The 92,418-nt window shown below is 62.6% G+C and carries 80 protein-coding genes, 2 tRNA genes and 1 other RNA gene; 29 read left to right on the forward strand and 54 right to left on the reverse strand.

All coding sequences use genetic code 11. The features are described from left to right. Nucleotides 1–565: 565 nt before the first annotated feature. The 8 genes from IAE38_RS12955 (at nt 566) to IAE38_RS12990 (ending at nt 12,241) form a co-directional block, all read left to right on the forward strand. Nucleotides 566–1,948 (forward strand): polynucleotide adenylyltransferase PcnB, encoded by a 1,383-nt coding sequence (locus tag IAE38_RS12955; protein WP_201217882.1) that lies wholly within the window; start codon nt 566–568, stop codon nt 1,946–1,948. Then, a complete protein-coding gene (gene folK, locus IAE38_RS12960; protein WP_028632610.1) occupies nt 1,945–2,424 on the forward strand; it encodes a 2-amino-4-hydroxy-6-hydroxymethyldihydropteridine diphosphokinase in 480 nt (159 codons plus the stop codon). Before IAE38_RS12955 ends, folK begins: the two co-directional genes overlap by 4 nt. A gap of 272 nt (nt 2,425–2,696) precedes the next feature. Further along, nucleotides 2,697–3,497 carry a 3-methyl-2-oxobutanoate hydroxymethyltransferase gene (gene panB, locus IAE38_RS12965; RefSeq protein ID WP_201163602.1) on the forward strand — a complete coding sequence of 267 codons (801 nt, stop codon included), beginning with the start codon at nt 2,697–2,699 and terminating at the stop codon, nt 3,495–3,497. Beyond that, a complete protein-coding gene (panC, locus tag IAE38_RS12970; RefSeq protein ID WP_201217884.1) occupies nt 3,494–4,357 on the forward strand; it encodes a pantoate--beta-alanine ligase in 864 nt (287 codons plus the stop codon). The genes panB and panC overlap by 4 nt, the downstream gene beginning before the upstream one ends. A gap of 202 nt (nt 4,358–4,559) precedes the next feature. Continuing rightward, entirely contained in the window at nt 4,560–6,224 is a 1,665-nt protein-coding gene (pgi, locus tag IAE38_RS12975) for a glucose-6-phosphate isomerase (protein WP_028632613.1), read from the forward strand. A gap of 157 nt (nt 6,225–6,381) precedes the next feature. After that, a complete protein-coding gene (gene acs, locus IAE38_RS12980; RefSeq protein ID WP_201217886.1) occupies nt 6,382–8,316 on the forward strand; it encodes an acetate--CoA ligase in 1,935 nt (644 codons plus the stop codon). Nucleotides 8,317–8,353: 37 nt separating this feature from the next. Further along, nucleotides 8,354–9,223 carry an oxygenase MpaB family protein gene (locus tag IAE38_RS12985; RefSeq protein ID WP_201217888.1) on the forward strand — a complete coding sequence of 290 codons (870 nt, stop codon included), beginning with the start codon at nt 8,354–8,356 and terminating at the stop codon, nt 9,221–9,223. A gap of 78 nt (nt 9,224–9,301) precedes the next feature. Further along, nucleotides 9,302–12,241 (forward strand): DUF748 domain-containing protein, encoded by a 2,940-nt coding sequence (locus IAE38_RS12990; protein ID WP_201217890.1) that lies wholly within the window; start codon nt 9,302–9,304, stop codon nt 12,239–12,241. Nucleotides 12,242–12,349: 108 nt separating this feature from the next. On the opposite strand, the gene IAE38_RS12995 is transcribed toward IAE38_RS12990, so the two are convergent. From IAE38_RS12995 to rlmE, 16 genes are all read right to left on the reverse strand, one after another. Then, a complete protein-coding gene (locus IAE38_RS12995; protein WP_201163607.1) occupies nt 12,350–12,700 on the reverse strand; it encodes a BON domain-containing protein in 351 nt (116 codons plus the stop codon). Nucleotides 12,701–12,964: 264 nt separating this feature from the next. Continuing rightward, the gene (pnp, locus tag IAE38_RS13000) at nt 12,965–15,070 is read right to left on the reverse strand and encodes a polyribonucleotide nucleotidyltransferase (protein ID WP_028632618.1); all 2,106 of its coding nucleotides are present in this window, start codon (nt 15,068–15,070) and stop codon (nt 12,965–12,967) included. 249 nt (nt 15,071–15,319) lie between these two features. Continuing rightward, nucleotides 15,320–15,589, reverse strand: coding sequence for a 30S ribosomal protein S15 (gene rpsO / locus IAE38_RS13005; RefSeq protein ID WP_023533188.1), 270 nt, complete (start codon nt 15,587–15,589; stop codon nt 15,320–15,322). A gap of 149 nt (nt 15,590–15,738) precedes the next feature. Further along, entirely contained in the window at nt 15,739–16,656 is a 918-nt protein-coding gene (truB, locus tag IAE38_RS13010) for a tRNA pseudouridine(55) synthase TruB (protein ID WP_028632619.1), read from the reverse strand. 3 nt (nt 16,657–16,659) lie between these two features. After that, on the reverse strand, nt 16,660–17,058 hold the full coding sequence (gene rbfA, locus IAE38_RS13015) for a 30S ribosome-binding factor RbfA (RefSeq protein WP_028632620.1): 399 nt from the start codon (nt 17,056–17,058) through the stop codon (nt 16,660–16,662). A gap of 118 nt (nt 17,059–17,176) precedes the next feature. Further along, nucleotides 17,177–19,702: a translation initiation factor IF-2 gene (infB, locus tag IAE38_RS13020; RefSeq protein WP_201209771.1), complete on the reverse strand. Its 2,526-nt coding sequence runs from the start codon at nt 19,700–19,702 to the stop codon at nt 17,177–17,179. A 27-nt stretch (nt 19,703–19,729) separates the two neighbouring features. Next, nucleotides 19,730–21,211, reverse strand: a complete 1,482-nt coding sequence (gene nusA, locus IAE38_RS13025; protein ID WP_060481626.1) for a transcription termination factor NusA — start codon at nt 21,209–21,211, stop codon at nt 19,730–19,732. A 59-nt stretch (nt 21,212–21,270) separates the two neighbouring features. After that, nucleotides 21,271–21,729, reverse strand: a complete 459-nt coding sequence (gene rimP, locus IAE38_RS13030) for a ribosome maturation factor RimP (RefSeq protein ID WP_033694237.1) — start codon at nt 21,727–21,729, stop codon at nt 21,271–21,273. Between the two features lie 129 nt (nt 21,730–21,858). Continuing rightward, nucleotides 21,859–21,935: transfer RNA gene (locus IAE38_RS13035), tRNA-Met, on the reverse strand. 100 nt (nt 21,936–22,035) lie between these two features. Further along, nucleotides 22,036–22,121: transfer RNA gene (locus IAE38_RS13040), tRNA-Leu, on the reverse strand. A gap of 18 nt (nt 22,122–22,139) precedes the next feature. Beyond that, nucleotides 22,140–22,538, reverse strand: coding sequence for a preprotein translocase subunit SecG (gene secG / locus IAE38_RS13045; RefSeq protein WP_028632623.1), 399 nt, complete (start codon nt 22,536–22,538; stop codon nt 22,140–22,142). Between the two features lie 4 nt (nt 22,539–22,542). Continuing rightward, a complete protein-coding gene (tpiA, locus tag IAE38_RS13050) occupies nt 22,543–23,298 on the reverse strand; it encodes a triose-phosphate isomerase (protein WP_201217891.1) in 756 nt (251 codons plus the stop codon). Between the two features lie 65 nt (nt 23,299–23,363). Continuing rightward, the gene (gene glmM, locus IAE38_RS13055) at nt 23,364–24,704 is read right to left on the reverse strand and encodes a phosphoglucosamine mutase (RefSeq protein WP_201217893.1); all 1,341 of its coding nucleotides are present in this window, start codon (nt 24,702–24,704) and stop codon (nt 23,364–23,366) included. Nucleotides 24,705–24,720: 16 nt separating this feature from the next. Continuing rightward, on the reverse strand, nt 24,721–25,572 hold the full coding sequence (folP, locus tag IAE38_RS13060; RefSeq protein ID WP_028632626.1) for a dihydropteroate synthase: 852 nt from the start codon (nt 25,570–25,572) through the stop codon (nt 24,721–24,723). Nucleotides 25,573–25,580: 8 nt separating this feature from the next. After that, nucleotides 25,581–27,488: an ATP-dependent zinc metalloprotease FtsH gene (gene ftsH / locus IAE38_RS13065; RefSeq protein ID WP_028632627.1), complete on the reverse strand. Its 1,908-nt coding sequence runs from the start codon at nt 27,486–27,488 to the stop codon at nt 25,581–25,583. A gap of 204 nt (nt 27,489–27,692) precedes the next feature. Next, complete coding sequence (rlmE, locus tag IAE38_RS13070; RefSeq protein ID WP_028632628.1) at nt 27,693–28,319, reverse strand: 23S rRNA (uridine(2552)-2'-O)-methyltransferase RlmE; 627 nt, start codon at nt 28,317–28,319, stop codon at nt 27,693–27,695. Nucleotides 28,320–28,421: 102 nt separating this feature from the next. Here rlmE and yhbY point away from each other — a divergent pair, with 102 nt between their 5' ends. Further along, nucleotides 28,422–28,730 carry a ribosome assembly RNA-binding protein YhbY gene (gene yhbY, locus IAE38_RS13075; protein ID WP_028632629.1) on the forward strand — a complete coding sequence of 103 codons (309 nt, stop codon included), beginning with the start codon at nt 28,422–28,424 and terminating at the stop codon, nt 28,728–28,730. Nucleotides 28,731–28,830: 100 nt separating this feature from the next. Here the strand turns inward: yhbY and IAE38_RS13080 are convergent, their stop codons facing one another. The 8 genes from IAE38_RS13080 to grpE form a co-directional block, all read right to left on the reverse strand. Continuing rightward, on the reverse strand, nt 28,831–29,271 hold the full coding sequence (locus tag IAE38_RS13080) for an MFS transporter (RefSeq protein ID WP_201163613.1): 441 nt from the start codon (nt 29,269–29,271) through the stop codon (nt 28,831–28,833). Beyond that, nucleotides 29,249–29,731 (reverse strand): transcription elongation factor GreA, encoded by a 483-nt coding sequence (greA, locus tag IAE38_RS13085; RefSeq protein ID WP_174435883.1) that lies wholly within the window; start codon nt 29,729–29,731, stop codon nt 29,249–29,251. Before greA ends, IAE38_RS13080 begins: the two co-directional genes overlap by 23 nt. Then, nucleotides 29,728–32,949 carry a carbamoyl-phosphate synthase large subunit gene (gene carB, locus IAE38_RS13090; protein ID WP_201209780.1) on the reverse strand — a complete coding sequence of 1,074 codons (3,222 nt, stop codon included), beginning with the start codon at nt 32,947–32,949 and terminating at the stop codon, nt 29,728–29,730. The genes greA and carB overlap by 4 nt, the downstream gene beginning before the upstream one ends. Before the next feature lie 104 nt (nt 32,950–33,053). Next, complete coding sequence (carA, locus tag IAE38_RS13095; RefSeq protein WP_028632633.1) at nt 33,054–34,190, reverse strand: glutamine-hydrolyzing carbamoyl-phosphate synthase small subunit; 1,137 nt, start codon at nt 34,188–34,190, stop codon at nt 33,054–33,056. 260 nt (nt 34,191–34,450) lie between these two features. Beyond that, nucleotides 34,451–35,254, reverse strand: a complete 804-nt coding sequence (gene dapB, locus IAE38_RS13100) for a 4-hydroxy-tetrahydrodipicolinate reductase (RefSeq protein ID WP_028632634.1) — start codon at nt 35,252–35,254, stop codon at nt 34,451–34,453. Between the two features lie 13 nt (nt 35,255–35,267). Continuing rightward, nucleotides 35,268–36,392 (reverse strand): molecular chaperone DnaJ, encoded by a 1,125-nt coding sequence (gene dnaJ / locus IAE38_RS13105; protein WP_201217895.1) that lies wholly within the window; start codon nt 36,390–36,392, stop codon nt 35,268–35,270. A 191-nt stretch (nt 36,393–36,583) separates the two neighbouring features. After that, a complete protein-coding gene (gene dnaK, locus IAE38_RS13110) occupies nt 36,584–38,509 on the reverse strand; it encodes a molecular chaperone DnaK (RefSeq protein WP_201217897.1) in 1,926 nt (641 codons plus the stop codon). Nucleotides 38,510–38,610: 101 nt separating this feature from the next. Then, nucleotides 38,611–39,168, reverse strand: a complete 558-nt coding sequence (gene grpE / locus IAE38_RS13115) for a nucleotide exchange factor GrpE (protein WP_201163618.1) — start codon at nt 39,166–39,168, stop codon at nt 38,611–38,613. 193 nt (nt 39,169–39,361) lie between these two features. On the opposite strand from grpE, the gene recN reads away from it, so the two are divergent. Beyond that, nucleotides 39,362–41,035 (forward strand): DNA repair protein RecN, encoded by a 1,674-nt coding sequence (gene recN / locus IAE38_RS13120; RefSeq protein ID WP_201217898.1) that lies wholly within the window; start codon nt 39,362–39,364, stop codon nt 41,033–41,035. An 83-nt stretch (nt 41,036–41,118) separates the two neighbouring features. Here the strand turns inward: recN and fur are convergent, their stop codons facing one another. Beyond that, nucleotides 41,119–41,523: a ferric iron uptake transcriptional regulator gene (gene fur, locus IAE38_RS13125; protein ID WP_028632639.1), complete on the reverse strand. Its 405-nt coding sequence runs from the start codon at nt 41,521–41,523 to the stop codon at nt 41,119–41,121. 97 nt (nt 41,524–41,620) lie between these two features. On the opposite strand from fur, the gene IAE38_RS13130 reads away from it, so the two are divergent. Further along, the gene (locus IAE38_RS13130; protein ID WP_028632640.1) at nt 41,621–42,148 is read left to right on the forward strand and encodes an outer membrane protein assembly factor BamE; all 528 of its coding nucleotides are present in this window, start codon (nt 41,621–41,623) and stop codon (nt 42,146–42,148) included. Between the two features lie 60 nt (nt 42,149–42,208). On the opposite strand, the gene IAE38_RS13135 is transcribed toward IAE38_RS13130, so the two are convergent. Next, complete coding sequence (locus IAE38_RS13135; RefSeq protein ID WP_060481629.1) at nt 42,209–42,643, reverse strand: type II toxin-antitoxin system RatA family toxin; 435 nt, start codon at nt 42,641–42,643, stop codon at nt 42,209–42,211. A gap of 164 nt (nt 42,644–42,807) precedes the next feature. On the opposite strand from IAE38_RS13135, the gene smpB reads away from it, so the two are divergent. Next, complete coding sequence (smpB, locus tag IAE38_RS13140) at nt 42,808–43,290, forward strand: SsrA-binding protein SmpB (RefSeq protein ID WP_028632642.1); 483 nt, start codon at nt 42,808–42,810, stop codon at nt 43,288–43,290. A 53-nt stretch (nt 43,291–43,343) separates the two neighbouring features. Here the strand turns inward: smpB and IAE38_RS13145 are convergent, their stop codons facing one another. Further along, nucleotides 43,344–44,111 carry an FCD domain-containing protein gene (locus IAE38_RS13145; protein WP_201217900.1) on the reverse strand — a complete coding sequence of 256 codons (768 nt, stop codon included), beginning with the start codon at nt 44,109–44,111 and terminating at the stop codon, nt 43,344–43,346. A gap of 254 nt (nt 44,112–44,365) precedes the next feature. On the opposite strand from IAE38_RS13145, the gene IAE38_RS13150 reads away from it, so the two are divergent. The 3 genes from IAE38_RS13150 (at nt 44,366) to IAE38_RS13160 (ending at nt 50,122) form a co-directional block, all read left to right on the forward strand. After that, nucleotides 44,366–46,036: a lactate permease LctP family transporter gene (locus IAE38_RS13150; protein WP_201217901.1), complete on the forward strand. Its 1,671-nt coding sequence runs from the start codon at nt 44,366–44,368 to the stop codon at nt 46,034–46,036. Between the two features lie 62 nt (nt 46,037–46,098). Next, a complete protein-coding gene (gene lldD, locus IAE38_RS13155) occupies nt 46,099–47,244 on the forward strand; it encodes an FMN-dependent L-lactate dehydrogenase LldD (protein ID WP_201217902.1) in 1,146 nt (381 codons plus the stop codon). A gap of 73 nt (nt 47,245–47,317) precedes the next feature. Further along, a complete protein-coding gene (locus IAE38_RS13160) occupies nt 47,318–50,122 on the forward strand; it encodes an FAD-binding and (Fe-S)-binding domain-containing protein (protein ID WP_201217903.1) in 2,805 nt (934 codons plus the stop codon). A gap of 57 nt (nt 50,123–50,179) precedes the next feature. Here IAE38_RS13160 and glyA read toward each other — a convergent pair whose 3' ends face one another. The 5 genes from glyA to serC all read right to left on the reverse strand — a co-directional run bounded on the left by glyA (nt 50,180) and on the right by serC (nt 55,973). Next, complete coding sequence (glyA, locus tag IAE38_RS13165; RefSeq protein ID WP_201217904.1) at nt 50,180–51,445, reverse strand: serine hydroxymethyltransferase; 1,266 nt, start codon at nt 51,443–51,445, stop codon at nt 50,180–50,182. A gap of 23 nt (nt 51,446–51,468) precedes the next feature. Beyond that, nucleotides 51,469–52,650, reverse strand: coding sequence for an aspartate aminotransferase family protein (locus IAE38_RS13170; protein WP_201217905.1), 1,182 nt, complete (start codon nt 52,648–52,650; stop codon nt 51,469–51,471). 24 nt (nt 52,651–52,674) lie between these two features. Beyond that, nucleotides 52,675–53,517, reverse strand: a complete 843-nt coding sequence (locus tag IAE38_RS13175) for a YggS family pyridoxal phosphate-dependent enzyme (RefSeq protein WP_201217907.1) — start codon at nt 53,515–53,517, stop codon at nt 52,675–52,677. Then, nucleotides 53,517–54,770 carry a benzoate/H(+) symporter BenE family transporter gene (locus IAE38_RS13180; RefSeq protein WP_201217909.1) on the reverse strand — a complete coding sequence of 418 codons (1,254 nt, stop codon included), beginning with the start codon at nt 54,768–54,770 and terminating at the stop codon, nt 53,517–53,519. The genes IAE38_RS13175 and IAE38_RS13180 overlap by 1 nt, the downstream gene beginning before the upstream one ends. A 120-nt stretch (nt 54,771–54,890) precedes the next feature. Continuing rightward, nucleotides 54,891–55,973: a 3-phosphoserine/phosphohydroxythreonine transaminase gene (serC, locus tag IAE38_RS13185; protein ID WP_201217911.1), complete on the reverse strand. Its 1,083-nt coding sequence runs from the start codon at nt 55,971–55,973 to the stop codon at nt 54,891–54,893. Nucleotides 55,974–56,090: 117 nt separating this feature from the next. Between serC and pdxR the strand changes: the two genes are divergently transcribed. Next, nucleotides 56,091–57,587 (forward strand): MocR-like pyridoxine biosynthesis transcription factor PdxR, encoded by a 1,497-nt coding sequence (pdxR, locus tag IAE38_RS13190; protein ID WP_201209795.1) that lies wholly within the window; start codon nt 56,091–56,093, stop codon nt 57,585–57,587. 9 nt (nt 57,588–57,596) lie between these two features. Here the strand turns inward: pdxR and IAE38_RS13195 are convergent, their stop codons facing one another. Continuing rightward, nucleotides 57,597–58,895 carry a serine hydroxymethyltransferase gene (locus tag IAE38_RS13195; protein ID WP_201163627.1) on the reverse strand — a complete coding sequence of 433 codons (1,299 nt, stop codon included), beginning with the start codon at nt 58,893–58,895 and terminating at the stop codon, nt 57,597–57,599. A 260-nt stretch (nt 58,896–59,155) separates the two neighbouring features. Between IAE38_RS13195 and IAE38_RS13200 the strand changes: the two genes are divergently transcribed. The 8 genes from IAE38_RS13200 (at nt 59,156) to IAE38_RS13235 (ending at nt 65,289) form a co-directional block, all read left to right on the forward strand. After that, the gene (locus tag IAE38_RS13200) at nt 59,156–60,370 is read left to right on the forward strand and encodes an MFS transporter (protein WP_201217912.1); all 1,215 of its coding nucleotides are present in this window, start codon (nt 59,156–59,158) and stop codon (nt 60,368–60,370) included. Between the two features lie 156 nt (nt 60,371–60,526). After that, nucleotides 60,527–61,489, forward strand: coding sequence for an AurF N-oxygenase family protein (locus IAE38_RS13205; RefSeq protein ID WP_201217914.1), 963 nt, complete (start codon nt 60,527–60,529; stop codon nt 61,487–61,489). Then, a complete protein-coding gene (locus IAE38_RS13210) occupies nt 61,486–62,538 on the forward strand; it encodes an iron-sulfur cluster-binding domain-containing protein (protein ID WP_201217915.1) in 1,053 nt (350 codons plus the stop codon). Before IAE38_RS13205 ends, IAE38_RS13210 begins: the two co-directional genes overlap by 4 nt. 36 nt (nt 62,539–62,574) lie before the next feature. Beyond that, on the forward strand, nt 62,575–63,276 hold the full coding sequence (locus IAE38_RS13215; RefSeq protein ID WP_201217917.1) for a glutamine amidotransferase: 702 nt from the start codon (nt 62,575–62,577) through the stop codon (nt 63,274–63,276). Between the two features lie 39 nt (nt 63,277–63,315). Beyond that, nucleotides 63,316–63,684, forward strand: a complete 369-nt coding sequence (locus tag IAE38_RS13220) for an antibiotic biosynthesis monooxygenase family protein (RefSeq protein ID WP_201163632.1) — start codon at nt 63,316–63,318, stop codon at nt 63,682–63,684. A gap of 144 nt (nt 63,685–63,828) precedes the next feature. Continuing rightward, the gene (locus IAE38_RS13225) at nt 63,829–64,116 is read left to right on the forward strand and encodes a hypothetical protein (protein WP_201217919.1); all 288 of its coding nucleotides are present in this window, start codon (nt 63,829–63,831) and stop codon (nt 64,114–64,116) included. 98 nt (nt 64,117–64,214) lie between these two features. After that, nucleotides 64,215–64,606: a transfer-messenger RNA gene (gene ssrA, locus IAE38_RS13230) on the forward strand. 365 nt (nt 64,607–64,971) lie between these two features. After that, nucleotides 64,972–65,289 (forward strand): DUF3077 domain-containing protein, encoded by a 318-nt coding sequence (locus IAE38_RS13235; RefSeq protein ID WP_442968289.1) that lies wholly within the window; start codon nt 64,972–64,974, stop codon nt 65,287–65,289. 154 nt (nt 65,290–65,443) lie between these two features. Here IAE38_RS13235 and IAE38_RS13240 read toward each other — a convergent pair whose 3' ends face one another. The 8 genes from IAE38_RS13240 to IAE38_RS13275 form a co-directional block, all read right to left on the reverse strand. After that, nucleotides 65,444–67,045, reverse strand: a complete 1,602-nt coding sequence (locus tag IAE38_RS13240; protein ID WP_201217921.1) for an argininosuccinate lyase — start codon at nt 67,043–67,045, stop codon at nt 65,444–65,446. Nucleotides 67,046–67,172: 127 nt separating this feature from the next. Next, the gene (locus IAE38_RS13245; protein WP_201217922.1) at nt 67,173–69,566 is read right to left on the reverse strand and encodes a TonB-dependent siderophore receptor; all 2,394 of its coding nucleotides are present in this window, start codon (nt 69,564–69,566) and stop codon (nt 67,173–67,175) included. A 116-nt stretch (nt 69,567–69,682) separates the two neighbouring features. Continuing rightward, nucleotides 69,683–71,626, reverse strand: a complete 1,944-nt coding sequence (locus IAE38_RS13250) for a response regulator (protein WP_201217924.1) — start codon at nt 71,624–71,626, stop codon at nt 69,683–69,685. Beyond that, complete coding sequence (locus tag IAE38_RS13255; protein ID WP_201217926.1) at nt 71,616–72,464, reverse strand: sensor histidine kinase; 849 nt, start codon at nt 72,462–72,464, stop codon at nt 71,616–71,618. The genes IAE38_RS13250 and IAE38_RS13255 overlap by 11 nt, the downstream gene beginning before the upstream one ends. Continuing rightward, nucleotides 72,457–73,476: an ATP-binding protein gene (locus IAE38_RS13260; protein ID WP_201217927.1), complete on the reverse strand. Its 1,020-nt coding sequence runs from the start codon at nt 73,474–73,476 to the stop codon at nt 72,457–72,459. Before IAE38_RS13260 ends, IAE38_RS13255 begins: the two co-directional genes overlap by 8 nt. Further along, nucleotides 73,467–73,871, reverse strand: coding sequence for an anti-sigma regulatory factor (locus IAE38_RS13265; protein WP_028632662.1), 405 nt, complete (start codon nt 73,869–73,871; stop codon nt 73,467–73,469). Before IAE38_RS13265 ends, IAE38_RS13260 begins: the two co-directional genes overlap by 10 nt. After that, nucleotides 73,868–74,230 carry an STAS domain-containing protein gene (locus tag IAE38_RS13270; protein WP_028632663.1) on the reverse strand — a complete coding sequence of 121 codons (363 nt, stop codon included), beginning with the start codon at nt 74,228–74,230 and terminating at the stop codon, nt 73,868–73,870. Before IAE38_RS13270 ends, IAE38_RS13265 begins: the two co-directional genes overlap by 4 nt. A 4-nt stretch (nt 74,231–74,234) precedes the next feature. After that, on the reverse strand, nt 74,235–75,086 hold the full coding sequence (locus IAE38_RS13275; protein WP_201217929.1) for an STAS domain-containing protein: 852 nt from the start codon (nt 75,084–75,086) through the stop codon (nt 74,235–74,237). A 292-nt stretch (nt 75,087–75,378) separates the two neighbouring features. Between IAE38_RS13275 and IAE38_RS13280 the strand changes: the two genes are divergently transcribed. Beyond that, nucleotides 75,379–75,846 carry a hypothetical protein gene (locus tag IAE38_RS13280; RefSeq protein ID WP_201217930.1) on the forward strand — a complete coding sequence of 156 codons (468 nt, stop codon included), beginning with the start codon at nt 75,379–75,381 and terminating at the stop codon, nt 75,844–75,846. Nucleotides 75,847–76,112: 266 nt separating this feature from the next. Here the strand turns inward: IAE38_RS13280 and IAE38_RS13285 are convergent, their stop codons facing one another. The 8 genes from IAE38_RS13285 to IAE38_RS13320 all read right to left on the reverse strand — a co-directional run bounded on the left by IAE38_RS13285 (nt 76,113) and on the right by IAE38_RS13320 (nt 84,119). After that, the gene (locus IAE38_RS13285) at nt 76,113–77,504 is read right to left on the reverse strand and encodes an amino acid permease (protein ID WP_201163642.1); all 1,392 of its coding nucleotides are present in this window, start codon (nt 77,502–77,504) and stop codon (nt 76,113–76,115) included. A gap of 317 nt (nt 77,505–77,821) precedes the next feature. Continuing rightward, nucleotides 77,822–78,583, reverse strand: a complete 762-nt coding sequence (locus tag IAE38_RS13290) for an ABC transporter ATP-binding protein (protein ID WP_201217931.1) — start codon at nt 78,581–78,583, stop codon at nt 77,822–77,824. Then, nucleotides 78,580–79,641 carry a FecCD family ABC transporter permease gene (locus IAE38_RS13295; RefSeq protein WP_060481663.1) on the reverse strand — a complete coding sequence of 354 codons (1,062 nt, stop codon included), beginning with the start codon at nt 79,639–79,641 and terminating at the stop codon, nt 78,580–78,582. The genes IAE38_RS13290 and IAE38_RS13295 overlap by 4 nt, the downstream gene beginning before the upstream one ends. After that, on the reverse strand, nt 79,638–80,753 hold the full coding sequence (locus IAE38_RS13300; RefSeq protein ID WP_201217932.1) for an ABC transporter substrate-binding protein: 1,116 nt from the start codon (nt 80,751–80,753) through the stop codon (nt 79,638–79,640). The genes IAE38_RS13295 and IAE38_RS13300 overlap by 4 nt, the downstream gene beginning before the upstream one ends. 129 nt (nt 80,754–80,882) lie before the next feature. Then, nucleotides 80,883–81,893 carry a zinc-dependent alcohol dehydrogenase family protein gene (locus IAE38_RS13305; protein ID WP_201217933.1) on the reverse strand — a complete coding sequence of 337 codons (1,011 nt, stop codon included), beginning with the start codon at nt 81,891–81,893 and terminating at the stop codon, nt 80,883–80,885. Nucleotides 81,894–81,945: 52 nt separating this feature from the next. After that, on the reverse strand, nt 81,946–82,536 hold the full coding sequence (locus IAE38_RS13310; RefSeq protein WP_028632712.1) for an HAD family hydrolase: 591 nt from the start codon (nt 82,534–82,536) through the stop codon (nt 81,946–81,948). Further along, the gene (gene tesB, locus IAE38_RS13315) at nt 82,533–83,402 is read right to left on the reverse strand and encodes an acyl-CoA thioesterase II (protein WP_028632713.1); all 870 of its coding nucleotides are present in this window, start codon (nt 83,400–83,402) and stop codon (nt 82,533–82,535) included. Before tesB ends, IAE38_RS13310 begins: the two co-directional genes overlap by 4 nt. A 144-nt stretch (nt 83,403–83,546) precedes the next feature. Beyond that, nucleotides 83,547–84,119, reverse strand: a complete 573-nt coding sequence (locus tag IAE38_RS13320) for a GNAT family N-acetyltransferase (protein ID WP_028632714.1) — start codon at nt 84,117–84,119, stop codon at nt 83,547–83,549. A gap of 154 nt (nt 84,120–84,273) precedes the next feature. Between IAE38_RS13320 and IAE38_RS13325 the strand changes: the two genes are divergently transcribed. After that, a complete protein-coding gene (locus IAE38_RS13325) occupies nt 84,274–85,188 on the forward strand; it encodes a histone deacetylase family protein (protein WP_201217934.1) in 915 nt (304 codons plus the stop codon). Between the two features lie 148 nt (nt 85,189–85,336). Next, nucleotides 85,337–86,581, forward strand: a complete 1,245-nt coding sequence (locus tag IAE38_RS13330) for a TIGR03862 family flavoprotein (RefSeq protein ID WP_201217935.1) — start codon at nt 85,337–85,339, stop codon at nt 86,579–86,581. Between the two features lie 48 nt (nt 86,582–86,629). On the opposite strand, the gene IAE38_RS13335 is transcribed toward IAE38_RS13330, so the two are convergent. From IAE38_RS13335 to IAE38_RS13355, 5 genes are all read right to left on the reverse strand, one after another. After that, nucleotides 86,630–87,961: a DEAD/DEAH box helicase gene (locus IAE38_RS13335; RefSeq protein ID WP_201217936.1), complete on the reverse strand. Its 1,332-nt coding sequence runs from the start codon at nt 87,959–87,961 to the stop codon at nt 86,630–86,632. A gap of 54 nt (nt 87,962–88,015) precedes the next feature. Continuing rightward, nucleotides 88,016–88,924 (reverse strand): drug/metabolite exporter YedA, encoded by a 909-nt coding sequence (yedA, locus tag IAE38_RS13340; protein WP_201217938.1) that lies wholly within the window; start codon nt 88,922–88,924, stop codon nt 88,016–88,018. Between the two features lie 102 nt (nt 88,925–89,026). Next, nucleotides 89,027–89,632 carry a 3'-5' exonuclease gene (locus IAE38_RS13345; RefSeq protein ID WP_028632719.1) on the reverse strand — a complete coding sequence of 202 codons (606 nt, stop codon included), beginning with the start codon at nt 89,630–89,632 and terminating at the stop codon, nt 89,027–89,029. A gap of 7 nt (nt 89,633–89,639) precedes the next feature. Then, nucleotides 89,640–90,119, reverse strand: coding sequence for a LabA-like NYN domain-containing protein (locus IAE38_RS13350; RefSeq protein ID WP_028632720.1), 480 nt, complete (start codon nt 90,117–90,119; stop codon nt 89,640–89,642). A 75-nt stretch (nt 90,120–90,194) separates the two neighbouring features. Further along, on the reverse strand, nt 90,195–90,962 hold the full coding sequence (locus IAE38_RS13355) for a DUF2076 domain-containing protein (RefSeq protein ID WP_201217941.1): 768 nt from the start codon (nt 90,960–90,962) through the stop codon (nt 90,195–90,197). A gap of 165 nt (nt 90,963–91,127) precedes the next feature. Between IAE38_RS13355 and IAE38_RS13360 the strand changes: the two genes are divergently transcribed. Next, on the forward strand, nt 91,128–91,784 hold the full coding sequence (locus tag IAE38_RS13360; protein ID WP_201217943.1) for a YciC family protein: 657 nt from the start codon (nt 91,128–91,130) through the stop codon (nt 91,782–91,784). A gap of 86 nt (nt 91,785–91,870) precedes the next feature. Next, nucleotides 91,871–92,362: a hypothetical protein gene (locus IAE38_RS13365; RefSeq protein ID WP_201217944.1), complete on the forward strand. Its 492-nt coding sequence runs from the start codon at nt 91,871–91,873 to the stop codon at nt 92,360–92,362. Nucleotides 92,363–92,418: the final 56 nt, after the last annotated feature.

The following is a 92,418-nucleotide window of genomic DNA, read 5'->3' on the forward strand; positions in this document are numbered from 1 at the left end:
CCCCGCAATAACCCCAAACCCCCGTATTTACTGGCGCTGCCAAAGTTGGCACGGCTTCTGCTATATGCTTAGTACAAAAACAATAACAAGCACTGCAACCCACAATAAGAACAAGACGAAACGGCTCACGCACAATAAGAACAAGACGGCGGAGGCGCAGCTAACTGATTCTTTTGGAGAGGATGGATGTTTGGGGCTTGCCCCACGATCAGGCAGAGAACAACAAAAACTGCACTAAAAAGCAGCGCCTGAACTGATTGGATTGACAGATCAACATGGCATCAGCGACCAAAGCAATCCGTTTGCTCTTTACCCCTGGTTTGGGGGTGGTCCACAAGCTTCGAGCTTGATGGCAGGGCACTCAACAAAAACAAGAAGCCCGTACAAAAACAATAAGAGCACGCAACGACTTCTTGGGGAGCTTAGGCTCCCCTTGTCGTTTCTACCCTTCTGGCAGGCATTCTGCGACCGCCTACACCATCCCGTCAGTAAATGCTAGAATCCCCGCCCATCATGCGGCCATTCTCTTATCCTTGGCCGAACATTCCTTCAAACAGTGCATCCCATGCTGAAGAAGCTGTTCCAGTCGTTCCGCCCGCCCGTGACGGGCCAGCATCACAGGCGCACCACGCCTGAGGTGATCAACAAGAGCCAGCATTCGCTGCAGCGCCACCAGTTCAGTCGCCACGCGGTCAATATCGTGGAGCGCCTGCAAAGCGCCGGCTACCAGGCTTACCTGGTGGGTGGCTGTGTCCGCGACCTGATGCTGGGCATCACACCCAAAGACTTCGACGTCGCTACCAGCGCCACGCCCGAGCAGGTGCGGGCCGAGTTCCGCAATGCGCGCATCATCGGCCGGCGTTTCAAGCTGGTTCACGTGCACTTCGGCCGTGAAATCATCGAGGTCGCCACGTTCCGTGCGCCGCACTCCGAGGATGACCAGGGTGACAGCCACCGTTCGTCGCATAACGCCAACGGCCGCATTCTGCGCGACAACGTATACGGCACCCTGGAGGAAGACGCGCAGCGCCGCGACTTCACCATCAATGCCTTGTACTACGACCCGGTCAGCGAGCGCATCCTGGACTACGCCAACGGCGTGCACGATGTGCGCAATCGCCTGTTGCGCCTGATCGGCGACCCCACCCATCGCTACCAGGAAGACCCTGTACGCATGCTGCGTGCTGTGCGCTTCGCAGCCAAGCTCGACTTCGGCATCGAAAAACACACGGTGCAGCCTATCCGCGAACTGGCTCCGCTGCTGCGGGAAATCCCGCCAGCGCGCCTGTTCGAAGAATGCCTGAAGCTGTTCCTGTCCGGCCACGGCGCGCTCGCCTTTGAAATGCTGGTAGACCTGCAGCTGTTCGAGCCGCTGTTCCCTGCCAGCGCGCATGCCTTGGACGAACGCCCCACCTACACCCACACGCTGATCAGCCAGGCACTCAACAATACCGACCTGCGCGTCAAACAAGGCAAACCGGTCACCCCGGCGTTCCTGTTCGCCGCACTGTTGTGGCCTGCCCTGCCAGCCCGTGTACTGCACCTGCAAAGCCAGGGTGTGCCGCCTATTCCGGCCATGAACGGCGCGGCCCACGACCTGATCGCCGAGCAGTGCGCGCGCATTGCCATCCCCAAGCGCTTCACCCTGCCTATTCGCGAAATCTGGGACATGCAGGAGCGCCTGCCGCGACGCAGTGGCAAGCGTGCCGACATGCTGCTGGACAACCCACGCTTCCGCGCCGGTTACGACTTCCTGCTGCTGCGGGAAAGTGCCGGTGAAGAAACCGACGAGCTCGGCCAGTGGTGGACTGACTACCAGGACGCCAACGACAGCGAACGTCGCGACATGATCCGCGACCTTGGCAGCCGGGACGAAGCCGGCGGTACGCGCAAACGCAAACGTAGCGGCAGCAAACGCAAGCGTGGTGGCGAAGAGGCATTCGAGTGACAGTTCGCGCCTACATCGGCCTGGGCAGTAACCTGGACGCACCCGCACACCAGTTGCGCAGTGCGTTGCAGGCACTTGGCGAGATCGCGACAAGCCGCCTGGTCTCGGCCTCGGCGTTGTACACCAGCGACTCCTTGCTGCCTGGCCAGCCGCGTTACACCAACGCCGTTGCCGCGCTGGACACTGCCCTGGCGCCCCTGGCCCTGCTCGATGCGTTGCAGGCCATCGAGAACGACCAGGGCCGCGTACGCAAGGAACGCTGGGGCCCGCGTACGCTGGACCTGGATATCCTGCTGTTCGGCGACCAGGTGCTCGACCTGCCGCGCCTGCAAGTACCCCACTACCATATGCATGCACGGCCTTTCGTGCTGTACCCCTTGGCTGAGCTGGTACCCGCCGATTTTCAGCTGGCCGATGGCCGCCGCCTCGCACAACTGCTTGAGGCGTGCCCGTACGCGGGTCTGGAACGCCTGTAATCATTACCCTTCGCCGCCCATACGCGGCCCGGTAACGCCAGTAACACCCTGATCGTAACAATGCGGTAACAGGGTGATTGACTTCCCCCACCTCGCTCACGACTATAGGCGTCCCGTGTGGCACCCTGATGCCGCGCACCCGTATAAACCCGTATCTAGGCCCGGACGGACCTGTGCCCGAACATCACACGCGATGATGTGCCGCTCCGGAAAATGACTACACAGGTTGAACGCAGTCGTTTCCCACAGCGCCTGAACGAGGAATTTTCTACATGCCTGAAGTAACCCTTTCCACCCTCAATGGGCTCAAAGCCAAGGGTGAAAAAATCACCATGCTGACCTGCTACGACGCGACGTTCGCCAAGGCCGCCAGCCAGGCCGGTGTCGAAGTGCTGCTGGTGGGCGACTCCCTTGGCATGGTCCTGCAAGGCCACGACAGCACCCTGCCGGTCAGCACCGCAGACATGGCCTACCACACAGCCTGCGTGAAGCGGGGCAACCACGGCGCGCTGATCCTTGCCGACCTTCCGTTCATGGCACATGCCACCCCGGAAGCGGCCTTTACCAACAGCGCCGCCCTGATGCAGGCCGGTGCGCATATGGTCAAGATCGAGGGCGCCGCATGGCTGGCCGAAACCATCACCCAGCTGGCCCAACGGGGCGTGCCGGTGTGCGCCCACCTGGGCCTGACGCCGCAGACCGTCAACGTTCTGGGCGGCTACAAAGTGCAAGGCCGTCAGGAAGCCCAGGCGGCCCAACTGCGGGCCGATGCCAAAGCCCTGGAGCAGGCAGGCGCCGCCATGCTGTTGCTCGAGTGCGTGCCCAGCGAACTGGCTGCGCAGATCACCCAGGCCGCCGGCGTGCCGGTTATCGGCATTGGTGCGGGCAGCGCCACTGACGGGCAGGTGCTGGTGCTGCACGATATGCTGGGGTTGTCGCTCAGTGGCCGGGTGGCCAGGTTCGTGAAAAACTTCATGCACGGCCAGCCAGATATCGACAGCGCCCTTGCAGCCTATGTGCAGGCAGTCAAACAGGTCAGCTTCCCAGCCAGCGAACACGGGTTCAGCGCATGAATACAGTCAAGACCGTTCGCGAACTGCGCGCAGCCGTGGCCAGGGCCCGCAGCGAAGGCAAGCGTGTCGGGTTCGTGCCCACCATGGGCAACCTGCACAGTGGCCACGCCGCGCTGGTGGTAAAGGCCGCGCAGTGCGCCGACTTCGTGGTGGCGAGCATCTTCGTCAACCCGCTGCAATTCGGCGCCAATGAAGACCTGGACACGTACCCGCGCACCTTGGCTGCAGACCAGCAACTGCTGGTGGAATCGGGTTGCAACCTGCTGTTCGCCCCAGCCGTTCAGGAAATGTACCCCGACGGCGCCAGCGTGCAGACCCGGGTCAGCGTACCGCAGCTGTCCAAAGGCCTGTGCGGCGCCAGCCGGCCAGGCCACTTCGAAGGTGTGGCCACCGTGGTCAGCAAGCTGTTCAACATGGTGCAGCCGGACCTCGCTGTTTTCGGCGAAAAGGACTACCAGCAGTTGGCGGTGATACGCGCCATGGTCCGCGACCTGAACATGCCGATCCAGATCATCGGCCAGCCAACCGTACGCGCCGAGGATGGCCTGGCACTGTCCTCACGCAATGGCTACCTCACACCGGAGCAGCGGGCGCAAGCCCCCGCCCTGTACCGTGTTCTGCAGCACCTGGGCGCGGCCATCGCGCGTGGCCAGCGCGATTTCGCGACGCTGACAGCCGACGGGCAAGCGCAATTGAACGCGGCCGGCCTGCGGCCGGACTACCTGGAAGTGCGTCATGCCGTGAGCCTGCGCCCGGCGCTGCCCGATGACCGCGACCTGGTGCTGATCGCCGCCGCTTACCTGGGCACAACCCGGCTGATCGATAACCTCTACCTGCATGTTGAAGACAAAACCGCGTAGGTGTCTTTTCGGATTGGCCTTACATCTGGGTAAGGCCTTTCCTACAGCCGCCCTGACGCGCTGCCGGCCCTGCAAAAGCTTCATCCAAATCCCCCGGTGATACCCATTCCCTGCGCGAGGCCTTTGCCTATAATGGTGCCAGTCTGAACGCGGCAATGACTGCCGTGTCCAAGGCAACACAATGCACAAGGGACCCCGCGCAATGGCGTATTACCGTAACCCACACGATGTCACGGCCCTGCCCGCCTGGCAGGCGCTTCAGCAACACCGCGATGCCATGCAAGGTTTCAGCATGCGTGAGGCATTCGCCGCCGATCCCCAGCGTTTCGAGCAGTTTTCCCTGAGCTCCTGTGGCCTGTTCCTGGACTACTCGAAAAACCTGATCACCGAGCAAACCCGCGACCTGCTGGTGAACCTGGCCAAGGAAGTGGGCCTGCAGGACGCCATCACCTCGATGTTCAATGGCGAGATCATCAACGCATCCGAAGGCCGCCCGGTGTTGCACACCGCACTGCGCCGCCCGGTCGGCGACAAGCTGAGCGTCAACGGCGTGAACGTCATGCCGGAAGTGCACAAAGTGCTCAACCAGATCACCGAACTGGTCGGCCGCATCCACGACGGCCTGTGGCGCGGCTACAGCGAAAAACCGATCACCGATGTGGTCAACATCGGTATCGGTGGCTCCTTCCTCGGCCCGGAGCTGGTGTCCGAAGCACTGCTGCCCTATGCCCAGCGGGGGGTACGCTGCCATTACCTGGCCAATATCGACGGCAGCGAATTCCACGAGCTGTCGGCCAGCCTGCGCGCCGAAACCACCCTGTTCATCGTCTCGTCCAAGTCGTTCAATACGCTGGAAACCTTGAAAAACGCCATGGCGGCGCGTACCTGGTACCTGGCCCAGGGCGGCTCGGAAGCCGAGCTCTATCGCCACTTCATCGCCGTATCCAGCAACAAGGCTGCGGCCGTGGCCTTCGGTATCCGGGAAGAAAACATCTTCCCGATGTGGGACTGGGTGGGTGGGCGTTATTCACTGTGGTCGGCCATCGGCCTGCCCATTGCACTGGCCATCGGCACCGCCAACTTCAAGGAACTGCTGTCTGGCGCCTACACCATGGACCAGCATTTCCAGACCGCGCCGTTCGAGAAGAACATGCCGGTGCTGCTGGCCTTGCTTGGCGTTTGGTACGGCAACTTCTGGGGCGCCAGCAGCCATGCGATCCTGCCGTACGACCACTACCTGCGTAACATCACCAAGCACCTGCAGCAGCTGGACATGGAGTCCAACGGCAAGAGCGTGCTGCAGGACGGCTCACCGGTGAAGACCGAAACCGGCCCGGTGATCTGGGGTGGTGTGGGTTGCAACGGCCAGCATGCCTATCACCAGTTGCTGCACCAGGGCACCCATTTGATCCCCGCCGATTTCATTGTCCCGGTGGTGAGCTTCAACCCGGTCGCCGACCATCATCAATGGCTGTACGCCAACTGCCTGTCCCAGAGTCAGGCCCTGATGCTCGGCAAAACCCGTGAAGAAGCCGAAGCAGAACTGCGAGCCAAGGGCATGGACGAAGCAGACATCGCCAAACTGGCGCCACACAAGGTCATCCCGGGCAACCGCCCAAGCAACACCTTGGTGGTCGAACGCATCAGCCCTCGCCGCCTGGGTGCGCTGGTAGCCATGTACGAGCACAAGGTGTTCGTGCAGAGCGTGGTCTGGGGTATCAACGCCTTCGACCAGTGGGGCGTGGAGCTGGGTAAAGAGTTGGGCAAGGGTGTTTACGAGCGCTTGGTCGGCAGCACTGAAACCACCGCTGACGATGGCTCCACTCAGGGGCTGATCAACTACTTCCGCGGCCGCCATCGCGGCTAGTCCCTACCTGTACCCACCCGTTCCCACCGGTATCCCACAGGCTTTTGTAGCTGTGTGTTGCAACCGGTGGGAGCAGGTTGAACACCCCCTTCCACTACACTGTCTTATCGAATAGCCGTTGCCGTCCATCGCCCCTTACAAGAGCAGGACCACCGCCATGTTCGATCTGCGCAAATACCCACAAGCCCTGGCCGTCAGCCAGGCAGCCGCTTTATCCCCAGACGACTACCGCCGCCTCTACCGCCAGTCGGTCGACGACCCAGACACCTTCTGGGCCGAACAAGCCAAGCGCCTGCACTGGATCAAACCCTGGCAACAGGTGCAGCAGTGCGACCTGAACACAGGCGATGCCTGGTGGTTTGCAGGCGGCCAGCTCAACGTCAGCTACAACTGCATTGATCGCCACCTGGCCCAGCGCGGGGATCAGACGGCCCTGCTGTGGGAGGGTGACGACCCGGCCGATGCCAAGGCCATCACCTACCGCGAACTGCACCTGCACGTGTGCCGCCTGGCCAATGCCTTGAAAGCGCGCGGCGTGAAAAAGGGCGACCGCATCTGCATCTATATGCCCATGATCCCTGAGGCGGCCTTTGCCATGCTGGCCTGTACGCGCATCGGCGCAGTGCACTCGGTGGTATTCGGCGGCTTTTCCCCGGATGCATTGCGTGACCGTATTCTGGATGCCGACTGCCGCACCGTCATCACCGCCGACGAAGGCGTACGCGGTGGCAAACGCATCCCCCTGAAACACAACGTCGACAAGGCCCTGGCCAGTTGCCCCGACGTAGGCACAGTGGTGGTGGTGCGGCGCACGGGGGGTAAGGTTGACTGGAGCGAGGGCCGTGACCTCTGGTACCACCAGGCGACCGAGCACGCCGGAGACCACTGCCAGCCCGAAGCCATGGATGCCGAGGACCCACTGTTCATCCTCTACACCTCCGGCAGTACGGGTAAGCCCAAGGGTGTACTGCATACCACCGCCGGCTATCTGCTGCAGGCGGCCCTGACCTTCAAGGTGGTGTTCGATTACCGCGACGGCGAGGTGTTCTGGTGCACGGCCGATGTCGGCTGGGTGACCGGTCACAGCTACATTGTCTATGGACCACTGGCCAACGGTGCCATTTCGCTGATGTATGAAGGCGTGCCCAACTACCCGGACAGCTCACGGTTCTGGCAGGTGGTGGACAAGCACCAGGTGAATATCTTCTATACCGCGCCTACGGCCTTGCGCGCCCTGATGCGCGAAGGCTCAGCGCCATTGCAAGGCACCTCACGCCAGAGCCTGCGGCTGCTGGGTACCGTTGGCGAGCCGATCAACCCGGAGGCCTGGCAGTGGTACTTCGAGGAAGTCGGGCAGCAGCGCTGCCCCATCGTCGACACGTGGTGGCAAACCGAGACCGGCGGCATCATGCTTACCCCGCTGCCCGGCAACCCCACCCTCAAACCCGGTTGCGCCACCCAGCCCATGTTCGGCGTGCAACCTGTGCTGCTGGATGAGCAGGGCCAGGTCATCGAAGGGCCCGGGGCGGGCCTGCTGGTCATCAAGGCCAGCTGGCCGGCGCAAATCCGCAGCGTCTACGGCGACCACACACGCATGGTCGAGACCTACTTCAAACCGATGCCGGGTTACTACTTCACCGGCGACGGCGCCCGCCGCGACGCCGACGGTGACTTCTGGATCACCGGGCGTATCGATGATGTGATCAACGTCTCGGGGCACCGCATTGGCACCGCCGAGGTGGAGAGCGCGCTGGTGCTGCATGACAGCGTTGCCGAAGCCGCCGTGGTCGGCTACCCCCATGACCTCAAGGGCCAGGGCGTTTATGCCTTCGTCACTACCATGAACGGGGTTACACCGAGTGATGCATTGAAGGCAGAACTGCTGGCATTGGTCAGCAAGGAGATCGGCAGCTTCGCAAGGCCCGAGTTGATCCAGTGGGCACCCGCACTGCCCAAGACCCGCTCGGGCAAGATCATGCGGCGTATACTGCGCAAGATCGCCTGCAACGAACTGGATAGCCTGGGGGATACCTCCACCCTGGCCGACCCTGGCGTTGTACAGGGCTTGATCGACACCCGTCTCAACCAGTAACCGGCGGCCACCTGGCCGCCCTGCACCCCAGGTCGCCATGGAAGCCTTACGCCGCCGCATTGAAAAACAGGTCATGAGCCTTACCGGGCTGGCTTTGGGCCAGCTCGACCTGGAGTCGCCCAAGGGCGACCCTGGCCTGTTCGGCCCGCACAGCCTCTGCTGGCGGGTGCATGGCGACTTCCCGAGCATGCTGGTGGGCGGTATCAGCGCCCTGATGCTGCAATTGCTGCACCCTCTTGCGCTGGCCGGCGTGTGGGACCATTCCAATTTCCGTCATGACTTGCTGGGCCGGCTGCGGCGCACCAGCCAGTTCATTTCTGGCACTACGTTCGGTGCCACCGCCGATGCCGAATGGCTGATAGAGAAGGTGCGCCAGATTCACCTGCAGGTCACAGGCCATGCGCCTGATGGCCGCCCTTACGCCGCCAGCGACCCACAATTGCTGACCTGGGTGCACGTGGCCGAAGTGAGCAGCTTTCTGGCGGCGCACCTGCGCTACCGTGACCCGCACCTGTCAGTTGCTGACCAGGACGCGTACTACGGCGAAATCGCACTGGTCGCCGAACGCCTGGGGGCCCGCGACGTACCACGCACGTGCCTGCAGGTGGAGGATTATCTCCAGCACATGCGCCCTCAGCTCAGCTGCGATGCACGCAGCCACGAGGTGGTCAGCATCCTGCTCGATGCCCCGGCCCCTAGCCGCCTGGCACAGCCGGTGGGCAAGCTGATGCTGCACGCGGGTATCGACCTGCTGCCTGTCTGGGCGCAGCAATTACTGGGCCTGGGGCACGGCCCCTTGCAGCAGCGCATGATCCGGCTGGGCCTGCAACGCACCGCGCCAGTGCTGCGCTGGGCGATGCGCGATGGCTCGGCCCACCGCGCCCGCAGGCGCATGGGCATTGAGTAAGCGCTGCCGCCCGCTCAGCGGAACTGATTTAACGTGCCATACTCCAACCACCCCCTGCCCGCACAGACGAAGCGATACATGTACAAAGGATTGATGCGCGCCGTTGGCGCACTGCTGGCCTTGGTCGCCCTCTACAGCCTGCTCGGCTTCTTCATCCTCCCCGGTGTAGCCCTGCGTATCGCCAATCAACAGCTGGCCCAATACGCCACCGTACCGGCGCACCTTCAGCGGGTCGAATTCAACCCGTTCAGCCTGGAACTGACCCTGTGGGGCCTGCAGATCGGTGAACCGGGCAAGGAACAGCTGGCCTTCGAGAAACTCTACGCCAACCTGTCACTGGACAGCCTGTGGACCGGCGCCCTGCACCTGGAGGCAGTGGAACTGGCCAAGCTGCGCAACGAGGTGCTGTTCGCCAAGGACGGCACGCTCAACCTGGCGCGCCTGTTCAAGCTACCCCCCAGCAGCGCCAAGGCAGATGACCCACCGGGCAAGCCATTCCCACTGCGTATCGGCAGCATCAAGCTTGAACAAGGCTACCTGCGCTTCGAGGACCAGCGCCCAAGCGAGCCCATCGAGTTTCTCTACGACAACATGAACCTGGAGCTGAAGAACCTCAGCACCCTGCCCGACGACAATGCCGACATGACCTTGGTTGCGAACGGCCCCAACGGCGGACGCATCGATTGGCAAGGTACCCTCAGCCTGTCCCCCATCGCTTCCGAAGGCACATTGAAGGTCACCGATGGCAAGATGAAGTTGTTCTGGCCTTATGTGCGCGATGCTGTGCCACTTGTGCTCGAGGACGGCAAGCTGAGCCTGAATACGCACTACCGCCTGAACCTGGCAAAAAAGACCGAGTTGGTGCTGGAAAACGCCTCGCTGCGGATTGCACCGTTCGCCATCAAGGCCCCCGATGGGCGCCCCTTGGCGCGCCTGGCCAACCTGGAATTGAGTGAAACCACAGTCGACCTGGTCAAGCAGCGGGTGACCGTTGGCAAGGTCCGCAGCGACAAGCTGGAAACCTGGGCCGCCCTGGAAAAGAACGGCCAGCTCGACTGGCAAACGCTGTTCGCCAGCCAGCCGGCCAAGGCCACGCCCAAGGAAAAGGCCGAACCGGCGGCTGCCGGGCCAGCCCCTGAACAGCCGGCCGCTACCCAGCCCAGCACGCCTTGGCAGGTGCTTCTGAAGGACGTGCAGTTGCGCAATTACCTGGTACACCTGGCCGACCGCACCCAGAAGGAACCGGTGGCCCTCGACCTAGGCCCGCTCAATGCCGACTTGCAAGGGTTCGACAGCCTCAACAAGACGCCCTTCAAGGTCAGGCTCGACACCGGGGTCGGCAAGCAAGGCAAGCTGCAGGCCAGCGGGCAGGTGAACCTGGCGCCGGTATGGGCAAAACTGGACGTGAACACCCACGATATCGACCTGCGCCTTGCGCAAGCCTACATCAGCCCTTACATCCTGCTGGAGCTGCGCAGCGGCATGCTTGCCAGCGACCTTAAGGTGGATCTGAAGAACACTGCCCCGCTGGCCTTGACGGTCACGGGCAAGGCGCAGGTGAGCCAGTTGCACACGCTGGACACCATCAAGAGCCGTGACTTCGTGAAATGGCAAGAAGTCGACGTAGATGGGCTCTCTTACGTGCACGGTGATGCGCTGTCGATCGACAAGGTCACGCTGCAACAGCCTTATGCGCGCTTCATCATCAACGAGGACCGCACCACCAATATCAACGACCTGCTGATTCCACAGCCAGCCAGCGCCCCGGCGACGGTACAGGCCAAGCCTGCTGCTGCCAGCAACGGCAACAAGCCGCTGGGTGTGCATATTGGCCAGATCGTGATCAACGACGGTTCGGCGAATTTCGCCGACCTCTCCCTCACGCCCAACTTCGCCACGGCTGCGCAACAGCTGAACGGGCAAATTGGCACCATTGATAACCGTAAACCGCTGCCGGCCAAGGTGGAAGTCCAGGGCAAGGTCGACCGCTACGCACCGGTTACCATCAAAGGTGCCCTCAACCCGTTCGATCCACTCGCAAGCCTGGATATCGCCACCAGCTTCAAGCGCGTGGAGTTGACCACCCTCACCCCCTACTCAGGCAAGTTCGCGGGCTATCGCATTCGCAAGGGCCGGCTGAACCTGGACCTGCACTACCTGATCACCAAGGGCCAGCTGAAGGCCGAGAACAAGGTGGTCGTGGAGCAATTGCAGCTTGGGGAGAAGGTCGACAGCCCGGATGCCGTCGACCTGCCAATCCGGCTGGCGGTAGCGCTTTTGAAAGACACCCAGGGCAAGATTTCCATCGAGCTGCCGGTGTCGGGCGACCTGAACAACCCACAGTTCAGTGTAATGCCCATCGTCTGGCAGACCCTGCGTAACCTGGTGCTGCGCGCGGCCCAAGCGCCGTTCAAGTTCATCGGCGGGCTGATCGCCGGCGGCGGTTCGCAAGACCTCGGCACCGTGGCCTTCGCACCCGGCTCCAGCGAATTGGGCGGTGATGCCCAGGCGTCGCTGGACAAGCTGGCAGAAGCGTTGAAAAAGCGCCCCGAGCTGCGCCTTGAGATCGAGGGTACCAGCGCCCAGGCCAGTGACGGGCCGTTGATTGCCCAGCAGCGCCTGGAGCGTGAGTACCAGGCAACCTGGTACAAGATCCTGCAGCGGCGCGGCGACAAGGTACCGGCCAACGCCTCGATGCTGACGGTAGACGATGGCGACAAGCCGGCAATGCTTGAAGGCATCTACCGCACCCGCCTGAAACAGCAGCCACCCGCCGAGTGGGAACAGCTTGGGCGTGACGAGCGGGCGGCACGGCTGCGCGAGGCGGTGATCAAGTCGTGGTCGGAAAGCACCGCATTACTGCGCACGTTGGGCCAGGAGCGAGCCAGCAGTATCAAGGATTACCTGGTGGACAAGGGCAAGCTGCAAGATGACCGGGTGTATTTCATTGATACCAGCCTTGGCAAGCCGGAGCAGGATGGGCGGGTTGTGACACCGCTGCATCTGGATGCGGAGTAACGGATTGGCCAACTAGACCGTAAACCAAGCAGGCAAAAAAAATCCGATACCAGCAGCTGGTATCGGATTTTTTGTTTGGCCAAATCCATTTGGCCAGCGGGACAATCCTTATTCTGCTTTCAGGCCGTCAGCGGAGACTGCTTTGACGCCTTTGATTTTCTTGGTCAGCGTTACCGCTGTGGTTTTTTGGGCTTCAGTGATAGCAACGTCCGAAGACAGCGACACAACACCTTTGTTGGTTTCGACTTTGATGTCGCTACCTGGGATGCCTTTCTCGGTCAGCAGGTCGCTCTTCACTTTGGTAGTGATCCAAGTGTCAGAGGTAGCCTCTTTGGCTTTGGTAGCCTCACCAGCTGCAAGCATCATTGGCGCTTGAGTGGCCTGGGCTGCGAAAGCGGCGTTAGCCATGGTCAGGGTCAGAGCGGTAGCAGTAGCGGCAGCGATGGCGAACTTCTTCATGTGAGTCACTCCTGTTTTTCGAAAGGTCTGCGCCCTGTGTCCTGGCGGCAGATACGAGACTGGTTGCAGGGGCTGTGCCAGCTTTCAGATTTGTTATTTCTGCTTATATATCAATCACTTACATAAAGTAACAGGTTACCTGGATCGTGCATTCTGCAATCTGCACGATAAAACTGCATGCAAGATGCAAGTCCGCTAAAGGTTCCGTAGCGGCCATAAAAAAAGGGCCCCGATCGGGGCCCTCTTCTACTGCGTTGTCGCTACTCAGACGCCGGAGGCTTTTGCCGCAGCCACGTCTTTGATCGACAGCTTGATACGGCCGCGGTTATCCACGTCCAGTACCAGTACTTCAACTTCCTGGCCTTCCTTGAGGATGTCGGTCACTTTCTCGACCCGGGCATCGCTCAGCATCGAGATGTGAACCAGACCGTCCTTACCAGGCAGGATGTTCACGAACGCGCCGAAGTCGACGATGCGCTCAACCTTGCCCACGTAGATCTTGCCGATCTCGGCCTCGGCCGTGATACCCAGGACGCGCTGCTTGGCCGCTTCTGCCGCTTCCTTGGTTTCGCCGAAGATCTTGATCGAGCCATCGTCTTCGATATCGATCGAAGCCTTGGTCTCTTCGCAGATAGCGCGGATGGTGGCGCCGCCTTTACCGATGACGTCACGGATCTTGTCGGTGTCGATCTTCATCGCGATCATGGTCGGGGCGTTGGCCGACAGTTCGGTGCGCGACTGGCCAATGATCTGGTTCATCTGGCCGAGGATATTCAGGCGAGCTTCCAGGGCCTGGCCCAGGGCGATTTCCATGATCTCTTCGGTGATGCCGTTGATCTTGATGTCCATCTGCAGCGCAGTAACGCCTTTGGCGGTACCGGCTACCTTGAAGTCCATGTCACCCAGGTGGTCTTCGTCGCCCAGGATGTCGGTCAGAATGGCGAACTTCTCGCCTTCCTTGACCAGGCCCATGGCGATACCGGCAACCGGCGCCTTCATCGGCACACCGGCGTCCATCAGGGCCAGGGAGGCACCGCAGACCGACGCCATGGAGCTGGAACCGTTGGACTCGGTGATTTCCGAAACCACACGGATGGTGTACGGGAACACGTCAGCAGCAGGCAACATGGCCTGAACCGAACGACGGGCCAGGCGGCCGTGGCCGATTTCACGACGGCCAGCACCGCCCATGCGGCCACACTCACCTACCGAGAACGGCGGGAAGTTGTAGTGCAGCATGAAGGGGTCTTTTTTCTCGCCTTCGAGGGTATCCAGCAGCTGGGCGTCACGGGCAGTACCCAACGTGGCAACGACCAGGGCCTGGGTTTCGCCACGGGTGAACAGCGCCGAACCGTGAGTTTTCGGCAGCACGCCAACTTCGATGTTCAGCGGGCGCACGGTCTTGGTGTCGCGGCCGTCGATGCGTGGCTTGCCGTTGACGATGTTCTCGCGGACGGTGCGGTATTCGATTTCGCCGAAGATGTCTTTTACTTCAGACGCCGAAGGCTGGCCTTCTTCACCGGAGAACTTGGCCACAGCCTGGTCACGCAGCTCACCCAGGCGCGCATAGCGGTCGGCCTTGACGGTGATGGTGTAACCCTGCGAAACCGCTTCGCCGAATTCGGCGCGGATGGCATTGAGCAGTGCAGTGTTGGCAACCGCAGGTTTCCAGTCCCAGGTCGGCTTGCCGGCTTCTGCAGCCAGCTCCTTGACTGCCTGGATCACAGCCTGGAATTCGTCGTGGGCGAACAGGACGGCGCCCAGCATCTGGTCTTCGGTCAGCTCTTGGGCTTCCGACTCAACCATCAGTACGGCATCGGAGGTACCAGCAACGACCATGTCCAGGCTCGAGGCGGCCAGTTGCTCGTAGGTCGGGTTCAGCAGGTAGCCGGTGCTCTCATGGAAAGCAACGCGGGCAGCGCCGATCGGGCCTTCGAACGGAATGCCGGAAATGGCCAGGGCAGCCGAGGTACCGATCATCGCAGCGATGTCCGGGTCGGTCTTCTTGCTGGTGGAAACCACGGTGCAGACAACCTGCACTTCGTTCATGAAGCCTTCCGGGAACAGCGGACGGATCGGACGGTCGATCAGACGCGAAGTCAGGGTTTCTTTCTCGGAAGGACGGCCTTCACGCTTGAAGAAACCGCCTGGGATCTTGCCAGCGGCGTAAGTCTTTTCCTGGTAGTGAACCGAGAGCGGGAAGAAGCCCTTGCCTGGGTCGGCTTGCTTGGCACCGACCACGGTCACCAGCACGGTGACGTCGTTGTCGACGGTAACCAGCACGGCGCCGGTTGCCTGACGGGCAATGCGGCCCGTTTCGAGAGTAACGGTCGATTGACCGAACTGGAATGTCTTGATTACCGGGTTCACGGTTTCCTACCTTCTTCAGTGGCTCTTGGGGGAACTGGTTTCTTGCGAATGCTTGGGCAGCAGGGGGAATCGGCCCCGTCGACCGTCCAGATACAACACGAGGCTGGGAGCCTGGCGCCAAGCGGATAACCGCTCAGCATTGCCAGGCTGCCAACCTCGAATATACGCACGGCGTGCCCCTCGGCAAGGCTGGACAACAGCCTTGCCGAGGCCTGCGGCACGCCATGCACACCACCAACCAGGCCGTTATTAACGACGCAGGCCCAGGCGAGCGATCAGCGCGCTGTAACGGGTGGTGTCTTTGCCCTTCAGGTAGTCCAGCAGCTTACGACGCTGGTTAACCATACGAATCAGACCACGACGGGAGTGGTGGTCTTTGTCGTTGGCCTTGAAGTGGCCTTGCAGCTTGTTGATGTTGGCGGTCAGCAGAGCAACCTGCACTTCCGGGCTACCGGTATCGCCGGCGGCTTGCTGGTGTTCGGCAACGATCTTAGCTTTTTCTTCAACGCTGAGGGCCATGAGGCTTCTCCTGATTAAACGGACCCCGCGAACGGGTTCCAATAGGCCAGGGACTGCTCCCTGTATCAATAAAAGAGGTGTGACCGTGCCTACTGACAGCCAACCTCGGTTCCGCAGGTTCGGGCACATGCCCTGGCCTGTGGTTTCGGTCATTCCGACCGAATCAGCCGACGCGGCGCAATGCGCCCGTCTTCGCTCACCTCACCGATACCGATGAAGCGGGCATTGTGATCCTGTACCCGGACCATGCCGAATTGTGGCGCGTCCGGAGCGCGTACTGCCTGGCCGTGCAGCCAGTAGAACGCGCTGTGCTCGGACAAGCACACCAATGGCCAGTCCAGCAGGCCGCTGTCCGATGGCATCAGGAAGCGGTCGAGCGCTTCGTTACCGCCTTCGGCGTGGGCCTGTTCGAGCTGCTCGAGGGTTACCGTCTGGGCCAGGGCAAACGGCCCGGCCTGGGTCCTGCGCAGTTCGGCGACATAGGCACCGCAACCCAGGGCCTCACCGATATCCTCCACCAGGGTGCGGATATAAGTGCCCTTGCTGCAACCTACGCTCAGCCGTGCACGGGTGCCTTCGCACTCGAGCAACTCAAGCCGGCCAATAGTAACAGAACGCGCCTCGCGCTCCACTACCTCTCCTGCACGTGCCAGCTTGTAAAGGGGTTGCCCGTCACGCTTGAGCGCCGAGTACATCGGCGGTATCTGGCTGATCGGCCCACGAAAACGCGGCAGCACGCCTTCGATATCGGCACGACCAACGGTCACCTCGCGGGTCTGCAGTACCTCACCTTCGGCGTCGCCGGTGTTGGTAGTCTGGCCCATCTGCATGACGGTTTCGTAGCCCTTGTCGGAATCGAGCAAGTACTGCGAAAACTTGGTGGCTTCGCCAAAGCACAGCGGCAGCACACCGGTTGCCAGGGGATCGAGGCTGCCGGTGTGGCCGGCCTTCTCGGCATTGAGCAACCAGCGCACCTTCTGCAAGGCGGCGTTGGACGTAAAGCCCAAAGGCTTGTCCAGCAGAATGATGCCGCTGACATTGCGGCGGATACGTTTGACCTGGGCCACCGCTTACTCCTTGGTGTCCGGCTCGTCGGCATCCTTGTGCAGGCGGTCTTCGGCCACTGCACGTTCGATCAGCGCCGACAGGTGAACACCACGGCTGACGCTTTCATCGAAATGGAAATGCAGCTGCGGCACGCTGCGCAGTTGCATGGAGCGGCCCAGGTGCAGGCGCAGGAAGCTGGCTGCGCTGTTCAGCGCCTTCAGCGACTGCTGCACGGCGTCGGGGGTTTCCTCGCCCATCACGGTGATGAACACCTTGGCATGGCCCAGGTCGCGGCTGACGTCAACAGCGGTGATGGTGACCAGACCGACGCGCGGGTCCTTGACTTCACGGCGGATCAGCTCGGCCAGCTCGCGCTGCATCTGATCGCCAATGCGTTGGGTACGGCTATATTCTTTGGCCATTCTTGTTACCTGTAACTTAAAGCGGCAAACGCCCGGTCAGACCAATGCCTGACCGGGCGCTACCTGAAGAGGTGTTGCAAGCCGCCCCGTAGAGGGGCTGCCCGCAACGTGCCCGCCCTTAAAGGGTACGAGCCACCTGGACTTTCTCGAAGACTTCGATCTTGTCGCCGACCTTGACGTCGTTGTAGCTCTTCACGCCAATACCGCACTCCATGCCGTTACGCACTTCGGCAGCATCGTCCTTGAAGCGACGCAGCGATTCCAGCTCGCCTTCGAAGATCACAACGTCCTCGCGCAGTACGCGGATAGGGCGGTTGCGGTACACGGTACCCTCGATGACCATACAGCCAGCGATGGCGCCGAACTTCGGCGAGCGGAACACGTCACGCACTTCGGCAACGCCCAGGATGTTCTCGCGAACATCGCTGCCGAGCATGCCGGTCAGGGCTTTCTTGACGTCTTCGATGATGTCGTAGATCACGTTGTAGTAACGCATATCCAGACCTTCCTGCTCGACGATCTTGCGCGCACCGGCATCGGCACGCACGTTGAAGCCGAACAGTACTGCATTCGAAGCCAGCGCCAGGTTGGCGTCGCTTTCGGTGATACCACCTACACCACCACCGATCACGCGAACCTGCACTTCGTCGTTGCCCAGGCCGCCAAGCGAGCCGTTCAACGCTTCGAGCGAACCACGCACATCGGTCTTGAGCACGATGTTGAGGGTTTTCTTCTCTTCCTGACCCATGGTCTCGAAGATGTTTTCCAGCTTGCCAGCGTGAGCGCGGGCCAGCTTGACCTCGCGGTACTTGCCTTGACGGAACATGGCAACTTCGCGGGCTTTCTTCTCGTCAGCCACCACCGACAGCTCGTCACCGGCTTCCGGGGTACCGTCCAGGCCGAGGATTTCGACCGGGATCGACGGGCCGGCTTCCTTAACAGGCTTGCCGTTCTCGTCGAGCATGGCACGCACGCGGCCATAGTTGGAGCCGCACAGCACCATGTCGCCCTGGCGCAGGGTACCGTCCTGAACCAGGATGGTGGCCACCGGGCCGCGGCCCTTGTCCAGGCGCGATTCGACGACTACACCACGACCTGGCGCGGTCGGGGTTGCGGTCAGTTCGAGGATCTCGGCCTGCAGCAGGACGGCTTCGAGCAGTTCATCGACACCGGTACCCATCTTCGCCGAAACCTTGACGAACGGAGTGTCACCACCCCAGTCCTCGGAGGTCACGCCTTCGACGGCCAGTTCGTTACGGATGCGATCGAGGTCAGCACCTGGCTTGTCGATCTTGTTCACCGCAACCACCAGCGGTACGCCAGCAGCCTTGGCGTGCTGAACGGCTTCGCGGGTCTGAGGCATCACGCCGTCGTCCGCCGCCACCACCAGGATGACGATGTCGGTGGCCTTGGCACCACGGGCACGCATCTGGGTGAACGCTGCGTGGCCCGGGGTGTCGAGGAAGGTGACCATGCCGCGGTCGGTTTCCACATGGTAGGCACCGATGTGCTGGGTGATACCACCGGCTTCGCCAGCGGCAACCTTGGCACGACGAATGTAGTCGAGCAGCGAGGTCTTGCCATGGTCGACGTGACCCATGACGGTAACCACCGGCGCACGCGACTCGGACTGGCCTTCGAACTTCAGCGATTCGGCCAGGGAGTCTTCCAGGGCGGTATCGCTGACCAGGGTGACCTTGTGGCCCAGCTCTTCAGCGATCAGCTGTGCGGTTTCCTGGTCGAGCACCTGGTTGATGGTTACCGGGGTACCCATCTTGAACATGAACTTGACCACTTCAGCGCCCTTGACGGACATCTGGTTGGCCAGCTCGGAGACGGTGATGGTCTCGCCGATGGTCACGTCACGGATGACGGGGCCAGTCGGGTTCTGGAAGCCGTGCTGGTTACGCTTCTTCAGCTTGCCTTTGCCACCACGGCCACGACGAGCGCCATCGCTCTCTTCGTCGGTGGTGCGCGGTGCTGCACGCGGCGTAGGCGCCTTTTCCTTCTCTTTTACCTTGACCTTGATCGACACACGCGGCGCCTCGCCACGACGACGGTCGTCATCACGGGTACGGCTTTCGTTGCGACGGGTCTCGTCCTTCTTGCGCTCGGCAGCACGGGCTGCGGCGTCTTCGGACGCAGGGGCGTCGGCAACTGCCGGTGCAGCAGCGGCCGGTGCCGGTGCCGGTTTGGCGGCAGGCGCAGGTGCAGCGGCAGGCGCCTCAGCGGCCTGGCGACGTGCCTGCTCCTCGTTGCGCTGACGGACTTCGGCCTCGACCTTGTCACGTGCAGCGTTTTCAGCCGCACGGCGCTCTTCCAGCTCACGCTTCTGCTCAGCCTGGATTTCTTCCGGGCTGCGCTGCACGAATACTTTCTTCTTGCGTACTTCTACGCTGATGCTCTTGCTACCGGCGACACGCAGGGTGCTGGTGGTTTTGCGCTGCAAGGTAATCTTGCGCGGCTCTTCCGCCTTGCTCTTGTGGCTGCTCTTCAAATGAGTCAGCAGGGTCTGCTTCTCATTGTCGGTCACTACCTGACCGGCGTCGGTGTGCGGCAGACCTGCCTCACGCATCTGCTGCAGCAGGCGCTCTACCGGTGCCTCGACCTCTTGGGCCAGTTCTTTCACCGTGACTTGCGTCATGCACTTCTCTCCTCAGGCCGCGCCTAATTACTCGAACCAGTGGGCTCGGGCGGCCATGATCAACTTGCCGGCACGCTCTTCGTCGATGCCGTCGATGTCGAGCAGATCGTCGATCGACTGCTCGGCCAGGTCTTCGCGGTTAACCACGCCGCGCACCGCCAGTTCCGCTGCCAGGTCCTTGTCCATGCCCTCAAGGGAGAGCAGGTCTTCAGCTGGATGTGCGTCTGCCAGTTTTTCTTCGGTAGCGATGGCCTTGGTCAACAAACGGTCCTTGGCCCGAGCGCGGAGCTCATTGACGATATCTTCGTCAAAGCCATCGATGTTGAGCATTTCTTCCAACGGTACGTAGGCAATTTCTTCGAGGCTGGTGAAGCCTTCGTCGACCAGCACTTGGGCCAGCTCCTCGTCGACTTCCAGCTCGTCAATGAAATTGCGCAGGATGTCACCGGTTTCGGCCTGCTGCTTGGCCTGGATGTCCTTCTCGGTCATCACGTTCAGGGTCCAGCCGGTCAACTGACTGGCCAGGCGAACGTTTTGACCACCACGACCAATGGCTTGGGCCAGGTTGTCTTCGGCAACGGCGATGTCCATGGCATGGGCATCTTCATCAACGATGATCGCCGCGACTTCAGCCGGCGACATGGCGTTGATGACGAACTGCGCCGGGTTATCATCCCACAGGACGATATCCACACGCTCACCACCCAGCTCCCCGGATACAGCCTGGACGCGCGACCCACGCATGCCGATACAGGCGCCTTGCGGGTCGATACGCTTGTCCTTGGAGCGGACGGCGATCTTGGCTCGCGATCCCGGATCACGGGAAGCAGCCATGACTTCAATGAGGCCTTCAGCGATTTCCGGCACTTCAATGCGGAAAAGCTCGATCAGCATCTGTGGCGCAGTACGCGACAGGATCAGCTGAGGGCCACGGTTTTCGGTGCGAATTTCCTTCAGCAGTGCACGCAGGCGCACACCGACACGGAAGGTTTCGCGGGCAATGATGTCTTCGCGGGCCAGCAGCGCCTCGGCGTTGTTGCCAAGGTCGACGATGACGTTATCGCGCGTCACCTTCTTCACGGTGCCGGAGATGATTTCGCCAACGCGCTCGCGATAGGCATCCACCACCTGGGCGCGCTCGGCCTCACGGACCTTCTGCACGATGACCTGCTTGGCGGTCTGGGCGGCGATACGGCCGAACTCGATGGACTCGATCTTTTCTTCGATCACGTCACCGACCTTGGCAGCCGGGTGAGTGTCCTTGATCTTGTCGAGCCAGGTTTCGATGGCCGGGTCGTCCAGGTCGGCTTCGTCGACCACGGTCCAGCGGCGGAACGTCTCGTAGCTACCGGTGTGGCGGTTGATTTCCACACGCAGATCCACTTCGTCTTCAAAACGTTTTTTGGTTGCGGTAGCCAGGGCCACCTCCAGCGCTTCGAAAATGACGCCGGGGGGTACACCTTTTTCGTTGGATACCGATTCAACAACCAGCAGTACTTCTTTGCTCATCGTACGCCTCGCCTTGCGCAAGCCATTAGGCCCGGATAATCCGTCGGGCCCGGCACGTCTCAGTCAAAACTGGGAATAATATTGGCCTTGTCGATCGAATCGATCGGCAAAAGGAACTCCTGGTTGTCCACCTGGACCACCACATCCTGCTCCTCCACACCACGGAGAAGGCCCTGGAAGTTACGACGACCCTCGAAGGGTGAGCGCAGCTTGATCTTCACTTGTTCGCCGGCATGCGAGGCAAACTGTTCCAGAGTGAACAGTGGGCGATCCATGCCGGGAGAAGACACCTCGAGGGTGTACTCACTGCTGATTGGATCTTCCACATCGAGGATGGCACTGGCCTGACGGCTGACTGCTTCGCAGTCATCCACCAAAATGCCGTCTTCCTTGTCGATGTAGATGCGCAGTACCGAATGCTTGCCTTGGGAAACGTACTCGATTCCCCAGCACTGATAGCCCAGACCCTCGACAACCGGGGCCAACAAGGCCTGCAACTGTTCTAGCTTGCTCGACACCTGAACCCCCTCGTGCATGCTGTGCAAATAAAAAATGGGCGAAGCGCCCATCCCTGAAAGCGCCGTTGGACAACGACGCCTGAACTGTTCGGTTAGCAAAAAGCCCCTGAAAAGGGGCTCCGCTGAAGCTGGTTGCGGGGGCTGGATTTGAACCAACGACCTTCGGGTTATGAGCCCGACGAGCTACCAAGCTGCTCCACCCCGCGACAAAGCTGGGGCGAAAGTATAAGACCTAACCCGCTTGAGGGTCAATTCCAAACCGTCGCCTACAAGAAAGCCCGCTAAAGCGGGCTCTCAAGCTTTAATTGGTACCGAGAAGGGGACTCGAACCCCTACACCCTATGGGCACAACCACCTCAAGGTTGCGTGTCTACCAATTCCACCACCTCGGCAATACTACTTGAAACCCGTTACTTCTGCTCTTCTGCCGGAGGAGGTACATCACCCGAATTCGGAGTGGCTTCGCTCTTCTGTTGTTGGAGCACCGGTACATCATCATTGACTGCCGGTTTTGGCTGCTCTTTCACTTCAAGCACTGCCGGATCTGGAAGACCTGCTTGGCTAAGCTGGTGAGCTTGTTGCTTCGCGAAGTATCCTAACCCAAGTGCTGTCAAAAAGAAAGTGGCAGCGAGTATAGCAGTTAATTTACTTAGGAAGGTGGCAGAGCCCTGACTTCCGAAGACGGTATTGGAAGCGCCGGCACCAAAAGATGCACCTGCTTCCGCCCCCTTGCCCTGTTGCAACAGTACCAGCACTACGAGCGACAGCGCTGCCAACAGATGAAAAACGACGATGACTGTTTCCAGCATTTTTTCAGTTTCCTGCGGCGCGACAAATTGCACCGAATTCGTCTGCGTTCAGGGAAGCGCCACCAATGAGGCCCCCATCGATATCCGGCATGCCGAACAGTTCGGCCGCATTGGCCGCCTTCACGCTGCCGCCGTAGAGCAACTGCACCTTCGCAGCTACTTCAGCATCTTCCGCCGCCAGCTGACCGCGGATGGCGGCGTGCACATCCTGAGCCTGCTGAGGCGTGGCCGTAAGGCCAGTACCAATGGCCCATACAGGCTCATAGGCAATTACTGCATTGGCAAAAGCGGCAACACCGAAAGCTTCGATGATACTGCTTAGTTGACGCCCGACAACTTCGAGCGTTTTGCCAGCTTCGCGCTCTTCCAGGGTTTCCCCTATGCACAGCACGGGCTTCAAACCTTTGGCCTGGGCCGCTGCAAACTTGCGGTTGAGTACTTCATCACCTTCGCCCATTACTTGGCGACGCTCTGAATGACCCACCAACACCAACTTGCAACCTGCTTCAACCAGCTGTTCCGGAGCAACTTCCCCGGTCAGCGCACCCTGTTCGGGCAGTACTGCAGAATTCTGTGCGCCGACGGTAATGTGTGTACCCGCCAGGCCATCAACCACTTGGTGGATGAACAAGGCTGGCGGAAATACCGCGACTTCCACTTCGCTCGGCAGGGCGAGATTGCTCAAGCCCTCGGTCAGCTCAGCGACGCTGGCGCGGGTACCGTGCATCTTCCAGTTACCAGCTACCATAGGGCGACGCATGCTTTACCTCGTCGGTCAAAGTGGGCGCAGATCTTACCCAACCAGATCCGCGCTGGCAAGCGCCTTCAGGCACAAACTTCGCTGACCAATTTCGCCAGCGCCTCGGCATGCTGACGCACCGGCGCCTCGTCCTCGCCCTCCACCATCACCCGCACCAGCGGCTCGGTACCGGACTTGCGCAACAGCACCCGCCCGCGCCCCGCCAGGGCCTCGGTGACCTGCGCAGCGGCCTCTTTCACCGCCGGGTGCTCCAGCGGGTCGACCTTACCTGCACCGAAGCGCACGTTGATCAACACCTGAGGGCATTTGCGCAGCCCCTGACGCGCCTGGGCCAGGGTTTCGCCGCGGCGCTTGAGCGCCATCAGCACCTGCAGCGCAGCAATGATCGCATCGCCCGTGGTGGTGTAGTTGCAGCACACCACGTGGCCGGAATTCTCGCCCCCCACCAGCCACTCGCGCTCAAGCAGTTCGGCCATGACATAGCGGTCGCCGACCTTGGCCCGCACGAACGGAATATCCAGGTCTTTGAGCGCCAGCTCCAGGCCCAGGTTGCTCATCAGCGTGCCTACCACCCCGCCCTGCAGCTTGCCGCGGTCCTGCAGGTCACGGGCAATGATGAACAGCAGCTCGTCGCCATCGACAATGGCACCGGTGTGGTCAACCATCAGCACACGATCGCCGTCGCCGTCGAACGCGATACCCAGGTCGGCATGCCCCACCAGCACCGCAGCCTGCAGCGACTCGATGTGGGTCGAACCACAGCCTTCGTTGATGTTCAGGCCATCGGGCTGGGCATGCAGCACGGTCACATCGGCACCCAGTTCGCGGAACACGCTGGGCGCCACCTTGTAGGTGGCCCCGTGGGCGCAATCCACCACCAGCTTGAGGCCGGCAAAGCTGGTGCTGCTGGGCACGCTGCTCTTGCAGAACTCGATGTAGCGCCCGGCGGCATCGTTGATGCGCGATACCTTGCCCAGCTTGCTCGACTCGACCACGGTCATGGGCTGGTCGAGCAGTTCCTCGATCATCAGCTCGACCTCATCGGGCAGCTTGGTGCCCTGGCCCGAGAAGAACTTGATGCCGTTGTCGTCATGCGGGTTGTGCGAAGCACTGATGACGATACCGGCCTCGGCGTGGAACGTGCGCGTGAGGTAGGCGATGGCAGGCGTTGGCATGGGGCCCAGCAGCATCACATCGGCGCCGGCGGCAGACAGCCCCGCCTCGAGCGCGGACTCGAACATGTAACCGGAAATGCGCGTGTCCTTGCCGACCAGCACACGGCAATTGCCCTGCTTGCGGAAGGCCATGCCAGCAGCCCAGCCAAGCTTCAACATGAAGTCAGGGGTGATCGGGTATTCCCCGACGCGGCCACGAATGCCGTCGGTACCAAAGTATTTTCTGCTCATAGAAACTCCAGAGTTCTTATTCGGCGCCTTGCACCGCAGCAATCATGCGCACCACATCGACGGTTTCGGCCACATCATGGACCCGGAGGATGCTTGCCCCCTTGGTCATGGCCAACGCCGCCAGCGCCAGGCTGCCGTACAAGCGCTCGCCGACCGGACGCTCCAGCGTCAGGCCGATCATGCTCTTTCTCGACACACCCACCAGCAGTGGGCGGCCCAGGCGATAGAGCGCTTCCATATGTTTGAACAGGCTGAGGTTGTGCGCCAGCGTCTTGGCGAAGCCAAAGCCCGGGTCAAGGATGATTCTGCTGGCATCAATGCCAGCGGCCGCACAGGCTGCCATGCGCTGCTCAAGGTAGCGCGCGACGTCCTCGGTCACATTGTCGTAATGGGGGTCGTCCTGCATGTTACCGGGCTCGCCGCGCATGTGCATCAGGCAAACAGGCAAGCCGGTATCGGCAGCAGCATCCAGTGCGCCATCGCGCTCCAGGGCACGCACGTCATTGATCAGCCCGGCACCAAGGCGCGCGGCTTCGCGCATCACTGCCGGGGTGGAAGTATCCACTGACACCACCACGTCCAGCCGGCTGTTGATGGCCTCGACCATGGGTGCCACCCGCTCAAGCTCCTCGGTAACCGATACCGGGCGTGCACCGGGCCGGGTCGACTCACCGCCGATGTCGATCAGCGTGGCGCCGGCCGCGACCATGGCTTCAGCATGGCGCAGGGCTTCGTCACGCTGGCTGAACCGGCCGCCGTCGGAAAAGGAATCAGGGGTGATATTGAGAATACCCATGACATGGGTACGCGACAAATCAAGAACCCGGTTGCCGCAAGGCAACCGGGTCGGGTACTGCACTGAGCTCATAGCTGCCCTTAGTTTTGCGCCGCCGGACCACCGATTGGCGACTCGGGGCGGTCACCCTGAGGCGCTGCCGGGGTGCCTGAAGTGGAGTCGTCATCCCAGTCACGCGGCTCGCGGGGGGTACGGCCGGCCATGATGTCATCGATCTGCTCGGCGTCGATGGTCTCGTACTTCATCAGCGCTTCGGTCATCGCATCGAGCTTGTCGCGGTTTTCGGTCAGGATCTGCTTGGCGGTGGCGTAGCAATGATCGATGATGCTGCGCACTTCGGAGTCGATCAACTTGGCCGTTTCGCCGGAGACGCTGGCCTGCTGGCTACCTGCACTGCGGCCCAGGAACACCTCGCCCTCTTCCTCTGCATACATCAGCGGGCCCAGCTTCTCGGACAGGCCCCACTTGGTAACCATGTTCCGGGCGATCTGGCTGGCGCGCATGATGTCGTTGGACGCACCGGTGGTGACACCGTCGAAGCCCAGGGTCATCTCTTCAGCGATACGGCCACCGTACAGGGAGCAGATCTGGCTGATGAGCGCGCGCTTGGAGAGGCTATAGCGGTCTTCTTCCGGCAGGAACATGGTCACACCCAAGGCGCGGCCACGGGGGATGATGGACACCTTGTAAACCGGGTCGTGCTCAGGCACCAGGCGACCGACGATGGCATGACCCGCTTCGTGGTAGGCCGTGTTCTGCTTTTCTTTCTCGGACATGACCATGGTCTTGCGCTCGGCGCCCATCATGATCTTGTCCTTGGCCAGTTCGAACTCTTTCATGTCCACCAGGCGCTTGTTGGCGCGCGCGGCGAACAGTGCAGCTTCGTTGACCAGGTTGGCAAGGTCTGCACCGGAGAACCCAGGTGTACCGCGGGCAATCACGGCCGGGTTGACGTTGTCGCCAATCGGCGCCTTGCGCATGTGCACTTTGAGAATCTGTTCACGGCCACGGATATCCGGCAGGCCAACCACCACCTGGCGGTCAAAGCGGCCAGGGCGCAGCAGTGCCGGGTCCAGCACATCCGGGCGGTTGGTGGCGGCGATGACGATGATGCCATCGTTCATTTCAAAGCCGTCCATCTCGACCAGCAACTGGTTGAGGGTTTGCTCACGCTCGTCGTGACCGCCGCCCATACCGGCACCACGATGGCGGCCGACAGCGTCGATCTCGTCGATGAAGATGATGCACGGGGCGTGCTTTTTGGCCTGCTCGAACATGTCGCGCACACGACTGGCGCCGACACCCACGAACATCTCCACGAAGTCCGAACCGGAAATGGTGAAGAACGGTACCTTGGCCTCGCCGGCAATGGCCTTGGCCAACAGGGTTTTACCGGTACCGGGTGGGCCGACCATCAGCACGCCGCGAGGAATGCGGCCGCCAAGGCGCTGGAACTTGCCAGGGTCACGCAGGAACTCGACCAGCTCGCCGACCTCTTCCTTGGCCTCGTCACAACCCGCGACGTCAGCCAGGGTGGTCTTGACCTGGTCTTCGGACAGCAGGCGTGCCTTGCTCTTGCCGAAGCTCATGGGGCCGCCCTTGCCGCCCGCACCGCCTTGCATCTGGCGCATGAAGAACATGAACACGGCAATGATGACCAGGATCGGGAAGCTGGCAACCAGCAATTGCGTCCAGATGCTCTGCTGCTCAGGCTGTTTGCCTTCGACAGTGACATGGTTGTCTACCAGGTCGCCGATCAGGCCATTGTCGGTAATGGCCGGGCGCACGGTCTTGAAGCTGTCGCCGTCGGAGCGCTTGCCGGTGATGATGTAGCCGTCGACGGTCACTCGCTCGACCTTGCCATCCTTGACCTGCTGGATGAAGTCGGAATAGTTGAGGGTCTGCGGCTCGTTAGGGCTTGAGAAGTTGTTCATCACCGTCACAAGGACGGCTGCGATGATCAACCAGAGGATCAGATTCTTTGCCATGTCGTTCAATTCGCTACCCTCTGAGGCCGGCGCACGACGCAGCCGTGCCTCGCATGATATTCATCGCCCTAACTTACTACATTACCTACGCAACCGCAGGCACCGTCTGTAACCCTTTGTGAAATCCAGACTACACGAAGTTCGGACGATCCTGACGCAGTGGCCGATTGGAATTAACTATCGGCCACCCCGCTTCAAACCTTGTCATGCTCCTTTGAAACCCTTGCCCAGCAAGTACTGTTCGCGCGAGCGGTCCCGCGACGACGACGGCTTGCGCATCTGCACCTTGTCGAACTTGCTGCGCACGTCCTTGAGGTACACGTCGAAGCCCTCACCCTGGAAGATCTTGATCAGGAAGTCCCCACCGGGCTTGAGCACGCGGGTCGCCAGATCCAGGGCCAGCTCGCAGAGGAACATGGCACGTGGCATGTCCACTTCGGGCGTACCACTCATATTGGGGGCCATATCGGAAATCACAAGGTCCACGTGCGAATCGCCGACGGCCTCGAGAATACGCTGCAGGACTTCATCGTCGGTGAAATCGCCGTGAATGAAGGTGACATCGGGGATGGAGTCCATTTCCAGGATGTCAGAGGCAATCAGCCGGCCCTGGCCACCAATCAGACGACTGGTCACCTGCGACCAGCCACCCGGGGCGGCCCCCAGGTCGATTACGCTCATGCCAGGGCGGATCAGCCGGTCCTTTTCCTGGATCTCGAGCAGTTTGTAACTGGCCCGCGAACGGTAGCCATCCTTTTGCGCCTGTTTGACGAAAGGGTCGTTGAAGTGTTCGCGCAGCCAGTTGGCGCTGCTTTTGGAACGTTGTACCACGGGGCACCTCGATGATATGCGTCGTGATTGACTGGGCGGAGCCGGGGGCCCTCGGGTAAAATGCCTGTCAATTTTACAGAATCAGACGGAAAGGGTCAGATTATGCCGCTCAATAACGAGCAGAAGAAGCAATACAAGTCCATTGGTCATGACCTGAAGCCGGTCCTGATCGTTGCTGGCAACGGTTTGAATGAAGGCGTGGTCGCCGAACTTGAGCGCGCGCTGGTCGACCATGAGCTGATCAAGGTCGAAATTCGTTCGGAAGACCGCGAAGAACGCGCCGAAACCATCGCCGCGCTGTGCAAGGCCGGCCGTGCCGAACTGGTGCAGACCATCGGCAAGAAAGCCCTGATCTACCGCAAGAACCCACAGCCGAACAAGCAGCTGTCCAACATTCACCGTTACAAGTAACGGCAAGGTCGCTTGTGGGAGCAACCGTCTTACCTACCCGTTGGCGCCTCGCGCATCGCCGGCAAGCCGGCTCCCACAAAAGCCTGGCAGTGGGCTGCGCCTAGCGGCGCGGCCTGACCGGAACGGGCTGGGCCACCAGCACGATGCCGGAAAAACCCAATACCAGAAAACAGAACATCTGCCAGCGCTCGCCCACCGAGATGCCGTAGCGCAGGGTGTAATACCCCACGCACGCCCCCAGGCCGAGCAACAGCATCTGGCCACGGAACTGCCGCCACCAGGCCGGCAGGCCGTCCACCCTCGCCAGCACCGCCAGCTGGGTCAACAAGCCTAGCAATGCCACCCCGATCAACCAACGGTCGATCTGGCCGGCGATATCCTGCACCAGCAGCGGCGCCAGGCCACTGACTTTCAGCGCAGGCACCAGCCCTACATGGAACACCCACAGGCCGCCAACCCAGAACACCTGGGCCAGCTGCCAGAGGATCCCCTCCAGGGATGGCGCCCGCAGGCGCCGGTCAGATGTGCTGGACTTCGACAATCTCGTACTCGACCGTGCCGCTTGGCGTCTTGATGACGACTACGTCGCCTTCTTCCTTGCCGATGATGGCCTTGGCGATAGGGGCGCCGCTCGAGAGCTTGCCCTGTTTCACGTCAGCTTCATCTTCACCGACGATCTGGTATTTCACTCGCTCGTCGGTCTCGGTGTTGGCCAGCTCGACGGTGGTGCCGAAGATGACCTTGCCGGTGTGCGGGATGGTCTTCACGTCGATGATGACCGCGTTCTGCAGGCGGCCTTCGATATCGCGGATACGCGCTTCAACCATGCCCTGCTCTTCGCGCGCGGCATGGTATTCGGCGTTTTCCTTCAGGTCGCCCAGCTCGCGCGCTTCGCCAATGGCCTGGCTCAGGCGCGGGCGCTCGGTCTTGCTCAGAAACAGGTGTTCCTCTTCCAGGGCGCGTGCGCCCTGGACGGTCATCGGGTACTTGATAATGCTCATGCTTTCATTCCTGCATGCAGATCCTGCAAGCGACGAACGGTCTTTTCCGGACCGAATTTCAGCGCTTCACAGATGGCTTCACCGGCCGCAATGGTCGTGGTGCAGTAAATTTTGTGCTGCAGCGCATTGCGACGAATCGAGTAGGAATCGGCGATCGACTGGCGGCCTTCGGTGGTGTTGATGATCAGCGACACCTCGTCGTTCTTGATCATATCGACCACATGCGGGCGGCCTTCGGTTACCTTGTTCACGCGGCGCACTTTAAGGCCAGCCGCTTCGATAACCTTGGCGGTACCCGCCGTTGCAACCACTTCGAAGCCCAGGGCGATCAGGTCGCGGGCAACGCCAGCCACTTGTGGCTTATCGTCGTCACGCACGCTGATGAACGCGGTACCACCTGTCGGCAGCACTTCGCTGGCACCCATCTGGGCTTTGGCGAACGCTTCACCGAAGGTATCACCAACACCCATGACCTCACCGGTCGATTTCATCTCAGGGCCGAGGATCGGGTCAACCCCCGGGAACTTGGCGAACGGGAAGACGGCTTCCTTGACGCTGTAGAAGTTCGGGATGATTTCCTGAGTGAAGCCCAGCTCCTTCAAGGTTTTGCCGGCCATGACACGGGCCGCGATCATGGCCAGGGAAGTGCCGATGCACTTGGACACGAACGGCACGGTACGCGAGGCGCGCGGGTTGACTTCGATCACGTAGATCTTGTCGCCCTGCAGGGCCAGCTGCACGTTCATCAGGCCGACAACACCCAGCTCAAGGGCCATCTTGGCAACCTGTACGCGAACTTCGTCCTGCACTTCCTTGCTCAGCGAGTAAGGTGGCAGGGAGCACGCCGAGTCACCGGAGTGAACGCCGGCCTGTTCGATGTGCTGCATGATCGCGCCGATGACCACGTCGGTGCCGTCACACACGGCATCCACATCCATCTCGATGGCGCAGTTGAGGAAGTGGTCCAGCAGTACCGGGCTGTCGTTCGACACCTGCACCGCTTCACGCAGGTAGCGCTTGAGCTCGTCCAGTTCGTAGACGATCTCCATGGCGCGACCACCCAGTACGTAGGACGGGCGCACCACCAGTGGGTAACCGATGCTGCCAGCTGCGCTGATGGCCTCTTCTTCGCTGCGCACGGTCGCGTTCGGCGGCTGCAGCAGGTTCAGGCGCTGAACCATCTGCTGGAAGCGCTCACGGTCTTCGGCGCGGTCGATGGCGTCCGGGCTGGTACCGATGATCGGTACGCCGGCCTCTTCCAGGGCGCGGGCCAGTTTCAGCGGGGTCTGGCCACCGTAGTGGACGATCACGCCTTTCGGTTTCTCGACGCGGCACACTTCCAGCACGTCTTCCAGGGTGAGCGGCTCGAAGTACAGGCGGTCCGAGGTGTCGTAGTCGGTGGAGACGGTTTCCGGGTTGCAGTTGACCATGATGGTCTCGTACCCGTCTTCGCGCAGCGCCAGTGCCGCGTGCACACAGCAGTAGTCGAACTCGATACCCTGGCCGATACGGTTAGGGCCGCCACCCAGAATCATGATCTTGTCGCGGGTCGACGGGTTGGCCTCGCACTCTTCCTCATAGGTGGAGTACAGGTAGGCGGTGTCGGTGGCGAACTCGGCGGCGCAGGTGTCGACGCGCTTGTACACCGGGAACACTTCCAGCTTGTGGCGGTGACGGCGCAGGTTCTTGTCGGTGATGCCCAGCAGCTTGGCCAGGCGCTGGTCCGAGAAGCCTTTGCGCTTGAGGCGCAGCATCAGGTTCTTGTCGATCGACGACAGGGCAAGGGTCTTGACCTTCTCTTCTTCCTTGATCAGATCTTCCATCTGCACCAGGAACCACATGTCGATGCCGGTCAGGGCAAAGATTTCTTCGCAGGTCATGCCCGAACGCATAGCGTCAGCCACGTACCAGATACGCTCGGCGCCCGGCACGGTCAGTTCGCGCTTGAGGATACCGGCAGCTTCCGGGCTGGCCAGGTCAACTTTCGGGTCCAGACCGCAGGCACCAACTTCCAGGCCGCGCAGGGCTTTCTGCAGGGACTCCTGGAAGGTACGGCCGATGGCCATGACTTCACCCACGGACTTCATCTGGGTGGTCAGGCGGGCGTCGGCTTTCGGGAATTTCTCGAAGGCGAAGCGTGGCAGCTTGGTGACCACGTAGTCGATCGACGGCTCGAAGGACGCCGGGGTGCGGCCGCCGGTGATGTCGTTCTGCAGCTCATCAAGGGTGTAGCCGATGGCCAGCTTGGCAGCGATCTTGGCGATCGGGAAGCCGGTAGCCTTGGAGGCCAGGGCCGACGAACGGGAAACCCGCGGGTTCATCTCGATGACGACCATGCGGCCGGTGTTCGGGCAGATACCGAACTGCACGTTGGAACCGCCGGTTTCCACACCGATTTCACGCAGCACCGCCAGCGAGGCGTTGCGCATGATCTGGTATTCCTTGTCGGTGAGGGTCTGCGCCGGGGCTACGGTAATCGAGTCACCGGTGTGCACGCCCATCGGGTCGAAGTTCTCGATCGAGCAGACGATGATGCAGTTGTCCTTCTTGTCGCGGACCACCTCCATCTCGTATTCCTTCCAGCCGATCAGCGATTCGTCGATCAGCAGTTCCTTGGTTGGCGACAGGTCCAGACCACGGGTGCAGATTTCTTCGAATTCTTCACGGTTGTAGGCAATGCCGCCGCCGGTGCCGCCCATGGTGAACGAAGGGCGAATGATGCAAGGGAAGCCCAGCTTCTCCAGTACCGCATTGGCCTCTTCCATGCTGTGGGCGATGCCCGAGCGCGGGCACTCCAGGCCGATGTCTTTCATGGCCTTGTCGAAGCGCGAGCGGTCTTCGGCCTTGTCGATGGTGTCAGCGTTGGCACCGATCATCTCCACGCCGAACTTTTCCAGCACGCCGTGGCGCTCCAGGTCCAGGGCGCAGTTCAGTGCGGTCTGGCCACCCATGGTCGGCAATACCGCGTCCGGGCGTTCCTTCTCGATGATCTTGGCCACCGACTGCCACTTGATCGGTTCGATGTAGGTGGCGTCGGCCATGGCCGGGTCGGTCATGATGGTGGCGGGGTTGGAGTTCACCAGGATGACGCGGAAACCCTCTTCGCGCAGGGCTTTACACGCCTGGGCGCCGGAGTAGTCGAATTCGCAGGCCTGGCCGATCACGATCGGGCCAGCGCCGAGAATCAGGATGCTTTTGATGTCTGTACGTTTTGGCATGGTGGTCACTCAAATCCGGGGTCAGTCGGCAAGCCGCTTTGAACAATCTGGGTCAGGCGCTGCCGGGCGCAGCAGAGCGCGCCCGGGGCCTTGAAGCAGGATGCTCAGCGGCGCTTGGCCATGGCATCGGTGAAACGATCGAACAGGGGCGCGACATCGGTCGGGCCCGGGCTTGCCTCAGGGTGGCCCTGGAAGCTGAACGCGCTCTTGTCGGTGCGTTCGATACCCTGCAGGGTACCGTCGAACAGCGACTTGTGGATGGCGCGCACATTGCCGGGCAAGGTCGCTTCGTCAACGGCAAAGCCATGGTTCTGGCTGGTGATCATGACCACGCCGGTGTCCAGGTCCTGGACCGGGTGGTTGGCACCGTGGTGGCCGTGGCCCATCTTCACGGTCTTGGCGCCGGAGGCCAGGGCCAGCAGCTGGTGGCCCAGGCAGATGCCGAAGACCGGGATGTCGGTTTCAAGGATTTCCTTGATGGCCTGGATGGCGTAGTCGCAAGGCTCGGGGTCGCCAGGGCCGTTGGACAGGAACACGCCATCGGGGTTGAGCGCCAGCACTTCGCTGGCCGGGGTCTGGGCCGGTACCACGGTGACGCGGCAGCCACGGGCAACCAGCATGCGCAGGATGTTCAGCTTGACGCCGTAGTCGAAGGCCACCACGTGGTACGGCAGGTCGGCAGCGTCAAGGGTGGGGTGGCTGTCGGTTTTCAGTTCCCACACGCTGGAGCGCCACTCGTAGCGTTCCTTGGTAGAAACGACCTTCGCCAGGTCCATGCCCTTAAGGCCTGGGAAACCACGCGCGGCGGCGATGGCGGCTTCTTCGCTGATGTCGTCACCGGCCAGGATGCAGCCGTTCTGAGCGCCCTTCTCACGCAGGATACGGGTAAGGCGACGGGTGTCGATACCGGCGATGGCTACCACATTGTTGGCCTTGAGGTACTCCGGCAGCGACTGGGTGTTGCGCCAGTTGCTGGCCAGCAGCGGCAGGTCACGGATGACCAGGCCGGCGGACCATACACGGTTCGACTCGGCGTCTTCCGGGGTGGTACCGGTGTTGCCGATGTGCGGGTAGGTCAGGGTGACGATTTGCTGCGCATAGGAAGGGTCTGTAAGGATTTCCTGGTAGCCGGTCATAGCGGTGTTGAAAACCACTTCACCAACGGTCTGACCGTCGGCACCGATTGCCTCACCGCGAAAAATACTGCCGTCGGCAAGGGCGAGTATGGCTGGCTTTGTCAAGAAGACCTCCCGTAAATCAAGCATGAAGGGGCGATCGCAGGTTGCAAAAAAGCGGAGTGACGTATGGACACGTCACCCCGCTTTCATGTGCTGAATTCAATTCGCTGCGCGCTTTTAGTGGACACACTAAAGCTGTAGCTTACAGAAAAGTGCGTTTTCGGTCTACCGCAGATGTGCCTCTAAAACACAAGAATGCGACAGGCCAGTAGCCGCAATGGGGAGCGGGCTCACCACAAGGTGAACCCGACACCGCCTGCAACTCAATGCAGCTCAAGCACATCCTGCATGTCATACAGCCCGGCTTCACGCCCATCGAGCCACAGGGCCGCACGCACGGCTCCCTTGGCAAAGGTCATGCGGCTTGAAGCCTTGTGGGTGATTTCAAGGCGCTCACCCTCGGCAGCGAACAGCACAGTGTGGTCACCCACCACATCACCGGCACGCACGGTGGCAAAACCGATGGTCTTGCGGTCGCGGGCGCCCGTCTGGCCCTCACGGCCGTACACCGCCACTTCCTGCAGATCACGGCCCAGCGCACTGGCAACCACTTCGCCCATGCGCAGCGCAGTGCCCGACGGTGCATCCACCTTGTGCCGGTGGTGCGCCTCGATGATCTCGATGTCCACGTCGTCACCCAGCACGCGCGCGGCGATGTCCAGCAGCTTGAGGCTGAGGTTTACGCCGACGCTGAAGTTGGCCGCGAAGACGATAGGGATGTCCTTGCCCGCCTCGGCCAGCAGGTGCTTTTCTTCCACCGTGAAGCCGGTGGTACCAATCACCATCGCCTTGCCGTGCTTGCGGCAGAACGCGAGGTTTTTCAGGGTCACCGAGGGGTGAGTGAAGTCGATCAGCACATCGAAGTCATCGGCAACCTTGGCCAGGTCGTCAGACAGCAGCACGCCAATGCGGCCCAGGGCCGCCAGCTCGCCTGCATCGGCCCCGACCAGGGAGCTGTCAGGGCGGTCGATGGCTGCCGTCAGCCCGGCACCTGCGGTTTGCTGCACCGCTTCGACCAGGGTCTTGCCCATACGCCCTGCCGCGCCCATCACTGCAATACGTCGCATAGCCTTTTCCTTGTCAGAGATCGCCGAAGAAGCGCTTCACGCCATCGAACCAACCGCTGGCCTTGGGCGAATGGGAGCTGTCACCTTCCAGCGAGTCACGCAATTCTTCGAGCAGTTCGCGCTGACGGCGGCTGAGGTTGACCGGCGTTTCCACCGCCACACGGCACAGCAGGTCACCGGCACCACCCCCGCGCACGGGCGCCACGCCCTTGCCGCGCAGGCGGAACTGCTTGCCGGTCTGGGTGCCCTCGGGAATGCGCAACTTGACCCGGCCATCGAGCGTTGGCACTTCCAGCTCACCACCCAGGGAGGCATCGGTAAAGCTGATAGGCACTTCGCAGTACAGGTGCTTGCCGTCGCGCTGGAAGATTTCGTGCTCGCGCACGTTGATGACCACATACAGGTCACCGGTTGGCCCGCCGTGGCTACCGGCCTCGCCTTCACCCGACAGGCGAATGCGGTCACCGGTATCGACACCCGCCGGCACCTTGACCGACAGCGTCTTGTATTCTTCGACCCGGCCTTCGCCATGGCAGGCGTTGCACGGGTCGGTGATGATCTTGCCCTGGCCATGGCAGCGCGGGCACGTCTGCTGCACCGAGAAGAAGCCCTGCTGCATGCGCACCTGGCCAATACCGCCACAGGTCGGGCAGGTGGACGGCGTAGAGCCCTTCTTGGCACCCGTGCCATCGCACGGCTGGCAGTTGACCAGGGTGGGTACGCGGATGCTCACCGTGGTGCCACGCACGGCTTCTTCCAGGTTCAGCTCGAGGGTATAGCGCAGGTCGCTGCCGCGCTGGGCACCACCGCGGCCGCCGCCACGGCCTCCGCCGAAGAAGTCGCTGAACACGTCACCGAAGATATCGGAGAAGTTGGCGCCGCCGAACCCTGCACCGCCGCCACCCATGCTTGGGTCAACACCGGCGTGGCCATACTGGTCGAACGCCGCACGCTTGCTGGCATCGGACAGTACTTCGTAGGCCTCGTTGGCTTCCTTGAATTTGTCTTCCGATTCCTTGTCACCGGGGTTGCGGTCCGGGTGGAATTTCATCGCCAGACGGCGGTAAGCCTTCTTGAGGTCGGCATCGGTGGCGCCGCGCTCGACACCCAGCACCTCATAATAATCACGCTTGGACATAGGTCATTTGCACCTTGTTGGGCGTTCGGCATCTGCGCCGCGCCGTCAGCACCTGCACGGCCCCAAGGGCTGACAGATGCTGTAAAAATTCTCGAATTCCAGATACGCCAACGCGGGAGCAAGCCCCCGCGCGGCGACATCCTACCAGCTCACCACCAAGCGGCGGTGGGCTGGCCGACAACATGCAGGGTTTACTGCTTGTTGTTGTCTTTCACTTCTTCGAACTCGGCATCCACCACGTCATCGTGCTTGGCTTCCGACTCGGCCTGCTGCGCGCCACCCTGAGGCTGTTCAGCCGACTGCTCGGCGTACATCTTCTGGGCAACCGGGGCAGAGACCTTGGACAGCTCTTCGACCTTGGCGTCGATCGCGGCCTTGTCGTCGCCTTTGACGGCGGCTTCCAGGGCAACGACAGCCGCTTCGATGGCCGTTTTCTCGTCGGCGGTAACCTTGTCACCGGCATCGGCGACCATCTTGCGGGTCGAGTGCACCAGCGCGTCACCCTGGTTACGGGCAGCGGCCAGCTCTTCGAACTTGCGGTCTTCCTCGGCGTTGGCCTCGGCGTCACGCACCATGCGCTCGATTTCTTCGTCCGACAGGCCCGAGTTGGCCTTGATGACGATGGACTGCGACTTGCCAGTGGCCTTGTCCTTCGCGCTGACATGCAGGATGCCGTTGGCGTCGATGTCGAAGGTCACTTCGATTTGCGGCACACCACGTGGCGCTGGCGGAATGTCAGCCAGGTCGAACTTGCCCAGCGACTTGTTCTGCGTGGCTTGCTTGCGCTCGCCCTGCAGTACGTGAATGGTCACAGCGCCCTGGTTGTCGTCGGCGGTGGAGAACACCTGCGACTTCTTGGTCGGGATGGTGGTGTTCTTCTCGATCAGCGAGGTCATCACGCCGCCCATGGTTTCGATACCCAGGGTCAGCGGGCTGACGTCCAGCAGCAGCACGTCCTTCACGTCACCGGCCAGTACGGCACCCTGGATGGCAGCACCCATGGCCACGGCTTCGTCCGGGTTGACGTCCTTGCGCGCTTCCTTGCCGAAGAAGTCGGCAACGGCTTTTTGCACCATCGGCATACGGGTCTGGCCACCGACCAGGATCACGTCGTCGATCTTGCTGGCGTCGATGCCGGCGTCTTTCAGGGCGATGCGGCACGGCTCGATGGTACGGCTGACCAGGTCTTCGACCAGCGACTCCAGCTTGGCGCGGGAGATCTTCACGTTCAGGTGCTTGGGACCGGTGGCATCTGCAGTGATGTACGGCAGGTTGACGTCGGTCGACTGGGCGGAAGACAGCTCGATCTTGGCTTTTTCAGCTGCCTCTTTCAGGCGCTGCAGGGCCAGCGGATCGTTCTTCAGGTCCATGCCGGACTCTTTCTTGAACTCGTCGACGAGGTAGTCGATCAGGCGCATGTCGAAGTCTTCGCCACCCAGGAAGGTGTCACCGTTGGTAGCCAGCACTTCGAACTGGTGCTCGCCATCGACTTCGGCAATTTCGATGACCGATACGTCGAAGGTACCACCACCCAGGTCATAGACGATCACGGTGTGGTCGCCCTTGGCCTTGTCCATGCCGTATGCCAGTGCAGCGGCAGTCGGTTCGTTGATGATGCGCTTCACATCCAGACCGGCGATGCGGCCGGCGTCTTTGGTGGCCTGACGCTGGCTGTCGTTGAAGTAGGCCGGCACGGTGATGACCGCTTCGGTAACGGTCTCACCGAGGTAGTCTTCGGCGGTCTTCTTCATTTTTTTCAGCACTTCGGCGCTGATCTGCGGCGGCGCCATGTCCTTGCCGCTGGCCTGCACCCAGGCGTCACCGTTGCCGGCCTTGACGATCTTGTAAGGCACCAGCTTGATGTCTTTCTGCACGACGTCTTCTTCGAAGCGGCGGCCGATCAGGCGCTTCACTGCGAACAGGGTGTTGTGCGGGTTGGTCACAGCCTGGCGCTTGGCCGACTGACCGACCAGGATTTCGCCGTCGTTGGCGTAGGCAACGATCGATGGGGTGGTACGTGCACCCTCGGCGTTCTCGATGACCTTGACGTTACCGTTTTCCAGTACGGAGACGCACGAGTTGGTGGTCCCCAGGTCGATACCGATGATTTTACCCATGTTGATTCTCCCGAAACTTGAATTTGGTAGCAGCGACTACTTTGGCCAACTGCGGTAATACTTGAAGGCTTGACACCTAGATGGGGATGCCCGGAAGGATTTCAAGCCTTTTCGTCGATAGACGGTTGCGCCGCGCTCGGCGCCTTGCTGACCACCACCATGGCGGGGCGCAGCAGGCGGCCGTTCAGCAGGTAACCTTTCTGGAACACGTTCAGCACGCTGTTGGGCTCGACATCGCCGCTTTCCTGCATGGCCATTGCCTGATGATGCTCAGGGTTGAATGGCTGGCCGTGCGGGTCGACCACTTCGAGGTTGTAGCGCTTGAGGGTGTCCTGGAACATTTTCAGCGTGAGCTCGACGCCTTCACGGATTTGCTTGACGTGCTCGTCCTCGGCGCTGGAGTGAGCCAGGGCCAGCTCCAGGCTGTCGATGACCGGCAACAGGTCGCTGGAGAACTTTTCCAGGGCGAACTTGTGGGCTTTTTCTACGTCCTGCTCGGCGCGCCGGCGGATATTCTGCAGTTCGGCAACCGTGCGCAGCGACTGGTCCTTGGCTGCAGCCAGCTGCTCCTCGAGCTCCAGAACACGGGCGTCGGCAGCGTTGCCTGCACCGGTTTCCTCGACGTTAAGGTCTTTCTCGTTCAGCTGCTCATCAGCCATGGGGTCTCTCCTGCGCAATTTTGGGGACTGCGAGCCAGGCTCGCCGGTGATGTCGCCTATATGGGGCCGGAAAAAACAGCTTCAAGGGCCAGGCGCGGTTTTTGCCTAGCGGGCAAAATCTGCCGAAGGGCATTGGCAGACCCAAAAAAACTACTGTATAAATAACCAGACATGACTTTCGGGAGCTGCCCTCATGCTGGTGCACCTGTCCATTCACAACTACGCCATCGTCGAACACCTTGACCTGGAAATCGCCCGCGGCATGTCCGTGATCACGGGTGAAACCGGTGCGGGCAAGTCGATCATGCTCGATGCCCTGGGCCTGGCCCTGGGCGACCGCGCCGACAGTGGCGTGGTGCGCCCCGGCACCGACAAGGCAGACATCCTCGCCACCTTCGATTTGGTGGACATCCCCGAGGCCCACACCTGGCTGGCCGACCGCGACCTGGCCACCGACGGCCCCTGCATCCTGCGCCGGGTCATCACCGCCGAAGGCCGCAGCCGTGGCTACATCAACGGCACGCCCTGCCCGCTCGGCGACCTCAAGGCGCTGGGCGAGCTGCTCATCGACATCCACAGCCAGCACGAGCACCAGTCGCTTTTGAAGGCCGACACCCATCGCCGGCTGCTGGACGAGTATGCTGGCGCCGTCGACCTGGCCCGGCAGGTTCAGCTGGCCGCCAAACGCTGGAACCAGACGCGCCTGGAGCTGGAGCGGCTGTCCAACTCCGGCGACGAGCAGCGTGCCCGGCACCAGTTGCTCAGTTACCAGCTCGAAGAGCTGGACAACCTGGGCCTAGGCGAAAACGAGCTGGAGCACCTGGAGCAGGAGCACAAGAACCTGACCAGCGCCGAAGCCCTGTTCGGCATCTGCCGCCAGGTCATCGAGCAGTGCAGTGAGAGCGACTCGGGCAACGTACTCGGCGCCCTTACCTCCAGCCTCAACCGGCTGGGCGCTGCCAGCAATGCCCCCAAGGCGTTGACAGAGGCTGCCAACCTGATCGCCAGCGCGCAGATACAGGTAGAAGAAGCCGTAGGCGAGCTCAACCGCTTCCTCGACAACTTCGACGCCGACCCCATGCGCCTGCAGGCGCTGGAAGAGCGCCTGGACACCATCTACACCCTCGCGCGCAAGCACCGGGTTCACCCCACCGAACTGCCACACCTGCAACAGCAGTTGATGGAAGAGCTCGAGGGCCTGAATGCCAGCGATGAGTCGGTGGAGCGCCTGGGTGATGAGCTCGCCGCATTTGCCCAGCACTATAAAGAGAAGGCACGTGAGCTGAGCGGGCTACGGCAGCATGCCGCCAAGCAGTTGGCGGTGGCGGTCGAGCAGGAAATTCAGCGCCTGGGCATGCCGGGTGGGCGTTTCTGCATCGAGCTCACGCCCAATGAGGGCAGCGAGCTGTCGCCACACGGGCTGGAGCAGATCGAACTGCTGGTTAGCGCCAACCCCGGGCAACCGCTCAAGGGCCTCGCCAAGGTTGCCTCTGGTGGTGAACTGTCCCGAATCAGCCTGGCGATACAGGTGATCACCGCCCAGACCTCGCGTATCCCCACGTTGGTGTTCGACGAAGTTGACGTCGGCATCGGCGGGCCTACCGCTGAAATCGTCGGCCAGTTGCTGCGCCGGCTGGGCGAGCGCGGCCAGGTCCTCACCGTCACGCACCTGCCCCAGGTTGCTGCGCAAGGCCATCATCACCTGTTCGTGCACAAGGTGCGCCACAGCGACAATACCCATACCGCCGTGGCCAGCCTCGGCAAGCGCGAACGGGTCGAGGAAGTGGCGCGCATGCTGGGCGGCATCGACCTGACCAAAGAGTCCCTGGCCCATGCGCGCAAGATGGTGGTGAGCGGTAAGGCCTGATCCGCCGCTCCCTATCATGAGCGCAGCCATAAAGCACAAAGGCGACCCTAAGGTCGCCTTTGTCGTCTGCACGCTAAGAATCGTTACTTTTTCTTACGCACATACAGGACCAGATTGTGGTCCACCAGCTCGTAACCATGCTCGGCCACGATTTCACGCTGGCGCTTCTCGATTTCGGCATCCATGAACTCGATGACCTCGCTGGTCTCCACGTTGACCATATGGTCGTGGTGACCGCCATCTGCCAGTTCAAACACCGCATGACCGCCGTCGAAGTTGTGGCGAACCACCAGACCTGCTGCTTCGAACTGGGTCAGAACACGGTAGACAGTGGCAAGGCCCACGTCTTCGCCCGCTTCCATCAGGGCCTTGTATACGTCCTCGGCACTCATGTGGCGCTGCTCGGCAGAGTCGAGCATCTGGAGGATCTTGACTCGAGGCAGGGTCACCTTGAGACCGGCTTTGCGCAATTCGCTATTTTCAACCATGGTCAGCTTTCTCGCCGATGCTGCTTCGCAGCTTCTCTTAATACGGGTATGATCGGGGTTTACGTTGTCCAGCCAAGATAGTGGAAGTCGCCCACCGATGCAAAACACCAAGCTCTTGCTAACCAGCCTCACCTTCGTGGGACTGCTCGCACTCGCCGGTTGCTCGTTTCCCGGGGTTTACAAAATCGACATCCAGCAGGGCAATGTCGTCACGCAGGACATGATAGACCAATTGCGTCCGGGAATGACCCGACGGCAAGTGCGGTTTATCATGGGCAACCCCCTGATCCAGGATACCTTCCACACCAACCGGTGGGATTACCTCTACAGCCTGCAGCCCGGTGGTGGTCAACGCCAGCAGGAACGCATGAGCGTGTTCTTCAACGAGAACGACCAATTGGTCAACCTGTCCGGCGACTTCATGCCAGGTGTCAGCCGCGACCAGGAAATTCTCGGGGGCAGCAGCAACACTACTGTCAGCCCTGGCGAACAAGGTCAGCAGCCGGCCACCCAGCCTGCAGAAACCCCGGCCAAGCCAGGCTCGGTCGAAGAGTCCATCCAGCGCGAAATCGATACCATCGAAACCACGCCAGTGCCGACCCCGGCCCCGCTCGAAACCCGCTAAGGGCTCGCAGCCACAAAAAAGCCCGGACACTGTCCGGGCTTTTTAATGCCTGACGAACCGTCAGCTGTACAACTGTTTGGCCCGCTGGCAAAACGCGTCCACCAAGGTGTTGGCGGCCTGATTGAACAACGGGCCCAACGTAGCGCGCACGATCGGCCCTGCGTAGTCGAACGACAGGTCCAAGCTGATCTTGCAGGCTTTTTCGCCCAAGGCCTTGAACACCCAAACACCATGCAGCTGGGTGAACGGCCCCTCCTCCAGGTTCATCTCGATGGACTGCCCAGGCACCAGCACATTGCGCGTGACAAAGTGCTGGCTGATACCACCCTTGGCCACTTCGAGCTTGGCACGCATGTGGGTTTCGCTGGCTTCGAGCACCGTCGAATCGGAACACCAAGGCAGGAATTCCGGGTAGCTGGCCACATCGTTTACCAGGTCGTACAGCGCCTGGGCGGGGTATGGCAGCAGGGCGGAGCGTTGAATATGGGTAGTCATCCAGGCGTCACTTCCAAGGCTGGGTGGCGGTGCTTGAGCAGCATGCCGAAAACAGGTTCTGTAGCTATGACAGTGTTTGCATTGTCCGGTATTCATTCCAGTGGCTCAAGCACACTGAAATCCCATGGCGGATCACCCACGGACTTGCCTATAATGCGGCCCCTATGGCTAAGCAAAAAAAACATCCGACCGGGACCATCGCGCAAAACAAGAAAGCGCGACACGATTACTTCATCGAACACAAGTTCGAGGCCGGGCTGGTCCTGTCCGGCTGGGAAGTAAAAAGCCTGCGGGCCGGCAAGGCACACCTGACCGACAGCTACGTGCTGCTCAAGGACGGTGAAGCCTGGCTGTTCGGCAGCCACATCACCCCGCTGACCACCGCCAGCACCCACGTCATTGCCGACCCTATTCGCTCGCGCAAGCTGCTGCTCAACAAGCGAGAACTGGAGCGCGTCGAAGCCGCCGTGGCGCAAAAGGGTTACACCTGCGTGGCGCTGGCGCTGTACTGGAGCAAGCACCTGATCAAGTGCGAAATCGCACTGGGCAAGGGCAAGAAGGAATACGACAAGCGCGATACGGTGCGCGAACGTGATTCCAACCGCGAGCTGCAACGCGCCGTGCGGAACAAGGGCAAGGAAGACTAGCCCCTACCCGCCCATTCCGCGGGTAGCCGCGAATGCCCGAGCCGCAGCGTGGCCTAGCGCCCGCTGCGCCGCTCAGCCCTGGCCACCCGCTGGGCTTCCTGGTGCGCTTCTTCCAGCACTTCCTGCACATACAGAATGTGCCGGCTGGACACCTCCCGCGCATCCTCCGCCCTGCCTTCGACAATCGCCCGGTACAACTCGCGGTGCTGACTGATCAGCATGTCGCGGGTTTCGCTGCGCTGCTGATACATGCCGCCGATATTGGTGACCACATTGCGCTTGAGCAAATCGAACAGGCCACGGATGGTGTGCAGCAGCACCGCGTTATGGCTGGCTTCGGCAATGGCCAGGTGAAAGCGCGCATCGGCTGCGCCCTCCTCGGCGCGGGTGACTTCACCCACCCGGGTGTAGCAATCCTGCAGCACATCGAACGCCGCCTTCAGCCGCTCACGGTCGGGCCCAGTGGCGCGCTGGGCCGCATAGTAAGCGCATGACGCTTCCAGCGTATGCCGGAATTCCAGCAGGTCGCGCTGGGCTTCAGGGCTATGTTCGAGCAACTGCAGCAGCGGGTCGCTGAAGGTAGACCCCAAGGTTTCGGCCACGTAGTTACCACCGCCCTGCCGGCTGATCAGCAGCCCTTTGGCCACCAGCTTCTGGATCGCTTCGCGCAGTGACGGGCGCGATACACCGAACTGCTCGGCCAGGGCGCGCTCGGCTGGCAACCGCTGCCCCGAGGTCAGCGTGCCTTCCAGAATCATCCCTTCCAACCGATCGACGATGTCGTCGGACAGGCGCCGCTGGCGGACCTGATCAAAAACCATCACATGCTCTCCACAAACCCCGGCAGAAATCCGGGGCCCCTATTCTCGCCGATCCACACCTGGCAAACACCCACCAACAGCGGTTTTCTGCGCCGGATCAACAGCCCGCTCATCGGCACTCGACCAAAGTTTTGCATCGGACAAATTGACACACCCCTGAGCACGCTTTTAACCTAGCGACCAGCCGCTGTAAATTGGTATTACCAATTAACCAAGGCCAGTGCAAAACCAACAACAATTAGGGGCCACCCCATATGCAAACCTGGCAACAAATCTACAGCCCGCTGGGCAGTCTTGGCTTGTCCGCACTGGCGGCGGTCATCCCGATCGTATTCTTCTTCCTTGCCCTGGCCGTGTTCCGCCTCAAGGGCCACGTAGCCGGCAGCATCACGCTTGCACTGTCGATTCTGGTGGCGATCTTCGCCTTCCACATGCCCGTCGACATGGCCCTGGCTGCTGCGGGCTATGGCTTCCTCTACGGCCTCTGGCCGATTGCCTGGATCATCGTTGCCGCGGTGTTCCTGTACAAACTCACGGTCAAGAGCGGCCAGTTCGAAGTGATCCGCAGCTCGGTGCTGTCGATCACCGACGACCAGCGCCTGCAAGTGCTGCTGATCGGCTTCTGCTTCGGGGCCTTTCTCGAGGGCGCGGCGGGCTTCGGCGCACCGGTGGCCATCACAGCCGCCCTGCTGGTGGGCCTGGGTTTCAACCCGCTGTACGCCGCCGGCCTGTGCCTGATCGCCAACACCGCACCCGTAGCGTTCGGCGCCCTGGGTATCCCGATCATCGTGGCCGGGCAGGTCACCGGTATCGACGCCTTCCATATCGGCGCCATGACCGGCCGCCAACTGCCCCTGCTGTCGCTGTTCGTACCGTTCTGGCTGGTGTTCATGATGGACGGCCTGCGCGGCGTCAAGGAAACCTGGCCTGCCGCCCTGGTGGCTGGCCTGAGCTTCGCCGTTACCCAGTACTTCACCTCCAACTTCATCGGCCCCGAACTGCCGGACATCACCTCGGCCCTGGCCAGCCTGATCGCCCTGACCCTGTTCCTGAAGGTATGGCAGCCTAAACGCGCGATGGTCCAGGCAGACGGCAGCGTTGGCGCTGCCGTGGTGCAGTCCGCCGGCAGCCAGCCAAGCCCTTACAGCCTGGGCGAAATCTTCAAGGCCTGGTCGCCGTTCCTGATCCTTACCGTGCTGGTCACGATCTGGACCCTCAAGCCGTTCAAGGCGGCGTTCGCACCGGGCGGTGCGATGTACAACTTCGTGTTCAACTTCGCCATCCCGCACCTTGACCAGCTGGTGATCAAAACCGCACCCATCGTCGCAGCCGCCACGCCCATGCCGGCGGTGTTCAAGCTCGACCCGATTTCGGCCACCGGCACGGCGATCTTCCTGTCTGCGCTGATCTCCATGGCCGTGCTGAAAATCAACCCGAAAACTGGTCTTACCACTTTCAAGGAAACCTTGTGTGAGCTGCGCTGGCCGATCCTGTCCATCGGCATGGTGCTGGCCTTCGCCTTCGTCACCAACTATTCGGGCATGTCGTCGACCATGGCCTTGGTACTGGCCGGCACTGGCGCAGCGTTCCCGTTCTTCTCGCCGTTCCTGGGCTGGCTGGGCGTATTCCTGACCGGCTCGGACACCTCGTCCAATGCCCTGTTCAGCTCGCTGCAGGCCACCACCGCGCACCAGATCGGGGTCAACGACACCCTGCTGGTTGCCGCCAACACCAGCGGCGGCGTGACCGGCAAGATGATCTCGCCACAGTCCATCGCCGTGGCCTGCGCCGCCACCGGCCTGGTAGGCAAGGAATCCGACCTGTTCCGCTTCACCGTCAAGCACAGCCTGTTCTTCGCCACTATCGTCGGCCTGATCACCCTGGTGCAGGCCTACTGGCTGACCGGCATGCTGGTTCATCACTAAAGTGAAAGGGGCCGGGCGCCTGCTGCGCCCGGCAAACCTCACAAGCCACGCTGCGAGAGCCCATGATCATTTCTGCCTCTACCGACTACCGCGCCGCCGCGCAACGCAAGCTGCCGCCGTTCCTGTTCCACTATGCCGACGGCGGCGCCTACGCCGAGCACACCCTGCGCCACAACGTTTCGGACCTGGCCAGCATCGCCTTGCGTCAACGCGTGCTGAAGAACATGTCCGAACTCAGCCTGCAAACCGAGCTGTTCGGTGAAACCCTGAGCATGCCCGTGGCCTTGGCCCCTGTCGGGCTCACCGGCATGTACGCTCGCCGTGGCGAAGTGCAGGCTGCCCGCGCCGCAGCGGCCCACGGCATTCCGTTCACGATGTCCACGGTGTCTGTGTGCCCGATCGAAGAAGTGGCCCCGGCCATCGACCGGCCCATGTGGTTCCAGCTGTATGTACTCAAGGACCGTGGCTTCATGCGCAACGCCCTGGAGCGTGCCAAGGCCGCTGGCGTGCGCACCTTGGTGTTCACCGTCGACATGCCCACCCCCGGCGCCCGCTACCGCGATGCTCATTCGGGCATGAGCGGCAGAAACGGCCCGCTGCGCCGCGTGCTGCAAGCCATGACCCACCCCGAATGGGCATGGGACGTCGGCGTGATGGGCCGCCCGCACGACCTGGGCAACATCTCTAACTACCGTGGCAACCCAACAGGTCTGGCCGACTACATCGGCTGGCTGGCCAACAACTTCGACCCGTCCATTTCCTGGCGTGACCTGGAATGGATCCGCGAATTCTGGGACGGCCCGATGATCATCAAGGGCATCCTGGACGCCGACGACGCGCGCGACGCAGTCAAGTTCGGTGCCGATGGCATCGTGGTCTCCAACCACGGCGGCCGCCAGCTTGATGGCGTGCTGTCCAGCGCCCGTGCGCTGCCGGCCATCGCCGACGCCGTGAAAGGTGACTTGAAGATCCTGGCCGATTCGGGCATCCGCAGTGGCCTGGACGTGGTGCGCATGATCGCCCTGGGCGCCGACACCGTGCTGATCGGCCGCGCCTTCCTGTATGCACTGGCCGTGCACGGCCAGGCCGGGGTGAAGAACCTGCTGGAGCTGTTCGAGAAGGAAATGCGCGTCGCCATGGTGCTGACCGGTACCAAGTCCATCAGCGAGATCACCCGCGACTCGCTGGTGCGCGAACTGGGCGCCTGAGCGCCTGCCGACACACCGCCTGAATACCGGGGCACGCGGCGCACCAGATGCCGCGGCCCCGCGAGGAGACTGCATGAGCCTGCCCGCTGCGTTTCTGCGAGATGCCGAGCGCCTGATACCGGCCGAGCGCCGTTTCGACGCCCCCACCGCCACCCTGGCCTTCGGCACCGATGCCAGCTTCTACCGCCTGATCCCCAAACTGGTGGTACGGGTGGAGTCCGAGGACGAAGTGGTGGGCCTTATGCGGTTGGCCCAACGCGACCGCGTGCCGGTCACCTTCCGCGCCGCCGGCACCAGCCTGTCGGGCCAGGCCATCAGCGACTCGGTGCTGATCGTGCTGGGTGACAACTGGAACGGCCGCGAAATCCGTGGCCACGGCGAGCAGATCCGCCTGCAGCCCGGTGTAATCGGGGCCCAGGCCAATGCCTGGCTGGCGCCGTTCGGCCGCAAGATCGGCCCCGACCCGGCGTCGATCAATGCCTGCAAGATCGGCGGCATCGTCGCCAACAACGCCAGTGGCATGTGCTGCGGCACGGCTCAGAACACCTACCACACCCTGGCCGGCCTGCGCCTGGTGCTGGCCGACGGCACGCGCCTGGACAGCGAAGACCCCACCAGCATCGCCGCCTTCGAGCAAAGCCACGCACCGCTGCTGGAGGCACTCGCCCGCCTGGGCCGGGAAACCCGCGCCAACACAGCGCTGGCCGAGCGCATCCGCCACAAATACCGGCTGAAGAACACCACCGGTCTGTCACTCAATGCGCTGGTGGATTACGACCAGCCGCTGGACATCCTGCAGCACCTGCTGGTGGGGTCTGAAGGCACCTTGGGGTTCATCAGTGCGGTCACCTACAACACCGTGCCCGACCACCCGCACAAAGCCAGCGCCCTGCTGGTGTTCCCCAGTGTCGAGAGCTGCTGCCGCGCTGTGCCTATTCTCAAGCGCCAGCCAGTATCGGCCGTGGAGTTGCTCGACCGCCGCAGCCTGCGCTCGGTGCAGGGCATGCCTGGCATGCCGCTGTGGGTGAAGGGCCTGTCAGCCAACGCCTGCGCCCTGCTGATCGAGTCCCGTGCCGCCAGCCAGAGCCTGCTGCATGAACAACTGCAGCAGGTGATGGCTTCGATCGCCGAGTTCCCCCTGGAGCAGCAGGTGAACTTCAGTGAAGATCCGGCGGTGTACAACCAGCTGTGGAAAATCCGCAAGGACACCTTCCCCGCCGTCGGCGCCGTGCGCCAGACCGGCACCACCGTGATCATCGAAGACGTGACGTTCCCCGTCGAGCAGCTCGCAGAGGGCGTTAACCGGCTGATCCAGCTGTTCGACAAGCACCGGTATGACGAAGCGATCATTTTTGGCCATGCCCTGGAAGGCAACCTGCACTTCGTCTTCACCCAGGGGTTCAACAGTGCCGAAGAAGTGGCCCGCTACCAGGCGTTCATGGACGACGTGGCGCAACTGGTGGCGGTGGAGTTTGGCGGCTCGCTCAAGGCCGAGCACGGCACTGGCCGCAACATGGCGCCCTTCGTCGAGCTGGAGTGGGGCCAGGACGCCTACCAGCTGATGTGGCAGCTCAAGCGCCTGCTGGACCCAAACGGCATCCTCAACCCCGACGTGGTGCTGAGTGAAGACCCAAGCATCCACCTGAAAAACCTCAAGCCGCTACCTGCCGCCGACGCGATCGTCGACAAGTGCATCGAGTGTGGCTTCTGCGAGCCGGTGTGCCCCTCCAAAGGCCTGACCCTCAGCCCGCGCCAGCGCATCGTGATGTGGCGGGACATCCAGGCCAGGCAACGCGCAGGGCTGGATACCCGCCAGTTGCGCGAAACCTTCCAGTACCAGGGCATCGACACCTGCGCCGCCACCGGCCTGTGCGCCCAGCGCTGCCCGGTGGGCATCAACACCGGTGAGCTGGTGAAGAAACTGCGCAGCCAGGCCGCAGACCACCGCAAGGCCGCCGACTGGCTGGCCGAGCATTTTCACACCGCCCTGACCGGCGCCCGCCTTACCCTGCTTGCCGCCAACACTGCGCGCAAACTGCTGGGCGCCCCCCGCCTGCGCCGCCTGAGCGCCTCGCTGAGCAAAGCCAGCCAGGGCCGTTTGCCGCAATGGACCCCGGCCATGCCGCAGCCCTTGCGCACGTTCAGCCTGGCCCCGGCCAGCAACGACGCCCGCCCGCGGGTGGTGTACCTGGCCGCGTGTGTTTCACGGGTGATGGGCCCGGCCTTCGCCGACCAGGAGCAAACCCCGCTGCTGGACAAGACCCGCGCCCTACTGGAAAAGGCCGGCTACCAGGTGGTGTTCCCCGACAATGCCGACAGCCTGTGCTGCGGCCAGCCGTTCGCGTCCAAAGGCTACCCGGAACAGGCCGAACACAAGCGCCAGGAATTGATCAACGCCCTGCTGCACGCCAGCCGTGGCGGCCTGGACCCGATCTACTGCGACACCAGCCCCTGCACCTTGCGCCTGGTGCAGGACCTGGGCGAATCGCGCCTGGACCTGTACGACCCGGTGCGCTTCATTCGCACGCACCTGGTAGACCGCCTGGCGTTCACCCCCCAGGACACCCCCGTGGCCGTGCATGTCACCTGCAGTACCCAGCACCTGGGCGAGAGCCAGGCACTGATCGACCTGGCACGGCTCTGCAGCAAGCAGGTGGTGATACCAGAAGGTATTCACTGCTGTGGTTTTGCCGGCGACAAGGGCTTCACCACACCTGAGCTCAATGCCCACTCCCTGCGCAGCCTGAAGGACGCCGTGCAGTATTGCGGTGAAGGCATTTCCACCAGCCGCACCTGCGAGATCGGGCTATCGACCCACAGCGGCATCGATTACCACAGCCTGGTTTATCTGGTGGACCGGGTGACTCAGGCGCGGTAGGGCCTGTGCAGAGCAGGGATTGTGGGGCCGCCTGGCGGCCCCTCGCCGGCAGCCGGTTCAGCCATACACCGGGTGACGACGGCACAAGGCAACCACCTGTTCACGCACATGGTGGCCCACCTCTTCACTGCGACCGCTCTCCAAGGCATCCAGCACATCGCATAACCAGCCAGCCACCTGCTCGCAAGCCTCGACGTCGAAACCACGGGTAGTCACCGCCGGGGTGCCGATACGCAAACCGGAGGTCACGAACGGCGAGCGCGGGTCGTTGGGTACCGAGTTCTTGTTGGCAGTGATATAGGCACTGCTCAGGGCCGCATCGGCTTCCTTGCCGGTGTAGGGCTTGGCAGACAGGTCGATCAGCATCATGTGGTTATCGGTGCCGCCCGACACAATCTTGTACCCCCGCGCCTGCAGCACCTTGGCCATGGCCCGCGCATTGGTCACCACCTTGGCCTGGTAAGTGCTGAACTCAGGCGACAGTGCCTCTTTGAATGCCACCGCCTTGGCGGCGATCTGGTGCATCAGGGGGCCGCCCTGGACGCCCGGAAACACCGCAGAGTCGAGCTTTTTGTAGAAGGCTTCACCCTGGCCTTTGGACAGGATCAAGCCACCCCGTGGCCCGCGCAGGGTCTTGTGGGTGGTGCTGGTGACCACGTGGGCATGGGGCAGCGGGTCCGGGTATTCACCGGCAGCCACCAGGCCGGCAACGTGGGCCATGTCCACCCAGAAAATCGCCCCGACCTTGTCAGCGATGGTGCGCATGCGCGCCCAGTCCTTGTAACGCGAATAGGCCGAGAAACCGCCGATCAGCATCTTGGGGCGGGTGCGCAGTGCGATGCGCTCCATCTCGTCGTAGTCCAGCAGCCCGGTTTCAGGGTCCAGGCCGTAGGGCACGATGTTGTAGTGGCGGCCGGAAAAGTTGGCCGGGTTGCCGTGGGTAAGGTGGCCGCCCTGGGCCAGGTTCATGCCCATCACCGTGTCACCCGGGCTGATCAACGCCAGGAACACCGCCGCATTGGCCTGGGCGCCGGCGTGGGGTTGCACGTTGGCGTAGTCACACTTGAACAGGGCCTTGACTCGGTCGATGGCCAGTTGCTCGGCCACATCGACATATTCGCAACCGCTGTAATAGCGCTTGCCTGGGTAGCCTTCGGCGTACTTGTTGGTCAGCACCGTGCTCTGGATCTGCATCACCAGGGGGCTGGCGTAGTTTTCCGAAGCGATCAGCTCGATATGGTCTTCCTGGCGATGCACTTCATTGTGAATGGCTTTGTTCAGTTCGGGGTCGAAAGCGTTGAGGGTAAGCGAGGCGTCGTACATGTGCGTAGGTCCTTTACGAGTATTCAGGCTTGAGGGGACAACAAGCGCGCCATGCGCGCGGCGATATCGTCGATCTGTGCGTCGTCGCAGATCAGGGGCGGCAACAGGCGCACGGTGTTGCCCCGGGTCACGGTGATCAACATGCGTTGCTCGTCACGGGCTTTGTTGACCAGGTCGGCACAGGGGTGATCGAGTTCGATCCCGACCATCAGGCCCAACCCACGAATGGACACCACCTGGGGGTGGCTGCCCAGGGCCAGCTTCAACGCGGCCAGCAGGCGGCGGCCCGAAGCGGCGGCACGTTGCGGCAGGTGGTCGCGCTGCATGATGTCGAGCACCGTGCAACCCACCCGGCATGCCAGCGGGTTGCCCCCGAAGGTGGAGGCGTGGTGGCCCGGCGAGAACAACTCGGCCGCCTTGCCATGTGCCAGGCAGGCGCCAATGGGGAAGCCGTTGCCCAAGGCCTTGGCCAGGCTGATCACGTCCGGCTCGATACCCGCGTGCTGGAAGCCGAACCAGGTGCCGGTGCGGCCCAGGCCGGTCTGCACTTCATCGATCATCATCAGCCAGTCGTGCTCGTCACACACCTGGCGCAGGGCCTGCAGGTAGCCCACGGAGGCTGCGTGCACACCCCCTTCACCCTGCACCGGCTCGACCAGTACCGCCACCACATTGGGCGATTGCGCCGCTACCTGGCGCACGGCGTCGATGTCGTCGTAAGGCACACGGATGAAGCCCGGCATCAAGGGCTCGAAGCCACGCTGCACAGCCGGGTTACCGGTGGCGGCCAGCGTGGCCAGGGTACGCCCGTGAAAACTGTTTTCCATCACCAGCACCTGGGGTTGCGCCACCTGGCGGGCGTTGCCGTGCAGGCGCGCCAGCTTCAGCGCCGCTTCGTTGGCTTCCGCGCCAGAGTTGCAGAAGAAGGCCCGCTGCATGCCCGAGAGCCGGCACAACCGCTCGCCCAGCTGTTCCTGCCACGGAATGCGGAACATGTTGGTGGTGTGCAGCAGCACGCCGGCCTGCTCGGTGATGGCCGCCGCGATTTCCGGGTTGGCATGGCCCAGGCTGGTCACCGCCACACCGGCGATGGCATCCAGGTATTCCACGCCCTCCGAGTCCCATAACAAGGCGCCCTGGCCACGGCTGAAGGCAACCGGCTGCCGGGCAGAGGTATTCATGAGGTAAGCAAGTGCAGCGGACATTGCGGGTTTTCCTTAACAGGGGGATCAATGGCTGGCGGTGGCCGCTACCGTGTCATCTTCAAGCGGGCGTGCATCGGCGGTCGGCCAGTAATACGCATCGGGCATGGCGCGCGCGCCGAAGATCGCCTGGCCAACCCGAACCACCGTCGCGCCCTCCTCGATGGCGACTTCGAAGTCCCCTGACATGCCCATCGACAGCTCCTGCAGCGACACACCTGCCGGGGCGCCTGGCAGCAGCCGGTCGCGCAACTCCCGCAGGCGCACGAAGCAGGGTCGCACGCGGGTAACGTCGGCAGAAAACAGCGCCAGGGTCATCAGGCCGCGCACCCGCAAGGTAGGGAAGGCGGGCAGCGCCTGTAAAAACGCTGCCACGTCGTCCGGCACTAGGCCGTACTTGCTGGCCTCACCCGAGGTGTTCACCTGTACGAACACGTCCATTTCCCGGCCTTCGATACGCAGGCGACGGTCCAGCGCCTCGGCCACGCGCAGGCTGTCCAGAGCCTGGAACTCGCTGGCAAAACGCGCCACCTGCTTGGCCTTGTTGGTCTGCAGATGGCCAATCACCGACCATTGCAGGTCTTGCAGGTCGGCCATGGCTTCCCACTTGCGCTGCGCCTCCTGCACCTTGTTCTCGCCCAGCAGCCGGCAGCCAGCGGCATATGCCAGGCGCAGGTGGGCTTCATCGAAGGTCTTGCTGACCGGCAACAAGCGCACGCTGGCCGGGTCGCGGCCAACCCGCTGGCACGCTTGGGCAATGCGTTGCTGCACCGCTGCCAGGTTGCGGCGGAAGTCTTCCACGCTGTTGGCCTGCGGGTAACGGCCGTGGCGCTCATGCAGGGTCGTGAGGTCTTCGGCGTGCGGGGTCATCAATGGGTTGCTCCTTTGCTAGGGACTGCAACGTGCTCTGGCTGGGGGATAGGGGCTTTGCCTCGCCGTGGCAGCTTGCCGTTGAGCACGGCGTAGGCCACCAGGCCGATCACAAGGCCCCAGAAGGCGCCGCCAATCCCGAGCAGGGTGATGTTGGCCGCGCAGGCCAGAAAGGTGATCAGGGACGCTTCGCGGGCTTTCACATCGGCCATGGCATTGGCCAGGCTCCCGCCGATGGTGCCCAGCAGTGCCAGCCCCGCCAGGGTGGTGATGAAGGTGGCCGGGAACGCCATGAACACCGCTGCCAGCGTGACACCGAAAATACCCACCAGAATGTAGAAGATGCCGGCGGCTACCCCTGCGATCCAACGCTTGGACGGGTCCTCGGAGGCTTCCTTGCCCGTGCAGATGGCCGCCGTGATGGCGGCGATATTGAACGCGTGCGAGCCGAACGGCGCCATCAGCAGCGAGCCCAGCCCCGTCACGCCAAGGATCGGGTTGGCACTGGTGTTGAACCCATCATTGCGCAACACCAGCATGCCCGGCATGTACTGCCCGGTAAGGGTGATCAGGAACAACGGCAACGCCACGCTCAACAGCGCATTGAGCGAAAACTCGGGCCGGGTGAACACCGGCGTCGCAAACTCCAGTGCCAGGCCAGAAAAATCCACCCGCGCCTGCATCACCAGGAACACAAGCCCCAACACCAGGATGCCGACCACCGCATAGCGCGCACTGAAGCGTTTGAAGACGATGTAGGCGCCGATCAGCACACCGACCAGTACCGGGTCGACGCTCATGCTGGCAAACGCACCGATACCGAACTGCAGCAGGATGCCACCCAGCAAGCCAGCCGCTACCCCCGGGGGGATCAACCGCACGGCCTTTTCAAAGTAACCCGATACGCCCAGCACCACGAACGCGGCTGCCGAAATCATGTACGCCCCCACCGCCTGCGCATAAGGCGTGGTCGCCAGGGCAACGATCAGAAAGGCTGCTGCGGGGGTCGACCAGGCGGTGATGATCGGCTCACGGCTCACCCAGCTGAGGAACAGCCCGGTCACCCCCACCCCGATCGACACCGACCACACCCACGATGCCGTCAGCTCGGGGCTTAGCCCGGCCACCTTGGCGGCCTGGAAGACCAGGATGAAGGTGCCCCCATAATTGACGATCACCGAGATGAGCCCGGCGACAACCGGGTGCAGCAGGTCCCGCAGGCGCAGGGACGAGAGAGGTTGAGTAGATGACATAGGTCTTGGCTCCTTGCTAGACGATGTATCCGGCCACGCTGGGCGGTTATTTATAGCCATTGATTGGCAGGCTTTACCCCTACACTTCAAAGCGGCAGACCAGACCACTTTTTGCGTGCATCAACCCTGACGGCGCGCAAACGCCTGCATGAACGCGCACAAGGCAGCCACCGCGTCCACCGACACGGCGTTGTACAGGCTGGCGCGCAGGCCGCCCACGCTGGCGTGGCCTTTGAGGCCGTGCAGGCCGGCCTCCTCGGCCTGGCGCAGGAAGGCCGCTTCCAGCACCGGGTCGGCCAGGCGGAACGGCACGTTGTTGATGGAGCGATACGGCGCCTGCACCGGGTTGCGGTAAAACCCTTCACTGGCATCGATCACGCTGTACAGCAGGCTCGCCTTGGTCTGGTTGCGCTGATGCAAGGCGTGCAAGCCGCCGCTGCGCTTGATCCACTTGAGCGTCAGGCCGGTGAGGTACCACGGGTAGGTGGCCGGGGTATTGAGCATCGAGCGCGCATCGCTGATACGCGCATAGTTGAGAATGTCCGGGGTAAACGCATGGGCACGCTGCAGCAGCGCCGGGTCAACGATCACCACTGTCAGCCCGGCCACCCCCATGTTCTTCTGGGCTGCGGCATACACCAGCCCGTGCCTGGCGATGTCGATGGGCTTGGACAGCAGGCTGGAACAGGCATCGCACACCAGCGGCGCGGCGCTCGCCGGCGGGTCGCTGAACTGCACGCCATGCACGGTCTCGTTTTCGGTGTAGTGCAGGTAGGCGGCGTTGGCATTGAGCTGCCAGTGTTCGGGCTGGGGAATGTGGTCGAAGCCGCTGGCCTTGGCACTGGCAACCACGCGTACGTCGCAGTAGCGCCGCGCCGCCTCGATGGCCTTGCCCGACCACAGGCCGGTGTGCACGTAGTCTGCCGTGCCCCTTTCACCTGCCAGGTTCATCGGCACCTGCGCAAATTGCAGCGAGGCGCCGCCCTGCAGGAACAGCACGCGGTAGGCGGCAGGCACCTCGAGCAGTTCGCGCAGGTCCTGCTCTGCCTCTTCTGCCACGGCAGTGAACAGCGGCGAGCGGTGGCTGATTTCCATCACCGACATGCCGGTGCCGGCAAAGTCGAAAAACTCGTCGTGCGCCTGGGTGAGCACTTCCAGCGGCACGGCGGTGGGCCCTGCACTGAAGTTGTGTGATCGTGCCATGTCGAAGGGGCTCCTGTGCAAGCGGTGACCAGGCCGGGCCTGGAGTGGCGAGGGCCAGAGTCTACGGGTAGACTGGCCTGCTACTACCGGCCAGTTCAAGGATACAGAGCAGACCACATGGCAAAGACCTTCGAGCTGGAAACGCTGAAGATGCGGCTGAACGACGCCGAGTTTCAGCTGCTGGACCTGCATCAACGCATCCAGCGGGCCTTGCGTGCGCTGATTCTGGACGGGGCCCTGAGCCCAGGCTTGAAGTTGCCGTCTACCCGGGTGCTGTCCAAATCCCTGGGCTGTGCCCGCGACACCGTCGAAAACGCCTACGTACAGCTGCACCGGGACGGCTTCGTGGTGCGCCGTGAAGGCGCTGGCAGCTACGTCTGCGACACCTTGGGCATGGAACTGCGCGGTGCCAACCCTCGCCGCCTGAAGGCGCAGGAGGTTCGGCGCAGCGTCACGGACCCTGGCGCAGGCCTCAGCCAGCGCGGGCGGATGATCCTCGACACCGGTGGCGTGCGTGACCAGCAAGTGATCAAGGCCTTTGCCACCGGCCTGCCAGAAACCCGCAGCTTCCCCACCGACGTGTGGGAGCGCTTGCAACGCCAGGTGGTCAAGGACTACCGCGCCAGCGTGCTGCTGCACGGCGACCCTCAAGGGGCCGAGCCCCTGCGCAAGGCCATTGCCACCTACCTGAACCTTGAGCGCGGCGCCAAGTGCTCGCCCGACCAGGTGCTGGTGCTCAGCAGCACCCGCCAGGCGTTGTACCTGTGCGCACAGTTGCTGGTGGACGCTGGCAAGCCGATCCTGCTGGAAAACCCCGGCTACTATGGCGCACGCAAGGCGTTCCAGATTGCCGAAACCAGGGTGCTGCCCATCGACGTGGACGAACGGGGTATCCGCACCGACCTGCTGCACGACGACCGCAGCGGTGCCAGTTGCGTGTACGTCACACCTTCGCACCAGTACCCCACCGGCGCGACGTTGCCGCTGGAGCGGCGCCTTGAGCTGATCAACTGGGCGGCGCAGAAAGGCAAGTGGATCATCGAAGATGACTACGACAGCGAGTTCCATTACGACGGGCAACCCACAGCTTGCGTGCAGGGCCTGGACAAGTACCAGCGCACGCTTTACATCGGCACCTTCAGCAAGACCCTCTACCCCGGCCTGCGCATGGGCTACATGGTGCTGCCCAACGAGCTGGTCAAACCCTTTGCCTACGCACGCAGCATGATGGACGGCCACACCCCGCAGACACTGCAGCTGACCTTGGCGCGCTTCATGGAGGACGGCCATTACAACGCCCATGTGCGGGCCATGCGCAAGCTGTATGCCGGGCGTCGGTCGATCATGTTCGACGCCATCGGCAAGTACCTCAGTGCAGTGGTCACGGCCGAGCTGCCGCCAGGCGGGCTGCAGATCCCCTGCCTGCTCAAGGCCGGTTGGTCCGAGGAAAAGACCATCCGCCAGGCCGCCACTGCCGGTGTTCAGCTGTCCGGCCTCAGCGGCCTGTACGTGGGCGAGCCGAAGCAGCAGGGCTGGCTGCTGGGCTATTCCTCACTGACCGCCTACGAGATCGAAGCCGCCATGTTGCGCCTGGCCAACGCCCTGAAAATCTGACTGGCGGGCTCAGTAGGGCAACCTGAAGCGCCGGGTCAGGTCGCTGATGCCTTCACGAATGGCGTGTTCGGTGCGGATGTCCAGCGAGCCACTGCGCACGCCACCCAGCATGGCCAGGATCATGTCGCCGATTTCGCGAAACTCGTCAACGCCCATGCCGCGTGACGTGCACGCAGCGCTGCCCAGGCGAATGCCGGAGGTAACCCTGGGCGTGCCGGCATCGCCGGGCACCACGTTGCGGTTCACGGTAATGCCGATGGCCTCCAGCGCAGCCTCGGCCACGTTGCCCGCCAGGCCCCACGGCCGCAGGTCGACCACCCCCAGGTGGGTGTCCGTGCCCCCCGACACCACCAAAAGCCCACCTTCGGCCAGGCGCCCGCACAGTGCCTGGGCATTGGCCACCACGGCATGAGCATAGGGGCCGAAGCCCGGCTGCAACGCCTCGCCCAGCGCCACCGCCTTGGCCGCCACCGTGTGCATCTGGGCTGCCCCCTGCAAACCCGGGAACACCGCTGCATCGATCTTGCGCGCCAAGGCCTGATCGCTGCACAGAATCATGCCGCCACGGGGCCCGCGCAAGGTGGCGTGGGTGCTCAGGGTGGTGACATGGGCATGGGGCACAGGCGACGGGTAGGCGCCACCGGCAACCAGCCCGGCCACGTGGGCGATGTCGGCCATCAGGTACGCCCCCACGTCGTCGGCAATGGCGCGAAACCGCGCAAAGTCCAGCGCCCGTGAATACGCCGCGGCGCCCGCGATGATAAGGCGCGGGCAATGCTCCCGGGCAATCTGCTCCACTTCGTCCATGTCGACCCTGTGGGTAACCGGGCTTACCCCGTAGCTGATGGCATTGAACCAACGCCCGGAGACATTGAATGCGGCGCCGTGGGACAAATGGCCGCCGGCCTTCAGGTCCAGGCCCAATATCTTGTCTTCCGGCGCCAGCAATGCCAGGAATACAGCCTGGTTGGCCTGGCTGCCTGAATGGGGTTGCAGGTTGGCGTGGGCGCACTCGAACAACAGCCTGGCCCGCTCGATGGCCAGGGTTTCAATGGCGTCGGCATTGCCGCAACTGGCGTAATAGCGCCGCCCGGGGTAACCCTCGGCATATTTGTTGGTGAGCACCGAACCCTGGGCCTCCAGCACCGCGCGGCTGACCACGTTCTCGGCGGCGATCAGCTCGATAGACTGCAACTGGCGCTGACGCTCGGCATCAATGGCCTGCCAGACTTCACCGTCTACCTGGGGCAGCGCAGCACCACTGACGCCGGGCAGTGCCAAGCCCTCCCGATAAGCGAAACGCGGCATGCTCACTCCTTGTGTAAACGCCTAAAACTCGCCGCCCTACCCTAGCGGCTCAGGGTGCCTGCGCCCCTACCAGTTCGGGCCGGTGTTGCAGACCACCGCCGGGGGTACTGCTGTCACATGTCTAAGCCAGGGGCTGGCGCGGGCACGATGCAGCTAGCTTAAGTGGTCTGGTTTGGGTCGCAGTAATGGACTACCGCGCAAGACCGTTGCCTCTTTAAGCTCTGCGCCGGTTTTGCCCTGCTTACCACACAGGTTTCGCCATGACGCTTCGTATCGGGTTATTACCTCAAGTCGCCGCTGCTCACTTCGTCAGCCACCTGCACATCATGGTGCTGGCAGCGCTGTTCCCGCTGCTGCCAGCGTTCTTCCAGGTGGACTATGTGAAACTGGGCCTGGCCTTGAGCCTGTTCAACATCGTGACGGCACTGGTACAAGCCCCCATGGGGTTTGCCGTGGACCGCTTTGGTGCGATGCGCCTGTTGCGGGCCGCTCTGGCGCTGGGCAGCAGCAGCCTACTGCTGATCGCAGTGGCGCCCAGCTACTTCTGCCTGTTGCTTGGCATGGCCCTGGCCGGGGTTGCCAACGCCATCTACCACCCCGCCGACTATGCCTTGCTGTCGCGTCATATCGACCCGGCCCATATCGGCAAAGCGTTTTCGGTGCACACCTTCGCAGGTTTCCTGGGCGCCGCTGTGGCCCCGGTGTTCCTGTTGAGCGTTGCCGTGGCCAGCACCCCGGCCATGGCGTTCGCGGCGGCAGCACTGGTGGGGTTTGCAACCTTGGCGGTGCTGTGGGTGCAAGGCTCGGCGCTGCCGCAGGCCACCCACGTGCAATCGGCCACGCCTGCAGGCCAGCCTGCGGTAGGCCGCCTGGCACTGCTGTCACCGATGGTGGTTAGCCTCACCGTGTTATTCGTATTGCTGAACCTGAGCACCGGCGCGATCGAAAAATTTTCTGTCGCCGCCTTGATGCAAGGCCAGGGCGTCGCCCTGAACTGGGCCAACTCGGCACTCACCGCTTTCCTCTTCGCCAGCGCTTTCGGCGTGCTGGCCGGGGGCACGCTGGCCGACCGAACCCAACGCCACGGCGTGGTGGCAGCCAGTGCATTTGCCCTGGCGACCCTGCTGATGATGCTGGTCGCCACCACGCGCCTGAACGAGCCGGCACTGCTGGCTGTGCTGGGGGTGACGGGGTTCCTGACCGGGGTGATAGCCCCCTCGCGTGACATGCTGGTACGCGCTGCCGCCCCAAAAGGTGCCGAAGGTAAAACCTTCGGCATCGTTTCGACCGGTTTCAATATCGGCGGCACACTCGGGCCGGTCGGGTTTGGATGGCTGCTGGACCAGGGCCACCCCACAGGGATTTTCTGGGGCAGCGCAGCCTTCATGGGCCTGACTGTTGCAGTGACGTTACTGCAGGAGCGAGCCCTGGCCAACAACAGAAAAACAAGCGTGCTACAACTCACTTATAAATGATTCATATCAAAAAGCGCACACTGTTTTTACCGCAAACTTGAAGGGCGCCACCCTGCATACATTGCGTTGTAGCACGCTGTTTTCGTGTGCCCGTCAATGTGTTGTAACGGCACGTTCCACAATAATACACACAACCGAAACGCCTGGAGCTTAAACATGGAAGTTAAGAGTTACACCACCGACGACGCCGTGGGCAATATGTTGTCCAAACTGGCCACTCTCTGGAAAACCCGCGCAGCTGTGAACCAGCCGCAGCCGGACTACTGGGGCCTGGCATTCGATCCCACAAAGAACGACTTCAGCCTGTCGTTGCTGCCATTCCGGCAGCACCAGGCGTGGCGTGAAGCGCCAGAAGCACTGAAATCCAAATGCCTGTCCTATGCGTGGGGCATCTACAACCTCAAAACCATTTATATCGAATGCAATGTGGTGGTGCCCGCCTGCGAAGACATTATCAAAACCCCGCCACACAGTAATAACCGCACCTTGCTGCAAGATGTCATGTCCCAGGCCATGCTCGACGAAGCATTGCACACGCGCATGTCCATCATGGCCTGCAATTATATTTATGACATGCGCAAACTGGCGCCGCTGGACTTCAGCGCCTTCAACTTGGTGACCTGGCGCGAAGCCCTGCTGGCCAATTGCACGGCCGAGTGGGAACGCCGCCTGACCCGCTTCGGCATCGCTTGTGCCAGCGAAACGCTGATTACCGATTACCTCAAGACCATGGCAGAAGACGCCAGCATCCAGGCGGTCTGCCACGAAGTCACCCGCACCCACGCCATGGACGAGTGGAGCCATTCGAGCGTGTTCAGTTTTGTCGCGTCCGACATCGTCCACGGCCTGAGCCGTACTGAACGCCAGTACTTGCGCTCGGTCATCCTGCGCACGGTGCAAATGTTCGCCAACAACGAAATGGGCGCCTGGTCCAAGGTGTTCTCCATGCTCGATTTCCCGCATGCCAACGAGATTCTGCATGACGTGGGCGACAACAACGAAATCAGTGTGTACACCGATTCGCTGCAGGCGCTGGTCGATCGCATCGGCCTGGCCGGCAATGGCCTGGGCAGTGCAGAGCTGGCAGTGGAGCAGTTGAACGAAAGGGCCAGCGCATGAACCCGACCTTCAAGGCGCTGTGCGAGCAGGTGCACAGCGAAACGGCCCAGGTAAAGGTGTTCAGCCTGCGCGTACTCGACGCCCCCCGCGACTTCCTTGCACGCCTGGAGCCGGGCAGGCACGTGGCCCTGCAAGCTGCAGACATGGCTGGCACGCGCCAGCAGCGCCTGTACTCGATTACCCGCAAGTCGGCGGACGACCGGTTCGAAATTGCGGTAAGGCGCGAAGGGCATGGTGGGGTTTCAGACCATCTGCACGCGGCGCTGCAGGCTGGGTCAAGCACGTCGCTGCAGTGCGTGGAGGGGGACATAACCGTGGCATCCCTGGTCGGGTGCCGGCAGGTCGGCATGCTTGCCGGCGGTATCGGTATCACCCTGCCGCTTGCCCTGCTGCGCGGGTTTGCGCAACGGGCACAAGAAGGTCTACCCGTACCGCAGGTCAGCCTGCTGCTGTGCGTGCCATCCACCGCCGAGCTGCCTTTTCTGCACGAGCTGCTGGCACTGGAGCTGACCCAGCCATGGTTCGCCCTGCAGGTGTTCGTCACCCGCGAAGCCATCACTGGCAAAGGCCACTTCAGCGCAGGCCGCCCACAAGCCAACGACCTGAAGAGGCTGGGTAACCCAGACAGCGTGGTGATCTGTGGCAGCCATGGCTTTGCTCAGGGCATGCGTGAGCACCTGCAAGCCGAGCTGCCTGCAAGCCGGCTGCTGATCGAATCGTTCGGCGCACCGGCAGCACCCGTGGCGGCTACACCTTATACCGAGGCCAGCGACACCCTGCGCCTTCACCTGAAGCACAACGGCCAGGTGCTGGAGCCGCCTGCCGGCAAAAGCCTGCTGGAGATGCTTGAGACCAGCGGCATCGAGGTGCGCAGTGTCTGCCGGGCGGGCATCTGCGGCCATTGCCGGCTGAAGGTGTCGGAAGGGGAATACACCCTGGAGCCCGATTTTTGCCTGACCGACAAGGACAAGGATGAAGGCTGGGCGCTGGCCTGCTGCACCTTCCCCACGTCCGGCACCCTCAAGGTCGACCTCAACGCCTCGGCCTAAGCTGCAACCGCCGCTCCCTCAACCACAGGATTTCCCATGAAAACTGCAATTGCACTGCGCCACATCCATTTCGAAGACGTTGGCACCCTGGATGCGGTGCTGGCCGACGCAGGCTATGCCCTCACCTACCTGGACCCAACCGTCGATACCCTCGACGGCGAGCAGGTGGTGAAGGCCGACCTGCTGATCGTGCTCGGCGGCCCTATCGGGGCCTATGACGAACAACTGTACCCCTTCCTGCATGACGAGCTGAAGCTGGTACGCCAGCGCATCGAGTGCGGCAAGCCCATGCTCGGCATCTGCCTCGGTGCGCAGTTGATCGCCCGCGCCATGCACGCCAAGGTGTACCCCATGGGCGTCAAGGAAATCGGTTTTTCGCCGTTGACCCTGACCGCAGCCGGCCAGGATTCTCCCCTTGCTGCCCTGCAGGGCACCCCCGTGCTGCACTGGCATGGCGACCAGTTCGACGTACCCGAAGGCGCGCAGCTGCTGGCCAGCACCCCGGTTGGCGCACACCAGGCGTTTGCCGTGGGCCATACCATTCTGGGCCTGCAGTTCCACCTGGAGGCCGATACCACTCGCATCGACCAGTGGCTGGTGGGGCACGCCAGTGAGCTGGGCCAGGCCGGCATCGACCCGGTTGCGCTGCGCGCGGCCGCCAAAGGCCTGGAAGGCCGTCTGAGCCTTGCTGCAGGCCGCGTGATGCAGGCGTGGCTGAGCAACCTGCCTACCCGCTGAAACCCATTACAAAAAACCGTCAAGGATGAGGAGCTGAAGATGATTGTCGTACTGTTCGAATTGCAGGCATTGCCAGGCCAGGGTGAAACCTACGTAGACCTGGTCAACAAGCTCACCCCGTTGCTGCAGCCGATGGAGGGCTTTATTTCGGTGGAGTGCTTCCAGAGCACACTGAACCCAAAAAAGGTGATGTCGGTAACCACCTGGCGCGATGAAGAAGCCGTGGTGCAATGGCGCAACGTCACCGCCCACCTGTCGGCCCAACGCGCCGGCCGCGACAAGATCTTCGACGACTACCGCGTGCGCGTCACCTCGGTGATCCGCGACTACGGCCTGCGCGATCGCGAGCAGGCACCCTACAACGTCGTCGTCGACGGCGAACGTGCCTCGGCCTGCCCGGTGGCTTGAATGGCTGGTAGGTAAGTAGAGCGCAGGTAGGACGGTCGCTTCCTTTGGCCACTCAAGCACCCCGCCAACAGGATTGAACTGTTGGCGAATGGCCACAGTCCACCTTTACAGGCCCACCTACCAGAGGCCACAGAGGAGACTCCCATGAAAGGTACCGCGCTTTCGGCCCTGTTCGCGGCCGCTACCCTGCTGGCCTCGCCAGTCTTCGCAGAAGACCTGTGCGCCATCAACCTGCAAAAGATCAATGACATGCAGGCTACCGCCGGCAATACCTCCGAAGGCTTGGATAAAGCCGTGACGGAGCGCGTCGACGAGGCCAAGCAGGCACAGGCCAGTGGCGACACCAAGAAGTGCATCGAGATCACCAGTAAAGTAGTTAACCGTCTCGAAAAAACCGACAAAGGCAGCGGCTCGAGCAGCGGCGGCGCCTGATGCAGCGTACGGGTGACCGGTCTGGTGGTCGACGGCGCCCGCGCAATGCCGTATACTCGATTCCACGTGCCGTAAGGTACGTTAGCTAGAGCTAGTGTGGGGCCGATTAGGATTCGACGCCGGTAGCGAAACTCTAGGTGCATGCCGAGTTGGTAACAGAACTCGTAAATCCACTGTTGCAACTTTCTATAGTTGCCAATGACGAAAACTACGAGGGCTACGCTCTCGCTGCGTAAGCAGCTGAGCCCGCTCTCCTGGTAGCTTCGGCTCCAGCAATCACCAGGGGATGCCTGTAAACCCGAAGTGATTGTCATACAGAACAGGATCGTCGTGTAGCACGTTGGGGGCAAAGCGACTAAAACTTACCCAACTCGTCCAAAGCACCCTGCCCGTCGGGCGGCTGCGGATTAACTCAATAGACACGGCTAAGCATGTAGTACCGACAGCGGAGTACTGGCGGACGGGGGTTCAAATCCCCCCGGCTCCACCAAATTCCAAAAAGAAGACGCCCTCGGGCGTCTTTTTTTGTGCCTGGCAATTGGGCTTACCGAAGCAGAAAAATCAGATTTAGGCCCTTTCGTGTAGGCCGTTTCCCAAAGATACTCCGTGGGCCTGTTTTCCGTTGCGGTCGTTTTTTCGGGGTTTTAGTCTCTGTGGGTCGTTGCATCTCAACGATACGACTTTGACAGGTCGCGACGGTAATCAACAAAGCAGCCGCCCTTATGGCAGCTGTACGTGCGGGCACGCTTGCGTGCGCCGGAACTTGTTGTTTCCGCCGGTCTGTCAACCCACGTACAGCTGCCACCCTCTGTTTGACAGCAGCCGGTGACGGCCCTGCAAACGGAAGCAATCTTGATGAAAATAGTCCCCGATCCGCCACATCACCGCTCATTGGCCAACGATGACAGCTTGCGCACAGTGGGTAAGACGGTGTTTTATCAGGGTGAAAACCACACCCACGCCCTGTTCCGCATAGAACCCGGCATCCCCTGCCAGAGCGCCCGTGAACAGGCCTCCGAACTGATGGGCTACGCCCGTGACCTGACCATCGACGGGCTGATGGAGGACAAACCCAAGCTGATCTGGGCAGCGCATTATCTCTGCGCGCTGGGCAAGGCGCTGCTGGACGATGCTGAATTGGGCATGATGCAGCGCGCTCCCGGTAACTCGTGATCGAACGCTGATTGCGTTGGGGCTGCGTTGCAGCCCATCGCGACCTGCGGTCGCTCCTACGGGTGCGGTTGCAGGGCTGCCACTGTAGGAGCTAGCGCAGCTCGCGATGGGGTGCGAAGCGCCCCCGGCTATCTATGACCAAACGCTCACAGTGCTATCGGTCGCTTTTATCCATCAACCCCTCAAACGCCTTATCAAGCACCTGCCCGGCATCCGCCAGTTTCTGCCGCCGCTGCTGCATCCACGCCTGGTCGTCCTGCAAGCGCTGCCTGGCTTCAGCCAGCATACGCCGCACTTCCTCCGGCTGCGGGCCGCCGGTGCCTTTACGGCTTTGCACCATCGCGCGGGGCGACAGGCTGGCGCGGAAATCCGCTTCGCTCAGGGGCAATATGTTGTCCTTCCACTGGTGTTTGTCCGCCGCCTGGGTATACAGCGCCTGCGCGTCCGCGTAGGCAAAGTTCTTGGGCAGCGTGCCTTCAGCACGGGCCTTCTCGACGATCAGCGAAGCAAAGCTGTGGCCGATGCGGAACGGCACATGGTGCTTGCGCTCCAGGGTGTCGGCCAACTCCATCGAGGTGGTCCAGTCAGCATCCAGCTCCTCTTCAGCCCGGGCTGCATTGATTTTCAGCGCATCCAGCACCTGGTCCAGGCGCTTGAACATTTCACCGCTGGTGGTAAAGAGGCCCAGGTCGTCGAACGCGGCCTTGTAATCGGTCATGCCGGTGGTGACATTGTGCGCGCGCACGGTGGTGGCATTGGCCAGCCCGACCACATCGGACGCCGCCTCCCGGGTGCGCATCAGGAGGCCAGGGTTGCGCTTTTGCGGCATGGCACTGCTGGTGTAGGTCGAGGCCTCATCCAGCAAGATCCACGGCCGGGTCTGGTGATACTGGGTGTGGATATCGCCAATGAACGCGCCGATACGAATCGCCGAGGATGACACCAGACCAGAGGCTTCCAACGGAATGTCATAGGTGGACACCTGGCTGGCGTCCAGCGAGTTCTCCCGCACACCGTCAAAGCCCAGCAGCGCTGCCAGCCGCTCACGGTTGATCGGGTAACCGGAGTTGGCCAGCACCGCAGTGCCCAAGGGGCTCAGGTTCAGCCGTGCGTACAACTCATGCAGGCGCTGCGCATCGCGTTCAAACGATGCCTCGTAGGCCAGCAGGTAGTGGGCATAGCTGATCGGCATGGCTTGCACGCCGTTGGTATAAGCCGGCACCAGGGTATCGATGTGCTCGGCGGCGAGCTTGAGCAAACGCTGGCGCGTGGCGTTCAGGGCATCGCCGTAGGCGAGCATGTGGGTGCGCAGTGAGGCCAGGCGGTAGGTGGCATACATGTCCTGGCGGCTGCGGCCGGAATGAATCAGCGAAGCCTCAGGGCCCACCTTGTCGGTGAGGATCTGCTCCAGTTGCAGGACGTCGCTAGGGCGCTTGCCATCGGGCTGCTCGCCTTGCTCGATGGCATAACGCACGCCACCGGCTATGGAGGCGGCTTGCTCGGCGGTGACGATGCCAGCCTCTTTGAGCATCACCAACGAGGCCTTGTTGATGCGGTTGAGATAATCGAACTGGCTTTCGCCCTTGCGCCCCTGCGCGGGTGCCTTTTCTACAAAAGCCCCGATCTTGCGCGCCTGCTCGGCGCATTCGGCAGTGGTCTTGCACGGAGTGTCTGCCGTATTAGCGGCGTAGGCGGAGGGGAATGACAGCCAGGCACAGGCAATGGCGATGCTAAGCAGTGTTCTTGTTGTTTTCATGGTGGCTCTGCTGAGTGTGGAGGTTGCCTGATGCTAACGGGCAGTTGCGGCGCTTGAAAGCCTTGGTCCCGATAGCTGCCCCAGGCAACCTCCGCTCAATCACCGGCATCGCCGGCGTGCGCAGGGCTTACCAGCTATAACTCACCCGCGCCGTAACCTCACGCGCCGGGTTGTAATAGTCCGCCGTCCCCGACCCCACGACATGCTGCTCATCGAACAGGTTGCTCACGTTCAATGCCAGGTCAGTGCCCTTGGCGATGCGGTACTTCAGCGCCGCATCGAACAACGTAGTGCCATCGGTCTTCTTGGTATTGGCCGCGTCCATGTAGTAAGCCCCCACGTATCGCGCACCCAGCCCGACACTCACGTCGGTGTCCGGGATGTCGTAGTAGGTCCAGAGCGAGGCCGAATGCTTCGGCGCCGTGGCGAAAGCGTTGCCCTTCAGTGATGTGCCGTCGTACAGCGAGCCGCGCTTCACGTCGGTGTCCATGTACGAATAGGCGCCAATCACGCTGATATCAGCCGTCACCTGGGCCTTGGCTTCAAGGTCCAGGCCACGTGCGTGGGACTCGCCAACGGTTTGCTGCTCGATGATGCCGCTGGGCAGCACCACGGCGATGGTGACGTTTTCCTGAGTCAGGTCGTATACCGCAGCGGAGAACATCGCGTCCATGCCAATCGGCGAATACTTCACGCCCACTTCGTACTGCTTGCCGGTTTGCGGGGTCACGCCAACCTGGGGCGGTGAGACCGACTCCACCATGCTGAAGTAGGTGGACACCTCGTCGTTGACGATATAGGTCAGCGCGGCGCGATACGAGGTTTCCGACAGGTTGTCACTTTGCTTGACGGCACCGCCCACGTACTCGGTGCTGGACACGTCCATGGCATCGTTGCGCACGCCCGCTGTGGCGATCACACGGTCGTAGAACGACAGGTTCTGCTGCAGGAACACGGCCTTGGTGGTCACGTCCTGCTTCTTGCGGCTGTAAGGGGCGATATTGCGAGGCACGCCAGTGAATACCGGGTTGGCGATATCGATGGGGGTGGCCAGGCTGTAGATCGAACTTTGCTTCGTGGAGGAATCGAGATACTCCACCCCTACCAGGCTGCTGCTGTCGATGTGCTCGAACTGCGCATCGTACTGCAGCATCAGGTTGCCGTTGAGCTGGTCGGCGTCGCTGTCGGTGCCGAATACATAGCGTGGGATGGTGGTGCCCACCCGCGACGCGCTGTCGCTGAGATAGGCATAACCGAAATCGTCACTCAGCTCGCTGTAGCGCAGGTTGCCGCGCAAAGTGAAGCCGTTGTCGAAGTCATGGGTGATGTTGCCGCTGAGGCTGGTGCGCTCGACGTCATGGAAGTTGTAGCTTGGTTCGCCGAAGAACTTGCTGCGGTCGTATTGCTTGTCCAGCGGGTAACCACCGCTGTTGGGGGAGCTGTTGGTTTTCAGGTAATCCAGCACCACGGTGGCCGATGTGAAGTCCGTGGGCGCCCAGGTCAGCCCGCCCATGACGAAGCGGCTGTCGTCCTGCGAATGGTCGTATTCGCGGTCACTGTTCTGCAGCTTGGCCGTGAAGCGGCCGGCGACGGTGCCGCCTTCGTTGAGCACATCACCCACATCGATGCCGGTTTCGGCATGGTCATAGGAACCGTAGGTGACATAACCCTGGCCAAACTGCTCGAAACGGGGCTGCTTGGTGACGAAGTTCACCGAGCCCCCGGGGTCTGCCGGGCCGAACAAGGTGGAGTTCGCACCACGCAAGATCTCGATGCGCTCGTAGGCATAAGGGTCTTCACGCACACCGCGCATGGAGCTCAGCGTCAGGCCATCGCGATACGTGGTGGCCTGGAAGCCGCGGATCTGGAAGTAGTCGTTGCGGTCGTCGGAGCCGTAGAAATCGCTGATGACACCCGGTGTGTACAGCAGCGCTTCTTCCGTGGTGCTGACGCTGCGCTGCTCCATCTCCTTGCGGGTCACCACCGAGACGGACGCCGGCGTGTTGAGGATACTGGTCGCAACCTTGCCACCCACCCACAGCTCCTTGGCCACCACCGAGTTGGTATCGTCATCGGCGCTGGCTTTGACCTTGGCGTTGATGATGACAGGCGCCAGGCGATAATCCTCGGTCGCGCCGATCTCCAGTGGGCCGGCAGGCCGGGCCTGCGGGATGATTCGATAAGCAGTGGGGCCCTGCTGCTCCGGCTGCAGGTCGGTGCCCTGCAACAGCGAAGACAACGCTGCCGCTGTACCCAGCGCACCCTGCACGCCCTGGGTGTTGCGGTCGGCAAGGGCCTGGGCATCGAACGAGACGCTCACGCCGGCCTCGCGGGCGAAACGGTCCAGGGCAGGGGCCAGTGGGCCGGCAGGGATGCTCCATTGTTTGAGGGGGCTGTTCTGGTCAGCCGCAGCGGGTTGAGCCCACGATGGTAATGCGTAGCTGCTGACCACCATGCCAAGCAGGGCAGCCTTCAAGGCGCGGTTCAAGGGATGGCGCGGTGAAACCGGGGTAGAACTCATTTTCTCGCTCCGTTACGGGGTCGGCGGGCTGGCCTGTATTCCGGCCTTCCCTACCTGCCGAACGAGAATGAGAAAACACCTCATTTATTTTTCAAAAAAAATTAATCCGCCTGCTGTCACGCCTTGCTGACCGCCTGCCGCACCTTGCCCAGCAACTCGCTCATCTTGAAGGGCTTGAGCAACATGTCCATGCCATCGCCCAGAAACGCCTGACGGTCCAGCGCGGCATCGGCGTAACCGGTCATGAACAGCACGGGCAACTCGGGCCGGTAGCCTCGGGCAAGGTCTGCCAGTTCACGCCCGTTCAGGGTGGGCAGGCCGACATCCGTCAGCATCAGGTCCAGGTGGGCATCGGACTGCAAATGGGCCAAGGCCTCCTCGATGCTGGCGGCCAGCGTGCAACGGTAGCCCGCATCCCCCAGCGCCTCGGCCACCGACAGGCGCACGGCCGTCATGTCTTCGACAATCAGCACATGCTCACCACTGCCCGGCTGGTCCTGGGCAGCCTCACGCTGCACATGCACGGCCGCCTGTGCACTGGCGGGCAACATCAAGGTGACCTCGGTGCCCTGCCCCACCACGCTGCTCAGCACCACGTGGCCACCGGATTGCCTGGCGAAGCCGTAAATGGTCGACAGCCCCAGGCCGGTGCCCTGGCCCAGCGGCTTGGTGGTGAAGAACGGGTCGAAGACCTTTTCCAGCAGTTCGGCGTCGATACCGGTGCCGTTGTCCCGTACGCTAACCGCCACATAGGGGCCGTCCACCAGGTTGGGGTTGCCCTGGGACCAGCGGGCACAGGTGTCGACCCAGATATGCCCGCCCTTGGGCAGCGCGTCACGGGCGTTGATGACCAGATTGAGCACGGCGCTTTCCAGCTGCACCGGGTCAACCAGGGCAATTGCAGGCTGGTTAGAAAGGTTGAGCGTGAGGGTGATGCGCTCGCCGACCGTGCGGGTAATCAATTCTTCCAGCGAACGTACGTGGCGGTTGACGTCTATTGGCCGCGTGTCGAGCGGCTGCTGACGGGCGAAAGCCAGCAGACGATGGGTGAGCGACGCAGCACTGGTGGCCGAACTCAGCGCTGCCTCGGCGTAGCGGATGACCTTTTCAGGGCGGTTCTCGGCCACGCGTTTGCAGATCAGTTCAAGGCTGGTGATGATGCCGGTCAGCAGGTTGTTAAAGTCGTGGGCGATACCGCCGGTAAGGCTGCCCAAGGCGTCCATCTTTTGCAGCTGCAGCAATTGCGCCTCGGTACGCTCGCGCACCGCCACCTCCCGTGCGAGCTGGCTGGCGGCATCGTCCAGCTGGGCCAGGTGCGAACGCTCACGGTGGCGGTGTTCGGTGATGTCCTCGACGAACACCAGGCACAGCCCCGGCGCCTGGTAGGGCGACAGCTGCCATTCGGTCTCGCGAACATGGCCGTGCAACTGCATGCTCAAGGTGCCTTTCCAGCGTTCGCCGGCCAGCAGGTGTTCACGCAGGCTGGCCAGGGCCGCCTCCTGCCCGTCGGCAAAGCACTCGCGCAGTTGCACCGGATCGTGGTTGTCCTGGGTGAGGTGAATGAACGCCTGGTTGCACTCGTGCACTTTCAGGTCGGCGTCCATTACCGCGATAGGCGCCGACACGCCGGTGAATATCTCGCGAAAGCGTGCCTCGCTCTGGCGCAGGGCACGTTCGGCATCGCGTACCCGCAGCAGAGTACGCAAGGTGGCCAGCAGCACGTCCGGGTCTACCGGGTGGGTGAGGTAGGCATCGGCACCCGCATTCAGCCCGGTAATGATGTCGCCGCTCTGAATGGACGCCGCAGACACATGAATCACAGGCAACAAGGCGGTGCGCACATCCTGGCGCAGCAGCCGGACAATGTCGAAGCCGCTCATGTCCGGCAGGTTCACATCCAGAATCAGCGCATCGATGTGGCCTTCGCGAATCAGCGCCAGCCCTTGTGCACCAGTGCCCGCCTCGAGTACCTCGTAGCCGTGCACCGCCAGGCGCCTGCGCAGTGCGTAGCGGGTGGCGACGTTGTCATCGACGATCAGCAGGCGCACATCAGCACTCATCCAGGTTCTCCTGGGCCAGGGCCAGCGGGATAACCACAGAGAAGCACGAGCCTTTGCCCGGCTCACTGTGCACACTCACCTGACCGCCCAGCAGCATTGCAAAGCGTTTGCACAACGACAGGCCCAAGCCGGTGCCGCGCAGGCGTTTCTGCAGCGGCGAATCGAGCTGGGCGAAGTCTTCGAACAGCGTGTCCAGCAACTCCGGCGCGATACCAATGCCGGTATCGGTCACGGAAAAGCACACACTGCCTTCGCCGTGCAGGCTCGCTGAAACCCGTACCTCACCGCGGGAGGTAAATTTCAATGCGTTGGAAATGAAGTTGCGCAAAATCTGGGCAAGTTTCTTGTCGTCGGTATACAGCTGCGGCAAGCCCACCGGTTCTTCGAATATCAGGTCCACCGCCGACCCATCGACAATGGGCCGGAACATGCCACGCAGGGCGGAGAACAGGTCGAACATGTCGAACCACGCAGGCGAGATGCTGATGCGGCCTGCTTCGATCTTGGCCAGGTCCAGCAGGTCGTCAACCATGTCGGACAACTCGCGCGTGGCGTTGCTGATGAAGGCCACCTGGCGGTGCTGCTCTGCCGACAGCGGCCCATCCAGCTCGTCGGTCAGCAAGCCGGTAATGCTCAGAATGGACCCCAGCGGCGTGCGGAACTCATGGCTCATGTAGGCCAGGAAGCGGCTTTTCAGGTCAGAGGCCTGGCGCAGCTGCTCGGCCTGAACGTCCAGCTCGGCATACAGGGCCAGCACGCCCTGGTTGGTCTCGTCCAGTTCGCTACGCAGCGCGTCGTTTTCGGCCTGCAGCCGGGCGACCAGAATTGGGTCAGACATGCACTGCCTCCAGGTCGATCACCAGCACGGTCACATCATCCCGGCCACGGCAGAAGTCGCGGTGCAGCACAGCCGCGATCACCGCCGGGTGGCGATGCACCAGGCCAGGGTAATCCTGAAGGTTCCAACGGGACTGCAGGCCGTCGCTGTACATGATCAACACATTTCCGTTCAGATCAGCGTAGTTGAATACTTGGGTTTTTCTGACTTGCCCGCCCACGATCCCCGGCAGCGACGCCAGGCCGCGTTGCTGGGTACCGGCTACCAAGCATGCACCGATATTGCCGATACCCGTGAAGGCAAGGCGGTTGGACGCGCCGTTGTATTGAGCCACCGCCACGGCGCCACCCCGGGTACCGGACATGGCCTGGTGCAGGGCCTGCAGCTGTAGCAACGGTTCGGCAAAAGGCGCGCTGGCAAACACCGCAGCGCCGGTCAGGGCCGCCACCTCGGCTTCACGGCCGTGGCCCAGGCCGTCGATCACCAGCGCACTGACCTGCTGGCCATCGACGGCCAGGTACCAGGTGTCGCCACAGGCCGGGTCGCCATGCAGCGCATGCTGGGTTGCCCCCCAGCGCTGGTCGGCAGCCGCGTCGTGCTTGCCATACAGACGGGCAAGCACCACCGCACCGCGTGTATCGGCATGCACATCGAACACTTGAGCCAGGCGCGCAACAGCGCCCATGCCGATACCTTGGGTGCCTGCAGACGAGTAGCCGTCGGCCAGGCACGCCTGGGCGTCGAAGCCCTGGGCGCGGTCCACGGTGAGCACTTCGATACCGTAGCGGCCACCTTCACGCGGCAATACCCGCAGGTGCAGCTCGCCGTGGCCTGCATGTTTGAGCACGTTGCTGCACAGCTCGGTGGTTACCAGTGCAACACGCCCGGCGTCCTGTTCATCGAAGCCGTGGTCCTCGCCCAGTTTCTGCGCTATGCGACGGGCATGGCCGACATCACTCGGGTCGGCCAATGGCACCACCCGCGTCATATAGGCAGCGATGCTCAAGCCCATCGAGTGATCGTCACGCGCGTGCCCTGGCCAGGGGCTGTGTCCAGCTCGAACTCGTCGACCAAACGCCTGGCGCCGGTCAGGCCAAGGCCCAGGCCGCCCCCGGATGTCCAGCCATCGGTCAACGCCAGGTTGATGTCGGGGATCCCCGGGCCTTCATCGCGGAACAGCAGACGCAGGCCGGTGCGCCCATAGTTGTCCAGAATCTGCCAGTCCATGTCGCCACCGCCGCCATACACCACGGTGTTGCGCGCCAGTTCGCTGACAGCAGTCACCAGCTTGGTCAGGTCGACCAGGCGCATGCCGCACTCCCCGGCCAGCTTGCGCGCCAGCTGGCGTGCGAGCACCACATCCTGTTCGATACGCACCGGCAGGCTGCCGCTGTCGCGCACGTTCATGTGCGCTCCAGGCGTTGACGCAGCACCTGCATGCCGCGCTCTACGTTCAACGCCGTGCTGACGCCCGGTAGGGTCAGCCCCAGTTCCACCAGCGTGATGGCAACCGCCGGCTGCATGCCCACCACCATGGTTTCGGCATCCAGAATGCGCGAGAGCCCGGAGATGCTGGCAATCATGCGCCCGATGAAAGAGTCGACCATGTCCAGCGCCGAGATGTCGATCAATACGCCCCGCGCCGAGATACGGCTGATACGCTCGGTAAGGTCTTCTTGCAGCGTGAGTGCCAGCTGGTCGTGCATGTCTACCTGGATGGTGACCAGCAGAAACTCGCCCATCTGCAGGATCGGTATACGTTCCATGGGCCTATACCCGCTGGCCGAGATCGCCGCCCACACGGGTCAAGGCCAGTTTCAGGGCGTCGGACAGGTTGGCTTTGGTGGTCAGGGTGCCAAGGTCCAGGCCCAGGTGCACGATGGTCTGGGCGATTTGCGGGCGGATGCCACTGATGATGCAGTCAGCGCCCATCAGGCGGATGGCGGTCACGGTCTTGAGCAGGTGTTGCGCCACCAGCGTGTCGACGGTCGGCACACCGGTGATGTCGATGATGGCAATTTCCGAACCGGTGTCGACGATGCGCTGCAGCAGCGACTCCATCACCGTCTGGCTGCGCTGTGAATCGAGTGTGCCGATCAGGGGCAGCGCCAGTACGCCATCCCACAGCTTTACCACCGGGGTAGACAGCTCAAGCAGTTCTTCCTGCTGGCGACGGATCACGGTTTCACGGGAAGCCTGATAGGTACGGATGGTGTGCATGCCCATGCTGTCGAGCAGTTCGGAGATCAGCCACAGCTGCTCGGCCAGGGTCGCCGGGTCGTTCCGGTAATGAGCCTGCAACAGGGCGAACAACGGCCCCTTCAGCGCAAAGATGAAATACACCGTTTGGTGTGAGTCATGGCCCAGTTGCGCGCGGGTGGACGAGAGCTTTTCCAGGAAGCGGCGTACGGCATCCCACCCTGCACCAGCCAGGTTGTTGCCGCTACCACTCTGCAGGCCTTCGCTGAGCAGTTGCAGGAACTCGCGGGTCTCCTGCTTCAGCGCCTGCTCCTTGAGGTTGCGCGTAGCACCGTTGGCTTCCAGGCTCGCAATCCATTGCTCAAGCAACTGCTCCTGGTTGCTGTTGATCGCGTCCAACGTACTGCCTTGCAGTGCTGCCATGTACCTGAGCTCCTGTAGCGAAAGCCGTCGCCTTCACGTGATGACCGGTGTTTTGTGAATGACATTTACCGGCCGAAATAGTTGTATTTGCGGCGCATTTAATTGCATTACGCCAGCCGTGGGTAGCCCCCAGGGCAGCGAGCTGAAAAAAAAAGCCTGCAACGCTTTAACGCTCAGCTCAGGGGGGCAGTACAAAAGCCAGTTATGGGGTGTACATTTCATCCAACGCCTATTAAAAATGTTTTTTTAATAACTGCTATTCGATGAGAATACGGTCAGAAGGAACTGACACATGAAAACCGCACGTATGCTCTTGCCACTGCTCATTAGCCTGGCAAGCAATACCGTACTCGCTGAGAACCTTGATCAGGACGCAGCCATTGCGCAAATAGGCCAGGTGCTGACCTGCAAACGCGCTGTGTCACCCGGCCAGTTCGCCGAGCTGGTCACGGCAGCCAAGGGTAAGGCTGTGGTGCAGGCCTCCGAATTGTCGGACGCCGAATACACCGTCCCCAAGCCTGTCGAGGTTTTTGGCCGCCCGATCACACGGCTGTCGGTGCACGACGCAGGTGACGGCGAGGGTGACTTCAATGAATACACGGGCCAGTTCAGTGGCGAAAGCCTGCAGACCGTCGCCAAGCTGGGGAATATCGCTCAGGACGATCTAGGCCACTACACGAAAGAAGTCGGTAGCCACGACCTGAGCTTGCGGGCGGAGGGTGGCAGCGCTGTTATCAGTTGCGCTAATAACAAACGCTAGAGGACGTTACAGCCCATCGTTGGCCAGCCAGGTAATAGCCCTGCATATAACGTTCCGATGCGGCGTGGACCTGTGGGAGCGGCTTTAGCCGCGAACACCGGCAAAGCCGGTGCCATACCGTTCGATTTCTACTTTGCAGGTAAACTCACAAGAGGCGGGCTTTCCTGCAAAAGAAGTTCTATCTGCGATAGCGCAGCCCACAGAACCCGGCGATGGGCCGCTGTGCGGCCCCATGTTTTCATTGTGCCTGGACTACAAGCACACCCTCACCCCACCGTACGCGCGCCAACAGGTTGCGCCTGCCCCCGTGTGGTCACAATACCCAGGAAGGAGATCACGATCGCCAACCCCAAGGTCGAACTCACTTCAACCCGGTGTTCAGGCGTGTACATCATCACCGCCAGCGCTGCAGCGATGAAGATGATCACCGCCCAGGTCAGCCACGGGAACAGCCACATGCGGAATTTCAGCTCGGTGTTCTCGCGCTCCAGCCGGCGGCGCATACGCAGTTGGGAGATGGCGATCACCATGTACACCAGCAGCGCGATGGCGCCGGAACTGGCCAGCAGAAACTCAAACACGCCCTTGGGTGCGAAGTAGTTGAGCACCGCAATGGCGGCACCGATCAGCGTGCTGCCGAACACCGCAGCCCGTGGTACACCGACCCTGGAGGTATTTTTCAGCATGGCTGGTGCATCACCGCGCTTGGCCAGCGAGTACATCATGCGCGAGGCGATGTAGATGGAGGAGTTCATGCAACTGGTGACTGCCACCAGCACCACCAGGTCGACCATGAATGCAGCGTTGGGGATATTCATGATTTCCAGCGCACGCTGGTACGAACCCACTACTGCCAGTTGCGGGTCATTCCACGGCACTACCGAGATGATCACGAAGATCGACAGGATGTAGAAGGTGCTGATACGCCAGATCACCGAGCGGGTGGCCTTGGCGATGTTGCGCGAAGGATCGCTGGACTCGGACGCCGCGATGGTCACCGCCTCGGTACCAATGAAGCTGAACATCACGGTGATGAAGGCACCGACCACAGCCGCCCAGCCTTTGGGGGCAAAGCCGCCGTGCTCATTGATCAGCCCGCTGAGGCCACTGACTTCACGGTTGGGCAACCAGCCCATCAGCGCTGCGAAACCCAGGCCGATAAAGCCCAGGATGGCCGTGACCTTGAGGATGGCGAACCAGAATTCGAACTCGCCGTACTTGGCCACGCTGAACAGGTTGGTGCCGGCCAGCAACAGGACCGAGGCCAGGGCAAAGATCCAGCTGTCTACCTGAGGGAACCAGGCATTGAGCACGTGCCCAGCGGCCAGGGCTTCGATGGGAATCACCAGTACCCAGAACCACCAGTACAGCCAACCGATGGTATAGCCGGCCCAACGGCCAATGGCCTGTTCGGCATAGGTGGAGAAAGAACCGGTGTCGGGGTGCGCTACGGCCATTTCGCCGAGCATGCGCATGACCAGTACCACCAGGGTTCCGGCCACAAAATAGGAAACTATGGTTGCTGGCCCGGCCGCCGCGATGGCGTGACCCGAGCCGACGAAGAGTCCGGCGCCGATAATGCCCGCGATGGACAGCATCGTTACATGACGTGGCTTGAAACCTTGTGCAAGGTTGCCATCAGATCCCACGGTGTTCATTGATGTTGTTCTCTTTTTGCTGACACAAGGATGGACGGGCAGGCGTAGGCGAAAAAAGCTCCTTGGGATTCGGGGTGAAGGCAGGTTGCTAGCGCTCTGTTGTTGATGTGTGCAGCGCATCAAATGCAACGTGCCGGTGCGGTTCGGGCTTCATTTAAGCCCCGCAAGCATGTGGGAAATTACACGAGAACGCCTCGGAACTGTTCGATCACGACAGCGCTTTTCCAGCAACGCCAAATGTCGCGATTGGCATATCCGATCGCGCCACCGGGCCAGGCGAAGCTTTTGTTTTTCATTTGAATGTGCAGCAGGGCGCCTCAGGCCAGCGCCCGGTCCACCAGTACCTGCAACCGCCCCTGGGAGCAGCGTTCCACGCGTGCCTGCACGCCATAGACGTCTGCCAGCAGGTCCGGCTTGAGTACGTCAGCCGGGGCGCCGCAGGCGATTACCCTGCCCTCGCGCAGCACCACCAGCCAGTCGGCGTGGCTCGCCGCCAGGTTGATGTCATGCAGTACTGCCACGGCCAGCAACCGGTGCGCCTGCACGCGCTCACGCACGGCGTCCATCACCCGCAACTGGTAATGCAGGTCCAGTGCACTGGTGGGCTCGTCCAGCAGCAGTACCTGAGGGTTGCGCGCCAGCAACTGGGCCAGGGCCACCAGCTGGCGCTGGCCGCCCGACAGCCTGTCCAGCGAGCGCTCGGCCAGCCCTTCGATACCCAACTGGCGCAAGGCTTCGAAAGCATGGCCCAACAGGTTGTCGCTACTGCCCACGCGCAGGGCGGCAACGATGCTTTCGAGCACACCCAGGGCAATGCCGGGGGGCAGTTGCTGGGGCATGTAGGCCAGGCGCCGCGAGCGCTCGGCAAAGCCCAGCCGGGTGACGTCCTGGCCGTCCAGGCTAAGGCCCCCGCGCATGCGCTCCAACCCCGCCAACGCACGCAGGAGGGTGGACTTGCCTGCGCCGTTGGGCCCCACAAGGGCCACCAGGCTGCCGGCCGGGAACGCCGGCATGCTCACCTCGTGCAGAATCTGTCGTGCCCCGTAGGCTACCGATACACCCTGGATCAACAGGCTCACAGTTTTCTCCCCCGGCGGAACACCAGCACCACGAAGATCGGCACCCCGACCAAAGCAGTGACGATACCCACCGGCACAATCACGCCGGGCATGATCGCCTTGCTGGCAATGGATGACAGCGACAGCATCAGCGCCCCCACCAGCGCACTGGCGGGCAACAGGAAACGCTGATCCTCGCCCACCAGCAAACGGGCGATATGCGGGCCCACCAGGCCCACGAAGCCGATGGTGCCAACGAAAGCCACCGCAGTTGCCGACAGCAGGCTGATGCGCAGCAGGGAGGCGAAACGCAGGCGGCGGGTGTCCACACCAAAGCTACGGGCGCGGTCCTCGCCCATGCGCAGCAGGGTCATGGCCGGCGCGGCGCGCAACGAGAACGGCAGCAGTACCGCCAGCACCAGCGCCAGAATGGCGAGCTTGTCCCAGTTGGCCCGGGCCAGGCTGCCCAAGGTCCAGAACACCAGTTGCTGCAGTACATCCTCGGTAGCCAGCAGTTGCAGCAGTGACACCAATGCGTTGCAGCTGAACACCAGGGCAATGCCAAACAGCACCAGGCTTTCTACGCCAGCGCCACGCAAGCGCGACATGGCCTGCAGCAGCACCACCGAAAGGCAGGCGAACACGAACGCCATCACCGTGACCTGTACCCCCGGCGCCATCCAGGCGATGCCCAGCGGGTAGGCGATGGCCAGCGACGCGCCCAGCGCGGCAGACGATGACACCCCCAAGGTAAAGGGGCTGGCCAGCGGGTTGTCGAGGATGGCCTGCATTTCTGCGCCCGCCAGCGACAACGCCGCCCCCACCAGCACCGCCATCAGCGCGTACGGCAGCCGCACGTTCCAGATGATCACCCGCTCGGTGGCACTGAGGGTGGCCGGGTCGAACACCCCCTGCACCAGGCGCCCCAGGCTCATGCCCGACGCACCGCTGGCCAGGTCGCACAGCACCGAAACCAACAGCAGCAATGCCAGGGCGCCCACCAGCCAGGTGCGCCGCCACAGCACCCGGCGGTAGTGCCAGGCAGCCTGCTGGGCGCCGGGCAGAGCCTGCGCGGTCACTTGGCGTCGACCCAGTACTGGCCGTCCAGGCCTACCTTGAGCATGCGGTTGATTTCAGCCATGGTCGCCTGCGGGTCGAGGTCCTTGAAGCGCTCGGGGTGCACCCAGCGTGCCATGGCTTCGATAGCCAGAATATTGAACGGCGAATTATAGAAGTCATGCCACAGGCCATGGGCCTGGCCCGCCTTGATCGGCCGCAGCGGCGCGAATTCGGGGCGAGCGGTGATCTTGGCCAGGCTCTGGCGCGCTGTCTCGGTAGATACGCCAGCGCCCAGCAGCACGCCGGGCGCGCGGTTACCGGTGGCGATGTACACATCCGGGTCGGCCTGCAGCACGTACTCCACGCTCACATCACCCAGCGCACCGGGTACCACGTCAGCGCCAATGTTATGCCCGCCCACGGCCTGGACCACGCTGCCCAGGCCGCTTTTGCCGGTGGTGTGGCCAGGCGCCTGCCATACCTCTGCCAGCAGTTCCAGAAACACCTTGGGCCGTTCACTGTCCTTGAGCCCGGCCACCGCATCGGTCACCCGCTTCAGGTGGCGATCGTACAGGCTCAGGTACTCGGCAGCTTCCTGCTCGCGGCCCAGCACCGTGCCGAGCGCCTCCATGCTGACCCGCGTGTTCTTGATAGGGTGCACGCGGAAATCGATGAACAGCACCGGCACGCCAGCCTGCTCCAGCAGGTCGGCCACGGGGCTGTGCTGGGTGGGCCCTTCACCGGCGATGCTGAAGATCGCCAGGTCCGGCTTCAGGCCCAATATCTGCTCGGCGCTGACGCTTTGCTCGGAGGCCTGGCCAATCAGCGGCAGCTTGGCGATTTGCGGGTATTTCTGCGCATACACCTGGTAGGTGTGCGGGTCCAGCAGGCGCATGTCGTTCTGCCAGCCGACCACCCGCTGGAACGGGTCATCACGGTCCAGCAACGCCAGGGCGAAGAACAACCTGCCCTCGCCCAACACGATGCGTTGCGGTGTGTGGTCCAGCTTTACACTGCGCCCAAGCACGTCGGTGACTTGCAGGGCACTGGCCGGTTGAGTGAAGCCGAGGCAGGCTGCCATCAGCAGCAAGGCAGGCAGCACGCGCTGCCAAAAACGGGGGAATACGCACATCGGGGTATCCTCTGGAAGAGAATCAGTCGCAACGGAGCCGGCCATTCTAGCCAGCCACCTGCGCTGCCGATGTGCGCGAATGTATTGGCGCGCAGCCGCGCCATTACATTCCATTACCCCAATCGCCTGCTACCAGTTCAGGCAGATCTTGCCGAAATGGCGGTTGCTCTCCTGATAGCGGAACGCCTCGACGATCTGTTCCAGCTCAAAATGCTTGTCCACCACTGGGCGCAAGCCGTTGGCATCGATCGCCCGCACCATCGCCTGTTGCTGCGCGCGGCTGCCTACCAGCACCCCCTGCAGGCGAATCTGCCGCACCAGCGCCTGCACCAGCGGCAGTTGCCCGGCCACGCCGGTCAGAATGCCGATCAGCGATACGTGCCCGCCGATGCGCGCGGCAATCATGGACTGTTCCAACGTGGCCGGCCCGCCCACCTCGATCACATGGTCAACGCCGCGGTTGTCGGTCAATGCCCGTACCTTATCGCCCCAGGCCGGGGTCGAGGTGTAATTAATGAGGTGGTCGGCGCCCAGCGCCTTCAGGCGCTCGAGCTTGGCATCGCTGGACGAGGTGGCGATAACCGTGGCACCAGCCAGTTTGGCGAACTGCAGGGCGAAGATAGACACGCCGCCCGTGCCTTGCACCAGTACCGTGTCGCCTGGCTTGAGGCGGTCGTCGCTCATCAACGCCCGCCACGCCGTCAGGCCTGCGGTGGTGAGAGTGGCGGCCTCGGCATGGCTAAAGCCCTTCGGGGCCCGGGTGAACGCCGTGGCAGGCGCCGTTACCTGCCCGCGGGCATAGCCGTCCAGGCCATCGCCAGGCACCCTGGCAAAGCCTTCGACGTTGGCCTGGCCATCCAGCCAGTCAGGGAAGAAGGTGCTGACCACGCTGTCGCCTGCCTGAAACTCGGTCACCCCACTGCCCACTGCCATCACTTCACCTGCACCATCGGCCATGGGGATGCGCCGCTCACTGGGGCCCCACATGCCGCTGACCACGGCAAAGTCATGGTAGTTGAGCGAGCTGGCGTGCAGGCGCACGGTAATCTCGTCTGCGCCTGGTGCCGCTGCCTCGCAGGTGCCGACTTCGACCTTGTCATAGCCGCCGCCCGGCTGAACGTAGATGGCCTTGCTGCTCATGGATGGTTGCTCCATTCAGGGGAAAGGGTGCGGGTGAGCATAGACGGGCTGGTCAACCCAGCATCGCCCTCAAGGCGTGGCAATCGGCAGCGTGGCGGTCGGCAAGCCCGGGCCAGGGGTTTTCCGGCAGGTTCACCAGCACCGTCCCGGCGCCGGCTGCTCGCCCACACGCCAGGTCGAAGCGGTGATCGCCTACCATCACCAGTTCGCTGGGGGCAACGCCCCAGGCGCTGGCAATTTTCAGCAACCCGTCGGGGCTCGGCTTGGGCGCGGCTTCGTCACGCCCAAGAATCTGTGATACCGCAAAATAGTCTGCCAGGCCGATGGCCTCGAGGGTCACGTGCGCCAGCTCACGGGCATTACGGGTAAGAATACCCAGGCGGCAGCCGCGGCCCGCAAGCTCACGCACCAGGTCCACTGCGCCATCGGCAGCCGTCGAGGCATGGGCCAGCTCACGTTCGTGCGCCAGCAGCCAGGCATGCTTGGCGGCTGCTTCGTCTTCGGGCAGGGCGGCCAAGTGGGTGAGAATGTCGGCTGCAGGCGGGATATCGAGCGCCACGCGGATGGCTGCAAAGTCATGCACCGCCACCGTCAGGGTGCCGTCCATGTCGAACACCCAGTGGCGAACCCCGCCCAGGTTCATGCCCAGTCCTTGCGGTGGCGGATTAACCCTTCCTGGCTGGAAGAAGCCACCAGTTGCCCGGCCTGGTTGAAGATGCTGCCGCGGCAGAAGCCACGGGCGTTGCCCGCCCACGGGCTGTCAGTGGCATACAGCAGCCACTCGTCCGCACGCAGGTTGCCGTGGAACCACAGCGAATGGTCCAGGCTGGCGATTTGCATGTCACGCTGCCACACCGACTTGCCATGGGGCAGCAGCGAAGTGGTCAGCAGGCCGAAGTCCGAGGCGTAGGCCAGCAGGTATTTGTGCAGGGCGGGGATGTCTGGCAGTTTGCCGTCGGCGCGGAACCAGGCGTACTTCACCGGGTCGCCGGGCTTGGGGTTGAACGGGTCACGCTCGGTCACCGGGCGGATCTCGATGGGCTTGGCGCACAGCACCTTGTCACGGATGCGCTCAGGCAGCTGCTCGGCCATGGCACTGGCCAGCTCCACCTCGGTAGGCAGGTTTTCCGGGCCGACCACATCGGGCATTGGCGCCTGGTGGGTGAAGCTCTCTTCGTCATACTGGAACGAGGCGCTGCAGGTGAAAATGGTCTGGCCTTTCTGAATCGCCGTCACGCGCCGGGTGCTGAAACTGCCGCCATCGCGCACGCGGTCCACTGAATACACCACTGGCAAGCTGGCGTCGCCCGGGCGCAGGAAGTAGCCATGCAACGAATGCACGTGGCGGGCGTCTTCCACAGTCTGGCTGGCGGCCGACAGCGACTGCCCCAGCACCTGGCCACCGTAGAGCTGGCGGAAGCCCAGGTCCTGGCTGCGCCCGCGGAACAGGTTTTCTTCGATGGGTTCGAGGCTCAACAGGTCGACCAGGTCGTCCAACACATGGCTCATCGGTGGGGTTCTCCTTCTTGGCGAGCCTGGCTCGCGGTGCGCCAGCAGGCGGCACATGATTCAACGGCGCTGTACCGGCAACGGCCAGCCCCTTCCAATGCGGGAAATAATACAGGGTTTGACAGCACTGCCACCCCTGGCGGTTCAGTCGGTGCGCAGGGTCTGCTCCCAGCGGGCGCGGTCGATACGGTAAAGCACGTGCGGCCGCAAGGGGTGGCCGGCAGCAATGCGGGGGTGCTCGAAACTGCCTGCCTCGTCCTGCTGCATGCCGATGGCCTGCATGACCTTTTGCGAGGGCAGGTTCAGCTGGCTGGTGAACGACACCACCTCGTTCAACCGCAACTGGGCGAAGGCGCAACGCAGGCACGTCCAGGCCGCCTCACTGGCAAACCCCAGGCCCCAGTGGCGGCGGGCAAGCCGCCAGCCTATTTCCACCGCCGGGGCAAAGGGCGCGTCGAAGTTGACCTTGAGCAGGCCGGCCATGCCAATGAATGCCCCGCTGTCCTTGCGCTCCAGCGCCCACAGGCCGAAGCCGTATTCATTGAAGTGGCCCCGCAGGCGGCCAATCAGCCCGGCGGCCTCCAGCCGGGTCAGCGGCGCCGGAAAGTAACGCATCACCTGCGGGTCTGCGCACAACGCAGCAAACTCGCGCAGGTCATCGTCATGCCATTGGCGCAATACCAGGCGGGCGCTTTCCAGTTGCAGGATGGGGGTCATTGCGGGTTGCTCCGGTCACGGCATGCTTGAGGCAAGTTTAGCGCTGGCAGCGATCAGGGGGTGCCACACGCCTGGTATGAGATGCCCGATTGCCCGAGAAAGTGCACCCTCGATAATGGCAAGATCACCACTGCCCCCGGAATGTGAGCGCCCCATGCCGTTGCCGCTGATCTATCACGAAGACTACAGCCCGGAGTTTCCGGCAGACCATCGCTTCCCGATGGAAAAATTCCGCCTGCTGCACGATCACCTGGTCGACACCGGCCTGACGACCGACCAGGCGCTGTTACGGCCAGAGATCTGCCCGGTCGACATTCTGGCCCTGGCCCACGACCGCCAGTACATCCAGCGCTACATGCAAGGTGAACTGCCCCGCGAAGACCAGCGGCGCCTTGGCCTGCCCTGGAGCGAGGCGCTGGCCAGGCGTACCGTGCGGGCAGTCGGCGGCTCGCTGCTCACCGCAGAAATGGCTTTGCAGCACGGCGTTGCCTGCCACCTGGCGGGCGGCACCCACCACGCCCATTACGACCACCCGGCGGGCTTCTGCATCTTCAACGACCTGGCCGTGATCAGCCGCTACTTGCTGGAAGCAGGCCGTGTGCATCGGGTGCTGATCTTCGACTGCGATGTGCACCAGGGCGACGGCACCGCACGTATCCTGCAGGACACCCCGGAAGCCATCACCGTGTCGCTGCACTGCGAGCAGAACTTCCCGGCACGCAAGGCCCACAGTGACTGGGATATCCCCCTGCCTCGGGGCATGGGCGATGAAGCCTACCTGAAGGTGGTGGACGATGCCTTGAACTACCTGCTGCCGCTCTATCAACCCGACCTGGTGCTGTATGACGCCGGTGTGGATGTGCACAAGGACGATGCACTGGGCTACCTGCAACTGACAGACGCAGGCGTTGCCGCACGTGATAAAGCGGTACTGGGGCATTGCCTGGGCCGGGACATTCCGGTGGCAGGCGTCATAGGGGGTGGCTACAGCAAGGACCGGGCGGCCCTGGCCCGGCGCCACGGTATTCTGCACCGCAGTGCCGCGCAGGTTTTGAGTTGTTCACAATGACTGTGGAACCGCTTGTGGATAACCTGCGCGAAAGACGCTGCAGGCCTTGCCAATCAAAGCCTGCAGAGACATGATCATTTTTTGAGCAGTACGCTCAGGGGTGTGGTTGCGCTAGAATGCGCCACTTTTCCACAGTCTGTTGCCTACCATGCCTGACCGTACCTGCCCCCCATCCCTTCCCGCCGTCGTCATCGGCGCAGGCCCTGCCGGCCTGATGGCAGCCGAAGCCCTGGCCCAGGCGGGCTTGGCTGTGGAGGTGTTTGACGCCATGCCCTCGGTAGGGCGCAAGTTCCTGCTGGCTGGCGTGGGGGGCATGAACATCACCCATTCCGAGGCTTACCCGGCGTTCGTGGGCCGTTATGCCGAGCGCCAGCCTGAGATCGACGCCCTGCTGCGTGGCTTCGATGCCGACGCATTGCGCCAGTGGATACATGGCTTGGGCGTCGAAACGTTTGTGGGCACCTCGGGTCGGGTTTTCCCCAGCGACATGAAAGCCGCCCCTTTGCTGCGCGCCTGGCTCAAGCGCCTGCGCGACACTGGGGTAGTTATCCACACCCGCCATCGCTGGCTGGGCTGGAGCCCCGAGGGCGCGCTGCGGTTTGCTTATCCACAGGGCGAACGGCAGGTCGAAGCGGCTGTGGCAGTGCTGGCGCTGGGCGGTGGCAGCTGGGCGCGCCTGGGCTCTGATGGCAGTTGGCAGGCGTTGCTGGCGCAGCGGGCTGTGGATATCGCCCCGTTGCAGCCCAGCAACTGCGGCTTCGAGGTTGAGGGCTGGAGCGCACTGCTGCAACAGAAGTTCGCCGGTGCACCGCTGAAGAACATTGCCCTGAGCGTGCCAGGCAGCCCCCCACGCAAGGGCGAGTTCATTCTCACGGCGCAAGGCGTGGAAGGCAGCCTGGTGTATGCCTGGTCGGCAGCCGTACGCGAAGCCATCAACCGTACCGGCCAGGGGCAGTTGTTGCTGGACCTGCTGCCGGACAAGCCTGTGGACAAAATTGTCCAGGCCCTGGCAAGGCCCCGCGGCTCGCGCTCCATGGCCAGGCATCTGCAAGGTCAGCTGGGTATCGATGGGGTCAAGGCAGCCCTGCTGCGCGAGCTGACCGATCAGGCTACGTTTGCCAACCCCGATGCATTGGCCCGGGCGATCAAGGCCTTGCCAATCACCCTGGTGCGCACACGCCCCCTGGATGAAGCCATCAGCAGCGCGGGCGGCGTGCGGTTCGAAGGGCTGGACGATGGGTTGATGGTCAAAGGCATGCCGGGGGTGTTCTGTGCCGGCGAGATGCTCGACTGGGAGGCACCGACCGGCGGCTACCTGCTGACCGCGTGCTTTGCCAGCGGGCTGCGCGCAGGGCGCGCAGCCGCGCACTGGTTGGCCGCCCTGCGAGGGTAATGGGCGCCGCGCAGCGGCGCATCGCGAGCTACGCTCGCGCCTACAGGGTCAGGGTTTGCGCTTGCGGGGGCCGCCGTTGAAGCTGGGCACCTTGCGCACGGCCTTCACTGCCGGTTGCGCACTGCCCGCCTCGGCACTGTCCATCCAGCGGCCCAAACCGCGCTTGGCGCTGGTTTCCTTGGGCTTTTTGGGTTTTTTCGGCTTCTTGATCACCTGGCCACTGGCATCGGTCAACGGTACCCGGTGCTCGGGGATAAAATCCGGCTCCTCGTGACGCGGCAGGCTTTGCCGGGTCAGCACTTCAATGGCGCCCAGCAGTTGCACCTCGTCTGCACACACCAGCGAAATCGCCTCACCGGTGTTGCCGGCGCGTCCGGTACGGCCAATGCGGTGGACGTAATCCTCCGCAACGATGGGCAAGTCCAGGTTGACCACCAGCGGCAGGTCATCGATGTCCAGGCCACGGGCGGCGACATCAGTGGCCACCAGCACCTGCACCTCACGTGCCTTGAAACTGTCCAGCGCACGCTGGCGCGTCGCCTGTGGCCGGTCACCGTGGATACCATCGGCATTCACGCCCTCGGCCAGCAGCCGCTCAACCAGCTGATCGACGCCGTTACGGGTCTTGGCGAAGACCAGCACCTGCTTCCAGCGCTGCTTACGCAGCAGGTGGCAGAACAGGTCCGGCTTGCGCTTCTTGTCCACCGGCACCACCCACTGCTTGACGCTGGAAGCTGTAGCGTTGCGCGGGCTTACCTCGATGCTCAGCGGGTCATTAAGGGCGAGGCCCGCCAGCATGCGGATCTGGTCCGAGAACGTGGCCGAAAACAGCAGGGTCTGGCGCTTGCGCGGCAGTGCGGCATAGACCGATTGCAGTTCTTCGGCAAACCCCAGGTCAAGCATGCGGTCCGCTTCGTCCAGCACCAGCGTCTGTACCTGGTTGAACTTCACTGCGTTCTGGCGGAACAGGTCGAGCAGCCGGCCAGGGGTGGCCACCAGCACGTCGACACCACGGCGCAGGCGCATCATCTGCGGGTTGATACTGACACCGCCGTACACGGCATAGGTACTCAGGGGCAGGTTTTCGGCATATTCGCGCACGTTGTTGTGCACCTGCTCAGCCAGTTCGCGGGTGGGCACCAGTACCAGGGCACGAATCGAGTTGGGCGCGACCTTCTCGCCTTCCAGCGCCAGGCGCTGCAGCACAGGCAGGGCAAAGCCTGCGGTCTTGCCGGTGCCTGTCTGGGCCGCGGCCATCAGGTCGCGACCGGCCAGCACGGCGGGGATGGCCTTGGCCTGCACCGGGGTGGGGGTGGTGTAGTCCAGTTGCTGCAGGGTGCGCAGCAGCGGTTCGATCAGGCCGAGTTTGGCGAAATTCATGGCAATACCATCAGGGGTTCAGCGAAGGCGGCAAGTCTACCGCATCACCCCGGCCTACTTGCAGGTTTCACCGGTAGCCGGAGGCGCCTTGCGCCACTGCGGCAGGCCGATCAGCACCACCGCCCCGATGATCACGGCCATCGCCACGCACTCCTCGGCACCGATGTGCTCCCCGGCAAAGGCGATGCCCAACAGCACGGCGACCGCCGGGTTGACGTAGGCATAGCTGGTGGCGGCCGCCGGGCGTACATGCTTGAGCAGGTACAGGTAGGCGCTGAACGCCAGAATGGAGCCGAAGAACACCAGATACGCCAGCGCCCCCCAGCCAGCAGCGGTAGGCATGTGCGTCATGCGCTCGCCCGACAGCAGGCTGCCCATCAGCAGCACAGCGCCGCCAACCAACATTTGCGCAGCACTGGCCATAGGCCCCTGGGGCATCGGCAGGCGCTTGCTCCACACCGAGCCAAACGCCCAGGACGCTGCCGCAAAAATCAGCAAAGCCGCGCCCATCGGGCTGGCCTGCAGGTTGGACCCCAGGTTCAACAGTGCGATACCCAGCAGCCCCAGCGCGATGCCTGCCCATTCCAGCCTGGAGTTGCGATAACCGAACATCAGGCCGAACAGCAAGGTGAACAGCGGTACGGTTGCCACCGCCAGCGCGGCCACCCCGGACGCCACCCCGGCATGCTCGGCCACAGTCACCGCCCCGTTGCCACAGCTGAGCAGCAGAAAGCCGACGGCGCCCGCTGCCCGCCACTGTACCCACGTTGGCGCGGGGGCTCCGCGCCAGCGCATGAAGCCATACAACAGGCTACCGGCGATCACAAAGCGCACACCCGCCATGAGCATCGGCGGCCAGCTTTCCACACCAATGCGGATGAACAGGTAAGTGGAACCCCACACCAGGTACAAGGCCAGGAAGGCGCCGATCAGCACCAGAGGAAAGCGACGGGGGGCAGGCATGGGCACACTCGAAATCCGTTTACGGGTGGTGCAGTGTAACGGCGCCCGCTGGGCGCGCTACGTTACAGAGCGGGGTGAAATCAGCAGCACACTTGGCTGTTTTCAGCAGTACCTGGCCAACGCCTCGCGAACCTTGGCAGCGGGCGTTTTCTGCAGGCGGCACAGCAGGTCGTGGGACAGCTGTTGCACACCATGGCTCTGGCGCAGCACACCCGCCAGGTGTTGCAGCAGGTTGGCGGCCATTTCGGCATCGGCCATGGCCCGGTGAGCGGTGCCGGTTTGTGGCAGCCCGGCCCAGCGGGTCAGGGTGCCCAGTTTGTGGTTGGGCGCCGCTGGCAACAAGCGCCGCGACAGCAACAGGGAGCAGGCGAACGACTGGCTGCGGCTACGGCCGATGCGGCCCAGCTCGTAGTCCCAGAACTTCTGGTCGAAGGACGCATTGTGGGCCAGCAATGGCGTGGCCCCCACGAATTCGGCCACTTCGTTCATCACCAGGTCCACCGGTGGCGCCTGGCGCACCATGGCCGTGGTGATGCCCGTGAGGCCGGCGACGAAGGCCGGCACCGGCACGCCAGCGTTCATCAGGCTTTGATAACGCGCCACGATGCGGCCGCGCTCCAGCATCACCACCGCCACTTCGGTAGCGCGGCAGCCAGTACCCGGGGATATGCCGGTGGTTTCAAAGTCGATGACAGCAATACGTTCCATGGAAAACCTAGTGTTTGAGCAACAGCGCGCCCTCGATGGGCACATAGCGGGTGGCGGCGCGGATCAGTGACAAGGCTGTCAGCCCGGGCACACCATACACCACAGCGTCGGCGCCGTGGCGCTGGATGACACGCTCCAGCAGCAGGTCGAAATCCCCATCGCCCGACGCCAGCACCACTTGGTCCACACGGCTGGCCGCATCGATCACATCCAGGGTGATCCCCACATCCCAGTCACCCTTGGCCGAGCCGTCGCTGCGCTGAATGTAGGGCTTCAGACGTACCTCGAAACCGAGGTTGCGCAAGATCTGCTGGAACTGTTGCTGCTTGCTGTCGCCACGGTCGATGGCGTAGGCGAACGCCTCGACGATCTGGCCTTCACGGCTGACCTGGTTCCACAAGGCGGTGTAGTTGAAATGGCAACCGTGGGCCTGGCGCACGGTGTAGTAGAGGTTCTGCACATCGGCGAACAGCGCGATCTTCTTCACCTCGGCACCTCTGGTCTGGCTCAATGACAGGAGGGCGCCATGCGCCCCCCTAAAGCCAGCAGTATGCCAGACCTGTCAGACGTAGGAGTCGTCGTCGTCGAAGAACCCGCCCTCGTCGCCGCCGTAGTCGGCATCGGAGTAACCGCCCTGGTCACTGCCCCAGCCGCCGTTGTCGGCCACCTGCTGCTGACCACCCTGGTCGTTCCAGCCACCATTGTCGCTGGCCGGTGACGGCTCTTCCTTGATCACCTCGACCACCTCTTCAGGCTGCGAGTTGTGGTTGAACAGGCTGCTGATGCCTTGCGCCAGCAACACGCCCCCCGCTACACCCGCGGCGGTCTGCATGGCGCCGCCCAGGAAGCTGCTGGCACCACTGCGGGCAGGGGCAGGGGCCGCGCCAACGCCAGGTTGCTGGGCCTGCGGCTGAGAAAAGCCTGGGGCCGACGGCTCGCGCCAGCCCCCAGCGGACGGTGCCACGGGGGCCGAAGCAGGCCGTTGCGGCTGCGCAGCCGGGGCTGCACTGCGCCCGCCCGTGCCAAAGATGCTCGACAGAAAACCGCCGCCACCCGAGCTGGGCGCGGCATTGCCTGCCTGCGCAGCCTTGGCCTGGGCGCGCGCTTGCTTGAGCTCGGCCTGCAGCTGCTTGTTCTGCTCGTCCAGCTGCTTGATGGCAGCCTCTTGTACCAGAATCGCCTGGGCCATGTAGTACGGCGCCGCCGGCTGCTGACGCAGGTGCGCTTCGATGCAGGCCATGACCTGGGCATCCCGAGGCTGGTTCGGGTCCTCGGCTTGCTTGATGCGGCCAAACAGGCCATCGATCAGGGTTTGTTCTTCGGTATTCATGGGCGACCTCGTGGGTAGCAGGGCAACGGACAGCCTCAAAGATGGGGCGTGACGGCGCCTGATTCAATCACCTGCGCCGTGAAACTTTTTTCAGCAAGTGACAGCTCCAGGCGTGCTTTGGGCTAAAGTTACCGCCCTGTTTCAATTGCCATGCGATGTTGACCGATGAATCCGCTGAGCGTCCTGCGCGACTCCCTGAGTTTCTTTTACCGCCACCTCGGCGCCATCCTGCCGCTGTGTTTGCCACTGGTGGTGCTGGAAGCCCTGATCACCCAACTGCTGTATCGCCAGCTGGGCGACCAGGCTTCACCGGCCTACGGCATGCTGATCAGCTTGCTGTGCTACCCGCTGTACAGCGCCGCACTGATCCTGTTTCTCGACACCCGCAGCAACGGCCAAGTGGTGGCCAACCGCGACCTGCTCGCCCGCGCCGTGCAACTGTGGCCGCCGCTGGCGCTGCTGATTCTGATCAGCTCGCTGTTGATCATGGCGGGCCTGGCCCTGTTCGTCATTCCGGGTGTGTGGATCATGGTGAACCTGGTGTTCGCCGAATACCTGCTGGTACTGCGCGGCCTGCCGACAGTGCAGGCCATGCGCGAGAGCGCCCGCATGACCACGGGCCATTTCATGCGCATTCTGGTGTGCATGGTCGGTGCACTGGCACCGATCTGGCTGATTGATGGGCTGATGCTGCTGGCCCTGCCCGACCCCTCCCCTGGCACAGAGCTGGTCATGGACAGCCTCAGCGGCTTCCTGCAGTTGTACAGCACCGTGGTGCTGTACCGGCTGTTCATGCTGCTGGAGGGCCAGCAGGCAGCGTGAGGCAACGAGGGAAAGCCTTCGGCCTGCTGGGGTTTGGCATGCTGCATTAGCGTGCCTATCCCCAACAGGCTTTCGAGGAACCCCCTATGGATAGCGCCATTGAGGCACATTTCGCCCGTTCGTTTCGCGCCCGGCTGTACATGCGTGTAGCCAACAGCACTGTGCCACTGCGCCTCAGCCGCAGTTCAGACAAGTTCAGCTGGGGCGTGACCCCTGAGGATGACTGGCTGCAAGCCGGTGGGCGGCAGGACTCACCACTGATGGACTTCCATTACCTTTCAGCTACCGATGACCGCCTGCACTATCACATCACTGTTCCAGGGCGCCCACAAACCAAGACGCTGGGGGTGAGCCGTAATGGATACCTGGGCTTCTACTGGCATGCCGAAGTAACGGATCCCTGGAAGATCGAACCGCTGCGCCAGACTGACGAAGGGCTTGTCTGCCACTTGCGCGACCACCGCGGGTATCGCGTAGGGGCTATCAAGGACAACCCGCATCACAGCGGTGACTGGGTGGCGTTGCTGAATGTGGAGGAAGGGGATGTGTACAACTTCTTGCTCAGGCAGGAGGGTTGAGGGGTCGGGGGGGGGGGGGGGGGGGGGGGGGGGGGGGGGGGGGGGGGGGGGGGGGG

The sequence above is a fragment of the Pseudomonas sp. S32 genome (assembly GCF_016648095.1).
Lineage (GTDB): Bacteria > Pseudomonadota > Gammaproteobacteria > Pseudomonadales > Pseudomonadaceae > Aquipseudomonas > Aquipseudomonas parafulva.

What these genes read in the sequence shown, in the direction of transcription:
- IAE38_RS12955 (WP_201217882.1), top strand. Translation starts at nt 566, where the DNA reads ATGCTGAAGAAGCTGTTCCAGTCGTTCCGCCCGCCCGTGACGGGCCAG.
- panB (WP_201163602.1), top strand. Translation starts at nt 2,697, where the DNA reads ATGCCTGAAGTAACCCTTTCCACCCTCAATGGGCTCAAAGCCAAGGGT.
- panC (WP_201217884.1), top strand. Translation starts at nt 3,494, where the DNA reads ATGAATACAGTCAAGACCGTTCGCGAACTGCGCGCAGCCGTGGCCAGG.
- pgi (WP_028632613.1), top strand. Translation starts at nt 4,560, where the DNA reads ATGGCGTATTACCGTAACCCACACGATGTCACGGCCCTGCCCGCCTGG.
- acs (WP_201217886.1), top strand. Translation starts at nt 6,382, where the DNA reads ATGTTCGATCTGCGCAAATACCCACAAGCCCTGGCCGTCAGCCAGGCA.
- IAE38_RS12985 (WP_201217888.1), top strand. Translation starts at nt 8,354, where the DNA reads ATGGAAGCCTTACGCCGCCGCATTGAAAAACAGGTCATGAGCCTTACC.
- IAE38_RS12990 (WP_201217890.1), top strand. Translation starts at nt 9,302, where the DNA reads ATGTACAAAGGATTGATGCGCGCCGTTGGCGCACTGCTGGCCTTGGTC.
- IAE38_RS12995 (WP_201163607.1), bottom strand. Translation starts at nt 12,700, where the DNA reads ATGAAGAAGTTCGCCATCGCTGCCGCTACTGCTACCGCTCTGACCCTG.
- rpsO (WP_023533188.1), bottom strand. Translation starts at nt 15,589, where the DNA reads ATGGCCCTCAGCGTTGAAGAAAAAGCTAAGATCGTTGCCGAACACCAG.
- rbfA (WP_028632620.1), bottom strand. Translation starts at nt 17,058, where the DNA reads ATGGCCAAAGAATATAGCCGTACCCAACGCATTGGCGATCAGATGCAG.
- infB (WP_201209771.1), bottom strand. Translation starts at nt 19,702, where the DNA reads ATGACGCAAGTCACGGTGAAAGAACTGGCCCAAGAGGTCGAGGCACCG.
- nusA (WP_060481626.1), bottom strand. Translation starts at nt 21,211, where the DNA reads ATGAGCAAAGAAGTACTGCTGGTTGTTGAATCGGTATCCAACGAAAAA.
- secG (WP_028632623.1), bottom strand. Translation starts at nt 22,538, where the DNA reads ATGCTGGAAACAGTCATCGTCGTTTTTCATCTGTTGGCAGCGCTGTCG.
- tpiA (WP_201217891.1), bottom strand. Translation starts at nt 23,298, where the DNA reads ATGCGTCGCCCTATGGTAGCTGGTAACTGGAAGATGCACGGTACCCGC.
- glmM (WP_201217893.1), bottom strand. Translation starts at nt 24,704, where the DNA reads ATGAGCAGAAAATACTTTGGTACCGACGGCATTCGTGGCCGCGTCGGG.
- folP (WP_028632626.1), bottom strand. Translation starts at nt 25,572, where the DNA reads ATGAGCTCAGTGCAGTACCCGACCCGGTTGCCTTGCGGCAACCGGGTT.
- ftsH (WP_028632627.1), bottom strand. Translation starts at nt 27,488, where the DNA reads ATGGCAAAGAATCTGATCCTCTGGTTGATCATCGCAGCCGTCCTTGTG.
- yhbY (WP_028632629.1), top strand. Translation starts at nt 28,422, where the DNA reads ATGCCGCTCAATAACGAGCAGAAGAAGCAATACAAGTCCATTGGTCAT.
- greA (WP_174435883.1), bottom strand. Translation starts at nt 29,731, where the DNA reads ATGAGCATTATCAAGTACCCGATGACCGTCCAGGGCGCACGCGCCCTG.
- carB (WP_201209780.1), bottom strand. Translation starts at nt 32,949, where the DNA reads ATGCCAAAACGTACAGACATCAAAAGCATCCTGATTCTCGGCGCTGGC.
- dapB (WP_028632634.1), bottom strand. Translation starts at nt 35,254, where the DNA reads ATGCGACGTATTGCAGTGATGGGCGCGGCAGGGCGTATGGGCAAGACC.
- dnaJ (WP_201217895.1), bottom strand. Translation starts at nt 36,392, where the DNA reads ATGTCCAAGCGTGATTATTATGAGGTGCTGGGTGTCGAGCGCGGCGCC.
- dnaK (WP_201217897.1), bottom strand. Translation starts at nt 38,509, where the DNA reads ATGGGTAAAATCATCGGTATCGACCTGGGGACCACCAACTCGTGCGTC.
- grpE (WP_201163618.1), bottom strand. Translation starts at nt 39,168, where the DNA reads ATGGCTGATGAGCAGCTGAACGAGAAAGACCTTAACGTCGAGGAAACC.
- recN (WP_201217898.1), top strand. Translation starts at nt 39,362, where the DNA reads ATGCTGGTGCACCTGTCCATTCACAACTACGCCATCGTCGAACACCTT.
- fur (WP_028632639.1), bottom strand. Translation starts at nt 41,523, where the DNA reads ATGGTTGAAAATAGCGAATTGCGCAAAGCCGGTCTCAAGGTGACCCTG.
- IAE38_RS13130 (WP_028632640.1), top strand. Translation starts at nt 41,621, where the DNA reads ATGCAAAACACCAAGCTCTTGCTAACCAGCCTCACCTTCGTGGGACTG.
- IAE38_RS13135 (WP_060481629.1), bottom strand. Translation starts at nt 42,643, where the DNA reads ATGACTACCCATATTCAACGCTCCGCCCTGCTGCCATACCCCGCCCAG.
- smpB (WP_028632642.1), top strand. Translation starts at nt 42,808, where the DNA reads ATGGCTAAGCAAAAAAAACATCCGACCGGGACCATCGCGCAAAACAAG.
- IAE38_RS13145 (WP_201217900.1), bottom strand. Translation starts at nt 44,111, where the DNA reads ATGGTTTTTGATCAGGTCCGCCAGCGGCGCCTGTCCGACGACATCGTC.
- IAE38_RS13150 (WP_201217901.1), top strand. Translation starts at nt 44,366, where the DNA reads ATGCAAACCTGGCAACAAATCTACAGCCCGCTGGGCAGTCTTGGCTTG.
- lldD (WP_201217902.1), top strand. Translation starts at nt 46,099, where the DNA reads ATGATCATTTCTGCCTCTACCGACTACCGCGCCGCCGCGCAACGCAAG.
- IAE38_RS13160 (WP_201217903.1), top strand. Translation starts at nt 47,318, where the DNA reads ATGAGCCTGCCCGCTGCGTTTCTGCGAGATGCCGAGCGCCTGATACCG.
- glyA (WP_201217904.1), bottom strand. Translation starts at nt 51,445, where the DNA reads ATGTACGACGCCTCGCTTACCCTCAACGCTTTCGACCCCGAACTGAAC.
- IAE38_RS13170 (WP_201217905.1), bottom strand. Translation starts at nt 52,650, where the DNA reads ATGTCCGCTGCACTTGCTTACCTCATGAATACCTCTGCCCGGCAGCCG.
- IAE38_RS13175 (WP_201217907.1), bottom strand. Translation starts at nt 53,517, where the DNA reads ATGACCCCGCACGCCGAAGACCTCACGACCCTGCATGAGCGCCACGGC.
- IAE38_RS13180 (WP_201217909.1), bottom strand. Translation starts at nt 54,770, where the DNA reads ATGTCATCTACTCAACCTCTCTCGTCCCTGCGCCTGCGGGACCTGCTG.
- serC (WP_201217911.1), bottom strand. Translation starts at nt 55,973, where the DNA reads ATGGCACGATCACACAACTTCAGTGCAGGGCCCACCGCCGTGCCGCTG.
- pdxR (WP_201209795.1), top strand. Translation starts at nt 56,091, where the DNA reads ATGGCAAAGACCTTCGAGCTGGAAACGCTGAAGATGCGGCTGAACGAC.
- IAE38_RS13195 (WP_201163627.1), bottom strand. Translation starts at nt 58,895, where the DNA reads ATGCCGCGTTTCGCTTATCGGGAGGGCTTGGCACTGCCCGGCGTCAGT.
- IAE38_RS13200 (WP_201217912.1), top strand. Translation starts at nt 59,156, where the DNA reads ATGACGCTTCGTATCGGGTTATTACCTCAAGTCGCCGCTGCTCACTTC.
- IAE38_RS13205 (WP_201217914.1), top strand. Translation starts at nt 60,527, where the DNA reads ATGGAAGTTAAGAGTTACACCACCGACGACGCCGTGGGCAATATGTTG.
- IAE38_RS13210 (WP_201217915.1), top strand. Translation starts at nt 61,486, where the DNA reads ATGAACCCGACCTTCAAGGCGCTGTGCGAGCAGGTGCACAGCGAAACG.
- IAE38_RS13215 (WP_201217917.1), top strand. Translation starts at nt 62,575, where the DNA reads ATGAAAACTGCAATTGCACTGCGCCACATCCATTTCGAAGACGTTGGC.
- IAE38_RS13220 (WP_201163632.1), top strand. Translation starts at nt 63,316, where the DNA reads ATGATTGTCGTACTGTTCGAATTGCAGGCATTGCCAGGCCAGGGTGAA.
- IAE38_RS13225 (WP_201217919.1), top strand. Translation starts at nt 63,829, where the DNA reads ATGAAAGGTACCGCGCTTTCGGCCCTGTTCGCGGCCGCTACCCTGCTG.
- IAE38_RS13235 (WP_442968289.1), top strand. Translation starts at nt 64,972, where the DNA reads ATGAAAATAGTCCCCGATCCGCCACATCACCGCTCATTGGCCAACGAT.
- IAE38_RS13240 (WP_201217921.1), bottom strand. Translation starts at nt 67,045, where the DNA reads ATGAAAACAACAAGAACACTGCTTAGCATCGCCATTGCCTGTGCCTGG.
- IAE38_RS13245 (WP_201217922.1), bottom strand. Translation starts at nt 69,566, where the DNA reads ATGAGTTCTACCCCGGTTTCACCGCGCCATCCCTTGAACCGCGCCTTG.
- IAE38_RS13250 (WP_201217924.1), bottom strand. Translation starts at nt 71,626, where the DNA reads ATGAGTGCTGATGTGCGCCTGCTGATCGTCGATGACAACGTCGCCACC.
- IAE38_RS13255 (WP_201217926.1), bottom strand. Translation starts at nt 72,464, where the DNA reads ATGTCTGACCCAATTCTGGTCGCCCGGCTGCAGGCCGAAAACGACGCG.
- IAE38_RS13260 (WP_201217927.1), bottom strand. Translation starts at nt 73,476, where the DNA reads ATGGGCTTGAGCATCGCTGCCTATATGACGCGGGTGGTGCCATTGGCC.
- IAE38_RS13265 (WP_028632662.1), bottom strand. Translation starts at nt 73,871, where the DNA reads ATGAACGTGCGCGACAGCGGCAGCCTGCCGGTGCGTATCGAACAGGAT.
- IAE38_RS13270 (WP_028632663.1), bottom strand. Translation starts at nt 74,230, where the DNA reads ATGGAACGTATACCGATCCTGCAGATGGGCGAGTTTCTGCTGGTCACC.
- IAE38_RS13275 (WP_201217929.1), bottom strand. Translation starts at nt 75,086, where the DNA reads ATGGCAGCACTGCAAGGCAGTACGTTGGACGCGATCAACAGCAACCAG.
- IAE38_RS13280 (WP_201217930.1), top strand. Translation starts at nt 75,379, where the DNA reads ATGAAAACCGCACGTATGCTCTTGCCACTGCTCATTAGCCTGGCAAGC.
- IAE38_RS13285 (WP_201163642.1), bottom strand. Translation starts at nt 77,504, where the DNA reads ATGAACACCGTGGGATCTGATGGCAACCTTGCACAAGGTTTCAAGCCA.
- IAE38_RS13300 (WP_201217932.1), bottom strand. Translation starts at nt 80,753, where the DNA reads ATGTGCGTATTCCCCCGTTTTTGGCAGCGCGTGCTGCCTGCCTTGCTG.
- IAE38_RS13305 (WP_201217933.1), bottom strand. Translation starts at nt 81,893, where the DNA reads ATGAGCAGCAAGGCCATCTACGTTCAGCCGGGCGGCGGCTATGACAAG.
- IAE38_RS13310 (WP_028632712.1), bottom strand. Translation starts at nt 82,536, where the DNA reads ATGAACCTGGGCGGGGTTCGCCACTGGGTGTTCGACATGGACGGCACC.
- tesB (WP_028632713.1), bottom strand. Translation starts at nt 83,402, where the DNA reads ATGAGCCATGTGTTGGACGACCTGGTCGACCTGTTGAGCCTCGAACCC.
- IAE38_RS13320 (WP_028632714.1), bottom strand. Translation starts at nt 84,119, where the DNA reads ATGACCCCCATCCTGCAACTGGAAAGCGCCCGCCTGGTATTGCGCCAA.
- IAE38_RS13325 (WP_201217934.1), top strand. Translation starts at nt 84,274, where the DNA reads ATGCCGTTGCCGCTGATCTATCACGAAGACTACAGCCCGGAGTTTCCG.
- IAE38_RS13330 (WP_201217935.1), top strand. Translation starts at nt 85,337, where the DNA reads ATGCCTGACCGTACCTGCCCCCCATCCCTTCCCGCCGTCGTCATCGGC.
- IAE38_RS13335 (WP_201217936.1), bottom strand. Translation starts at nt 87,961, where the DNA reads ATGAATTTCGCCAAACTCGGCCTGATCGAACCGCTGCTGCGCACCCTG.
- yedA (WP_201217938.1), bottom strand. Translation starts at nt 88,924, where the DNA reads ATGCCTGCCCCCCGTCGCTTTCCTCTGGTGCTGATCGGCGCCTTCCTG.
- IAE38_RS13345 (WP_028632719.1), bottom strand. Translation starts at nt 89,632, where the DNA reads ATGGAACGTATTGCTGTCATCGACTTTGAAACCACCGGCATATCCCCG.
- IAE38_RS13355 (WP_201217941.1), bottom strand. Translation starts at nt 90,962, where the DNA reads ATGAATACCGAAGAACAAACCCTGATCGATGGCCTGTTTGGCCGCATC.
- IAE38_RS13360 (WP_201217943.1), top strand. Translation starts at nt 91,128, where the DNA reads ATGAATCCGCTGAGCGTCCTGCGCGACTCCCTGAGTTTCTTTTACCGC.
- IAE38_RS13365 (WP_201217944.1), top strand. Translation starts at nt 91,871, where the DNA reads ATGGATAGCGCCATTGAGGCACATTTCGCCCGTTCGTTTCGCGCCCGG.